At 42.7% G+C, this 115343-nt stretch carries 101 protein-coding genes and 3 tRNA genes (2 of these 104 only partly in view); 55 read left to right on the forward strand and 49 right to left on the reverse strand.

What is annotated here, in order from left to right:
* Window positions 1-193, reverse strand: the beginning of a protein-coding gene (locus ACO6S0_RS17035) for a carboxymuconolactone decarboxylase family protein (RefSeq protein WP_422349508.1). 410 nt of this gene lie to the left of the window's left edge; only the first 193 of its 603 coding nucleotides appear in the window; the start codon lies at window positions 191-193; its stop codon lies off the left edge, out of view.
* Window positions 194-289: 96 nt separating this feature from the next.
* On the opposite strand from ACO6S0_RS17035, the gene ACO6S0_RS17040 reads away from it, so the two are divergent.
* The 4 genes from ACO6S0_RS17040 to ACO6S0_RS17055 all read left to right on the forward strand — a co-directional run bounded on the left by ACO6S0_RS17040 (window position 290) and on the right by ACO6S0_RS17055 (window position 4231).
* Window positions 290-712 carry an OsmC family protein gene (locus ACO6S0_RS17040; protein ID WP_422349509.1) on the forward strand — a complete coding sequence of 141 codons (423 nt, stop codon included), beginning with the start codon at window positions 290-292 and terminating at the stop codon, window positions 710-712.
* A gap of 174 nt (window positions 713-886) precedes the next feature.
* Entirely contained in the window at window positions 887-1177 is a 291-nt protein-coding gene (locus ACO6S0_RS17045; RefSeq protein WP_422349510.1) for a GIY-YIG nuclease family protein, read from the forward strand.
* Window positions 1178-1264: 87 nt separating this feature from the next.
* Window positions 1265-2968, forward strand: coding sequence for a single-stranded-DNA-specific exonuclease RecJ (gene recJ / locus ACO6S0_RS17050; RefSeq protein ID WP_422349511.1), 1704 nt, complete (start codon window positions 1265-1267; stop codon window positions 2966-2968).
* Window positions 2969-2974: 6 nt separating this feature from the next.
* Window positions 2975-4231, forward strand: a complete 1257-nt coding sequence (locus ACO6S0_RS17055) for an MFS transporter (RefSeq protein WP_422349512.1) — start codon at window positions 2975-2977, stop codon at window positions 4229-4231.
* Here ACO6S0_RS17055 and ACO6S0_RS17060 read toward each other — a convergent pair.
* The 6 genes from ACO6S0_RS17060 to ACO6S0_RS17085 form a co-directional block, all read right to left on the reverse strand.
* Entirely contained in the window at window positions 4228-4572 is a 345-nt protein-coding gene (locus ACO6S0_RS17060) for a cupin domain-containing protein (protein WP_422349513.1), read from the reverse strand. The two genes, ACO6S0_RS17055 and ACO6S0_RS17060, sit on opposite strands and share 4 nt — an antisense overlap.
* The gene (locus tag ACO6S0_RS17065) at window positions 4569-5336 is read right to left on the reverse strand and encodes a UDP-2,3-diacylglucosamine diphosphatase (RefSeq protein WP_422349514.1); all 768 of its coding nucleotides are present in this window, start codon (window positions 5334-5336) and stop codon (window positions 4569-4571) included. The genes ACO6S0_RS17060 and ACO6S0_RS17065 overlap by 4 nt, the downstream gene beginning before the upstream one ends.
* A 34-nt stretch (window positions 5337-5370) precedes the next feature.
* Window positions 5371-5799 carry a DUF3592 domain-containing protein gene (locus tag ACO6S0_RS17070; RefSeq protein WP_422349515.1) on the reverse strand — a complete coding sequence of 143 codons (429 nt, stop codon included), beginning with the start codon at window positions 5797-5799 and terminating at the stop codon, window positions 5371-5373.
* A gap of 123 nt (window positions 5800-5922) precedes the next feature.
* Window positions 5923-6690: an enoyl-CoA hydratase/isomerase family protein gene (locus ACO6S0_RS17075; RefSeq protein WP_422349516.1), complete on the reverse strand. Its 768-nt coding sequence runs from the start codon at window positions 6688-6690 to the stop codon at window positions 5923-5925.
* Window positions 6691-6739: 49 nt separating this feature from the next.
* Window positions 6740-8074, reverse strand: coding sequence for an MATE family efflux transporter (locus tag ACO6S0_RS17080; protein ID WP_422349517.1), 1335 nt, complete (start codon window positions 8072-8074; stop codon window positions 6740-6742).
* 12 nt (window positions 8075-8086) lie between these two features.
* Complete coding sequence (locus ACO6S0_RS17085) at window positions 8087-8587, reverse strand: GNAT family N-acetyltransferase (protein WP_422349518.1); 501 nt, start codon at window positions 8585-8587, stop codon at window positions 8087-8089.
* A gap of 53 nt (window positions 8588-8640) precedes the next feature.
* On the opposite strand from ACO6S0_RS17085, the gene ACO6S0_RS17090 reads away from it, so the two are divergent.
* Both ACO6S0_RS17090 and ACO6S0_RS17095 read left to right on the forward strand, forming a co-directional pair.
* Window positions 8641-9438, forward strand: a complete 798-nt coding sequence (locus tag ACO6S0_RS17090; RefSeq protein WP_422349519.1) for a universal stress protein — start codon at window positions 8641-8643, stop codon at window positions 9436-9438.
* Window positions 9439-9493: 55 nt separating this feature from the next.
* Window positions 9494-9567 (forward strand) — tRNA-Ala (locus tag ACO6S0_RS17095).
* 382 nt (window positions 9568-9949) lie between these two features.
* On the opposite strand, the gene ACO6S0_RS17100 is transcribed toward ACO6S0_RS17095, so the two are convergent.
* The 11 genes from ACO6S0_RS17100 to ACO6S0_RS17150 all read right to left on the reverse strand — a co-directional run bounded on the left by ACO6S0_RS17100 (window position 9950) and on the right by ACO6S0_RS17150 (window position 22442).
* Window positions 9950-10156, reverse strand: a complete 207-nt coding sequence (locus ACO6S0_RS17100; protein WP_099546397.1) for a GDCCVxC domain-containing (seleno)protein — start codon at window positions 10154-10156, stop codon at window positions 9950-9952.
* Window positions 10156-10758 carry a mercuric transport protein MerTP gene (gene merTP / locus ACO6S0_RS17105; RefSeq protein WP_099546398.1) on the reverse strand — a complete coding sequence of 201 codons (603 nt, stop codon included), beginning with the start codon at window positions 10756-10758 and terminating at the stop codon, window positions 10156-10158. The genes ACO6S0_RS17100 and merTP overlap by 1 nt, the downstream gene beginning before the upstream one ends.
* Before the next feature lie 12 nt (window positions 10759-10770).
* On the reverse strand, window positions 10771-11142 hold the full coding sequence (locus ACO6S0_RS17110) for an ArsR/SmtB family transcription factor (protein WP_116216553.1): 372 nt from the start codon (window positions 11140-11142) through the stop codon (window positions 10771-10773).
* Between the two features lie 174 nt (window positions 11143-11316).
* Window positions 11317-12441, reverse strand: a complete 1125-nt coding sequence (locus ACO6S0_RS17115) for a DUF4238 domain-containing protein (protein ID WP_116216552.1) — start codon at window positions 12439-12441, stop codon at window positions 11317-11319.
* A 29-nt stretch (window positions 12442-12470) separates the two neighbouring features.
* Window positions 12471-14435 carry a heavy metal translocating P-type ATPase gene (locus ACO6S0_RS17120; protein ID WP_116216551.1) on the reverse strand — a complete coding sequence of 655 codons (1965 nt, stop codon included), beginning with the start codon at window positions 14433-14435 and terminating at the stop codon, window positions 12471-12473.
* A 33-nt stretch (window positions 14436-14468) separates the two neighbouring features.
* Window positions 14469-15260: a cation transporter gene (locus ACO6S0_RS17125; RefSeq protein WP_181898143.1), complete on the reverse strand. Its 792-nt coding sequence runs from the start codon at window positions 15258-15260 to the stop codon at window positions 14469-14471.
* Window positions 15261-15287: 27 nt separating this feature from the next.
* Entirely contained in the window at window positions 15288-15710 is a 423-nt protein-coding gene (locus ACO6S0_RS17130) for a Fur family transcriptional regulator (RefSeq protein WP_116216550.1), read from the reverse strand.
* Window positions 15703-16344: a cation diffusion facilitator family transporter gene (locus ACO6S0_RS17135; RefSeq protein WP_116216549.1), complete on the reverse strand. Its 642-nt coding sequence runs from the start codon at window positions 16342-16344 to the stop codon at window positions 15703-15705. Before ACO6S0_RS17135 ends, ACO6S0_RS17130 begins: the two co-directional genes overlap by 8 nt.
* 6 nt (window positions 16345-16350) lie before the next feature.
* Entirely contained in the window at window positions 16351-17580 is a 1230-nt protein-coding gene (locus tag ACO6S0_RS17140) for an efflux RND transporter periplasmic adaptor subunit (protein ID WP_116216548.1), read from the reverse strand.
* Between the two features lie 6 nt (window positions 17581-17586).
* The gene (locus ACO6S0_RS17145; protein ID WP_116216547.1) at window positions 17587-22008 is read right to left on the reverse strand and encodes a CusA/CzcA family heavy metal efflux RND transporter; all 4422 of its coding nucleotides are present in this window, start codon (window positions 22006-22008) and stop codon (window positions 17587-17589) included.
* A 125-nt stretch (window positions 22009-22133) separates the two neighbouring features.
* Window positions 22134-22442, reverse strand: coding sequence for a DUF6660 family protein (locus ACO6S0_RS17150; RefSeq protein WP_099189899.1), 309 nt, complete (start codon window positions 22440-22442; stop codon window positions 22134-22136).
* A gap of 488 nt (window positions 22443-22930) precedes the next feature.
* On the opposite strand from ACO6S0_RS17150, the gene ACO6S0_RS17155 reads away from it, so the two are divergent.
* The 6 genes from ACO6S0_RS17155 to ACO6S0_RS17180 all read left to right on the forward strand — a co-directional run bounded on the left by ACO6S0_RS17155 (window position 22931) and on the right by ACO6S0_RS17180 (window position 27263).
* Window positions 22931-23200, forward strand: coding sequence for a helix-turn-helix domain-containing protein (locus tag ACO6S0_RS17155; protein ID WP_090292211.1), 270 nt, complete (start codon window positions 22931-22933; stop codon window positions 23198-23200).
* 75 nt (window positions 23201-23275) lie between these two features.
* Window positions 23276-24481, forward strand: coding sequence for a primase-helicase family protein (locus tag ACO6S0_RS17160; protein WP_116216546.1), 1206 nt, complete (start codon window positions 23276-23278; stop codon window positions 24479-24481).
* 205 nt (window positions 24482-24686) lie between these two features.
* Window positions 24687-25589, forward strand: a complete 903-nt coding sequence (locus tag ACO6S0_RS17165) for a toprim domain-containing protein (protein ID WP_116216545.1) — start codon at window positions 24687-24689, stop codon at window positions 25587-25589.
* A gap of 45 nt (window positions 25590-25634) precedes the next feature.
* Window positions 25635-25931 (forward strand): mobilization protein MbpA, encoded by a 297-nt coding sequence (gene mbpA, locus ACO6S0_RS17170; protein WP_116216544.1) that lies wholly within the window; start codon window positions 25635-25637, stop codon window positions 25929-25931.
* A gap of 5 nt (window positions 25932-25936) precedes the next feature.
* Window positions 25937-26797, forward strand: coding sequence for a relaxase/mobilization nuclease domain-containing protein (locus tag ACO6S0_RS17175; RefSeq protein ID WP_235856357.1), 861 nt, complete (start codon window positions 25937-25939; stop codon window positions 26795-26797).
* A 10-nt stretch (window positions 26798-26807) separates the two neighbouring features.
* Window positions 26808-27263 carry a DUF6730 family protein gene (locus tag ACO6S0_RS17180; protein WP_116216542.1) on the forward strand — a complete coding sequence of 152 codons (456 nt, stop codon included), beginning with the start codon at window positions 26808-26810 and terminating at the stop codon, window positions 27261-27263.
* Between the two features lie 115 nt (window positions 27264-27378).
* Here the strand turns inward: ACO6S0_RS17180 and ACO6S0_RS17185 are convergent, their stop codons facing one another.
* Together ACO6S0_RS17185 and ACO6S0_RS17190 are read right to left on the reverse strand one after the other, a co-directional pair.
* Entirely contained in the window at window positions 27379-28596 is a 1218-nt protein-coding gene (locus tag ACO6S0_RS17185; protein WP_090292201.1) for a site-specific integrase, read from the reverse strand.
* A gap of 350 nt (window positions 28597-28946) precedes the next feature.
* The gene (locus ACO6S0_RS17190) at window positions 28947-29717 is read right to left on the reverse strand and encodes a membrane metalloprotease (RefSeq protein ID WP_422349520.1); all 771 of its coding nucleotides are present in this window, start codon (window positions 29715-29717) and stop codon (window positions 28947-28949) included.
* A gap of 776 nt (window positions 29718-30493) precedes the next feature.
* Between ACO6S0_RS17190 and ACO6S0_RS17195 the strand changes: the two genes are divergently transcribed.
* From ACO6S0_RS17195 to ACO6S0_RS17230, 8 genes are all read left to right on the forward strand, one after another.
* Window positions 30494-31744: a tyrosine-type recombinase/integrase gene (locus ACO6S0_RS17195; protein WP_422349521.1), complete on the forward strand. Its 1251-nt coding sequence runs from the start codon at window positions 30494-30496 to the stop codon at window positions 31742-31744.
* A 7-nt stretch (window positions 31745-31751) separates the two neighbouring features.
* On the forward strand, window positions 31752-32924 hold the full coding sequence (locus tag ACO6S0_RS17200; protein WP_422349522.1) for a hypothetical protein: 1173 nt from the start codon (window positions 31752-31754) through the stop codon (window positions 32922-32924).
* Between the two features lie 138 nt (window positions 32925-33062).
* Window positions 33063-33365 carry a helix-turn-helix domain-containing protein gene (locus tag ACO6S0_RS17205; protein ID WP_422349523.1) on the forward strand — a complete coding sequence of 101 codons (303 nt, stop codon included), beginning with the start codon at window positions 33063-33065 and terminating at the stop codon, window positions 33363-33365.
* An 8-nt stretch (window positions 33366-33373) separates the two neighbouring features.
* Window positions 33374-34579: a primase-helicase family protein gene (locus ACO6S0_RS17210; RefSeq protein WP_422349524.1), complete on the forward strand. Its 1206-nt coding sequence runs from the start codon at window positions 33374-33376 to the stop codon at window positions 34577-34579.
* 208 nt (window positions 34580-34787) lie between these two features.
* The gene (locus ACO6S0_RS17215) at window positions 34788-35741 is read left to right on the forward strand and encodes a toprim domain-containing protein (RefSeq protein ID WP_422349525.1); all 954 of its coding nucleotides are present in this window, start codon (window positions 34788-34790) and stop codon (window positions 35739-35741) included.
* Window positions 35738-36034 carry a mobilization protein MbpA gene (mbpA, locus tag ACO6S0_RS17220; RefSeq protein WP_369747965.1) on the forward strand — a complete coding sequence of 99 codons (297 nt, stop codon included), beginning with the start codon at window positions 35738-35740 and terminating at the stop codon, window positions 36032-36034. The genes ACO6S0_RS17215 and mbpA (ACO6S0_RS17220) overlap by 4 nt, the downstream gene beginning before the upstream one ends.
* Entirely contained in the window at window positions 36031-36900 is an 870-nt protein-coding gene (locus ACO6S0_RS17225) for a relaxase/mobilization nuclease domain-containing protein (protein ID WP_422349526.1), read from the forward strand. Before mbpA (ACO6S0_RS17220) ends, ACO6S0_RS17225 begins: the two co-directional genes overlap by 4 nt.
* An 11-nt stretch (window positions 36901-36911) precedes the next feature.
* Window positions 36912-37394, forward strand: a complete 483-nt coding sequence (locus ACO6S0_RS17230) for a DUF6730 family protein (protein ID WP_422349527.1) — start codon at window positions 36912-36914, stop codon at window positions 37392-37394.
* A gap of 337 nt (window positions 37395-37731) precedes the next feature.
* On the opposite strand, the gene ACO6S0_RS17235 is transcribed toward ACO6S0_RS17230, so the two are convergent.
* Window positions 37732-39255, reverse strand: a complete 1524-nt coding sequence (locus tag ACO6S0_RS17235; RefSeq protein WP_422349528.1) for a phosphatase PAP2 family protein — start codon at window positions 39253-39255, stop codon at window positions 37732-37734.
* On the reverse strand, window positions 39252-40151 hold the full coding sequence (locus tag ACO6S0_RS17240) for a hypothetical protein (protein WP_422349529.1): 900 nt from the start codon (window positions 40149-40151) through the stop codon (window positions 39252-39254). The genes ACO6S0_RS17235 and ACO6S0_RS17240 overlap by 4 nt, the downstream gene beginning before the upstream one ends.
* A 230-nt stretch (window positions 40152-40381) precedes the next feature.
* On the opposite strand from ACO6S0_RS17240, the gene ACO6S0_RS17245 reads away from it, so the two are divergent.
* The 4 genes from ACO6S0_RS17245 (at window position 40382) to ACO6S0_RS17260 (ending at window position 45600) form a co-directional block, all read left to right on the forward strand.
* Window positions 40382-41656: a sensor histidine kinase gene (locus ACO6S0_RS17245; protein WP_422349530.1), complete on the forward strand. Its 1275-nt coding sequence runs from the start codon at window positions 40382-40384 to the stop codon at window positions 41654-41656.
* Window positions 41653-42351 carry a response regulator transcription factor gene (locus tag ACO6S0_RS17250; protein WP_422349531.1) on the forward strand — a complete coding sequence of 233 codons (699 nt, stop codon included), beginning with the start codon at window positions 41653-41655 and terminating at the stop codon, window positions 42349-42351. Before ACO6S0_RS17245 ends, ACO6S0_RS17250 begins: the two co-directional genes overlap by 4 nt.
* A 330-nt stretch (window positions 42352-42681) precedes the next feature.
* Window positions 42682-43146: a hypothetical protein gene (locus tag ACO6S0_RS17255; RefSeq protein ID WP_422349532.1), complete on the forward strand. Its 465-nt coding sequence runs from the start codon at window positions 42682-42684 to the stop codon at window positions 43144-43146.
* Window positions 43147-43374: 228 nt separating this feature from the next.
* The gene (locus tag ACO6S0_RS17260) at window positions 43375-45600 is read left to right on the forward strand and encodes a TonB-dependent receptor (protein ID WP_422349533.1); all 2226 of its coding nucleotides are present in this window, start codon (window positions 43375-43377) and stop codon (window positions 45598-45600) included.
* 164 nt (window positions 45601-45764) lie between these two features.
* On the opposite strand, the gene ACO6S0_RS17265 is transcribed toward ACO6S0_RS17260, so the two are convergent.
* Entirely contained in the window at window positions 45765-46142 is a 378-nt protein-coding gene (locus ACO6S0_RS17265; RefSeq protein ID WP_422349534.1) for a hypothetical protein, read from the reverse strand.
* Between the two features lie 60 nt (window positions 46143-46202).
* Between ACO6S0_RS17265 and ACO6S0_RS17270 the strand changes: the two genes are divergently transcribed.
* Together ACO6S0_RS17270 and ACO6S0_RS17275 are read left to right on the forward strand one after the other, a co-directional pair.
* The gene (locus ACO6S0_RS17270; RefSeq protein WP_422349535.1) at window positions 46203-48602 is read left to right on the forward strand and encodes a TonB-dependent receptor; all 2400 of its coding nucleotides are present in this window, start codon (window positions 46203-46205) and stop codon (window positions 48600-48602) included.
* 2 nt (window positions 48603-48604) lie between these two features.
* A complete protein-coding gene (locus tag ACO6S0_RS17275) occupies window positions 48605-49483 on the forward strand; it encodes a DJ-1/PfpI family protein (RefSeq protein WP_422349536.1) in 879 nt (292 codons plus the stop codon).
* A 272-nt stretch (window positions 49484-49755) separates the two neighbouring features.
* On the opposite strand, the gene ACO6S0_RS17280 is transcribed toward ACO6S0_RS17275, so the two are convergent.
* The 5 genes from ACO6S0_RS17280 to mce form a co-directional block, all read right to left on the reverse strand.
* Window positions 49756-50343, reverse strand: a complete 588-nt coding sequence (locus ACO6S0_RS17280; protein WP_422349537.1) for a hypothetical protein — start codon at window positions 50341-50343, stop codon at window positions 49756-49758.
* Window positions 50344-50348: 5 nt separating this feature from the next.
* Window positions 50349-50669, reverse strand: coding sequence for an STAS-like domain-containing protein (locus tag ACO6S0_RS17285; RefSeq protein WP_422349538.1), 321 nt, complete (start codon window positions 50667-50669; stop codon window positions 50349-50351).
* Between the two features lie 125 nt (window positions 50670-50794).
* A complete protein-coding gene (locus tag ACO6S0_RS17290; protein ID WP_422349539.1) occupies window positions 50795-51640 on the reverse strand; it encodes a hypothetical protein in 846 nt (281 codons plus the stop codon).
* Between the two features lie 287 nt (window positions 51641-51927).
* Window positions 51928-52001, reverse strand: a tRNA-Ile gene (locus ACO6S0_RS17295).
* A 58-nt stretch (window positions 52002-52059) separates the two neighbouring features.
* On the reverse strand, window positions 52060-52467 hold the full coding sequence (mce, locus tag ACO6S0_RS17300) for a methylmalonyl-CoA epimerase (RefSeq protein ID WP_422349540.1): 408 nt from the start codon (window positions 52465-52467) through the stop codon (window positions 52060-52062).
* A gap of 103 nt (window positions 52468-52570) precedes the next feature.
* On the opposite strand from mce, the gene rbfA reads away from it, so the two are divergent.
* Both rbfA and ACO6S0_RS17310 read left to right on the forward strand, forming a co-directional pair.
* Window positions 52571-52963: a 30S ribosome-binding factor RbfA gene (gene rbfA, locus ACO6S0_RS17305; RefSeq protein ID WP_420401368.1), complete on the forward strand. Its 393-nt coding sequence runs from the start codon at window positions 52571-52573 to the stop codon at window positions 52961-52963.
* A 2-nt stretch (window positions 52964-52965) separates the two neighbouring features.
* On the forward strand, window positions 52966-54174 hold the full coding sequence (locus tag ACO6S0_RS17310) for an ABC transporter permease (protein ID WP_422349541.1): 1209 nt from the start codon (window positions 52966-52968) through the stop codon (window positions 54172-54174).
* On the opposite strand, the gene dusB is transcribed toward ACO6S0_RS17310, so the two are convergent.
* Together dusB and ACO6S0_RS17320 are read right to left on the reverse strand one after the other, a co-directional pair.
* Window positions 54171-55163, reverse strand: coding sequence for a tRNA dihydrouridine synthase DusB (gene dusB / locus ACO6S0_RS17315; RefSeq protein ID WP_422349542.1), 993 nt, complete (start codon window positions 55161-55163; stop codon window positions 54171-54173). The two genes, ACO6S0_RS17310 and dusB, sit on opposite strands and share 4 nt — an antisense overlap.
* 51 nt (window positions 55164-55214) lie before the next feature.
* Complete coding sequence (locus ACO6S0_RS17320; RefSeq protein ID WP_422349543.1) at window positions 55215-57632, reverse strand: outer membrane beta-barrel protein; 2418 nt, start codon at window positions 57630-57632, stop codon at window positions 55215-55217.
* Window positions 57633-57786: 154 nt separating this feature from the next.
* Between ACO6S0_RS17320 and lepA the strand changes: the two genes are divergently transcribed.
* On the forward strand, window positions 57787-59583 hold the full coding sequence (gene lepA, locus ACO6S0_RS17325; RefSeq protein WP_422349544.1) for a translation elongation factor 4: 1797 nt from the start codon (window positions 57787-57789) through the stop codon (window positions 59581-59583).
* A gap of 2 nt (window positions 59584-59585) precedes the next feature.
* On the opposite strand, the gene ACO6S0_RS17330 is transcribed toward lepA, so the two are convergent.
* Entirely contained in the window at window positions 59586-59888 is a 303-nt protein-coding gene (locus ACO6S0_RS17330; protein ID WP_422349545.1) for a hypothetical protein, read from the reverse strand.
* 159 nt (window positions 59889-60047) lie between these two features.
* Complete coding sequence (locus tag ACO6S0_RS17335; protein WP_422349546.1) at window positions 60048-61874, reverse strand: cation:proton antiporter; 1827 nt, start codon at window positions 61872-61874, stop codon at window positions 60048-60050.
* 288 nt (window positions 61875-62162) lie between these two features.
* Between ACO6S0_RS17335 and ACO6S0_RS17340 the strand changes: the two genes are divergently transcribed.
* The 22 genes from ACO6S0_RS17340 (at window position 62163) to ACO6S0_RS17445 (ending at window position 81152) form a co-directional block, all read left to right on the forward strand.
* Window positions 62163-63029: an MBL fold metallo-hydrolase gene (locus ACO6S0_RS17340; RefSeq protein ID WP_422349547.1), complete on the forward strand. Its 867-nt coding sequence runs from the start codon at window positions 62163-62165 to the stop codon at window positions 63027-63029.
* 29 nt (window positions 63030-63058) lie between these two features.
* Entirely contained in the window at window positions 63059-64708 is a 1650-nt protein-coding gene (locus ACO6S0_RS17345; protein ID WP_422349548.1) for a S8 family peptidase, read from the forward strand.
* 1 nt (window position 64709) lies between these two features.
* Complete coding sequence (locus tag ACO6S0_RS17350) at window positions 64710-66554, forward strand: M1 family metallopeptidase (RefSeq protein ID WP_422349549.1); 1845 nt, start codon at window positions 64710-64712, stop codon at window positions 66552-66554.
* Between the two features lie 64 nt (window positions 66555-66618).
* Complete coding sequence (gene rnpA, locus ACO6S0_RS17355; RefSeq protein ID WP_422349550.1) at window positions 66619-67002, forward strand: ribonuclease P protein component; 384 nt, start codon at window positions 66619-66621, stop codon at window positions 67000-67002.
* A complete protein-coding gene (locus ACO6S0_RS17360; RefSeq protein ID WP_422349551.1) occupies window positions 66983-68608 on the forward strand; it encodes a S41 family peptidase in 1626 nt (541 codons plus the stop codon). Before rnpA ends, ACO6S0_RS17360 begins: the two co-directional genes overlap by 20 nt.
* Before the next feature lie 3 nt (window positions 68609-68611).
* Window positions 68612-69802 (forward strand): hypothetical protein, encoded by a 1191-nt coding sequence (locus tag ACO6S0_RS17365; protein ID WP_422349552.1) that lies wholly within the window; start codon window positions 68612-68614, stop codon window positions 69800-69802.
* 44 nt (window positions 69803-69846) lie between these two features.
* Window positions 69847-70182, forward strand: a complete 336-nt coding sequence (locus ACO6S0_RS17370) for a DUF6150 family protein (RefSeq protein WP_422349553.1) — start codon at window positions 69847-69849, stop codon at window positions 70180-70182.
* Between the two features lie 56 nt (window positions 70183-70238).
* Window positions 70239-70817 carry a Crp/Fnr family transcriptional regulator gene (locus ACO6S0_RS17375; protein ID WP_422349554.1) on the forward strand — a complete coding sequence of 193 codons (579 nt, stop codon included), beginning with the start codon at window positions 70239-70241 and terminating at the stop codon, window positions 70815-70817.
* Between the two features lie 73 nt (window positions 70818-70890).
* Window positions 70891-71430: an NADPH-dependent FMN reductase gene (locus ACO6S0_RS17380; RefSeq protein ID WP_422349555.1), complete on the forward strand. Its 540-nt coding sequence runs from the start codon at window positions 70891-70893 to the stop codon at window positions 71428-71430.
* A 12-nt stretch (window positions 71431-71442) separates the two neighbouring features.
* Entirely contained in the window at window positions 71443-71856 is a 414-nt protein-coding gene (locus ACO6S0_RS17385; protein WP_422349556.1) for a nuclear transport factor 2 family protein, read from the forward strand.
* Window positions 71857-71860: 4 nt separating this feature from the next.
* Window positions 71861-72586, forward strand: a complete 726-nt coding sequence (locus ACO6S0_RS17390) for a GNAT family N-acetyltransferase (protein WP_422349557.1) — start codon at window positions 71861-71863, stop codon at window positions 72584-72586.
* Window positions 72587-72603: 17 nt separating this feature from the next.
* Window positions 72604-73155, forward strand: coding sequence for a DUF7010 family protein (locus ACO6S0_RS17395; protein ID WP_422349558.1), 552 nt, complete (start codon window positions 72604-72606; stop codon window positions 73153-73155).
* 88 nt (window positions 73156-73243) lie between these two features.
* Complete coding sequence (locus ACO6S0_RS17400; protein ID WP_422349559.1) at window positions 73244-74203, forward strand: DUF2157 domain-containing protein; 960 nt, start codon at window positions 73244-73246, stop codon at window positions 74201-74203.
* A complete protein-coding gene (locus tag ACO6S0_RS17405; RefSeq protein ID WP_422349560.1) occupies window positions 74182-75246 on the forward strand; it encodes a DUF4401 domain-containing protein in 1065 nt (354 codons plus the stop codon). Before ACO6S0_RS17400 ends, ACO6S0_RS17405 begins: the two co-directional genes overlap by 22 nt.
* On the forward strand, window positions 75243-75731 hold the full coding sequence (locus ACO6S0_RS17410) for a GDYXXLXY domain-containing protein (protein WP_422349561.1): 489 nt from the start codon (window positions 75243-75245) through the stop codon (window positions 75729-75731). The genes ACO6S0_RS17405 and ACO6S0_RS17410 overlap by 4 nt, the downstream gene beginning before the upstream one ends.
* Window positions 75732-75734: 3 nt before the next feature.
* Window positions 75735-76316 (forward strand): Crp/Fnr family transcriptional regulator, encoded by a 582-nt coding sequence (locus tag ACO6S0_RS17415; RefSeq protein WP_422349562.1) that lies wholly within the window; start codon window positions 75735-75737, stop codon window positions 76314-76316.
* Window positions 76317-76423: 107 nt separating this feature from the next.
* A complete protein-coding gene (locus tag ACO6S0_RS17420; RefSeq protein ID WP_422349563.1) occupies window positions 76424-76936 on the forward strand; it encodes a DUF1440 domain-containing protein in 513 nt (170 codons plus the stop codon).
* Between the two features lie 95 nt (window positions 76937-77031).
* The gene (locus tag ACO6S0_RS17425) at window positions 77032-77334 is read left to right on the forward strand and encodes an ArsR/SmtB family transcription factor (protein WP_422349564.1); all 303 of its coding nucleotides are present in this window, start codon (window positions 77032-77034) and stop codon (window positions 77332-77334) included.
* 41 nt (window positions 77335-77375) lie between these two features.
* The gene (locus tag ACO6S0_RS17430) at window positions 77376-78773 is read left to right on the forward strand and encodes a pyridoxal phosphate-dependent decarboxylase family protein (protein WP_422349565.1); all 1398 of its coding nucleotides are present in this window, start codon (window positions 77376-77378) and stop codon (window positions 78771-78773) included.
* A 2-nt stretch (window positions 78774-78775) separates the two neighbouring features.
* A complete protein-coding gene (locus ACO6S0_RS17435; protein ID WP_422349566.1) occupies window positions 78776-79303 on the forward strand; it encodes a DinB family protein in 528 nt (175 codons plus the stop codon).
* A gap of 18 nt (window positions 79304-79321) precedes the next feature.
* Window positions 79322-80554, forward strand: coding sequence for a DNA (cytosine-5-)-methyltransferase (gene dcm, locus ACO6S0_RS17440; protein ID WP_422349567.1), 1233 nt, complete (start codon window positions 79322-79324; stop codon window positions 80552-80554).
* Window positions 80544-81152: a hypothetical protein gene (locus ACO6S0_RS17445; RefSeq protein WP_422349568.1), complete on the forward strand. Its 609-nt coding sequence runs from the start codon at window positions 80544-80546 to the stop codon at window positions 81150-81152. The genes dcm and ACO6S0_RS17445 overlap by 11 nt, the downstream gene beginning before the upstream one ends.
* On the opposite strand, the gene ACO6S0_RS17450 is transcribed toward ACO6S0_RS17445, so the two are convergent.
* The 7 genes from ACO6S0_RS17450 to ACO6S0_RS17480 all read right to left on the reverse strand — a co-directional run bounded on the left by ACO6S0_RS17450 (window position 81149) and on the right by ACO6S0_RS17480 (window position 85737).
* Window positions 81149-81841, reverse strand: coding sequence for a nitroreductase family protein (locus ACO6S0_RS17450; RefSeq protein WP_422349569.1), 693 nt, complete (start codon window positions 81839-81841; stop codon window positions 81149-81151). The genes ACO6S0_RS17445 and ACO6S0_RS17450 overlap by 4 nt on opposite strands.
* A 28-nt stretch (window positions 81842-81869) precedes the next feature.
* Window positions 81870-82847, reverse strand: coding sequence for a TolB family protein (locus ACO6S0_RS17455; protein ID WP_422349570.1), 978 nt, complete (start codon window positions 82845-82847; stop codon window positions 81870-81872).
* Window positions 82848-83058: 211 nt separating this feature from the next.
* Window positions 83059-83454 carry a VOC family protein gene (locus ACO6S0_RS17460; protein WP_422349571.1) on the reverse strand — a complete coding sequence of 132 codons (396 nt, stop codon included), beginning with the start codon at window positions 83452-83454 and terminating at the stop codon, window positions 83059-83061.
* Between the two features lie 47 nt (window positions 83455-83501).
* Window positions 83502-83891, reverse strand: coding sequence for a helix-turn-helix domain-containing protein (locus tag ACO6S0_RS17465; RefSeq protein ID WP_422349572.1), 390 nt, complete (start codon window positions 83889-83891; stop codon window positions 83502-83504).
* Between the two features lie 44 nt (window positions 83892-83935).
* Window positions 83936-84379: a GNAT family N-acetyltransferase gene (locus ACO6S0_RS17470; RefSeq protein ID WP_422349573.1), complete on the reverse strand. Its 444-nt coding sequence runs from the start codon at window positions 84377-84379 to the stop codon at window positions 83936-83938.
* Complete coding sequence (locus tag ACO6S0_RS17475) at window positions 84379-85296, reverse strand: cation diffusion facilitator family transporter (protein ID WP_422349574.1); 918 nt, start codon at window positions 85294-85296, stop codon at window positions 84379-84381. Before ACO6S0_RS17475 ends, ACO6S0_RS17470 begins: the two co-directional genes overlap by 1 nt.
* A gap of 9 nt (window positions 85297-85305) precedes the next feature.
* Window positions 85306-85737: an RpiB/LacA/LacB family sugar-phosphate isomerase gene (locus ACO6S0_RS17480; RefSeq protein ID WP_422349575.1), complete on the reverse strand. Its 432-nt coding sequence runs from the start codon at window positions 85735-85737 to the stop codon at window positions 85306-85308.
* Between the two features lie 590 nt (window positions 85738-86327).
* Between ACO6S0_RS17480 and rnr the strand changes: the two genes are divergently transcribed.
* From rnr to ACO6S0_RS17495, 3 genes are read left to right on the forward strand one after another with little or no spacing between them, the layout of a single operon-like run.
* Entirely contained in the window at window positions 86328-88511 is a 2184-nt protein-coding gene (gene rnr, locus ACO6S0_RS17485) for a ribonuclease R (RefSeq protein WP_422349576.1), read from the forward strand.
* Between the two features lie 49 nt (window positions 88512-88560).
* A complete protein-coding gene (locus ACO6S0_RS17490) occupies window positions 88561-89241 on the forward strand; it encodes a head GIN domain-containing protein (RefSeq protein ID WP_422349577.1) in 681 nt (226 codons plus the stop codon).
* 1 nt (window position 89242) lies between these two features.
* Entirely contained in the window at window positions 89243-89902 is a 660-nt protein-coding gene (locus ACO6S0_RS17495) for a LysE family translocator (RefSeq protein ID WP_422349578.1), read from the forward strand.
* Window positions 89903-89931: 29 nt separating this feature from the next.
* Here the strand turns inward: ACO6S0_RS17495 and ACO6S0_RS17500 are convergent.
* The 7 genes from ACO6S0_RS17500 to ACO6S0_RS17530 all read right to left on the reverse strand — a co-directional run bounded on the left by ACO6S0_RS17500 (window position 89932) and on the right by ACO6S0_RS17530 (window position 109492).
* Window positions 89932-90002 (reverse strand) — tRNA-Cys (locus ACO6S0_RS17500).
* Between the two features lie 45 nt (window positions 90003-90047).
* On the reverse strand, window positions 90048-90410 hold the full coding sequence (gene folB / locus ACO6S0_RS17505) for a dihydroneopterin aldolase (protein WP_422349579.1): 363 nt from the start codon (window positions 90408-90410) through the stop codon (window positions 90048-90050).
* A gap of 42 nt (window positions 90411-90452) precedes the next feature.
* Window positions 90453-91403 carry a type IX secretion system membrane protein PorP/SprF gene (locus ACO6S0_RS17510; protein WP_422349580.1) on the reverse strand — a complete coding sequence of 317 codons (951 nt, stop codon included), beginning with the start codon at window positions 91401-91403 and terminating at the stop codon, window positions 90453-90455.
* A 19-nt stretch (window positions 91404-91422) separates the two neighbouring features.
* Window positions 91423-97962, reverse strand: a complete 6540-nt coding sequence (locus tag ACO6S0_RS17515; protein WP_422349581.1) for a T9SS type B sorting domain-containing protein — start codon at window positions 97960-97962, stop codon at window positions 91423-91425.
* Window positions 97856-105166, reverse strand: coding sequence for a beta strand repeat-containing protein (locus tag ACO6S0_RS17520; RefSeq protein WP_422349582.1), 7311 nt, complete (start codon window positions 105164-105166; stop codon window positions 97856-97858). The genes ACO6S0_RS17515 and ACO6S0_RS17520 overlap by 107 nt, the downstream gene beginning before the upstream one ends.
* Before the next feature lies 1 nt (window position 105167).
* Window positions 105168-107225 carry a PorP/SprF family type IX secretion system membrane protein gene (locus tag ACO6S0_RS17525; protein ID WP_422349583.1) on the reverse strand — a complete coding sequence of 686 codons (2058 nt, stop codon included), beginning with the start codon at window positions 107223-107225 and terminating at the stop codon, window positions 105168-105170.
* A 5-nt stretch (window positions 107226-107230) separates the two neighbouring features.
* Window positions 107231-109492 carry a gliding motility-associated C-terminal domain-containing protein gene (locus ACO6S0_RS17530; protein ID WP_422349584.1) on the reverse strand — a complete coding sequence of 754 codons (2262 nt, stop codon included), beginning with the start codon at window positions 109490-109492 and terminating at the stop codon, window positions 107231-107233.
* A 259-nt stretch (window positions 109493-109751) separates the two neighbouring features.
* On the opposite strand from ACO6S0_RS17530, the gene ACO6S0_RS17535 reads away from it, so the two are divergent.
* The gene (locus tag ACO6S0_RS17535) at window positions 109752-111437 is read left to right on the forward strand and encodes a glutamine--tRNA ligase/YqeY domain fusion protein (RefSeq protein WP_422349585.1); all 1686 of its coding nucleotides are present in this window, start codon (window positions 109752-109754) and stop codon (window positions 111435-111437) included.
* Window positions 111438-111654: 217 nt separating this feature from the next.
* On the opposite strand, the gene ACO6S0_RS17540 is transcribed toward ACO6S0_RS17535, so the two are convergent.
* The 3 genes from ACO6S0_RS17540 to gltX all read right to left on the reverse strand — a co-directional run.
* Window positions 111655-112584, reverse strand: a complete 930-nt coding sequence (locus ACO6S0_RS17540; RefSeq protein WP_422349586.1) for an SPFH domain-containing protein — start codon at window positions 112582-112584, stop codon at window positions 111655-111657.
* 98 nt (window positions 112585-112682) lie between these two features.
* Window positions 112683-113906 carry a hypothetical protein gene (locus ACO6S0_RS17545; RefSeq protein WP_422349587.1) on the reverse strand — a complete coding sequence of 408 codons (1224 nt, stop codon included), beginning with the start codon at window positions 113904-113906 and terminating at the stop codon, window positions 112683-112685.
* A 58-nt stretch (window positions 113907-113964) separates the two neighbouring features.
* Window positions 113965-115343: the 3' portion of a glutamate--tRNA ligase gene (gene gltX / locus ACO6S0_RS17550; protein ID WP_422349588.1), read on the reverse strand. It continues 130 nt past the right edge of the window; the window shows 1379 of its 1509 coding nt (coding positions 131-1509); its start codon lies off the right edge, out of view; it ends in the stop codon at window positions 113965-113967.

Below are 115343 nucleotides of genomic sequence, written 5' to 3' on the forward strand. Positions count from 1 at the left end.
TTAGTGCCGAAGTCACCCGGCCTTCATTGGCCATAACCGCTTTGTTCAGGTTGATAAATGCCTTTGAAATGGCGGGTCTGTGCTGCATGGTCAAAACCGAGTTGGGGCAAAAGCCCAAGGTTTCATTAAAGAATTCAGCAAGTTTTTTGGTCTCTGCGTCGTGGTTCGGATCTAGGGGGTTTACTAATGCCATGTAGAATTTTTAGATTTTAAAGAATGTCATGTCGAGCGCAATCGAGACATCTCTTTTTGTATTTTTGAAAGCTACAAGAAACAAAAAATTGACTTCATGACAAATCATATCACTACCAAATGGTTGGGCGAAATGGCCTTTGAAAGTAACAACCCCTCGGGACATACTTTTAAAATAGATGCAGGCCCTGATGATGGCGGAAAAGGAGAAGGGTTTAGACCCAAAGCCTTGATGCTTTCCTCCCTGGCAGGATGCTCCGGATTGGATGTGGCCTCCTTGATCAAAAAGATGAAATTGGAGGTGGATGATTTCAGTATTGAGACCATTGCCAACCTTACGGATGAGCATCCCAAATACTATGACAAGGTGGTTATTGAGTACCATTTTCATGGCAGCAACTTGAACGAGAATAAATTGCAAAAAGCCATTGATCTGTCCGTTGAGAAGTATTGTGGTGTCATGGAAATGTTCAGAAGGTTTGCCGAATTGGATATCAACACGGTTTTTCATCATAAATAAGTTCAAGGCTCAAGCACAAATACAGGTTCAAACTCAAGATTCAAGTAAAAAAATTGAATTACATTTAAGCTCATAATTCGACCTCATAAATAAATCATTCCAAGATTTGTGTAACGTCACTTCGAGTGTCCCGAACCTGTTTCGGGATGTATCGAGAAGTCAGTGGGGTAGAAAATGAAAAAATCATATTTATATATCCTCAAATGCTCAGACGGCACGTATTATACAGGTGTCACGTCCAATCTTGGAAACCGCATTCAAGAACATGCTGAAGGAAAATACTCCTCGAGTTATACCTTTTGGAGACGGCCTGTTGTTTTGGTCTTTTATTCAGAGTTTACATCTATCAAAATAGCTGTTGAAAAAGAAAAACAGATCAAGAAATGGTCAAGGGCAAAGAAAGAAGCGTTAATCGAAGAAAATTATCATCTCTTGCCAAATCTTGCTAAAAAGAAATTTCCATAACTTGTTCTCGATACTTTTCAATCTGGCCTTCTTCCTCAGTCCAGCCCGAAAAACTCGAACTGACGTTGATCATAATCCAAATTCATTATGCGCTGGACCATAAAACCTACACCTGATCCTGACACCATTGAAAACCTTGCCAAAGAACTAAAGGTCGAACCGCTGGTGGCCCATTTGTTGGCTCAAAGAGGAATAACCACCTATGAGGAGGCTAAAACGTTTTTCCGCCCGGAATTGACCCATTTGCACGACCCATTTCTCATGAAGGATATGGACAAGGCCGTGGAACGCATTGAATCTGCCATTGAAAACAATGAGAATATATTGGTTTATGGTGATTATGATGTGGATGGAACGACCGCGGTGGCCTTGGTGTCTTCTTATCTTCTGAGCTTTTATCCCAACGTTGCCACCTATATTCCCGATCGGTATGCTGAAGGCTACGGCGTGTCCATTAAAGGGATAGATTTTGCAACGGACAATGATATTTCCTTGATTATTGCTTTGGATTGCGGCGTAAAAGCTATTGATCAGGTGACCTATGCCAAGGAGAAAGGGGTGGATTTTATTATTTGCGACCACCACAGGCCTGGAGAACACCTGCCAGAAGCAGTGGCCGTTTTGGATCCAAAACGGGAAGACTGTGCATACCCTTATAAAGAACTCTGCGGTTGCGGAATTGGATTTAAGCTGGTCCAGGCTTTGGCCTCCAAACAAGGACTGACCGCCAAAGATTTGCTTCCCTATCTGGATTTGGTGGCCACTGCCATTGGTGCTGATATTGTTCCCATTACCGGTGAAAATAGGGTTCTGGCTTCCTTTGGACTTCAAGTCATAAACAGCAACCCCAGAACCGGGTTCAAGGCAATCATCGAACAAATCAACAAAAAATCCTTAACCATAACCGATGTGGTTTTTATCATTGCCCCCAGGATAAATGCCGCCGGGCGAATGAAACATGGGCAGCATGCCGTAAACCTACTGGTAGAGTCCGATTTGGAAGTCGCCAGAGAGTTCGCTTCGGAAATAGAGAAATACAATGCCGACAGGAAAAATCTGGACAAAAAGATTACCGAAGAGGCTCTGGAGCAAATTCGGGACCATGGGGAAGAAGACCAATTTACCACGGTAGTATTCCATGAAAGCTGGCACAAAGGAGTCATTGGTATTGTGGCCTCCCGACTTACGGAAACCTACTACCGACCTACCTTGGTTTTTACCAAAAGTGGAGACAAACTAGCAGCTTCCGCGCGTTCCGTAAAGGGTTTTGATGTGTACAATGCCCTAGAGGCATGCTCCGAATATTTGGAACAATTTGGAGGGCATAAATATGCCGCGGGGCTCACGCTCTCCAAAGAGCAGTATAAAAACTTCAAAGCGCATTTTGAAAAAGTGGTTTCAGAAACCATTAACCCAAAGCTGCTGGAGCCCGAACTTTCCATAGATGCCCAGATTGGCCTGGATCAAATAAGTCCAAGATTAATGCGTATCCTAAAACAATTTGCTCCCTTTGGTCCCGGAAACATGACACCCGTTTTTATCGCCGAAAAACTAATGGATACTGGGTATGCCAAAGGGGTGGGCGAAGATGAAAAGCACTTGAAACTTAGGGTTAAATCAGCCAACCCACTGAGTGGTATTGAAAAGTCATATGGGGCTATAGGATTTAACTTGGGTTCCCGATTGGACAAGGTTAAAAACAAAGGTATTTTTAATGCAGTATTTTCTTTGGAAGAAAATGAATGGAACGGAACTATTAACCTTCAATTGAAGCTCAGGGACCTTCGTTAAATCGCTATGGATCCATACGCAGCCTTACGATATAAGGAATTCAACATATTCTTGATGGTTCGCTTTGCCATGGTCTTTGCGTGGTCCATGCAATTCATCGTTATTGAATGGCAGGTGTACACTTTGACCAAAGACCCCCTTTCCCTAGGTATTATCGGGCTGATGGAAGTTATTCCAGCTGTTGGTATGGCCCTATTTGCAGGTCACGTTGTTGATCAAAAGGAAAAACGGAATCTGTTGATCAAATGCATTTTGGCGTTTTCCGTAGTTAGTTTGGGGCTTTTTTTTATAAGTGATCCCGATTTGGAAACCCAATTGGCCCCTAATACCATTTTGTACACCATTTATTTCTTGGTTTTTCTTGGAGGGCTGGTCCGAGCATTTATTGGCCCTACTGTTTTTTCGTTGATTGCCTTGATCGTTCCCAAAAAGATATACCCAAATGCCGCTACCTGGAGCAGTTCCACATGGCAAGTGGCTTCGGTTATGGGGCCCGCTTTAGCGGGATTCAGTATTGGTTGGATCGGGGTGCATTGGTCCATGTGTTTGATTTTTGGATTTTCATTGGTCGCGCTCATTTTCCTCCTTCGGATTTCCAGAAAACCCATCTTGAATCCTAAAATAGGAGAGCCAGTAATTGAAAGCTTAAAAGACGGATTACGATTTGTTTTTAGCAGCAAGGCCATTTTTGGTGCCCTCACCTTGGATATGATTGCGGTATTGTTTGGTGGAGCGGTAGCCCTCTTACCCATTTATGCCCAGGATATTTTGCATGTAGGGTCGGAAGGGTTTGGTATTTTAAGGGCCGCACCCGCGGTTGGGGCTGCCCTGACCATGTTGGGATCCACCAGATTTCCATTGCACAAAAACGCAGGGAGTAAATTATTATGGGCCGTGTTTGCCTTTGGTGTCTGTATTATCGTTTTTGGGGTTTCCACCTCTTTTTGGCTGTCTGTTGCAGCCTTATTTTTAAGCGGCGCTGTAGATGGTGTTTCCATGATCATCAGACAGACCATTTTACAATTGAAAACCCCGGACAATATGAGAGGCCGAGTGGCTTCGGTTAATTCTATTTTTGTGGGATCCTCCAATGAATTGGGTGCTTTTGAAAGCGGATTGGCGGCCAAACTATTGGGCACCGTAACCGCCGTGGTTTTTGGGGGTGTTATGACCATTTTGACCACGGGAACAACCGCCATTGTTTCCCCAAGTTTTAGGCGGTTGGACCTTTCAAAAGATGTGGAAGAGCACAATAAGGATTAGGATGGATCTTCAATTCTATCTCCTCGGGTATTGGGTTCGGAAATGACCATGAACTCCAAATTTTCCGATTGATCGTTCCTGATTCTATGGAGTGTGCCAGAAGGAATGTGGATTCCCGATCCCGCAGGAACCTGTACCAATTCGTTTGCTATTTCAAAAGTGGCTGTTCCCTTTAAAATTCTAAAAAACTGTTGGGCGTGTTGATGATAATGTTCCTTTTCTTTGGTGTTGGGCGGCATCAACTCCTCAATGATACTGAGACTTTCAGTCTTTACCAAATGCCAACCGCTACATTTATCTCCCCAGAAATAATGCTCACTGTTTTCTTTGGATGTTATCATTCCTCCAGCTTTTTTAAAGCTAATTGTTCACCATCAAAAACGGCATACGTAAAGTAGGAAATCCAGTCCCCAAGATTGGTATAGGTAGATTTTTCATTGAGCTTGATTTCCATGGGCAAATGTCTGTGTCCAAATATGAAATGATCGTAGTGTTGGGTTTCCAATTTTCGCTTGGCATAGAGCACCAACCATTCTTTGTCTTCCCCAAGAAACTTGGCGTCCGCATCCCCAGAAATGATTTTATTGTTTACAGACAAATGCCTCCCCAGCTTTACGCCCAAATCTGGATGAAGCCATCTGAACAACCACTTCGCAAAGGGATTGGTAAAGACTTTTTTCATCCGCTTAAAGCCCTTGTCATCTGGCCCCAAGCCATCTCCATGGCCAACAAAGAAAGAGGTGTTGTTGATCAAAAATTGCTGCGGTTTGTGGTAGACCGGAATGTTTAGTTCCTCTTCAAAATACCCATTCATCCAGAGATCATGGTTGCCTACAAAATAGGTGATTTGGATACCTCTATCCGAAAGTTCTGCCAGCTTGCCCAGTGTTCTGGTAAATCCTTTTGGGATTACGGTCTTATATTCAAACCAAAAATCAAAGAGGTCCCCCATTAGAAAAATGGCCGCCGCATCCTGTTTAATGGAGTCCAACCAAGCCACAAATTTTTTTTCCCGGGGCATGCTGTCTTCATTGGTGGGTGCACCCAAGTGATTGTCACTTGCAAAATAGACTTTCTTTCCTTCTGGTAGTGTTAGGTCTTTCATTGGGGTTAAAGATAACCAATAACTGAGCGGAAACTTATCTGTAAGTGTAAAGCAAATAGCTGCCTCCTATAACCAATAGCGGTGATGCAATCATGAAAAGAATGACACTAACGCGATAAAGTCCCCAAAAAGTAACGGTTTTCACATGGCTGCTGTCCCTTCGGTCATAAACAATTTTCACCTTATCTCCCACCCGATATGCTGGGGGGCTAGAGCTAATTGGGCTTTTATAGGTTTGGGTGGTGTTGGACCGGTCCTTGAACTCAAAAACTGGAGTATAGGTGTTGCCATCACTATCGCTGTTGGTCAAAAGAGTGGTGACCACGGCCGTTGTCCTAATACCTTCTTCCAGCAATTTTTGGGTCTTCCGATATTGCTGCGCTGCAAACGATGCCAGAATCAAGCCTAGAACAAAGAAGAACCCATACAACAAAATCCACATGGTGTACCTTTTTGCTGCCATTTCGGCTATCGTTTATACCTTCTTTTGTTCCGTACCCGGGTTACAATATAAACCACGATGACCAGTAAGGCCAACATGGGGAAAACAAGATCGCTATTTAAATATGAAAGAATGTCCATGCTTTTATTTTTTGAACTTTTCCAATGCTGTTTTAGTGTTTGGTGATAAAGCCAGTTTTCCAGATGCCTCAGCCCTTTCCATAAGCAACTGATCCCAGTGCGAAGTGCCTTCCCAAAGTACACGCTTCATCTCGGCAAGTGATTCAGCGTTATAGGTTGCCATTTTTTGAGCGTGAAACTCCAACTCCTTGTCCATTTCGGATATGGAATCAAACACCTTGGCGTATAGTCCTTTTTCCTTGGCCCAATATGCGTTTTTCCATTCTGTGGGCGCATAGGAAAGTTCTGCCAGACCTGATTTCCCCATTTTGCGCTCCACTGCGGGAGCAATGACCATGGGTGCTATCCCAATAGAAATTTCGGATAGCTTGATCGAGGCAGCTTCAGTGGCATATACATAGTCGCATGCCGAAGCAAGACCTACTCCTCCACCAACCGTTTTACCCTGAACCCGCCCAAAAATGGGTTGGTTACATTTTCGCATGGCGTTGATCACATTGGCAAAGCCCGCAAAAAATGCCTTGCCTTCCGCCAGATTTGAAATGGCCACCAATTCGTCAAAAGAGGCGCCTGCGCAGAAAGCCCTTTCTCCTTCCGATCTTAAAACAATTACAGAAACTTCCTTGTTTTGGGAAATCTTATCAAATTCAGATGCAAGCCTGGCCAACAATTCTGAAACAAACGAATTACTTGCAGGATGTCCAAACTCGATCCAGGCAATATTGTTTTCAATTTTTGTGTAGAGACTTCCGTTTATTCTCTTGGTTGACATATATTTTTTAGCAATCAGTTGTAAGAACTCAGAATATAAGATTACTAAATTAACGGTTTTGCACCAACGGCTTAAATTTTCTTCTGAATTTCCAGACCAATGCCAGTCCCCTGATCATCATCCAAACCACAAAGGCGATCCAAATGGCATAAAAACCCCAACCCAAATATTTGCCCAAATACAATGCCGGAACAAACCCAAGAAATGTAGCGGAAAGCAGAACGTTCCTTAAATACTTCATTTCCCCAAGTCCTTTAAAGAGGCCATCAAAAACAAAAGCCATGGTGTTCATGGGCAAACCAAGAATAACGATAAAGAAAATGCTATAAAAGGTGTTCAAAACAATTACATCATTGGAGAAAATTTCTCCTACGGAATAATAAAATACAAAGCCGAGAAGCATTAAAATTAGGCTTACCACCATTCCGTACTTCATGATCTTGGTTGCCAATCGCCAAAGTCCTTTGTAATCCTGCGCTCCCAATAATTTTCCGCCCATGCTGTTGCCCGCGGCGCCATATCCATCGATAAAAAAGGCGGCAAACAACCATAGGTTGATCGCAATGGTGTGCGCCCCTATAAAACGATCACCCAAGGCAGTGGCTTCCCTGACCGCTATGATCAATGCCGCATTCAGCGCAAGAGCCCTAACAAATAGATTGAGGCTCATAAAAATTAATCGCTTTAGTTCCTTGTTCAATGGGAAGACCAATTTTAAGCTTATCTCGGTTTTTTTGATGAGCAGCACAAAAACCATCAAGGCCATTACGGCTTGGGAAATAAGGCTGGCCCAAGCTGCGCCATCCAAGTACATGGCCGGGATAATTCCTTCTATGCCATATACAAATGCAAAGTCCAAAACAATATTTAGGGCTGCTCCGATCAATGCAATGATCATGGGATAAAAAGTATTCTGCAGCCCTCTAAAAATACCAAAGACCGCAAAAGTGAACAGCGTTAGCGGAAATCCCCAGACCCGTATGGAATAGTACGAGATACAATATTCCAAGATTTTGCCCGAGGCTTCGAACAAACTAAAAATTTCCTCAATAATGAAAATCGTTGAGAGCAGGACCACAATGCTCAACAGAATGTTGAAAAAAATAGCTTGGGCAGGTAGGTTTTTTACCTCCTCCAATTTTCCTGCACCCAAATATTGCGAGATAATAGCCGAAATAGAACTTCGTGTTTGGCCCAAGACCCATATGAGCATGGATAAAAACGAACCTACGATGCCCACAGCGGCCAGGGATTCAAGTCCATCAACAGGAATGTTGCCCACTATTGCCGTATCCGTTATGGAAAGAATGGGTTCCGCAATCCCTGAAATGGTGGCCGGAATTGCCAGCTGGTTGATGCTTTTTAAGTTAACTGTCGTTGCCAAAGTCGATGCAAGTTACAGCACTAGTTCGTAACAATGAAAAGGATGGCTACTTTGTTTGGGAAAGAAGATATTCCCCAGTTTTTGATATCCGCGTTGTTCATAAAACCGCTGGTTTCTCTTGTTCTGGGAGAAGGTGTCCAGCCTTACGGAAGTGAATCCTTTATGTTTGGATAGTTCTTCTGCAAAATCCATTAGTTTTTGGGCATATCCTTTGCCCTGAAGTTTGGGGTCCACACAAATTCGATGAATATAAGTGCTGTTACCGTTGGGTGTCAACCATTGAATAGGGACATACTCTTTGTCCATAAAAGTGGAAACCACAATTGCCCCAACTAGCTTGCCCTCAACTTCCATTACATAGAGCTCATCTCTTTTCAAATCTTGCACAAAGGCTTGTTTTGAGGGGTAGTGTTCATTCCATTGATAAATTCCATCGCCCTCCATTTTTGCCGCACAAGCACGCGTAATTTCAAGAATACCTTCAATATCTGATATCTTTGAGAGTCTTATCATGGATTGGTTTCAATTTAATTGTAAATTTAAGCTATAATCATAACCGCCAACGCATGAACAACATTCTTGTACCCATTGGAACCTCCCCTAATTCTTCCGACACGCTTCAATACGCCATTGACTTTGCCGCAAAGTTTGGGGCGCAGGTCTATGTCATGGATGTGATTACGGTCATATCCGCAGCAGGAAGTTTGGCCAACGTGGAACAAAAAGTGGCCCAAAGTAGCAAAGAGCAAATAAAGGAGGTCATTGACACGGTGAATACCGGTAAGGTGGACATTAAAATAGCCACTTACAATGGTGATATCGTGGATGGGTTGAAAAGCATCCATAAGGAGCTGGGCGTAGACTTGATTATTATGGCCCCTCGAAGCAACGATATCAAAGAAGAACTTTATTTGGGGAATACCTCTGGTAGAATAGTGAAACAGACCAACATACCTATACTATTGGTGCCCAAAGGAACCAAATTCAAGCCCATAAAAAGTATAATGACCGCCTTTGGTTCCGGAATTTTAAAACGGAGTCGTGTTTTAAATCCCTTGGTGGCCATAAAGGATAAGTTCAGGGCCAACATAAGTTTGCTTTTGGTAAAAAGACCTGGCTATTCTGAGGAAGATTTACAGGTTAATACGGCCTTATTGGATCTTAGTCAAAAATTGAACATTACAGAGCAAGCATCTACCTATTTGGGTGTTTTGGAATATTTTCAAAAAGAGCAACCGGACATGCTTTGCGTGTTCCGAAGAAAACGTGGGTTCTTCAAGAAATTGTGGGAAAAGAACACCATTCCCAAGTCTGAGTTTTTTGTTCCCATTCCTGTTTTGGTCCTAAGCGTTAAAAAAGTGTAGGCTTAGGCATTCCTATTTTGAAACTTTCATAAAAAGTCTTTCCTTTGCGCTCTCTGGGGGATTAGCTCAGTTGGCTAGAGCGCTTGCCTGGCAGGCAAGAGGTCACCGGTTCGAATCCGGTATTCTCCACAGTAACAGTAAGGCTTCAAGAGTTTTTAACTTTTGGAGCTTTTTTCATTTGCACGCAATTTGCACGCAAAACTGGTTTTAAATTAAGCTCGGTATTATTTGATTCAAATTGGGCTATTTCTATGCTTTTTAATCCTTTATAGCATAATTTTTTGAAAAAGTATCACATTTATTACATGCGTTAGCTTCAGTATTAGATTTATGAATCTAAGTCCCATAAAAGGTCAATTAACGAAACAAATAAAAGAGACCACAAATGTGACCGAATGACAACAGAATTTTTGAAATAGAAAAGAAGTTCAAAAAAAGGGCCGTTAAAATGAACTGTTTTTAAATGCACCGAAAAAGTTTTCTTTTACTAGAGAACTGTGTAGGCAATCAATCAGCAACAATCTTCGTTATTCTGAATAGGTGGACAAGCGACAGTACCGTAGGAACAAAAGACACAACAATCCCCTTCTTTTGGCTTAAGGACTTTTTTGCAATTGTCACATTCATAAAAGAATTGACAGGCCGTTGTTGGCATTTCCTCTTCTTTTTCAAGCCCGCAATTTGGGCAAGTAATTGTTGATATTAACTGAGGTCTCATTATTTGACTACTTTATAAGCTGTACTGTTTATGGCTTTTTTGATTGCGGGCAAATCGGTTTTGGTCTTGTCAAATTCCACTATGGTGTTGGCATTTTCGTAGCTGGTTTTTACCGAAATAATTCCATCCAACTTATTGACTTCACTTTCTACGTGTGCCTCACAACCCACACAAGTCATTCCCTCAACATAAAACGTGTGCTTTTCGATATTGGATTGAGAGACATAGACGATGTCCTTTGTGGGCTGTGCATAAAATAAGTTGGAATAGTACGGGAAGGCCAGCATCAATCCCGAAAATACGGTTACGATGAACAAAAATTGTTTGGATTGCCAAAATGTAGGTTTCGCATCATCGTCACAGGCACAATCTATTTCTTCCTTTGTTTTTGGCCGTAATTTCTGATACCATGCAAATACCAAAACAATAATGGTCAAGCCGATAAAATAGGGTCTAAACGGCTCGACCCAGGAAAAGGTAGATGCAATGCCGCTTGTTCCAGCAATCAGTGCCAAGACAGGGGTAATACAGCATATTGATGCTGCAACTGCGGTAAAAATACTGGTATAGGCCGCGGTGTTTGAAGTATTATTCGATGCCATAATTTAAACTTTCTAAGCTGTTTTCTTTCTTATCGAAATTGAACTGAAAATTCCATTTAAAACATTATCCTCACTCTTTACCAACGAATAATATAATGTTTGACCTTCACGTCTCGATGTGATAATTCCTGCATCCTTCATTTTACGGATATGTTGGGATACCGCGGGGACACTCATTTCAAGAATGTCAGCAATATCGCAAGGACACAATTCATTTTCTATGTTCAAAAGAAATAGGATTTTCAGTCGTACCTCACTTCCGGCAAGGGCCAAAATTTTGCTCATGGCCTTAAAACTATCGGAAGAATTTTCTATTGTCCTCTTGCACCGTGATATTTGTTTATGGTCGGCTTCATTCCGGGTACAGGTTATTTCCAAGCTCATCAATTTTAACTTAACGCGTCTACAAATATATCATTATTTAAGCAAATACTTATATACTAAAACTGTAGACATATTATTTAGGAAGTTGGATTGGTTCTTTGTTTTAGTTTTTATAGACGAATGCCTACCGAGTTTTTGTAGCACCAGTGAAAAAAATAGGGGACTATGATATTTCTATTTCGGATTCTGATTCCAATGTCCGGCAGCAATAAGTAGCCTTTTCATTTGAATAAGTTGGTCTTCATCTTTGAAATATTCATGACTTAGCATTTTTCTCAGTTGACCAACGGTTTCTTTTGAAGTTAATCCCTTTTTTTCAAAAAGTTCGGTAAATTTCTGAAGTTGCTCTAACTTGTACTTTGCCTTTTCAACAAATTGTTCCCCATTCTCAGAATCCTCGTAACTCGATTGAATTTCAAAATGTCGTTCTATCGTACCCGGTTTTCCAATTATCAATTTCTCAGCATTAATCTGAACGATTCCATTTGTAGTAAAAACATAGTCCCTATCGTGAACCATCCTATTAATTCTGGTTTGACCATCAGCAATACTGTTTGGAAAGATTTCTAAGTAGTATTTGGTATCTAAAGGCAAAGTTATTACTGAGTCAGGATTAAAAAGGCCTTCAAATCGAGTTGATTTTACGCCGCGTATTGATACCGGATTATCGCAAGTAATTAATGGTGCATCCTCATCATTGATTCGGTGGACATTTATAGTACAATCATATTTGAAATCCACAAATTCTTTCCATTTTTCCAAATGTTGAACCAAGAATTTAATCCTGTTACGCTCTTTAAATTCGTGTCTAACTTTACCAATATCCTTAATATTGAATTCGTGCTTTTCTTCTTCAAATGTAAATTTCACATCGCCGTTTTCGTCGGCGTACAATAACATTCTATCTAAAATTTGGTCGGTAAATGCGTTCTGATGATTAAGAAACCTCGGGGTTCTAAAATAAAGGGATAGGCAGACGTATAGTACTTGCCTTTTTTGCTCAGAGGTCAATATCTTCACATTTTCATCGACAAGTAGTTTATAAATCTTAGGGAATTCAGAATCGACGTGTTCGGCATAATGATATTCCAAATCGTATTTCCTATCAATCTCGGCATTCGGAATCGTATAAAGATTTTTCTGAAAGCAAATACTTTTTGTACTAATCTGTTCAAGAAGCAAATCATCTTCCAATCTGTAAGCATCAACAAAATAGTTGCCGTTATTACCTTCAACACCAAAATTTTTCAGGTAAGACCGTGGTATGTATTGTTGCTTGATGGGTTCGTTTTTAGCCATACATGAAATAATGAATTTTCATGAATGTACTAATTCCATTCCATCTTCTGCAATCGTATCGCATTCAATATAGCCAAAAACGCCACACCCACATCAGCAAAAACAGCTTCCCACATTGTCGCTAATCCACCTGCACCGAGAATGAGGACTATGACCTTGACACCAAATGCAAGCGCAATATTTTGCCAGACAATTCGTCGCGTTGAACGACCAATTTTAATCGCTCTTGCAATCTTACTGGGTTGGTCGGTCTGTATGATAACATCGGCTGTTTCTATAGCAACGTCGCTACCCAAACCACCCATTGCAATACCTACACCACTTGCTGCCAAAACGGGTGCATCGTTAATACCATCGCCAATAAATGCTACTTTGGTTTCGGGTTGCTTTTTGAGCTCTTCAACCTCATTGAGTTTATCTTCAGGCAACAGTCCGCCTTTTGCCCAATCGATTTTCAACTCTTTTGCAACCTGTTGTGTAATTGAGTCTTTGTCACCCGATAGCATTATAATTTTGGAAATTCCTGCATCCCTAATTTGTTTAATGGCTTGGTGCGCATCATCCTTTAATTCATCTGCAATGGTAACATAACCTGCAAATGTTCCATCTATGGACACCATAACGATTGATTCTACAATACCATCTGTTTCCGAAGGGACTTCTATGCTGTTTGAGGTCATCAAGGCTTTGTTACCTACCAATACCGTTTTCCCGTTGACCTTTCCTTTCAATCCCTTTCCGGCAACTTCCGATACATCTGTCGCTTCATAATCTGACCCGTCCGCTTTGTATTCGAGAATTGCTTTTGCGATGGGATGAGTAGATTGTTCTTCCATCGCCATCAGGTATTTCATAAATTCGGCTTCCTCAAATGTGATGGAATTGATTTCCTTGATTTTAAAAACGCCTTTGGTAACGGTTCCTGTTTTGTCCATTACGACCGTGTTTACTTGGGTCATTGCATCCAAAAAGGATGCACCCTTGAATAGAATACCGTTTCGCGATGCCGCACCCAATCCGCCAAAATAGCCCAGAGGAATGGAAATGACCAGCGCACAAGGGCAGGAAATTACGAGGAATATCAATGCTCGATAGAGCCAATCCCTAAATACATAATCATCTATAAAAAAGTAAGGCAGAAAAGTAAGTCCGATAGCGAGGAATACCACGATTGGTGTATAAATCCGTGCAAATTTTCTAATGAACAATTCGGTCTTTGATTTTCTGGCGGTTGCATTCTGCACCATATCCAAAATTCGTGCAATGGAACTGTCTTTAAATTCTTTTGTGGTTTCAATCTCGATTACGCCATCAAGATTTATGCTTCCTGCAAAAACAGTATCACCTTTAGCAATAGTATCAGGTTTGCTTTCGCCTGTCAAGGCAGCAGTATTAAAAGAACCCTTTTCAGAAAGCAGAATGCCATCAAGCGGAACTTTTTCGCCTACACGCACCTGTATCTTTTCGCCAATCTCAACAGTCTCGGGATTTACTGAAACAAAATCATCATCACGATAAACCAAAGCCTCATTGGGTCTTACATCGAGTAAGGCTTTTATATTTCCCTTAGCACGGTTAACGGCCGCATTTTGGAAGAGTTCGCCCACGGCATAAAATAGCATAACGGCTACACCTTCAGGGTATTCGCCTATGGCAAAAGCACCGAGGGTTGCAATGGACATTAAGAAGAATTCAGTAAAGAAATCCCCCTTTTTAATACTTTCCCAGCCTTCCTTTATTACAGGGAATCCCACAGGGATATAGGCTACCGTGTACCATACTACGCGAATCCATCCTTTGAAGAAAGGAAACGCATCAAAGTAATCAATAGCAATTCCGGCTATCAACATTACGAAGCTGAAAATAGCCGGTAGATAGGTTCTGAAATTTGAAATTTCTTCAGGGCTGCTATGGTTATGGCCATCGTCGTGACTGTGCTCGCCTTGTTGTTTTTTTGGTTCTAAGTCACGTAAGTTTATTTTTTTCTTTTTCATATGTTCTAATCAAGTTTGATATCATTTTAAAAACTACTTCGATAATTTCAATATTCTCAATGCACCGCGCATTACAAAAGTGAAAACGATGCCGCCAATCACTAAATCGGGCCATTTACTATTCAGAAAATAAACCAGCACCCCAGCTACTATAACACCACCATTAACAATAATATCATTGGATGTAAAAATGGCACTTGCCTGCATATGAGCCTCTTGACTCTTTGCCTTGTTGATGAGCCAGAGCGATATCAAATTACCTGCCAATGCGAAAATTGAAACGATAATCATCCATTGAAACAAGGGTGTTTCGGTATTGCTAAAAAACCTTCTCAAGACCTCTGCAAACCCAAGTGTTGCCAATGCCATCTGAAAGTATCCGCTGTATTTCGCAACCTTCTTTTTTCTTGAAATGGCACCGCCTACCGCAAATAGGCTTAATGCATATACGATGGAATCTGCCAGCATATCTAATGAGTCTGCCACAAGACCCATCGAAGAAGAAATCCAACCGGTGGTCATTTCGATAACGAAAAAGCCAAAGTTGATGCCCAAGACCCACCATAGGATTCTTTTTTGTTTGGATTGGTCTTCCATTACGGGTGGTTCGGCTTCTGTGGTTCCTTCTAAGGAATCCCCAAGTTTTAAGCTGGCTATAGACGTTTTTATCGCCTTGACGTCGTCCACGTGATATACTTCCAATTTTCTGTTTGGAATATCAAAATCCAAGTGTTTTACTTGAGCATAAGACTCTAACTTCATCCGAATCATCTGCTCTTCTGAAGGGCAGTCCATTTTAGTTATTATAAAAGTGCTTTTTTTCAAAATCAATCTAATTTGTTCGTTTGTTTATTAAAGTAAATTACTGCTGCATTTTTCGCATATTCCCGTAACCACGAGATTAACATCCTCTGCCAAATATCCATCTGGCAAATTGATATGCGGGATTTTTAGTTCCGTTAAACAAACTGTTTCGTCACAGTTAGTGCAATGAAAATGTAAATGCAAATCCTGTTCTATTTCACAATTACAGCCTTCTTCACAAAGTGCGTATTTAGAGATTCCAGTTCCGTCATCTATGTGATGCACCACGTTTTTTTCTTCAAACGTTTTTAGGGTTCGGTACAATGTGGTTCTATCCGCTTTTGCGAAAGCATTCTCAATATCAGTCAGGGCGATGGCGGCATCCCTATCGGCCATATACTTATAAATCAAGATGCGCATTGCGGTGGGACGCACGTTATGGTCATTTAATGTTTTTTCAATTTCAGTCATTTTGTGCGGTGTTATAATTGATATTTTTAGCTTTATTGTAGGCTTCATAGCCTTCTTTTGCAGCGTACGGAACGATAAGTAATGCCGCCACAGGATCTGCCCACCACCAGCCTAACCAGTTGACCAATAGCAATCCTATAAGTACGACCACGGTTTGGTATAAGCAAATAAAGGTGTCTTTAGCATCAGCCAGCAAGGCTGGACTGTCTAATTTCTTTCCATACTTTCTTTTGAAATAGATCAGGATAGGATTTACAACCAGGGAAACCAATAATATAATCAGTCCCATCGTGCTCCAGTTTGCGGTTTCTTTATTTATAAGCTTTGTAATGGAATCGTAGGAAATGAAAATACAGATGAGCGTAAAGGAAACTGCAATTACGTTTAACGTGATTTTTTGTCTTCGTTTTACTTTTTCTTCATCGATACCTTTAATCTCGCCGTGTAGTCGCCAGCCTAATGTTCCCGCACTAACCACTTCAATCGTGCTGTCCAATCCCCAACCTATCAGAGCCGAACTATTTGCTGTAAATCCAGCAATAAGCGAGACCGCAACTTCAATAACATCGTAGATGACGTTCCAAATCTGTAAGGTTCTTGCTACTTTTAAGTTTTTCTTTCTTTTTTCTTTCATTCCATTTTAATCATCGTCACCAAGTTCCCCTTTTTTCATCTCTCCCATAAGGTAATAGGCATTATTAAAGGCAAAATGAGTATTTGGGTCTGGGGTTTCAAAAAAACGTATGGCTATCCAGTCACCATCCTTCTCGCCCGTAGTGACTTCTACTGGTATAAAACTCCAAGTGTTGCCTTCCCTTTGCGCTTTAAACACATAATCCCTACCACCTTCTGTAATAATGGCACTTTCTGGTAATGCGGTTTCAGCGGTTTCATCGTTATCAACTTCAATCCTACCTTTAATGTACATTCCTGAGATAAGACCACCACCTTTGTTCTCAATTTCTGCGTGTACGTGCACCGCTTTAGGATCTTGCTCGAAGGTTTTTCCTACTGAATAAATTTCGGCAACGAGTTCCGTTCCTGGTCTTGATTGAACGCTAAATCGTACTTGTTGACCTTTCTTTACCCTATCAACATCTTTTTCGAAAACCATTAAATCTGCGTGTACGTGGTCTGTATCTACTATTTCCATTAGGTTGGTCTGTGGCTCCACATATTGTCCAGTTTTTATAAAAACTTTTTCTACAACCCCTGCAATGGGACTGCGCAATGCAACACGCTGGTAGATAGTGCCATTGCGCACGCCATTCACATTGATGTTGTACTGTCGCAATTGTGCTTCCAGCCCGTTTACCATTGCGGTAGATGACTGATAGTCTGCCGTTGCCTTTTGGAAATTCATACCAGATGCCACACCAGCTTCATAAAGCCTTTTTTGACGTTCGTATTCTTGTTTTAAAAACCGACTGTTGCTGTGTGCATTTAAGTAATCGCTCTGTATCTGTATGATGCTGGGATGTGAGAGATAGGCAACCGCTTGATTTTTTTTCACTTCATCACCTTCTATTACTTCTATGGATGCCACATTTGCTCCTGTTATGGCGGTAATGGATGCTTCGTTTTGGGGTGGTACTTCCAGCGTGCCATTTGCTTCTACATAACCGCTCATATAACGTTGTGAGAGCGTGTCAATTTCCATCTGTAAGGCTTCAAACTGCTGTGCCGTGAGCATTACTTCCTTAGTTTCGCCTTCCATATTATCTTCTTCATCTTCCCCTTCAGAGTGATTTTCTTCTGTTTCAGAATGGGTGGCTTCATCGTGGCCATCTTCAGTTTTTGACTCGCCACAGCTGAATAATGTCAATGCCATAAGCATTGTGGTAATCGGTATATATTTTAATTTTTTCATCTTTTTTTAGTTTTGGAAATATTGTAGTTTAAACAAGGCTTCTAAATAATTATCGAGTGCGTCCAGCGCATCCATTTCGGTCTGTATGGCATCACGTATAATTTGCGTGAATGCTGCATAATCAAGCGCACCTTCTTTGTAGGCGAGCAATGCGCCTTTGCGCTGGTCTATGGCAAGTGGCAGAGCTTCGGTTTTATAGAAAAACCAAGTATCTCGCCATCGTGTATAATTTTGCTGTGCTTGTGTATATTGGGATTGCAGCTCGCGTTGTTTGAATGCGGCATTGGTTTCTGCAATCTGTGCATCCAGTTTAGCAGCTTTTGCGCGGCTGCGGTCTGGGCCAGAAAACAGCGGTATGGAAATCCCTGCCTGATAGGTGTAGAAACCACTATCGCCATTTACACGTTGCAGGCCACCTTGCAGATTAAACTGGGGCAGTAAGCTTGCCCTTGCTGCATCATAGCTTGCTTGTGCTTCGTCTATACGCTTTCGCGAAAGCGATAACTCGGGATGTTCATCCAATGTATCATCAGTCTCTAACACCGAAATTTCGGTAGCTTCAAATTCATCAGCTACGGTGTACATCGTATCTGGTGTCAACCAAAGATTGAGTTTTTGTAATGCGATTAAATAATCTGTTTCTGCCTGCTGAAACCTGTTGGTTATCTGTAACGCTTGATTGCGCGCAGCAGCATATTCCAGTCTCGAAATGGCTTCGACTTCAAAATTGAGTTCTACAGATTGTGCAAATTGACCATAAATGCTGTCCAGTTCTCGATAAAGAACAAATTTCTTCTTTGCCTGAAAAGCTTCTGACCAGGCTTTTTTGACTTCCAGTTCTATCTGGATTTCAGATAGGTCAAAAGCTGTTTCGGCTAACTGGATGCGTTGTTGTTGCAAGCGTTTTTTGGCACCTATTCCCAATAGATCAATATTTTGTTGCCCGATACCTATCAAGGTATAAATGCCCTGACCATCTGCCACTTCTTCGCCACCTGTAAATACTTTAGTATTACCGAAGTCATAGGCATTGCCCGTGAGTGCGCTCTGTCTTTCTATTTCGAGTTGGCTCGTCTTGAGTGCTGGATAATTCTCTTTGGCAATTTCTACAGCCCGAGATAAGGTAATGGGTGTAATGCTATCCTGAACAATGAGGTCTGGCACAGGTGCTTGTGTTTGTTGCGCTTTCGCCAAAGCGGTACCACCTAACATAAAACCAAGTATTAAAATCGTGGTCAATGCTTGCGGATTAAACGAACCAATCTTGTTCTGGTCTTTGCGCTCACGTCGCTTTTCTATAAAGATATAGAGTACAGGAAGTACTATCAACGTGAGTAGGGTGGCCGTAAGCATCCCACCAATAACTACCGTAGCGAGCGGTTGTTGCACCTCTGCACCGGCTGATGTGGAAAATGCCATAGGTAAAAACCCAAAAATATCTGTGGTAGCCGTGAGCATAATGGGGCGAATACGTTCTTTAGTCCCTTGAAATATTCTATCCTTTATGCTTGTAACACCTTCTTCCTTTAAAGAATTAAATCGGTTAATAAGTACCAGCCCGTTAAGAACTGCGACACCAAATAGCACAATAAATCCTACACCTGCCGAAATACTAAATGGCATATCTCGAAGCCATAAAGCAAACACACCACCAATGGCCGCCAAGGGAATCGCGATGTAAATCATTAGCGATTGTGAAAAGGATTTTAAGGCAAAGTATAACAGTACAAATATCAAGAACAGGGCGATGGGCACAACAATTGTTAAACGATCCTTAGCGCTTTGTAGGTTTTCAAACTCTCCACCATAGGTAATATAATATCCTGATGGCAAGTCCAGTTCTTCATCTAACTTTTGTTGTATATCTTTTACAACAGACTCCACATCTCTGCCTCGTGCATTTACACCTACATAGGTTCTTCTATACGTATTGTCACGTGAGATTTGCATAGGTCCAGGCACGTATTCAATCTCTGCTATTTCAATAATGGGTACCTGGCTTCCATCCTTAAGATCGATGTACATCGTGCGCAGGTCATCAATACTTTTTCTATGGCTTTCATCAAATCGTACCACCAGATCAAATCGTTTCTCGCCTTCAAAAATGACGCCAGCGGTACCACCTGCAAAAGCAGTACTTATGTAATCATTTACTTTTTGAATATCCAGTCCATATTGCGCCATTTTATCTCGTCTGAACTTTACGGTCATTTGTGGTAGTCCAGCTGTACGTTCTGCACTCACATCGCCCGCGCCAGGAACGGTCTTTATAATAGCTGCCATTTCCTGAACCTTGTCTGATAACACCTCTAAATCTTCGCCATATAGCTTTACTGCAATATCCTCTCTTACGCCTTCTAAAAGCTCATTAAATCTTAATTCGACCGGTTGGGTAAATGATAAATTAACCCCGACGAGTTCATCATCCAGTTTATCCCTTATGGCTTCAATCAAACCTTCTTTAGTAGAAGCAGTTGTCCACTCGTCCATATCCTTATTAAGGATGATATACATATCTGCAATATCCATAGGCATAGGATCTGTAGGTATATCTGCCACACCCATACGTGCTGTTACCGTTTTAATTTCAGGAAAATTTTCTAATAGGATAGTTTCTATTTTCTTTGAAACTTCAATGGATTCTGTGAGCGAGCTTCCTGGTCTTATAAACGCCTGCATTGCTATATCTCCTTCATCGAGCTGCGGCACAAATTCTCCACCCATATTAGAAAATATAAATCCAGCAATAATAAGCAGAACAGCAGCAGATGATAACACGATAAGCTTAAGCCGTAGTGCGCCTTTTAATAATGGCTTATAAGCATTATGTATAGCACCAATAATTTTATCACTTATCTTTTCAAGCCAACGCTCAAATTTGCCAAACCAGCTTTTGGTGTTTTGAACTGGTTTCATAAAAAGCGCAGACATCATTGGGACATACGTAAGACACAGAATAATTGCACCTATCATAGCAAAACCAAAGGTGTATGCCATCGGTTTGAACATTTTACCCTCTACACCTGTAAGGAAAAGTATAGGTGTAAAAACTATAAGTATAATGATCTGCCCGAAAAAAGCAGAACCCATCATCGTGGTTCCGGCATCATAGGCTACTTTATCCATTACGCCTTGATTGAATTTTAGCTTTCCAGACCTAATCCGTTTTTGGATCTCATACACCGTTCCTTCTATAATAATCACGGCACCATCTATAATAATCCCAAAGTCTATAGCTCCCAAGCTCATTAAGTTTGCCCATACATTAAATTGCTTCATTAAGATAAAGGCAAAAAGCAAGGACAACGGTATGGTCGTGGCCGTTATGATGCCACCTCTTAAACTACCCAACAATAAAACAAGGGCAAATATCACGATTAGGGCACCTTCCAGTAAATTGGTTTTAACGGTATCGGTCGTTCTGGCAATTAGCTCACTACGATCAATGATAGGGGCGATAGTGAGACCTTCTGGCAGGGATTTTTCAATTTCTGCCATACGATTCTTAACATTTTGAATAACCGCATTAGGGTTTGAACCTTTTAGCATCATTATTATTCCTCCCACGGCTTCCTTACCGTCTTGCGTAAAAGCACCATAACGTACCTGATTCCCAAAATGGACGCGTGTTGCAACATCTCCAATAGTTACGGGAATGTTGCCCTCGTTAATAATCGAAATATCTTTAATGTCTTCCAAAGAGCGAATAAGACCTTCACCTCTTATGAAATTTGACATTTTATTTTTTTCTATGTAAGCACCGCCTGTATTCACATTGTTCCGAGCGAGAGCCTCATACACTTGTGAAATACTAATACCCAAACTATTCAACTTATCTGGGTTGACAGCGACCTCATACTGTTTAATACTGCCTCCATAAGAGTTGACCTCTACCACGCCTTCCAGTAATGTGAGTTGTCGTTTGATAACCCAATCTTGCACGGTGCGCAGTTCCATAGGCGAATACTTGTTTTCAAAACCCTCCTCTGGCTTTATAGTGTATTCATAGATCTGACCTAAACCAGTAGAGATGGGACCCATAGATGGACTTCCAAATTTTTCAGGGATAGATTCGCCCAGTTCGTTTAGTTTTTCCTGTACCAGCTGTCGAGGAAGATAGGTTCCCATATCGTCTTCAAAAACGATAGTAACTACGGAAAGGCCAAAGCGTGAGATAGATCTTATTTCTGTAACGCCTGGTAAATTACCCATAGATAGTTCTACGGGATAGGTTACGAACTGTTCAATATCTTCCGTTCCCAAATTGGGCGATTGTGTGATGACTTGCACTTGATTATTGGTAATATCTGGCACAGACCCAAGATTTACCGTTGCCATTGACCAGATACCGACACCTATAAGAGTCAATGTAAACAGACCGATTATAAATTTGTTATTGATTGAAAAATCAATGATTTTGTTAATCATAGATAAGGATGTTAATTCAGTTGAAATTCTTGTTGAGCACATTGAATAAAAAGCAATGCACAATGTTGACGAATCCAATAGATGGACACGTCAAAACAGGATATAGCTATCCTATGAAAACTGGATTATGCCCGAGGTGGCTGTAAAAGGGAAAGTGAAATATCCTTGCCCAAACTATCGAAGTGGATAAAATTTTCTAGCGAAACGATAGGCTCGATGGGTTCAAAAATAGCCAAACGGAAATCGATGGTATGTGAATGACAGCATTGGCACTGGCAGAATGGGGAACACAGTTCACAGTCTTGTCCGTGTTCGCCATCGAAATCCATTACAGAAACGACCTGTGTGCCTTCATCAACACTGCTGGCATCGCTACAAGGCACGAAATTGAGTGCCAGAAAGTAGATGGATAATATAATCGCAAAAAATTTCACCTTGCAAAGGTAAAAGAATTATAGTGCAATTGGGTTGCAAAGAATGGCTTTGAGCGTAGTTTTTTAAAAGGAACGATTTTCAAGACAGTATTTTTCAAAAAAGCACTAGACTTTCTTAAAGTAGTATCAAAGTATCAGACTTCATTAAGACAATCCAAAGATTAAAACATGCTTTTTTAAAGTGCCTATTTTCTAACTCCCCTAGTCTTAATTGTTGATAACTCTGCTTTCTTCCATTAAACCACCTATTTGCCCAAAATAAGAACAGTTCCATTTGGTATCAAATGAAACCAAATAAAACTAAGGGTTTATCAATACCATTATATTTGAACTATTTTAACATAAAAAACTGTATATCAATTATTTGTGAATAAAATCAATCGGTCAATCTTACTTTCCCTCCTCCTTATTTTTATCTTTATCCAAAGAATTCTTCAAAAGAAAACAAAAGCGCTTTTGTTCATTTCTAATCTTTAAAAAGAAATAAAATGGACAATTTTTTAATACTGGAACGGCTCGACCGTTTGGAAAGGCTATTGATCGCCAATAAAGAAGTGCTGACCTTCGATGAGACCTGTGACTATACCGGCATATCAAGAAGCTATCTGTACAAGCTTACCGCTGCGGGGCATATCCCGCACTCCAAGCCCAATGGAAAACTGATTTTCTTCGAAAGGAAAAAGATAGTGCGTTGGCTGCTGCAGAACCAACAGAAGCCTTTACCGGAAAGCAAAACGATCGGGGATTCGATTCCCTAGTCGAATTCCTCTTTAAATTATTTGTGGACTCACGATAATTTCATAGAAACCCTAAGATTTCAAAAATTTCAAAATATGAAAATAGTACCTTATATAAGGGTGGGCACGTCTTTCTATAAAATTGTAAAGTATCCTACCATTTCGGGACATTTCAACGAGCAGCTGGTTCCGTGGAACGAGCATATCATCAAGCAGGACCATGGCAAGGACTATCTGGGCAAGGTGCCCAAATATGACGGGTTCGCCTGTATTCCTTGCCATGTGAATTTTAAAAAGGAACACCATGGTTTCTACAATACCTATTCCCCTTTGACGCATGAACCGAAAGAGGGATGTATAATAAGGACACGGGGCTTTTTGAAGCATATCTTCGGAAATCAACTGGAGCTGGGACTGGACTATCTGAAACTCCTGTACCAAAGACCGGTGCAGGTGCTCCCCATCCTCTGTCTGGTATCCACCGAAAGAAACACCGGGAAAAGCACCTTTCTCAAATGGCTCAAGGAAATCTTTGGCAACAACCTGACCTATCTGACCAACGACAGCTTTGCAAGCCAGTTCAATGCGGACTGGGCCAACAAGTTGCTGATATGCGTCGACGAGGTACTGTTCAACAAGGAGGAACTCACCGAGCGAATCAAGTACCTGAGCACCACCAACCGGAACAAGCTTGAGGCCAAGGGCAAGGACAAACGGGAAGTGGAATTCTTCGGAAAATTTATTCTCTGCAGCAACAACGAGGACAGTTTTATCAAGATCGATGCCCATGAGACACGGTTCTGGGTGAGGAAGATCCCATCCCTTAAAAGGGAGGACACCGATTTCTTGGACCAACTGGCCCGGGAGGTGCCCGCTTTTTTGGATTTCCTTTCAAAAAGGGAATACAGTACCAAGCAAAGAACACGAATGTGGTTCACTCCAAAACAGGTGCATACACCAGCGCTGAAGAAACTGGTAAACAATAACCGGAACAGGGTGGAGAAGGAACTGGCCAGTCTACTGCTCAGTGCCATGGAAAAGTTCGAGATGGACTCCGTGGACCTTTGTCCCATCGATGCCCTGCACATGCTCAACCGCACAAGGGTCAAGACCGACCTGACCCAATTGAGGCGGTTGCTGAAAAATGATTGGAAACTGGACAACCAGCCCAATTCCAACAAGTACCAAAAGATCACCATCTGGAACAACGGTGAGATCAACACCGAGGACGCAAAAGGGAGGTACTTTACCATAAAAAAGAATTTTTTGGTCCAAAATTTTGATGATTTGATGACAGATTGATATAAGCCCAGTATTTATAAGGGTTTAGGCTGTCATCACTTTGTCATCATTCTGTCATCAAAATAAAAAATGATGACAGGTACTATGAAGAAAAAAACAAAAACGATGAAACGATGACAAAATGATGACGGGGAAACTACCAGTATTTAAAGGGCCTCCCAGAGGTTTGTCATCAAATCATCAAAAATCGATTAAAAACAGAACCATGAAAGAAAAAAGAATGGACTGCGAAAAAGCCCGCAACATTGACATCGTTTCCACGCTGGCCAAGTTGGGGCACTTTCCAGTCCGGAAAACGGAAAAAGAAGCTTGGTTCCTCAGCCCGTTCCGGATCGAGACCCAAGCCTCTTTCAAGGTATCATTGAAACAGAACTATTGGATAGACTTCGGAACCTTTGAGGGGGGAAGTACCATAGACCTGGTCATGAAAATGGAGAACTGTTCCGTAAAGGAGGCATTGGAACGATTGTCCGGGAACATGGACCATTTTTCTTTTCACCGGCGGCCGAATCCAACCAAAGCGGAACATAGAGTCAACCCGATTGAAATCATCGAGGAAAAGGAAATCGAGCACAGGGCCCTGCAAAACTATCTAAGCTCCAGAAGTATCTCGATCAAAACCGCAAGAATACTTTGCAAGGAAATCCATTATCGAATAGGAGGACGGACATACTTTGGCATCGGACTCCAAAACAGGTCTGGAGGCTGGGAACTGCGGAACAGCTATTGGAAAGGCTCCACCTCGCCAAAGGATGTTTCGATGATGGGGAACAAATCAAAGAAATTGGCGATTACAGAAGGCATGTTCGATATGCTCACCCTAATTGAGCTGATGGCGGATATCGTAAACAGCCATGACCTTCTGGTATTGAACACAACTGCCTTTGTAAAACGGATGATAAAAGAAATAGAGGATTATGAAAATGTAAAACTGTTTCTTGATAGGGACAAAACGGGATTGGGGATGACGGAACTGTTACTGGAAAAGTGCCCGAACAGTAGGGATATATCCTTCCTCTATGAAGGTTTTAAAGATATAAACGAATGGAAGGTAAAAAGCGCGAAGGATGAAGTTCGGAAACGAATTCAAGATGTGTCATTGTCATGACAAATCTTGCTTTTGCTCCCGTAGGTCGCAAAAGATGATGTGAAAATGAAGAAAGAGTTCGTACAGTTCCGGTGCTCGGTCTACGAGAAGAAACTGCTGAGGATCAAGGCCCGGAAGAGCGGTCTTTCCATCAGTGAGTACTGCCGCCGTGCCGCATTCGATGATAGGATAGTTGAAAGGATGACGGACGAACAGATAGAGGCCTATAAGCTATTGGTCAAATACCAACGGAACTTCAAGCTGATCACCAACATGTTCCGCAAGCGTAACCCTAGATTGGCCGAGGAAACGGCCCAGTTGGCCAAAGAGATACGACAACACTTTTTAAATTTCAAGAAATGATAGGCATGGGCAAATCCATATCGCACACATCGGCCTCCATGAGCTACGGGATGAACCAGGAGAAGGGATCGGAGATTATCCACAGCCAATATCTGGCCGGGGAGACCCCGAGGGAGATCACCGAGGAGTTCAAGGTCATCCAAGAACAGAATGAACTCTGCCGGAAGAACACGCTCAGCTTTGTGCTGAGCCCCACCATCGAGGACGGCAGGAAACTGGAAAGCGAACGACTCAAGGAAATGACCGAACGGTTCCTCAAGGAAATGAACCTCAAGCAGCACCAGGCCATTGCCTTTGTCCATAGGGACAAAGAGCACGTGCACGTCCACCTGTATGCCAACCGGATAAACTTTCAGGGGAAGGCCTATAACGACAGCTTCATCGGCAAGCGGAGCCAACAAGTGGCGGAAAGGGTGGCCAAACAAATGGACCTGACCACGGTAAGGGAAGTTCAGCAGGAAAAACTGTACCGGATGCAATATGTCCGATCGGAAATACAGAAGATCCATGAAAAGGTCATGGCCAAGGAACGGCCAAGGGATTTTGACCAGTATATCAAATCGATGGAGCAGAACAATGTAAAAGTCATCCCGAGCATCAACAGGCAGAACCAGTTGCAGGGCTTCCGTTTTGAGCATAAGGGAACGAACCTAAAGGGAAGCGAGGTGCACCGGTCCATGTCCATGGGCAGGATCGCCCGTCAAATGAACTTTGAAAGGAACATGGCACAGCGGATTGCCAAGGACAAGAGCATGCAGCTTTTGGGGAGGACAGTGAATGTCCCAAAAAGTTTGACCCAGACCATCATAAAAAAGACCATCAAACTGGCCATCAAAGTGGTCAGGGACACTGGAATAGGAATCTAAACAAAACAATATGGCAAAACTGGACGAGATAGCGGAACTGTTGACTGAGGAGATCAACGGATTTGAAAAGAGTATCGGCCGATTGGAAAAGGTTCATGAGGATTTCAAAAACCTTCCATTAAGGCCAGATACCAGCGAATTAAATGCTCTTCTAAAAGAGTATGGCAACAAACAAAAAAACGACATTAAGGAACAACAAAGACTGATGGAAAGGATTCTTCATAAAGTAGAGCGGTCCGTTCTCTTGCCCAGTTGGGCCATAAAACTTACTTGGGGGTTGTTGGTCACGGTCCTTTTGGTCCTTGGTTTTTCAATCTACAAGGTGTCAAGGATATCCAAGAAAGAACAGGTTGCATATGTAGAAGGTCAAGATGATGCAATTGAACACTACAGGACATTCTTTGAAGAAAGCCCAGAGGCAAAGGAACTATATCAAAAATGGCTGGAGGATAATGGCCAAAAGTAGGACAGCGCCCTATCCTATTTTTGCTTTACGCTTATCTTCCCAAACACTGCAAAAATAGGCCAGGATCCATGCGCTGAAGTTGTGAGTAAGGATTTGGGACTAGGAAGGGTTAAGGTTACAGTTTAACCAATTTCTGATTATAATTGTCTAGTATATTATTCGGCAGGGACTTCAGATATATTTGAGTAGTTGATAGTCGATTATGGCCAAGCATGGAAGAAATAGCTTGTAAGGGAACGTCCTGCAGCATAGCTTGGGTTGCAAAACTATGACGAGATACATATGAGGTCAACCGCTGCTCTATCTTGCATTTTTTTGCAATTTCTTTAAGCCCTTTATTATATCTCTTCCGTGCCCATAAGACGTCTTTATATTGAAGTTCAAATGTGGCTCTTTTAATGATTGGAAATATAAATTCAGACCTCTCTTTATCCTTAAGATAAAACGAGAGGATTTCCTTTAACTGAGGCGTGATGTTAATATCATAAGGCTTTGACGTTTTTTTTCTTTGGAATTTAATTCGGTTGTCAATGATATTTTGAACCCTTAAAAAAGCCAAGTCCATAAAGGAAATACCATAAAGCATGTAAGAGGCAAGGAAGTAATTTCTATAGTGAAACAGACTATCCGTTTCTTCCAGTTTTAAAAGCATAATTGATTTGATGCTTTTAATGTCAAGCGCTCTTTTTTCTGTAGGAGTAGTTTTAATCTTATAATGTGTAAAAGGATAAGCATCTCTAGAAACAACATCAGACTTAATGGCCTTGTTAAAGACCGCTTTGATTGTTCTCATATACGTCGATAGACTGTTAACAGAATTACCTTTGGAAAAGTGCCAGTTCTCAAATCTTTTGAGAAAATCATAATTGATTTCGTTGAATTTGATATCATTTCCATCAGCGAATTTCTCCAATACCTTAATTACCGCGTAGTATGTGTTTGCATTACCATAACGTTCAGCTGCTTTTAACTCATCGACAATATCCTCGCTAAACTTAAAAAATGAATCCAATGATGCGGTTTTTACAATCTTCTTCTTCAGCTGCAAAATGGATAAAAAGTTAAGCTCGTCCTTTTCGTTCAGGTCATTAATTATGTCGACCGCTCTGGTCTTTTCTTTTAAGAGTTGATTATTGAGTTTACTAACTGATGAAGTTCCTTTGAATGCTCTTTTAACTTTCTCGTTTTTATTATCCCAAAATTCCTTTTTTATTGATTGCCCTAAGCTTATGGAAGTTGTTTTTCGAAAATGGGTTAACCGTAAAATAATAGGATAGGAGTCATCTTTTTTCTTCCTACGCGTATCTAAAGAAAGTTTTATATTGGTATTCATCCTAATCAAAGGTAAAAAAAATTTGCACGCAATTTGCACGCAAATGGGTGATTTTATTTGAAATTAAATGAATACGAAATTATTTAAAATACTGAAAAACAATTTATTATGTATTTATTTGTATTGGATTGATATGGTAATCCTCTTGCTGGCAGGCAAGAGGCCACCGGTTCGAATCCGGTATTCTCCACAATTACAAGCACCTTGCTAAGAGGTGCTTTTTTTATGGGGTTTGTGGTCAACTTAATTCTCATTAGGAATGCCTATGGATATTTCATTGGTCTTGGGCTGATGCGTTCCGAAGTCTTTGGGAAAGACCACCGGTTTTCCCTATGGTTGTCGGACACGACTTACTTTCCGCCATTGGCCTTAAGATCATCAAGACATTGCCCGTCCAACTCGGGAACAGACCCTCCCGTAAGCATGTTCAAAAGCCCTTCACCGGTTTCGGCAGTCCAGTACATTAAGCAAGTGTCAACATCACAATGTCGCCCATGTTCCTCATCTTGATGGTCAACCTGCATTGTAGTGCCCGCATTGACCAATCCTAGGAGGTGGCCGAACTCATGGTTAATTACCACTGATTCCAAAGTTTCCAGGCTTGGACTTAAGGGCTGCCCGCTAAAACTTCTTATAGTTTCTTCGAATATTACAAACGAGGTGTTTCTGTAGGCTACACCCAATACGGACCCGCTATCCGTGTTCATGTCGTATTCGCCATCCAAAAAGATTCCGCTTACTGCTATTTTCTTATCGTCATTATACTCCTTTCGAACATCATCTTCCAAATTTCTGATGTCCGCAATAGAAAATACGGACTTTCCTGGTGATTCAATTTGTTGCTGAACAATTTCTATTCCGAATGGTTTGTTCAAAAGACCTTCGAGAAAGGTTTTAAGGTTGTCAAGTGAATCTTCGCTTGGAGCAAGGCCTTCAATATATATAATTTCTATAGTAAGCTTGTCAAAATCCTTATCTGAAAGTAGTTCATTAGCAGATTCACCTGTAGATTTTCTGTTTGCCGATATGTCAACAGTAACGGGGTCTCCATTTTCATCCTCTATAATACTAGTGTCCGGTGAATTGGAATCGCTGGAGCAGGAAAAAAATAAGAGGAGCACTAAAGCATGAAATAAAAAACGAGGGATTTTCATATAATGGATAATGATTCAATAAATACCCGGGTTTTAATAACGATTAAACGTTGATATTATTGCCGCCCAAACAACAAAGTCCCAATGATAAAATTATAAGCCTTCAGAAACCAATCCCTTAGAAAAAATCAACCCTCTATTGTAGCATACGGAGCTCTATTTTCGTTGATCATCTATGTTTTTCAATACATAGAAAGCGTAATTGCTTTACCTTTGTTTTATCAAAATTGGTTACGGCTGAAAGAAATGAAAGGGCGATTGGAAAAGTTGTAAGCGTGTATGCTAAGTTTAGAGCTAAGAAACCTCTCTTCAAACTTTGAAAATTTTAATTCGCGCGTCATTGTGGAAAACGGATCAAAGCAATTATTGGAAATCTAACACCTAGCCTCTAATTATCTCCAGTTCTGGTTTTGGAATTGGCTTTGTTATAAACTTGGTAGGGAACAGATTGGAAGGTTTAAGCTGTAAGTCTTCCCTTTATTTATCCCCTGCAAAAACAAAAAGCCCCATAAACATTTTGTTTACAGGGCTTTATTGACATTATAAGTGGTCCCACCTGAACCCTTTTTTTCTGTTAGTTGTATTTAGTGTAGTATAATTGCTTAACTTAGAGCATATAAGGGTTTACGCGAATATTGGGTAACAGTGTTTATCATTTTTTTTGATACAATTTGCCCCCCATTTTGCCCCCCTTTTCACATAGTTTTATCGAAATGAATACAAATAGAGCTAAACAGCGTTAAATGCAATTAACCTTTGTTATACGACAGGACAAGAAAAACAAAGACGGTAGTTCACCCGTTCGTGCAATTATCACTTTCAACGGTAATCGTGTGCGTAAAAATATTAATGGTGTTAAGGTACTTCCCAAACATTGGAAAAAAGAAAGAATAAAGCCAAACACCAAAGTTGAGCCATACAACAATCATATCGAATACAACCAGCAACTCGATGAGTTCGCCGATAGAGTCCATACCATTTTCAGATATTTCCATTTAAACCGTATTACTCCCTCAAAAGCACTTTTCGAACAAAAAATAGCTGACAAGACTTTCGGAGAAAACGCACTTGCTCCACAATTTTTCGAAAGTTTTTCCGAATTCATTGAGACTAGTCGAACAACAAAGGCCTTAGGGACCATTAAGAAATACAAAACCGTCAAAGGTTTTTTGCGTCAATTTCAAACCTTCTCCTCCTACTCACTCCATTTTGATACCATCAATATGGAATTCTACGAGAAATTCCGTGACTATTGTTTCGAAGAAAGAGATACTCTAAACAACTATTTTGGTAAACTCATCGCCATTTTGAAAACATTCATGAACTGGTCCTTTGAGAGAGGGTACCACCAAAATCTTGAATACAAGAAGTTCAAGCGCACAGAAGATAAAATAGAGGTTATTTATCTCACCATGGAGGAACTCATGCGCCTCTATAATTTTGAGTTTCACTCAAAAAAGCTCAGCCGAGTTCGAGATTTCTATTGCTTTGGTTGTTTTACGGGCCTTCGATACAGCGATATTAAACAATTGCAGCCTTCAAATATTTACGAAGACCATATTAAAATCAATATCGTCAAAACCCGCAAAATGGACCAAACCATTCCTTTGAATAAATATAGCCAAGAGATTTTGCAGCGATATAGGGACACGATTTACGAACCATTACCCTTATTCTCCAATCAAAAATTAAACGAACACATCAAGACTTGTTGCAGTAGGGCTAAAATTAACTCGCCAACTACGATTACCCGATATATTGGTCAGAAGCGCATTGACAAGACCTATCCCAAATACAAACTAATTACGAGCCACACTGCCAGAAAAACCTTCATTACAGTAAGTCTTATGCTTGGAATGAAAGAAGCGGTCATCAAGGAAATATCCAACCATAGCGATGAACGGTCATTCAAACGCTATGTCGATGTTTCGGAAAGTTTTAAGCAAAGGGAAATGGATAACACCTGGAACAAAATGGATGCCGTATTAAAATAGTCAGATTATGAAACTCTACTACAACTACTTTATTTTTAAATCGGTTTTCCATAACAAGCATACATTGTTGCTTTTCTTCCCTGCTATTGGGACAGCCATTTTCCTGCACATGGTAATTACCAACTTTGATAAAGTAATCTCAAATGAAATGAACTTAGAAAAGGGGGTCGCCATCATTTTTTCTGTGGCCTTTGTTCTGATTTGCAGATATTACATCAGAGGACTGAATAAACTCTCTCAGACGTTCAACGCTGTCAAATACTCCAACTTTTATACTGCTACCTTCAAACTATTCAGAGAGAAAGAAAAGAAACTGTTTTACCAATATGTTTTGGAATCAATCATCTCCAAAGACTTAAATCTGGAGAAGTTTGTCAAACAATTTGAGAACAGTCCAAAATGGCAACGTATACTTTTAGACGAACTGAACTCTGATTCTTTTAAGAAATCTCTGGTATCAGAACTAGACTATCATCGATTTAAAAGTGAGGTTTCCCAAAGATTTAAAAAGTCTGGATGGATTCGTGATTACCTCAATTACCGAACTTCATTCGAACGAGCTTTTTTTATTACCTCCAAGTATGCAACAGAATCATCCATTCTTAACAATATCGCTGGTATCAAGCAAGCAATAGTCAAGAACATAAACATTGTGAACAACGGGATTCAACTTGATGCCAAGGGTTTAAAGGAAGACATTCTTGATGTAAACAAAACCGTTAAAGAGGTTAATCTTAAATATCGGATGATCTTAAACCCAATGATTACCCAAAAACAATTTGCACTAATCTTAGATGGGTATGGGAGAGAGAGCTTAAATAATTTTAAAGCGGTTCGCTTTTCAGCATATTTTTCGGGGTTCAAGAGCTATGATAACTCAAAATATAATTGTCAAAACATTTTTAGGCCCTACACAATGGATTTGACCAAGGATGAAATCAAGGAATTTATTGCCTTGCTTCGCTACTTACAGGAGCGGAATGTCATCATAAATGATAAAAAGGTCAATTCGGATTTGAAGATGGCAGACATTGTTGAAATTTTTATTGACAATTGTCTGCTATCCTCTGAGACTATCCGCCGAAATTTTTCAGAAGGATTTGCCTACAAAAAGGATTTGTACCAAGATACCATCAGAAAAGTAAACTCAATAATTGATAAATACTTACCAACTTCTTAAAGAATATTTCTGGCTTAGTCTTTTGGCCTAAGACAAACATAGTTTCTCCGTTACCAACTATCGTTGGTAATAGAATTTGAAATACGCATGAATCTAGTTTAGCAGTGAAAAACAATGTTTCACACAAAATGCTATACTATGTCAAACCCTATACTATACGGCTTCACAAAGAAGGATTTAGAAAACACCATTGAACTGGTCATAAAAAGACTTCAAAAGACTTCATTAATACATGAATCACCGCTTCTATCAGAGGAGGACCGCTTAACACAAAAAGAGGCAGCGCAATTTCTAGGTAAATCAGAGCAATGCTTGATTAAATGGAAAAAGCAGAATAAAATTCCATATTACCAAATCGGAGATTCCCCCTTTTACTCAAAAAGGGAATTGTTAGAATATGCTAAGAGGAATCCACATTTAAGAAGACCCACCTCAAAATAACCCGTAATATGCCAAAAGTTCCATACATACGGGTCGGCACTACCTATTACAAGTTGGTCAAAAGCCCCTCCATTTCTGGGCATTTCAATGAGCAATTGGTCTCGTGGAACGAGCACACCATTAAACAAGATCATGGAAAAGATTTTTTGAGTACAGTCCCTAAATATGATGGCTTTGCTTGCATCCCCAACCATATCGACTTCAAAAAAGAACATCATGGATTCTACAATATCTATTCCCCTTTGGAACATTCCCCTTCAGAGGGACAAATAGGCACCACCAAGAAATTTCTGGAACACATTTTCGGAAAGCAAATAGAGCTTGGCCTAGATTATCTTCAATTGCTCTACACCAGGCCAACCCAGATATTACCAATCTTGTGCTTAGTATCCAAAGAAAGAAGCACCGGTAAAAGCTCCTTCCTGAAATGGTTGAAAGAAATATTCGGAAATAATCTGACCTACCTAACCAATGATAGTTTTGGCAGTCAGTTCAACTCGGATTGGGCAAACAGATTGCTCATCTGTATTGATGAAGTCCTGTTCAATAAAGAGGAGTTAACCGAACGTATCAAGTACCTGAGCACCACAAACCGGAGTATGTTGGAAGCAAAAGGTAAGGACAAGCGTGAAGTCGAGTTCTTTGGTAAGTTTATCCTCTGCAGCAACAATGAGTATAACTTCATAAAAATTGACGGGAACGAAACACGGTTCTGGGTTCGAAAGATATTTCCGCTCAAGAAAGAAGAAACCGACTTTCTGGAACGTTTAGTCCTTGAGATTCCAGCCTTCCTTCATTTCTTGAATACTCGGAAACTCTATTCGGAGCAGGCTACCCGAATGTGGTTCACCCCAAAACAGTTGCACACCACCGCACTGAAGCTTTTGGTACAACATAATCGTAACCGTGTCGAAAAGGAACTGGCCAGTATCCTACTGAGTGCCATGGACAAGTTTGAACTGGAATCAATCGACATCTGTCCGATGGATGCCCTAAATCTGTTAAGCAAAACGAGGGTAAAAACCGACATGACCCAATTACGGCGGTTGCTGAAAAAAGACTGGAAACTCGAAAACCAAAAAAACTCCAACAGCTATCAACGGATTGTTATCTGGAACAATGGGGAAATCAATATGCAGGATGCCAAGGGTAGGTACTTTACAATCACGAAGAAATTTCTGAACCAAAATTTTGATGAAACGATGATGGAATGAGTTAAGGTCAATGATGACAAACGTTACGGCCGTCATCACTTTGTCATCACTCTTTCATCAAAAATAAAAATGATGACAGAAAAAAGGAGTGCTAAACCAAGAACGATGAGACGATGAATAAATGATGACCCCTTTAAGACCAATGAAAACAATGGCTGACAAGAATTTGTCATCAAATCATCAAAATTCTAAACAAACACAAACGCTCATGAAAAAAGAAAGAATGGACTGCGAAAGAGCCCGTACCCTTTGCCTGATCACTACGCTGGCCAGGGCCGGGCACTTTCCAGTCCGGGAAACGGAGAAAGAAGCTTGGTATCTGAGTCCGTTCCGGTCAGAGACACAAGCCTCTTTTAAGGTCAACAAAAAAATCAACCGCTGGTACGACCATGGGGAGGGCATCGGGGGAAACACCATCGATTTCGTCTGCCAGTTAAACAATTGCACGGTAAGCGAGGCACTGAAGCTGCTTTCCACACAGAATCCCTCTTTTTCTTTTCACCAGCAGCCATCCATAAAGCTCCCGGAGAGCGGTGCAAGCAAATTAAAGATTATCAGAACCACTAAAATCAATCATATCGCATTGAGACAATACCTGAAATCTAGACATATTTCATTGGAAACGGCCCAAAAACTCTGCAAGGAGGTACACTATCGAACCAAGGGCAAGACCTATTTTGCCATTGGACTGGAGAATGTTGCCGGGGGTTGGGAACTGCGGAACAAGTACTGGAAAAACTCAACATCTCCAAAGGCCATATCTATTTTCCAGAGCGGCCATAAGAAACTGATTGTCACAGAGGGGATGTTCGACATACTTTCCCTTTTGGAACTCATGCCAACTATTCAAAACACCTGTGACATTTTGATATTGAACTCCACGGCACTTGTTGAAAAGGCTTTGGCTTACTTGAAGGATTATGACCAAATCAACCTCTTTCTGGACAATGATGGAACAGGAAAGAAGAAGACAGAATTATTATTGAAACAGTCGCATAACATCAAGGACAATTCCCATCTATATGATGGTTTTAAGGATATGAACGAATGGTTGATGGGAAAAACCAATAATGGTTTTGGGCAGGGAATTCAAGATGTGTTTTTGTTGCCACAAAAACAATCTTGCTTTGCTCCCGATGGTTGCAAAGAAAAAAAGGGATGAAAAGAGACTACATCAAATTCCGCTGCTCCATCTACGAGAAGAAACTGCTGAAAAAAAGGGCAAAAAGGGCGGGCATTTCCCTATCGGAATACTGCCGGAGCTCCGCCTTTGGGAACAGCGTTATCGAGCGATTAACGGAAGAACAATTGGAATGCTATAGGACATTAATTCAGTACAAGAACAACTTTACCCGAATAGGAAATATGTTCAGGAATAGGAATCCGCTATTAGCAAAGGAAGTGGAACTATTGGCCGAGGAGATACGGAAGCACCTTTACAATTTTGGGAAATGATCGGCAAGGGAAAATCCATAGCGCACACGGGCCAGTCCATGGGATATGGCTGGAACCAGAAAAAGGGGGCCGAGGTGGTCCACAGCCAGAACCTGGCCGGGGAAACGGCCAAACAGGTGACCGAGGAATTCAAGTTGGTGCAGGAGATGAACTCACGTTGCCAAAAGAACACCCTGAGCTTTGTGCTCAGCCCAACCAAAGAGGACGGGAAGGACCTTTCGAACAAAGAGTTGGGGGAACTGACCAAAAGCTTTATTGAGAAGATGCAACTTCAGGACAGGCAGGCCATCGCATTTGTGCACCGTGACAAGGCCCATACGCATGTACACCTTTACGCAAACCGTATAGGTTTTGATGGCAAGGCCTACAAGGACAGTTTTATCGGAAAGCGTAGCCAACAGATGGCCGAACGGGTCGCCATAGAAAAGGGACTTACCACGGTAAAAATGGTACAGATTGAAAAGGAGATGGAAACCTTGAATGTCCGCCAAGGCATCAAGCGCATCCATGACCAGGTCGTGGACAAGGAACGGCCAAAAACCTTGTTTGATTACATGAAAGCCATGGGGGAAAGAAAGGTTCAGGTCATCCCAAGCATCAATAAGGCCGGAAAGCTGCAGGGATTTCGTTTCGAGCACAAGGGGCACAATTTCAAGGGAAGCGAAGTGCACCGCTCGATGTCGGGCGGAAACTTGACCAAACAACTTTCACACGGTATGGCGCTCAACAAACAGTTGGAATCTGCCAAGGGATTGGCCATGGCTGGCAAGGCAGCGGGGCTGGTATCAAATGCCTCACTAAAATTGATAAGAAAAACATTGGAACAGGCCGCAAAACGGGCAATGGATAGTGGAATGGGATATTAATAGAAATAATTATGGGATACAAAAAACTGGACGAGGTGATGGAATTATTGACCGATGAGCTCGATGGGTTCAACAAATCCATCGATAGGCTTAAACAGCTTACGGAAAACGTCGATAACATAAAGATTGAGGCCTCCACGGATAACATACAAAAACTGCTCGAGAGGCATCTGACAAAGCTAAAGTGGGAACTGGAATCCATTGAAGGGAACACCATCGCTATCAAGAAAGCGGTTATAAACGCCAAGGTAATCCCAAGAACGTTGTTCTGGCTGACGATAGCGGTCTGGACGATTTCCCTTGTTACCATTTGTTATCTGGGAATAAAGGTCTCACGGTTGGATGCAATACGCGAAAAGTCCTTTGAGTCCGGACGGCAAGAGGTAATCACAACATTGAGGGGCTTTTTTGACGAAAATCCGGGACTATTGGAATCCTATGAGTCATGGCGGTTGAAAGGGAAAGAGACAGATTCCATTCAGGCCAAAAAGTAGGCTGCGCCCTATTTCGATTTTACTTTTCGCTTATCTACCGGAACGCTATAAAATCGAAACAGGATCCATGCGCAGAAGTTAAGGTATGATTTGGGACAAGTATGAAAATCACTATGTCCTGAAAATCGTTCGTTTTATGAAACCTTTTGAGAAAATTATGGTTAAAAAAGCGTGTGCAATCCATTGAACCCTTCCGACCGACTCAAACTAAAGAAGCCAATTATTTCTTCGAGAAGATGATGACATTTGTTCACTACTATATCAGCTTAGTTCGCTTTTCTTTTCCGCGCTATTCAAAAAACTGCTCACTCAAAGAAAGCTTTCTTATATCGGAAAATCATTCGTCCGCACCATCTTGACGGGCCAAGGAAATGGCAAGTTCGCCGATGGCTACCCCGGACACCCTCCCTTCCACATTGTCAAATTCATAATGGATGCCACCGTACACCCTCGAATCACCCGCCTCGATATACTGGCGTTGCATCTCTTCCCGTTGGTCTGGGAACAAATATCCAAGTACAGTGCCAGCCGTCGACGAAAATGAGGAATGCCCCGAGGTATAGGACGGAAAATTCGGAATGCCTGCTGAAGTCTTGATTTCGGGATCGATCTGTGACGGCCTGGGAAAGTAATATTTGTACTTGGCAAACCAACAAAGAATGCCACTGTCCATTACGGCCCGGTTCATTATCGAAAATGCCCGTGCGGTCCGTACCTCGCTCCATTGGGCATCGACCAACAGGTCTTCGGCGATGGCGTTCCAATGTCCCGGCGGGGTATAGGTGCCGCCGCCGTCTTCCCAAAAACTGGAGATGCGCCATTGTTCCCGTGATCGGTCCAACGAGATGCTCTTGACATAGGCAATATCTGCTTCAAAAGCCTCGGAGCCCACATCTGGGGGCGGTGGTGGCAAATGCGAAAAGACGGCCGTGGAATCATGCCAAGTCTTTACCCTGCCATACATAGGAAGTATCGGAAATACCTCGGGATTTGCCAAACTTACCCATGCGACAGGGATGGTCGATGGATTGATATCGAAAAAGGCCTTATACGTTTCCTGGAGATCTCCTGCCGCATCCATACGGTCTGTACGCGCCCTTTCCAGAATTTTACTGGCCACGAAAGTTCCCAATGACCATCCATCGGCGATATCACTTTGGGTGCCCGTTCCGCCCCATCGAACCGTGTTGACTTGTTCTTCGGCCAGCGCATCCAAAAAATCGGATTCCAGCGGGAACAGTGACTTCAAAACAGTTAGTGAAGTGGAGGCAATAACGGCATTTTCCGAGGGGTAGGAGGGCAAATCGGTAGTTGGAAAAACTGTATTTATCCTGTCATCGATTATCGACGGGGCAGGACGGTTTACGGTATATTTAAGCTTCCATGTGGCAATGAGCGCATCATGTTGCGCAACGCTGAGCATCGCATAGGCCCTTGCGGCAAATGGCGGGTTGGCCACAGGCTTCTTTGGGTCTTGAACGACCCCGGGTGGTGGCGCAATATTGTATTTGGCCACCAAATCCCGAAGGATACGGTTCCAACGAAGTACGCCACCAGCGCCCCAATATCGCACCTTGATTTCCTGATCGGCCGTCCTTCTCGCTGTTGCGGCTGCCAACTCCTCCAACTCGCCTTGATAGGCATCGGAATCGACCGTAGCGGGTCCGGCAAGGGAAAGGTCGTTCAGGTAGTCCGATTCGAGTACATAGGCCCAATCCCCCGCATCGGCATCCAAGGAGACGGCATCGGGAACGGTAAGTTCCGACAATTCAGGAATGTCTTCCTCACAGGAGAGGAAAAGGATAGAAAAACAGATGATGGCCACTATGGGCCCAAGGATCGGTATTTTTTTATGGTTCATTCTTCTAGGGTTTTCAACAATTGGAAATTGTACACCAAGGCCAAACTGATTCGGTTCGATCTGCCGATGTTCTTTCCGGACAACGTAAATCCGGTCGAAACGGCCAAGCCAAAGTTCTCAAGCTTGGGAATCGGATGGTATAGGGTAAACCCGAGCCGGGTAAAATCGATTTCATTGCTGGGAAAGGGTACCCCTGGGCCGATGTCGGTGCCACTCCGTGAATTTTGGTGTTGTAACCAAATATCGCCGTATAGCTTTCCGATGGTGCCGCCCGCCCTCATAACATAGTCCCACGCATCGGGCACACTGGTCTCGAAGCCCCTATCGACGGTCACATTGCCCCTGTTGGCATACCCCACCTGTCCGGTAACGAAAACACCATTTATAAGACGATAGTGAGCCAAAAGGCGGCCTTCCCACTGAGTCGATTGACTGCCTATGGAAACGGGCGCATCGGCAATGTAATCACTTAAGGGAGTGATGAAACCAACGGTGCCCAACAACGAAAAATCATCTTTCCCTGATATGTCAATATTCAAAAGGCGGCCCCGCAGAAACAAACTCAGGTCTTGAACATCGCTTTGGTCCGACCAGAACCCTTGGGTCGCCCGCGCCTCTATATATGGTAGCGAAACGATAAGGTCAAGGTAATCGGTGATTCCCCCAGCAGCAAAAAAGCCCAGTGAATTGGTCCTAATTGTCCCCAAATTTTCATTTTGGGTCTTACGGTCACCCACAAAATAAGTGTCATAAGATTCAAAAGTGTACCCCAGCGCTATGGTCACGTTTCCCTTACCACGCATAAACCCATCGACAAGCCCCTGTCCAGCGACAGTATGCATGCCTATGAACATAAAGAGAAATTTCAAATACGGTCGGATTCGGTCTTTGCCCATGTTCTTGGTCGGTTTTTATCCCAAAAGGGCCGATTATGGGTAATCGGCCCTTGGTAACTGCAATTCAAATTCAGCAGTATATCGGGAATCTTGAAAATTAACTAAACTCATAGGCAAAGATATTGGCACGATGTATGCCCAACGTCAAACGAAAATCAAATAATGCCAATAAAAGTTTAATAAGGCTAAGCATAGATTAACAGGGCGTATTTTTTGTTTACATTGACCCTGTGTTTCAGAAAAAGAAATTCTTTGGGCTCATTTTCGCCGTCTCGGCGATAGGCTTGGCCATTGTACAGTACCAATATCTCAAAATCGGACTGGGCTTGGCCCAATCTCAATTCTCCAAAAAAATCGTTGATACCCGTAACGGGATTGCCAAAGAGCTGTCCGCACGCAATTCCCTTACCTATACTTTGGGAAAGATGATAACCCAAGATGGTTCGAACCTCAAGATTAGCGTGGATAGCCTTGAAAGTGCTTCCCGATTCTATTTAAAGGACTATATCGCGTATCAACTGGCGCAGTCGGGAATCGATGCTCAATTTTCGTACCGCCTGTATTCAAGAACGTTGAACAGGGAATATTTGTCTTCCGATTCATTGGATTGGCAAAGCAGGGATATACGGAAATTCCCCATCGTGATGGAAGGATACCTGGCCGAACTATTGGATGACGACTTGGTGCTAGAGCTTGGGTTTGAGGACATCAACAGGTATTTTTTAAAACAGTTGAACGGATTGACCATACCAAGCTTCGTATTTTTGATAGCCATTATTGCAACCGTGTTATGGGTGCTGCATTCATTCTACGGACAAACCCGTTTGATCACCACCACCAACGAGTTCATCAACAATCTTACCCACGAGCTCAAGACCCCGGTTTTTTCCATCGGTTTGGCCACAAAGATATTGGAGGGGGAAGTGGCCAAAGAAAGACAACCCGTGGTCAACATGATCAGACAGGAAACCGACCGATTGAAGAACCATATTGAAAAGGTACTCGAACTGGCCAGTTTGGAATCTGGAAAGAACATCATGGTCTTTGAAGAAATGGACTTCAGGCCCCACCTTGAAAGAATCTGCCACGAATTCAAAATTCTCGGTGAATACGGCGAAGTTGATTTTTCATTTCAAATGCAAAAAGGCCCCTATCATATAAAGGCCGATATCTTCCACTTGAAAAATGCCATTGGCAATTTGCTCGAAAATGCCGTGAAATATTCCGAACGGCCCATGGTAGAGTTGCGTGCTGAGACCTACAAAGACCTGTTGCACATCTCGATTTCCGACAATGGGCAAGGCATCGCGAAGCGCGATAGAAAGCGTATCTTTCGAAAATACCAGAGGGGCTCCCAGGGCGGACTGCACAGAATAAAGGGATATGGCCTTGGCCTGCCCTATGTGAAAAAAATAGTGCGTCTGCACCGCGGCAGGATAACGCTTTCAAGCGAACCGGGAAAAGGCTCGGTTTTTACCATCATACTTCCAATGCTCAAAAAATGAAGAAAAGGAACAAACTTTTATTGGTGGAAGATGACCCCAACTTGGGGTATCTGTTGTCGGAATATCTGGAGATGAAGGACTTTGAGGTCGTTTGGGCCAAAAATGGTACGGAGGCATTAACCATCCTTGATGCTTATACTTTTGATTTGGCCATTCTGGACGTGATGCTTCCCGACACCGACGGTTTTGAACTAGCGCGAAACCTAAAAAACGTTGTGCCCGAACTTCCATTTTTGTTCCTGACCGCCAAATCTCTTAAAGTGGACGTATTAAAGGGATTTGTCGCTGGAGCGGTAGATTATCTTAAAAAGCCCATTGATGAGGAAGAACTGGTGGTGCGTATCGAGACATTGCTTTCACGTCTGGTTCAAGCGAAGGGTTCGGCACCTCTGCATCCTATCTACAACATTGGAGCGTACACCTTGGATACCAAAAACCAAGAATTGCATTTTGAAAAAGAGATTATCACACTGACCGGAAAAGAGTACGAACTGCTGATCTATCTTTATCAGAACCGCAACCAATTGTGCACCCACAAGGAAATCTTGACAATTGTCTGGGACAAAAATGATTATTTCAACAAAAAAAGCTTGAGCGTGTTCATATCACGATTGCGGCATCATCTGGGCAAAGATTCCAAGGTTCAAATCGAAAACGTACACCGCAGGGGCTTTGTTCTTCGAATAGAAAATTGATGCAAAACACTAGCATTATCTTCAATAATTATACAATCAACGAAAAATCAAACATAGATGACATATCCTTAAAATGGCGAGTTAATGGGATAGAATTTTTGAACTTTTCGAAAATGGAGTAAGTCTTTTAAAATGTTAAATTTCTGAAACTCCAACATGTCCATATCCTATAGTCAATAACACAATCACATCCGTCATTTTCCAATTTCCCAAAAATCATCTTCTTCAATAAAAAAGGATTTAAGAATCAATTCCCTTTAGGTTCAAAAGCTATGGTAAAACCATTGTATTGGAAACTTCGTAAATAAAATCGTGCAATGCCAACATCCAATGCCGAAGAAACTACAGGCCAACTTTCTTGATGCGTTCGTAAGGATTTGTTGTTCCCTGATTTGCCTCTGTTATCTGTTGGGGGCCTTGCAAATACCGGTATTGAGATTGATGCACGGTATTTCGCATTGGATGTCAGCGCACAGCACCCATTATCATCAAAATGCCAAGGAACATCATCATGTGTTCTTGGATTATGGGATGCCGCAAACAAGCCATGACCATGAAGACCCACATTCCCATAGGCTAATATCCTGGTTCAAACAGTTTTTGGACCATTCTGACACAAACGAAGGTACTCAGGAAAGGCCTTTCAAGAAAAGGATTGACAAACACCTGATTTCCCAAGACTGTACATCACCGCACTTTTTTTGCAATCGTTTATTTCGTCAGACTATATACATCATACCTATTGTTCCTGATCGCAAGGAAAAAATCCCCACTCCACCTCCCCAACACTGTTGAGCCAACAGTGGACATGCTATAATTATCCTCGCTATGGGGATTGGATGAGTTTTTTGTCTACCCAAAATATCATGCTTTCCAATTATTGAGGAAGCATCATTTTATTAAAAAACGGCAATGAAATGAGTCATAACCATTCTTGATATCTGACGGAATGGTTATTGACGCATTACACCCGCCTGCCGGACGGGCAGGTCTGGCCTGTAAAAAAACACTAAAAACAAACAGATGAAATATTTTATAATAGTATTGGCCTGTCTGGCCATACAGCACACTTTTGCCCAGACCCTTATGGGAAAAGTGGTCGATACGGAGGGTGCCCCCTTGGAAGATGCAGGTATCTTCAACAAGACCAGTGGGCGGCACGGCCATACCGATGGCACCGGAAGTTTTATCCTATCACGGACCAATGTCAACGATACGGTCCAATTTTCGCGCTTGGGCCATGCCACGCAAACACTTGTGGTCATCCCTTCAGCCTTGGAAAGCCCAATTACGGTCACATTGCCACAGGCCTCCATTTCGTTGGACCAAGTGGTCTTGGTCTCCAAAGTGGATGCGTTGAGCAAAATCGTCGATATCGACGTGCAGGCAAACCCTGTGAAATCGTCACAGGAAATCTTGCGGAAGGTCCCCGGGCTAATCATCGGGCAACATGCGGGAGGCGGCAAGGCGGAACAAATCTTCCTGCGCGGCTTCGATGTGGACCATGGCACCGATGTGGCCATCAGTGTCGATGGTATGCCGGTGAACATGGTCTCGCATGCCCACGGCCAGGGTTATGCGGACCTCCATTTCGTCATCCCGGAGACCTTGGAGAACATCAATTTTGGTAAGGGGCCCTATTATGCCGATCAGGGGGATTTCAATACCGCGGGATTTGTCGATTTGAGGCTCAAAAAGCGTATCGACGGTAGTATGGTCTCCGCTGAATTGGGCCAGTTCGGCACCCGCCGTTTTGTGGGGATGTTCGACCTCTTTGAGCAACAAAACAGCTCGGCCTATTTGGCATCGGAACTCTATTTGACCGATGGCCCGTTCGTATCGCCCCAGAACTTCAATAGGCTCAATCTTTTGGGACGTTACCTTTTTAGCCTTCCCGGCGAGCAGGAGCTGTCTTTGACCGCATCGCACTTCCAGAGCAAATGGGATGCATCGGGGCAAATACCCCAGCGGGCGGTGGACCAGGGCATCATCGGTCGTTTTGGGGCCATCGATGATACCGAGGGTGGGCAGACCAGCCGCACCAATGTTGTTGTGAACCACAGCAAACAGTTGAATGTGGGGCAAGTTTTGGAAACCGATGCTTTTCTTTCGCATTATGATTTTGAGCTGTTTTCAAACTTCACCTTCTTTTTGGAAGACCCCGAGAACGGGGACCAGATCCGCCAGTTTGAGGATAGGCTGCTCTTGGGTGCCCGAACGGTATTCAAAGATGAACGGGCCCGTGTGGGCAATCTGGACTTCAGTTATGAGGCGGGCATCGGGTTTCGTTATGACAACGTGGATGACAACCAACTCTCGCGCACCCTGAACCGCCAGACGACCTTGGAGCGCTTGGCCTTTGGCGATGTAGACCAGGTCAACACCCATGGTTTTTTGGGCGCTGATTTCAAATCGGGGGATTTTAGCTTCAATCCCGTGCTGCGGCTGGATTATTTCAAGTTTGACTATGTGAACAGACTGAGCGAGCTGTACGACAACCAAAGTGAGGAGAAAGTCGCCTTCAGCCCCAAGTTCAACACCATCTACAGTCCCACGGCGAACACCCAGTTTTTTTTAAAGACGGGCATTGGCTTTCATTCCAATGATGCGCGGGTCGTGGTGGCGAACAATGGGGAGGAAATCCTTCCCGCGGCCTATGGGGTGGATCTGGGCACCATAGTGAAACCAGTGGACCGTTTGGTGCTCAATGCCACCTTGTGGACGCTCTTTTTGGACCAAGAGTTTGTCTATGTTGGCGATGCCGGCATTGTGGAACCCAGTGGCAAGACCCGGCGATTGGGAGTAGAGGTGGGGGCCCGATATCAGGCCACCGACTGGCTGTACCTGTATGCGGATGCCAACTATACCCATGCGCGCAGTACCGAAGCGGGGGATGGTCAGGATTTTATTCCCTTGGCCCCCGACCTTACGACTGTCGGTGGCCTTGTTATCGACTGTGAAAACGGTCTTTCTGGGGGAATCAATTATCGGTATATCGATGACCGGCCAGCCAATGAAGACAATTCCATTGTCGCGGAGGGCTATTTTGTGACCGATGCCAACCTGAATTACAATCTGGGCAACTGGACTTTGGGGCTTGTCGTTGAAAATCTCTTCGATACGGCATGGAACGAGACCCAGTTCGCCACAGAGAGTCGGTTGTTCGATGAAACGGAGGCGGTGGAAGAAATCCACTTTACCCCTGGTGTGCCCTTTTACCTTAGGGGAAGTGTCACTGTGCGCTTCTGAACATATTCTTGATAAACTTTAAGCAATCTGTCAGGGTCGAGACCCTGACAGATTTAAAAATCGTTCGTTTTCTTAGACAGCATATAATTTCATACTGATTTAAAAATTCAGTTCAATTTTACACTTCAGGGGTTTGACCGCCTTATATTTGTGTTGTGAAAACGTCAGCCCTTTTGTTGGTTTTTCTGTACCTGATGGCAATGGTCCGTCCAATTGTTCCAGTGATGGACTATATCATCAACCAAGATTATATTTCTGAATTCCTCTGTATCAATCAAGAAAAACCTGAACTCCAATGTGGGGGCAAATGCTACTTGATGCAAATGCTGGAAGAACAGCAGGATGGTAAAAAAGAAAATCTCCCGAAGATTGCGATGGAGGAATACCCTATTGGATTTGTTGAACTTTACTGTTCTAGGAAAAAAGTAATTCCCCAAAGAGAACATGGATATGACTTTGGTTATACCAATCTCTACAAGTTGGTCAATGGTCAAAATATCTTCCATCCCCCCAGGCGTATCTGCTAAACTTTTACCGTTCATTTGACCTTTCAATTCTGGAAGTCATCTTATCACACAATACATAAATTTTAAATCATCATAATGAAATACATAATGATGGTTGTCCTGTTCTGTTTGGGTTTTGTGGCACATGCACAAAACAGCATACAGGGTAGGGTGACCAACGAAAAGGGCGAACCCATCGCGTTTGCCAATATTGCCATATTGAATTCTTCCATTGGAACCGCAACCGATGACAATGGGGAATTTGAATTGGATCTTCCATCGACGGATGCCATACTTCGTATAACGACTTTGGGATACGCTGCGGAGAACGTACAAATAGGTGGCCGATGGGATTTGAACATTACCTTGTCCAGCACTAACGAAAAGTTGGGCGATGTCACCGTATTTGGACGTAAACGTGAGGAAACTTTGCTGACCACGGCCATTGCGATAAGCTCATTGGACAGTAGAACCGTAGAGAATACAAGAACTTGGGACTTGGGAGGACTGACCGCCATAGTGCCCAATTATCTATATCAAGAATCCGGGGTTGCTTTTCAGGCCATCCAGACCATTCGTGGTATACAGGTATTCAGTGAAAATCCTGCGGTGGCAACTTATGTTGATGATGTCAACCAATTGGACATACTTGCCAATGGGTTTGCACTCACGGACATTGAGCGGATTGAAGTGCTAAGGGGTCCGCAAGGCACCCTCTTCGGCAGAAATGCCATGGGAGGGGTCATTAATATTATCACCAAACAACCTACCAACAGGACCGAGGGGTTTGTCGAGGCAGGTTTCGGAAATCTGAGCCTCCAGCGACATGCACTGGCCCTGCGAACGCCATTGGTAAAGGACAGATTGTTTTTTGGTTTTTCAAGCCTGTTTCAGAAAAGGGACGGATATTGGGAGAATGATGACTCATTGGCTTTTGTGCCAGATGCGTCCTTGAACGGTGAAACGGTCGGGGATTTCCAAAACCTATATGGTAACCTGAGTTTAAAATGGATGGCCTCACCAAAGTTCAGTCTAGCCCTCAACGTAAAGGGACAGCAGGACAGGTCGGATGCCTCAGGTTTCTTTGTATCGCAGCCCAATGAAGAAATTGCTTTTGAAACGCCCGACCGTATTTACCTGAGCCGATTGGCTAGCCATGAGCGAAATATTGTGAACACCGCCTTGGTCGGAAAGTATTTTACCGATAAACATACCTATACTTCAGTAACAACGTACCAGAATATTTCCCTTGCTTTTGAGGATGTGGACTTCCCTGGGTTCTTCCATTCCTTTGTGGATAATGAAATCGGGGAGAAATTGCCCCCACAAGAAGTCTGGAGCCAAGAACTGCGATTGAATTCCAATACTTTGGATTCAAAATGGCAGTACACTGCCGGGTTGTTTGGGTTTATACAAAATGCCTTTGAACCTTCCACCAATTTGGCCCAGGAACTGACCGATGCAGAGGCAGATGCCTTTGGTTTTCCGAGAGGTTCAAATATCATTTTTAGGAATGAGGGAAACAACAGTGGTATTGCTGCCTTTGGTGAATTCTCTTTGGACTTGACCCAGCAACTTGAATTCACAGGTGGACTACGTTATGATTATGAAAAACGAAAAGCCACATTCAATGGTTTTGGAGACTTGAATTTTTTGAATGGCGAATTGATAGAGACCAATTCTGATAACACGGAGGAGGGCGACTATTCAGCGGTATCACCAAAAGCCGCGCTTTCCTTTTCACCAAATTCAACCATGAACCTTTATGGTAGTTATACCCGGGGATTTAGAGCGGGTGGCATCAATGCCCAAAGACTTCCAGATGGCATTGACCAGACTTTTGACCCGGAATTTTCCAACAATTATGAAGTGGGGTACAAATTGAACACCACCGATAACCGTTTCAGGTTAGGAGCTTCCTTGTTTTGGATAGATTGGACGGATATCCAATTCTTCAATCTAGTGGCACCGTTTAGCTTTGCACGCGAAAATGTCGGGGATGCAAGATCTATGGGGCTTGAACTGGAAGCCACGGCAATACCTGTAAAGGGCCTGCAACTGGACGCTAGTTTTGGATACACGGACACTGAATACAAAGATTTTGAACTGGTACGTCAGGATTTCACTACCGGAGAGGAAATCAGAACGGACATCAGTGGTAATTCATTGGCCAATACTCCAGAATACACCCTTTTTCTTGGTGCACAATATGGAACCAGCCTAACTGATGAACTTCAAAGCACATTTAGGTTGGAATTGAGAAGTATCGGAAGCTATTTCACGGATATCCAAAACACCTTGGAGCAGCCATCATATAGCCTTCTAAATGCAAGGGTAAGTCTTGATTACAGGGATTTTATTTTAGCAGTTTGGGGACAGAACCTAACCGATGAGACCTATCTGGCCTTTGGAAATCCGGATACCAGCTTTGGAAGCCGAAATGTGCGTACAACTGCACCATTGACCTTTGGAGCGTCACTAACTTATAAATTTTAATCATGAAAAGAATACTATCAATAGCAATTATATTGGTCCTGTTGGCCTGTAAAAATGAGAGAACAGAAAAACAAGTTGTAAAGGAAGTTCAAGAAGAGGAAGAAGTCGTTAAAGCTGAGAGAAATCTAAAACCTGACGGCACTCCCTATTCTGATAAAGAGTTGGATGGGATGAGCCATGATGAATCGATGATGGTTTTGTACGAAGCCCCAAAAGATACCATCCAGACCATTGGAATTTTATTATATGATGGCTTCTTTACAATGGATGCGATGGGGCCATTGTCAGTACTCAACAGCATGTACCCCACCGAAAAAAGACTTATTGGCCGAAAAAGAGGGACCATAACCAGTAGCGATAAGGTGAAAATTGAAGTTGATTATGGCATCGACGATATTGAACAATTGGATATGCTCGTTATACCGGGAGGTTTCGTGGAGACTTACCAAGCTACGAAGGATGAAGAGTTGTTGGCCTGGATTCGTAAGATAGACAAGAAGAGCAAGTACACAGTGAGTGTTTGCACGGGAGCTTGGATTCTAGGAGCTGCCGGAGTTTTGGATGGTAAAGAGGCTACCACCCACTGGTATCGGGCTGAGGAAAACTTGGCTAAATATGGGGCCACATTTGTAAAAAAGAGGTACACTAATGACGGTAAATATTGGACAAGCGCTGGGGTATCAGCGGGGATTGATATGAGCCTTGCACTGGTCGACCAGATTCTGGGAAGAAACTATGCAGAATTCATTGCATTGAACCTGGAATATGACCCGCAACCACCCTTTGAAAGTGGTCATCCAGATAAAGCGGACAGAGTAGTGAGCGTAATGATGGAGAAGATGTTCGATGAAGGTTTGAAGCCATATAAAGACAAGGAATGAACTAGATAAGCCCGTTCTGCGGAGCGGGCTTTAAATCTTTTGCCTCAACTCGAAGGCTCTTAAAAGGGCCGATTTAAAGGACAAAATTCTGAATTGAATATGTGCTAAAGGTGTATGTCCCATATTTGGTCTTTTTTAGTAGTGCTGTTAATTGACCTTTAATGGGATACTTATGATATAATTTTCTGGTGGAAGACTCTCCGGTTAGAATTTACAAAGCTGCAATTAAGAAGCCTCCTTATTATAAAAATTGAAGAGTAGTGAAAAATTACTTACAATTTACCTTTAACAAGTTCCTCATGATATTTGTCCATCAATCTTTTGTTCAGTGTCAATAAGGGTACATTCTTTACAAAGAAATCTCCATCATCAGTCACCAGCGTAAAGCTATTTTCTTGACACATCTTATAGTAACAATAATCGTTGAAATCCAATTTCGGATAGTTGACGGCCTCAGTCAAATCTGCCTCTTTTAGCGTATAGTTTGAGAACTCTAGAGAGTCTGCCCTGGCTTCAATTTCATCACAAACAATCTGGTACTGGTTCTTGAAATGTTCGGTGGGGCGATATTTCGTTTTGAACTCATTGGGCAGCACCTTGGTATTTTCCTCTTTCTCGTACATCCGTAAGGCAACGGTTTTGAAATAGGTGTTGGTTACCTCTGAAATGGAAAGGGCGCTCACCGCAATCTTCGCAGAGGGAGAGCTATTAACTTTATCAAAGAACGAGATGTACTTGTTCTTCCTATTATTATCCTTAGAGAACTTGGGGGCTAAAATATCCAACCATATCATGGTATCAAAAAAAAATACTCCCTTGATGGGAGTAGTCTTGTCTATTCTTTTGATATCATAATCCATAACAGTTAACAGAGCTCATGGGCATCGTTTACCGCCTGATTGTAGACATCCGGATTTTTTGCATTGGCAAGAACACTGTCAATTTTTTTCAGAATAATATCTTTTGTTTCCGCCTTGTCAATAAAATCTTCTTGGAACAATCCATCAATAAAAAGCTTACCAATGCTGGCGTTTAAAAAAGCAGTGGAAACCCTGTTGATACCATCAAAAGAAAGGATATAAGCCTTTCCCTTGAGGTTCAAAAGAACATAGTCATACAGCTTCAGCCCATCGGAATGACTGATAGCATTTGACTGTTTGATAACCTCGGAAATGACCAATTTCATAGCTGCGATTTAGTCGGTTGATTGTTGTTTGTCTTACGATGATTCATTTTAAAGGTAGTAAAAATTTTGCACCTTCAGGAACCATGTTCCACCATCATAACGCCAAATTTGGGCGCAAAAGTATTTCAAACACCATAGAAAACCAAATTAATGGTGGTTCCTATGTGAAACGCGTTCATTGTTTTACAAGTATCAATTTTTATACCATTTTTGAATCCACATGCTTTATAAGCGTTGCCTGAAACAATTTCAAGACTGCCATTATTTTCTTCCATACTGGAGCGTAGTTCACAGAGGCCCAAGCCGCCAGGGGCATCAGTTTTGGTGGTGTTTCCTTCGACTAGAGCCCAGTCTATTGCCTTTGCATAAGTGTCGATTACCTCTACTTGAGCCTGGATGGGTTTAAGGAACCCGATACCGAGATCGACAATGGTAAATTTCAATATTCGCTTCGTAGGGTAATATTGACCGCATAAAAATATGGGATAATCCGCCTTAGCGTGGATTTCGTAATTGGTGAAAACCTCGATTAAGGATTGGATAATAGTCTCTTTGGATGCCTCATTCAAAGATAAATTCGGAAAATCGATGAAATCATTCTCGATGTATTTTACAAAATCATCATTATCCTTAGTATAAAATTCCTTGAGACGTATTGAGGTACCGGTATTCAATAAATGTGATACATCTGATTCAAATAGCCCATTTCCAAAAAGTACTCGAAATTGCTGCGTGGATTCGTCTAGATCGGCAACCAATTCCAAATTATTTTCTTTTTCCAACTTACGGACAATTGCTTGGAGTAGTGCAGCCATATTTGCATCAATCCAAGTTAAATCCCGAAAGCATACTGTAATTGAAGTATCAAAGTATTCCCTACACTGATTAAATAAAGCAATCAGTTTCTGATGCCCATAATGGGTGGTTGAAATGGAACCTCTAAGTTTAAACCTTAAATCTGTTTCTGTCATAACGGTCAAACCTTTGAGGTTAATAACCATTTAATCTGGTGGGCAAAGATAATCGATTTCCAGATTTTAACTTTATTTAGGAAAATTTTCGGAAAACTATATGTGGGCGGTTCTGGTATGAATAAAGGTCTTGAACATCTAGTGAATCTCCCGGAGAACAGTTTAAACCCTCAAAGTTATGTGGCCAATACCCTGGGCTATTTCTTAACATCGAATTTTATGCCCCCTTTTGTGCCCCCTTTAAAAAAACAAATCCTTCTAAATCAATGACTTAGAAGGATTTTACGTGGTCCCACCTGGGCTCGAACCAGGGACCCCCTGATTATGAGTCAGGTGCTCTAACCAACTGAGCTATAGGACCCGCAAATTGCGGATGCAATATTACTACTTATTTTTCTTCGTCGCAAGGTTTTAAACCGCTACTCTTCCTTTATCTCCTGACAAAGTTCTACCAAAACTCCATTGGTTCCCTTGGGGTGCAAAAACGCAACCAGCTTGTTGTCGGCCCCTTTTTTGGGTGTTTCGTTCAATATTTTAAAACCTTCTTTCTTTAACCGTTTTAGTTCCGATTCAATGTCTTCCACGGCAAAGGCTATATGGTGAATACCTTCGCCTTTCCTATCCAAAAATTTAGCAATGGGACTGTCCAAGGTAGTGGCTTCCAACAGTTCCACTTTATTGGGTCCCGATTGAAAAAAGGAAGTCCTTACCCCTTCCGAAGCAACTTCTTCCATCTTATAAGGTTCAACGCCCAACAGTTTTGCAAACAATTTGTTTGACTCCCCAATATTTTTAACGGCTATCCCAATATGTTCTATTTTATCCATATTTCTTGCTTTTTTGAATCGTTTGCAGGTATTTCTCTCCAAAATTAAGCACTGTCTTCTTATGATATCATGAGGTTCGTCATTTATTCCGTTATTTTGCAGTATGGAAACACAGCGGCAGAAGAAAATTGCGGGGATCATTCAAAAGGATATTGCGGATATCCTTCAACGGGCCGCAACAGATGGTGGTTTAAAAGGAACATTGATTTCGGTTTCCAAGGTCTACGTGACCACGGATCTTTCCATTGCCAAGGTCTACCTCAGTATATTCCCCAATGATAAGGCCAACGAATTGTTGGATGGGGTCAAGTCCAATCAGCCCCTGATCAAGCACGAGTTGGCACAGCGGACCAAAAATCAATTGCGCCGTGTTCCGGAACTTAGTTTCTATCATGATGATTCCTTGGAATACATCGATCAAATTGAAAAGTCATTAAAGGGAGAAGAAAACCCCATTGAGAACAGGGACTTGCTTGCCAAACGAAAGAAATCCTGATTTTGAACTTTCCATTTTATATCGCAAAGCGCTATTTACGGTCAAAAAGCAGTCAAAATGCGGTAAACATTATCAATTTCATCACTTTTTTGGTGATTGTTATTGGGTCTGCGGCTCTATTTATTGTGCTTTCGGCTTTTGCTGGGCTAAAAACCTTTAGTCTTTCCTTTACCAATACATTTGATCCCGATCTTAAGGCACTTCCCGCCTATGGAAAGCACTTTTCCATTGACCCAGAGGAAGAAAACAAGCTACAACAAGTACAGGGTCTGGCCAACTACTCCAAGGAACTGGAGGAACGGGTCTATCTCACGTTTAGGGACAAAAGCCATTTTGCCTACATCAAAGGCATTGATGGAAATTACAGATCTGTGACTGGCGTGGACAGCACGCTGTATTTTGGTAATTGGGGAATTACAGAATACAATTGTGTGGTGGGAATTGGTATTTATAATCTACTTAACGTTCCTTTGGATAATTACCAAACTCCTTTGACCGCCTTGGTGCCCAAACCAGGAAAGGGTTCTATTTCTCAACAAAGCTTCAGCTCCAAGCCTTATAATGAATTGCCGTTGGTTGTGAGCGGTGTGTATGCGGTTGAGGAAAATCTGGATAAAAAATATGTGTTTGCCCAGCTGCCCCTTGTGCAGTCTTTTTTGGAAAAGGACAGCACGCAAATCTCCGGAATCAACTTTAAATTGGACGGGCAACTTCCCTTGGAAGACGTACGAAGTGAGCTCAAGACCATTTTCGGCAATAAGGTGTTGGTGCTCAATAGACAGGAGCAGAACAGTACGCTTTATCGCATGCTCAATACCGAAAATCTTGCAACCTATTTGATTTTTACGCTGGTCCTGATCATTGCTTTGTTCAATGTGGTTGGGGCCATCATAATGATGATATTGGACAAACAACAAAACTCGAAAACCCTTTTTAGCCTTGGCGCCACCATTAAAGAGCTGCGCTCCATTTATTTTACCCAAGGTCTTCTGGTTACCACATTGGGCGGACTTATCGGGGTGCTAATTGGGTCACTTTTGATCGGGTCACAACTCGCATTCGGTTGGTTAAAGATTACACCTTCCCTTGCCTATCCTGTGGAATATAATTTGATGAATGTGGTGGTGGTGCTAAGCACCATTGTAGTGCTTGGGTTTATTTCCTCCAAAATAGCCAGTAGTAGGATTAGCAAACGTTTGATTGCTTCCTAAACAAACTGAAAATCTACGAATTTTTCCAAAACCTCATCGAATGCGGCAAAAACATCTGAGGAATCATCACTGGTCACCATTTTCATGCGGTACTCCTTAAAGTGGGGAATACCTTTGAAGTAATTGGTATAATGTCTTCGGGTTTCAAAAACCCCTAACTTTTCACCTTTCCAATCAATGGCCATTTGTAGATGCCTTCGAGCAGCTTCCACACGTTCTTCCATGGTAGGCGGTGCTAAATGTGTTCCTGTCTTAAAGTAGTGCTTCACCTCCTTAAAGAACCATGGGTTGCCAATGCTTGCCCTACCAATCATGGCTCCGTCCAAGCCAAATTCATCCCGCATTCTCACGGCCGCCTCCGGAGTGTCCACATCCCCATTTCCGAATACTGGGATATGCATTCTGGAGTTATTCTTTACTTCTGCAATTGGGGCCCAATTGGCGTCGCCCTTGTACATCTGCACCCGGGTTCGACCGTGAATGGCAATAGCCTGAATTCCCACGTCTTGTAATCGTTCCGCGACTTCCACAATCTTGATGGAATCCGAATCCCATCCCAATCGGGTTTTAACCGTAACAGGCAAATGGGTCCGCTTTACCATTTCCTCGGTTAGTTTTACCATCAACGGAATGTCCTTAAGAATTCCGGCACCAGCATTTTTGGACACCACCTTCTTCACGGGGCATCCAAAATTAATGTCGATTATGTCCGGCTTGGATTTTTCAACAATATCAACAGCCTTTAGCATGGAATCCAGTTCAGCACCAAATATCTGGATTCCCACAGGCCGTTCCTTTTCGTAAATATCCAGCTTGATCACACTTTTGGCCGCATCCCTAATAAGTCCTTCCGAGGAGATGAATTCTGTGTAGACCACATCCGCACCTTGTTCTTTGCACAAGGCCCTAAAGGGGGGGTCACTAACGTCCTCCATAGGAGCAAGCAGCAACGGGAAATCAGGGAGTTCTATGTTTCCAATCTTAGGCAAATCCTTCTTTTTTAGGATTGCAAAAATACAAAATACAGGAAAATCAGTAAGTTAGTTGGCCTCCAATCGGTCTCGTTCTTTTTTCTCGATGGCCCGCTCGTTATCCTGTAGCCTAAAGTTTCCGAAATTATAGGTAAACCCAAACCGGATAAACTGGGCCTCCGGCCTGCGTCTGTAAAAATTATCCTGATTAAGGTATCTTGAGGTGTATGTGGGGAGGTATTGCTCCAGTAAGTCTTCCGCCGCCACTGAAATACTTGCCCGATTGTTCCAGAGGGATTTACGCAATCCCAGGGTCAGATTTAACTGCTCGTCTGAGATATACGAACCAAACAAAAATTGCGATATATAAGTCATTGTAAGTTCTCCGGTAAAGGTGCCGTCCTTTGATAGGGTAAGGTAATTGGCCAAATAGCCATAAATCCCATCCACTTCGTTGGTATATTCCTGATTGTTGCTTTCCACTGCCAGAAACGTCTCCTCTTCATGAAAAAAGGAAGTGTACGCATACATAAACCAAAATGGGGTTATCCCCTTGCTGACCGTGAAATCCAAACCATAGGATTTACTGGCCAACATGTTTTGTTTTAACTCCACCAAGGTTTGCTCATCATTGTCCTGAAATACCAAATATCCAATATTGCGTCCGTTGTCTCTATAATAAATATCAACAAAGAACTCGCTATTCAAGGAGTAATTGAAGTTGAAATTATTGCTGAAACTTGGCCTTAAGCCGGGATTGCCCTCCTCAAAATCATTTTCGTTGAAAAAGACTCTAAAGGGGTTTAGGTCATTGTATTTGGGTCTGTCCACATTTCTTCCATAGTCAAACGCAAAGCTATGTTTATCTGATGGAGAGTATAGAATGTAAACGGAAGGAAAGGGCTCAAAAAAATCCACGGTATTGGTCTCATCAAGGGTTTGTGATGTTCCATTGGCTTCGGTTAGTTCCCCTCTAAGACCTAATTTCATGGACCATTTATCCCAGCTTTTAACCCAACTCAAATAACCTGCATAAACCTTTTCATCATAGGAAAACACATCGGACAATGATGGGCTTACGGTATTGTCCGATCCAATAAAATTCTGAAAGTCCACCCTGCTTTCGGAAGTAATGGAGGACATCTTAAGCCCTGTTTCAAATGAGCTGGTTCCCAAAGGCGTAGAGAAATCCGCCTGTCCAGTAAAGATTTGTATGTCCTGCTTAGAATCCGTGTCAAAGGTGAAATTCCTTATAAACATAGCATTGTCGTCAAAATAATTGGAGTTCAGATTTTGAAAGGATTCCCCATTATAGTTGGTAAAATGTCCATTAAAAGTGACTCTGGCACCTGGTTTCTTCAGTTTATGGATGTATGAAAGGTCAAAGGCCAAGTTGGAATTGTCCAAATCGGCAATATTCCTGGTGACAAAAGTAGAATCCAACTGCTGCTGTCCATCCCTAATTTCCGCATTTAAGTCTATTTCCCTTTCCTGTCCAAAATTAAAGGCCAAATTGGAGGTGAGATTAAGGCTGTTTCTTTCATCAAAATCGTAGTCCAGTATAAAGCTGGCATTCTGTGCTTGGGAGGACAACGTTTCATTGTATAAGGTGGTCCATCTCGAAAAAATCGAATTGGTGTCACCCATATAATTGGTTCCCTTTCTTGTTTTCCGCAATTCCTTTTTCGGGCTTATGGAATAGTTGGCAAACAGGTTAAGTTTGTCCGTCTTGAAATAGTGGCTCATCCCTGCTGCAAATTTTGGGAAGGAGGCCTGGGTATAGCTCCCGTTGATACTGCCTTTATATCCTGGCGTAATGTTTTTGGAGGTAACGATGTTCAATATGGGCCCGCCTTCAGCATCGTAACGCGCCGGAGGGTTGGCAATTACTTCCACCGATTTTATGTTGTTCCCGGAAAAGCCTTCCAACAATTCCTTTACTTCTTGACCAGAGAGGTGCACTTTTCGGTCATTCAGATAAACAGTGGCACTTTGCCCTTTTATCTGTAGGTCTTCCTGATTTACAATAACTCCTGGAGTGCTTCTCAATATGTCCCAAGAACTTCCCTGTGAAACAATAGTGTTCTCAACAGAAAAGACCAGTCTGTCTGGCAATCTTTGCAGCGTTGGACGCTTTGCGGTCACTACAACCTCATCCAGGGTATTAGTTTCCAGAGGAATAATCAAGGCTCCCAATGAAACGTTGCCGGCAATATCCAATGCCCTTGGTTCGGAGCCTCTGCCCACATAACTGGCCTGTAATAAATATAGATCAGGTTCAACCTCGTTTAAAGAAAAATAACCCACCTCATCTGCTGATGTTCCCATAACAAAAGTGGAATCAACTGCTTGTAACAAAAGGATGTTGGCATATGGAATTAAATTATTTTCTTGATCTACAACCTTTCCGCTAATCTGGTAAGTCTGTGCATGCAAGTGCGTGCAGGGGAAAAACGCCAATAAAAAAATAAAGGCAAGGTGTCTCATTTAGTCTTGGGGTTGGATATCAAATCTAAGAAAATATTTTAGAGCCATGTACGTCGTCATTGCGTCATATTTGCAAAAAACCAGTAGTCGGGCAGCTAAAAGAGCTATATTTGCAGTTGCTTTAAAGCCTTAGATTTTACAGGCAGTTATTGATATGGAGAGGATTAGGAATTTTTGCATCATTGCACATATAGACCATGGTAAAAGTACCTTGGCAGACCGGTTATTGGACTTTACAGGCTCTGTTACCGATCGGGAAAAACAGGATCAGCTGTTGGACAATATGGATCTGGAGCGGGAGCGTGGTATAACCATCAAAAGCCATGCTATACAAATGGAATACGTCCACGAGGGAGAAACTTATATCCTCAATCTTATAGACACCCCTGGACACGTGGATTTCTCGTATGAGGTTTCGCGATCCATTGCAGCCTGCGAAGGCGCCCTTTTGGTGGTGGACGCGGCCCAAAGTATCCAAGCGCAAACCATATCAAACTTATACTTGGCCCTGGAAAACGATTTGGAAATCATTCCCGTGCTCAATAAAGTAGATTTGCCCAGCGCAAACCCAGAAGAAGTTACGGATGATATTGTTGACCTTTTGGGATGCGCCCCAGAGGAAGTGATTCCTGCCAGTGCCAAAACCGGCATTGGAATAGAAAATATTCTCACGGCCATCATAGAGCGGGTTCCAGCTCCCAAAGGAAACCCAAATGAATCCCTACAGGCCTTGGTGTTTGATTCTGTTTACAATCCCTTTCGAGGTGTGGAAACCTATTTTAGGGTCATCAATGGAGAAATTAGGAAAGGGCAGAAAATCAAGTTTGTGGCCACCAACAAGGACTATTTCGCTGACGAAATTGGCACCCTAAAATTAAATCAGGTTCCCAAGCCCGTTATTTCCTCTGGAGATGTGGGGTATCTCATTACGGGAATCAAAGATGCGCGGGAGGTTAAAGTTGGGGATACCATAACGGATGCCAACAAACCAACCCAAAACGCCATTGAAGGTTTTGAAGATGTGAAGCCCATGGTTTTCGCTGGAATTTATCCTGTGGACACCGAAGATTTTGAGGAGCTTCGCTCCTCCATGGAAAAATTACAATTGAACGATGCCTCCCTGGTGTTTACTCCTGAAAGTAGTGCCGCGCTTGGTTTTGGCTTTAGATGTGGATTTTTGGGCATGTTGCACATGGAGATTATCCAGGAGCGATTGGAGCGTGAGTTCAACATGACGGTTATTACTACGGTTCCCAACGTAAGTTATCATGCTTACACCACCAAGGACAAGGAAACCGCACTTATCGTAAATAATCCTTCGGATTTACCCGATCCTTCAACGGTGGATCGTGTTGAGGAACCTTATATAAAGGCCACCATCATCACCAAGTCCGATTTTGTGGGCAACGTGATGTCTTTGTGTATTGAAAAGCGGGGTCAAATCACCAATCAAACTTATTTGACCACAGAGCGGGTGGAGCTTACTTTTGATATGCCCTTGGCCGAAATCGTTTTTGATTTTTATGACCGATTGAAAACCGTTTCAAAAGGCTATGCCTCTTTCGACTATACCCCAATAGGAATGCGAACCTCCAAATTGGTCCGAGTGGATATCTTGTTGAATGCACAGCCTGTTGATGCCTTATCCGCATTGGTTCATTTTGACAACGCCCATAGTATTGGTAAGAAGATGTGCGAAAAATTAAAGGAGCTTATCCCAAGGCAACAGTTTGATATTCCTATCCAAGCGGCCATTGGATCCAAAATCATTTCTAGGGAAACCATAAAAGCGCTTCGGAAAGATGTTACCGCCAAATGTTACGGGGGTGATATTTCCAGAAAGCGTAAACTCTTGGAAAAACAGAAAAAGGGGAAAAAACGCATGCGCCAAGTAGGGAATGTGGAGATTCCGCAACAAGCTTTTATGGCAGTCCTAAAACTGAACGACTAGGTTTAGCTTTCAAAATCTGGAATACCCTTGCATCCTTCGGCGACAAATTCCCTCGGGCTCATGCCTTCAAGCTCTTCAGCATTGATGGTCTTTACCTCTACATCTTTATATAATAAGGTATAGGTTCCATCCATTTTACTGCATATTTCGAGCTTGAACCCCAATTGATCTGCACAAGAAAAGCACACCGAAGAAGTGGTGACTTCAGGCTCGGCCAGTCTGTCTTTCAATAATTCCTCTGCGTCCACGGAACAGCCAACAAACAAAATGGCCATTATACCTGTAGAAAGTACTGTTTTTTTCATCTCTATAAGATTTAGGTTAAACTAAATTAAAGGTGAGGCAATGTAGCGGCCTAACAGCACTTTTTTAAGCCCTCAATTGACGAATGGGCGTTTTCAATTGACGGATGAGTGGATTTTTGCTAAAAATGTGGTTTTGAAAGGACTCCCGTGATTGGGATTTTAGTCAGCAACGATGGTTTTTCCCATGTACACCAGCTTGTAGCCATTCCCGTTTGGAGAAAAGTCCTTGCTGTTTGCGGGGATAACGTCTATGACCCCGGTTGGGGCTTTTGTGAAAACAGGGATGATCTCGCTATCCTTTTGGGCCAGATCGATCAGATCATCATAATGTTGTTTGTCCTTCAGGTCAATTTCTTGAATGGCCGGGTATTTCCGCACAACCTCAATCAATTTTATGAAGTCGTCCGTATGGGAGAACAGCCCCTCTTTTGGGTTATTGTCAGGATCGTTCATCTCATCTGAGTTTACCAATCTAAACGCCCCGTTTTCGCCAAATTGCCGTTGGAATTTTTCAATCGCAAATTCATTAATGTCCGAGTTTCCGGTTAAGGCCAGCAAAAATCCCATGTCGTTCAGTTCAATATTGTCCGCCAGCGAGTCCGAAAAAATATCCGCTGTCATAGCTTCAAGTCCCAAACGTTGCGCTTTTTCAATATTGGACTGGTTGTTATCTATTAGTACCACATGCCGATTGTTCTTTTTGAGATAGTTGCCAATGAGACGGGATACCTTGGAAGCGCCTATGATCAACACTCCTTCGGATTTCTTTAAAAAGACCCCCACAATTTTGGCCACAAAACGGGCTGTGGTCGCATTCAACAGTACGGTTCCCAACACTATCATGAACACCAAAGGTGTAATGTACTCAGCCCCTGGTTCCCCTTTGCTCAACAGCTTGGAGCCAAATAACGAAGCAATTCCCGCCGCAACAATACCCCTAGGGCCAACCCAACCAATAAAAAGCTTTTCATTGAGTTTCAAATCGGAACCCATGGAACTAAGAAAAACACCCAATGGCCGTATCACAAAAACAACCACGGCAAACAAAATGGCCGTATTCCAATTGAAAATTAGTTCCAGGTCACTAATATTAATGTTGGCCGCCAAAAGGATAAATAAGATGGAAATCAACAAAACACTTAGCGATTCCTTAAAATAAAGAAGCTCCTTCAAATTGGGCAAATTCATATTCCCCATGACCATTCCCATGACCACAACGGCCAGTAATCCCGATTCATGGGCAAACAAATCCGATTCCACGTAGACCAGCAGTACCACAGAAAGCGATACCACATTCAGCAGGTAATGGGGCACCAGATTTCTTTTGATTACAAACCCCAGGGCATGGGCAAAAGTGAAACCAAAGGTGGTTCCGAACAGCAGGATTTTACCAAACTCGATCAATGCCGTTTTGGTAAATGCCTGACCTTCACCCACACTAATAAACTCAAAGACCAATACCGCCACTAAGGCCCCAATGGGGTCTATTAGAATGCCCTCCCACTTAAGCACAGCGGAAACGTCCTTTTTTAATGGGATATTTCTTAGAATTGGTGTTATTACCGTTGGTCCGGTGACTATAATCAATGCAGAAAACAGGAATGAAATTTGCCAGGTAAGCCCAAAGATGTAATGCGCAGCTACTCCAGCTCCAAAAAAGGTTACTACGGTTCCCACAGTAATTAATTTTGTGATTACCGGTCCCACATTCTTTATTTCTGCCCGTTTAAGGGTAAGTCCTCCCTCAAACAGAATGATGCTGATGGCCAAGGACACAAAATAGTAAAGGCCCTCCCCAGGAAAAAGTCCCTTTTTCCCATTCCAAATAGGCTCTATTAGTTTGCCCCCATCCTCCGTGTACAAAGTGGCAATAGGGCCTACCAAAAGTCCGATCAGAATCAACGGTAAAATAGCGGGAAGTTTAAAGCGCCATGCCACCCATTGTGCAATGATTCCCAAAATTATGATGCCCGCAAGCTCTACCATGAGTTAGTTTTCTTGAAATTTAACGTTTTTCTTTTAGAATTTTGTCAAACTTATGACATTGGGTACTTCTTTCTTCATATTGTGATATTTTGAAGCCCCATTCCTAAAAAAGAACGATTGTTGAGTGTTCAGGAAACCAAGGAGTTGATCTATTTTGGAGAGTAGCTGACCAAACTTTTGAGGCAGTCCGGACCTATTTGATTTTTGTTAAAATAGGGCCAATAAACCTATGTTTTTTAACTATTTAAGGTCTGCTTTTCTTATTTTGCACGCCATTTGCTTTTCTGAATGACTATTTATCCCGTTGAGACCGGAAATTTTAAATTGGATGGGGGGGCCATGTTTGGAGTGGTGCCCAAATCCATTTGGAGCAAAACCAACCCGGCAGACAACAACAATATGATCGATTTGGCCGCACGTTGTCTTCTCATTGAAGATGGCAACAGGCTCATTTTGGTCGACAATGGCTTGGGAAACAAGCAATCTGAAAAATTCTTCAGTTACTATTATCGTTGGGGAAACCACAGTTTGGATGCTTCATTGGAAGCATTGGGGTTTCATAGGGATGATGTCACAGACGTTTTTTTGACCCACCTCCATTTTGACCATTGTGGGGGAAGTATCCAATGGAATACCGATAGAACGGGGTATGAGCCCGCTTTTAAAAATGCACGATTTTGGTCCAACAAAGAGCATTGGGAATGGGCTACCCATCCAAATGCTAGGGAAAAAGCCTCTTTTCTAAAAGAAAACCTTTTGCCCATGGAAGAAAGTGGCCAACTTCATTTTGTGGACCGGAAAGAAGGTGCATTTCAAGAGACGTCTGAGTTGGGGTTCGGCATTCTTTTTGCAGATGGACATACGGAAAAACAAATGTTGCCCCATGTTACCTATAAGGGTAAAACCTTGGTTTTTGTTGCAGATTTGATTCCAACAGTTGGGCATATTCCCTTACCTTACGTTATGGGTTATGATACTAGGCCCCTGCTAACCTTAAAGGAAAAGGCTAATTTTTTGAATACGGTTGCAGAAAACAATTACCTCCTCTTTTTTGAGCACGATGCGCACAACCAATTGTGCTCCCTCAAAAAAACGGAAAAAGGTGTGCGCCTGGATCAATTGTTTTCCTTTGATGAAGTATTCAATTCACAATAAAGTTTTACATTTCAATTAAAATCATCTATATGAATCGCAGTTATTTCAATCTTTCTTTCTCCATGGTTTCCGCTTCCATTTTCCTAATGGGGTGTGGTGCCACTACCCTTGTTTCAACACCTGTTGAAAATATAGATACCATTCCTCTTAAGGTATCGGAATTGTTAGAATATCAGAAAAAAACCTGGGGTCATGCAGACCTCATTGCGGACACCATTCCTGGCATGAGCGTGGACAAGGCCTACCGGGAAATCATCAAGAACAAAAACGGGAAAACCGTTATTGTGGCCGTAGTTGATTCGGGAATCGATATTGAACACGAAGATTTGGACGGGGTGCTGTGGACCAACAAAGGCGAGCGACCCAATAATGGCAGGGACGATGACGGAAACGGCTATATAGATGACATCCATGGCTATAATTTCCTGGGCGAGGCCTATAACGAACAATTGGAGTATGTACGTATGCTCCGGGTAGGTGTTGGGGATGCCTCTGCAAGGGCCAAGGCTCGCTTAAAACTGGACGAAGCTTATCCAAAAGCATTGCAGAACAAACAACAATACGAGCAGATTTTCCAAGTGGTTAAGGGTGCCGATGAGGCAGTGAAAAAAGAATTGGGTAAAAGTTCTTACACCAAAAAAGAGTTGTTGTCCATTGAGCCTAAAACAGAGGAAATGCAGCAGCATGTTGCCGTACTTACCCAAATGTTCTCCTATGGTGAGAGTATTCCCAGTGTAATGGAAGAACTCAACGAGGGCATTACCTATTTCACGGATCAGGTCAACTACAACCTCAACAAGGATTTTGACGGAAGACAGACCGTTGGGGACAATCCTTATGACTTTAGTGACAAAAAGTACGGGAACGGAAACCCGAAAAACAGGGTGGATACAGAAAGCCACGGAACCCATGTGGCCGGAATTATAGCTGCGGAACGTAACAACGGAAAAGGGGTGAACGGAGTTGCCAAAAATGTGAAAATCATGAGTGTGCGCGCTGTACCCAACGGCGATGAATATGACAAGGATATCGCCTTGGCCATTCGATACGCTGTGGACAATGGTGCCAAAATAATCAACTGTAGTTTTGGAAAATCCTTTTCTCCCAATGCACAATGGGTGTACGACGCCATAAAATATGCTGCTTCAAAAGATGTTTTAATTGTGCATGCTGCAGGAAACGATGGCAATGACTTGGACAATCCAGAAAATCCAAACTACCCCAACGATCATATGTTCGGAGCAATGGAAATTGCCAACAATGTAATCACGGTTGGGGCATTGACCAGCAGTTATGGTTCCAAAATGGTGGCAACTTTCTCCAATTATGGTAGCCAAAATGTGGATGTTTTTGCTCCTGGAGATGCCATTTATTCCACCTTGCCGAACAACAAATATGATTTCATGGGAGGCACTTCCATGGCCGCCCCAGCTGTTGCGGGCGTAGCGGCATTGGTACGATCATACTACCCACAGTTGTCAGCGGTACAAGTAAAACAGATTATTATCCAATCAGGATTGGGTACCAAAGCTTCCGTAATTGTTTCGGGAGATCCGGCCAACGCCTCAACTTTTGATAAGATTTCCAAATCAGGGAAAATGGTGAATGCCTATAACGCCTTATTGCTGGCAGAAAGCATCACCAAAGGAAAAGCAACCCTTAGCAACAACACCAAATAATATGAAAAAGGCCTGGTTTTTCTTTTCAATTGCTTTTGCCGCTGTGTTTTCACTGCCTGCGCAGAACACTTCATATTGGCAGCAGCACGTGGATTATACCATGGATGTTGAAATGGATGTAAAGACATTTCAATATACGGGTACGCAAAAACTAATTTATACCAACAACTCTCCCGATGCATTGAATCGGGTGTACTACCATTTGTTTTTTAATGCCTTTCAGCCTGGTAGCCAGATGGATGCCCGCTTGCAAAGCATTAAAGATCCGGATGGCAGGATGATGGAAAATGGGAAAAGCAGGATTGCTTCCCTATCTGAATCTGAAATGGGTTATTTGCATGTAGAAACCCTTACCCAAGATGGTCAAGCCGTTTCCTTTAAGGAAGAAGGAACCATTTTGGTGGTGGACTTGGCACAGCCCATTCCCTCGGGTGGTAAAACTACCTTGGATATGGCGTTTAACGGACAAGTGCCCGCCCAGATCAGACGGTCGGGCAGAAACAACTCTGAAGGGGTGGCCCTTTCCATGAGCCAGTGGTATCCCAAATTATCCGAATACGATTTTGAAGGCTGGCACGCCAACCCCTACATCGCCAGAGAGTTTCATGGGGTTTGGGGAGATTTTGATGTAAAATTGACGTTGGACAAAGACTATGTCGTTGGAGGCTCCGGTTATCTTCAAAACCCGCAAGAGGTGGGACATGGATATGAGGCCCCCGGCACCAAGGTAAAGACCAAGGGCAAAACCTTGACATGGCATTTTAAGGCGCCAAAGGTCCATGATTTTATGTGGGGAGCGGACCCTGAGTACATTCATGATACCTTGCAAATGGAGGATGGACCCACCCTTCATTTCTATTACAAAAACAATCCGGAAATCATAGAAAACTGGAAAAATCTACAGCCCAAAACGGCTGATGCCATGCGTTTCTTTAACAAGAATGTTGGCACATATCCCTATGACCAATACTCGGTGGTTCAAGGCGGGGATGGCGGAATGGAGTATGCTATGAGTACTTTAATCACAGGTAACCGTTCATTCGGAAGTTTGGTCGGTGTGATGGTGCATGAAATGGCACATTCCTGGTTTCAACATGCGCTGGCCACCAACGAATCCAAGCATGAGTGGATGGATGAGGGTTTTACTACTTTCATCAGCAGCCTGTGTATGAATGAGATCATGGAACAGGGCAAGGAAAATCCGTTTGAGGGTTCTTATAAAGGATACTACGCGCTCGTCAATTCAGGTCTGGAAAAACCGCAGTCCACCCATGCCGATCGCTATAGCACCAACTTTGCCTATGGTATTGCAGCCTATAGCAAAGGTTCCATTTTCCTTTCCCAACTGGGATACGTAATTGGACAGGATAAGCTCATGGAATCGGTGCGGAAGTACTATGAAGATTTTAAGTTCAAACATCCTGTTCCCAATGATATTAAGCGCACAGCGGAAAAAATCTCTGGAATGGAGCTCGACTGGTATTTGGTGGATTGGACCCAAACAACCAACACCATTGACTATGCGATTAAAAGCGTTGAGGCTTCTGGAAACCAGACCAAAGTAACCTTGGAAAGAATTGGGGATATGCCTATGCCCATTGATTTGTTGGTGGCCAATACGGATGGCTCCCAAGAAACTTATTACATACCTCTTCAAATGATGAGAGGTGAAAAGGATAATCCCTATCCCAACCTAAAAAGAACGGTGGCAAAAGATTGGACTTGGGCGCATCCCACCTATGAGTTGATCATAGACAAGCCCTTGGGCGATATCCAGGCTTTGGTCATTGATCCATCACAGCTCATGGCCGATGTAAATGGGGAAAACAACGTTTGGCAACCTTAAGACCAGAGCGGCCTTCGTTTTAGGGCGAAGTTCCTTCTTGGCGAGATAATTAAGTAGCACTAAAATGGCCTCCTTCAGCAAAAAAGAAAAACTCAAGAGCAAAAAGCTGATTGAGCAACTTTTTGTTGAGGGAAAAAGTGTAAAGGCCTTTCCAATAAGGTTGCTCTATACCAAATGCGAATTCGATGATGTTCAGTTCAAGGCTGGTGTTACGGCTCCAAAGAAAAAGTTTAAAAATGCCGTTGATCGGAATCGGGTAAAGCGCCTTCTCCGTGAATCTTATCGCTTGAACAAGCACCTTCTTTTTAACAATGTAGAGGGAAACTTTGCGTTTCTATTTTTATACCTTGGTAATACGATGCCTAACGCCAAGGAGGTGGACAAAGCCATGACTAAGCTTTTGGAAGCATTTATAAAAAAAGAATCCCATGAAAAATCTGATCAATAAAAGAATTTGGGTTCCAGTTGTAGCACTCACCATTTTGGTTGCCTCTTCCGGATTTAAAAGCGATTTCTTTGAGATAGCGAAACAAATCGAAATCTTTACTACGCTTTTCAAGGAACTCAACATGAATTATGTGGATGAGACAAATCCTGCAGAATTGATGGATTCTGCCATTAAGAACATGTTGGAAGAATTGGACCCCTATACCCGTTTTCTGAATGAACAGGATGTGGAGGCCTATAAAATCAACAACGCTGGCGAATATTCAGGTATTGGGGCCTTGGTCAGATCCTATGAGAGCAAATTGCTCATTGTTGAACCTTACAAAGGGTATCCTGCTGACAAAGCTGGATTGAAGGCCGGGGATGAAATCATAAAGATTGGAGATATTACGGTTGCCGATTTTGACGATAACGCCAGCGAATTACTCAAAGGGGCCAACAACACCTCCGTAGATGTCACCTTTGTAAGACAAGGAGAAACCAAGACCGCCACCCTAAACCGCGAAGGAGTGGAAGTGGATGCGGTTCCGTTTTATGACATGATCGACGAAAAAACAGGCTACATCGTTCTTTCCCGTTTCAATAGAAAGGCTTCCAGCCAAACCAAATCTGCACTACAGGATTTAAAGGGCAAAGGCGCAGAGCGGCTGATTCTCGATTTAAGGGGAAATCCTGGAGGACTTCTTACAGAAGCCATCAATGTGACCAATTTATTCGTTCCCAAAGGAGAGCTGATCGTAACCACAAAATCCAAGGTCAAAAAATTCAATCAAGAGTACAAGACCAAAAATCAGCCCGAAGATTTGGATATCCCGCTCGTGGTGTTGGTGGACGGTAGAAGTGCCTCAGCTAGTGAAATTGTTTCCGGGGGATTGCAGGATCTGGACCGAGCTGTGGTCATGGGCGCCCGAAGTTTTGGAAAAGGCCTGGTGCAACGCCCGCTCAAGCTTACGTACAGTACCCAACTTAAGGTAACCATTTCACGATATTATACCCCATCCGGTAGGTGTATCCAGTCCTTGGACTATTGGAACAGGGATGAAGAAGGTAATGCCGTCAGGAACACCCAATTTAAGGAGTTTACCACAAGAAATGGCCGTAAGGTACAGGACGGTGGAGGGGTAATGCCCGATGTGGAAATCGCATCCATAAAAACCAACAGCCTTATTGATGCATTACAGCAAAACAACATCATCTTTGATTTTGCCACGGATTTCTATTTTGACCACTCCTTTGACACGGTGGGTGATTTCACTTTTAAGGATTCCGATTTTGGGGCATTTAAAAAATATGCGCAAACACAGGATTTTTCGTTCCAAACAGAAACAGAAGCGTTATTGGAACAAACCATGAACTCCGAGGATCACTTGTTGGGTTCCAATGTCCAAGAAAAGTACAAGGATTTGTTATTGGCCATCAACAACGGTAAAATTTCCGCTTTGGATACCTATCAAAGGGAAATCAAGAAAAATCTTGAAGACGAAATCATCAAACGATATTTCTATAGGGAAGGTCTTTATCAATATTACCTGAAGCATGACGATGCCATTCTCAGTGCCACCGCCTTGCTCGGAGATGCTTCCAAATACAATGGCATTCTTCGGTAGGTCATGAAATGGTATAGTTCATGCCTATTTCTAATACTGATTTTCAACATTCCCTTATTTAGCCAACAACACTATGAAAAAGGGGAAATACACGATTCAATCCCGGTCAGTGGAGCCCAAAAAGAGACCTTTGCGCTCTATTTACCCCAGAATTTTTCCAGCCAGGAACTGAGCTCCATTGTTTTTATTTTCGATCCTGCCGCCAGGGGAGCGGCCGGCATTCAACCTTTTATTCCCGCTTCTGAAAAGTATGGTCATATCCTCATCTGCTCCAACAACTCCAGAAACGCCCCATACGAAAGAAACTTTGCCCTGGCCAACAACTTGTTCAACCATGTTTTTTCCCATTTTAATATTAAAGAAGATGAGATGTATGCTTCCGGTTTTTCTGGGGGTTCGCGTTTGGCAAGTGCCATCGCATCCCTGACCAATAAGTTTGCCGGAGTCATAGGTTGTGGGGCAGGGTTTTCAGGAATCAAGGAGCATATGCCGGCAGCCCACGACTATGCTTATGTGGGTCTCTGCGGAAACAGGGACATGAACTATAAGGAGATGGTAGAGAACAAAGGCTTCCTAAACCTCATCAATTTCAACAGCACCCTAATTACTTTTGATGAGGAGCATCGATGGCCACCACAAGAACAAATCCTGCGCGCCTTTGATTGGTTAAATCTTCAAAAGCTCAAAAAGAAAAAGCCCATCCCAACAGACAAATTACGGGCTCAATATGTAAAAGACTATGAGCTGGTAAAGCAGTTCAGAGCGGAAGAACGGCTTTTGTTTGAAGCAGAACAACTGGAACGCATCATCAAAGATTACAAAGGAATTTGGGACATCGACAGTATAGAAACCCAATACACACGCCTTCTGAAATCCAAGCCGCTCAAAAGGAAATTGGAACAGCTGGGAAAAACGTTGGAACAGGAACGAAAATGGGTGATGGCTTGGGACAAACAACTACGCGAGGACTTTGCACAACCGCAAAAAGTGAATTGGGAATGGTGGAAAAAAGAACTGGGAAAACTGGACAAACTCAAGGATAAGGAAAATGAAGAAGTTCAAAATATGGCCTATCGCATCCGGTTTGATCTGTTTGTTCGATTGTACTCAAGGAAAAACGAGTTGATTCATGCACAATCCAGTGCCCAGTCTACATTTATTGATGAGTTTATTGACCTGTTAAAACCCTATTAGGTGTCTTGGCATGGTTTTGGTGCCCGAAGAATAAACCAAAAACCATGAAAACGCTATTTTCCTTTCCAATATTTCTGCTTTGCACACACTTGATGCACAGTCAAAAAGTTTTTGCTGTGGATCGAGACTACAAAGCAGATATAAAAGTCTTTGTTGCCAATCGCGATTATAAGGCAGATCTGTTGGTTTATAAAGTTAACAGGGATTATAAAGCACAAGACAACAGGGGGTTATGGTTTTTCACTGATGCAGATTATAAAGCTGATAAAAAAGTCTATTTCGTGGATGCCGATTATAAGGCTGACCTGATCATTTATGTAGTGGACTCGGATTATAAGGCCAAATGGAGAGACGCATCCCTACAGCATTGGATGTGGTAGTGTAAACTGGCTTCAAATTCCCTATCTTGGAAGTGTCCTTCTTAATTAACGCCTAGGTGAATCCCGTTGAGCATCTTTTAAATCATTTTAGAGCCTCCGTTACCATTTCTTTGGAAGAGGCACGTCTTATAAAACAGCAGAGTAAGGTTATTGAACTTGGAAGAAAAGAGGTTTTACTTTTTGCAGGAGATACTTCCAAACACATGAGGTTTATATCAAAAGGGTGTATGCGGGCCTACTATATGGATTCCGAGGCTAAAGAACATGTAGTCCAATTTGGAATAGAGGGTTGGTGGATCAATGACTTATACAGTTACCTTACCCAAACCCCGGCCAAGCAATTTGTTCAGGCACTTGAGCCCAGCACCGTGGTTCAAATATCAAAAATAGCCCTTGACCAGTTGTTTCATGATGTCCCTTCCCTTGAGCGTTTTTTTCGGTTGAAGTTTGAAAAGGCTTATGTGGCTTTTCAAGAGCGAACCATGGATAACATGAGCAAAACGGCAGAGCAGCGATATCAGGAATTCCGTTCTAAGTACCGCGCCATAGAACAACGAATCCCTCAATACATGGTTGCCTCTTACCTAGGGATTACCCCCGAATTTTTAAGCTCATTGCGAAAAAATTCTCCTTAATCCCTCTTTCTTAAGATACCTTAAGATTCAGGCCCTTGCAGTTTAGAAACTTTGTACCATAAATCACGGTACAATGAAAAAGATACTTGCTTTAACGGGCAGTAACAGTCCAAATTCCATCAATGAAAAATTAATGACAGCTGCTTTGGAGGCGCTTCACTCGTCCCAAATCAAAAGGATAACCTCAACCACATTGGATGTGCCCCTTTATGGCCTTCAAGAGGAGGAAAAGGGATTGCCAAAACCCATTAAATTGCTTTTCAAGGAATTTGCGCAAGCAGATGGTTTTATTGTTGCATCTCCAGAACACAATGGGCTACCCACAGCTTTTTTGAAGAACCTTATTGACTGGATTTCGAGAATTGATCAAAAATTCTTTGGGGATAAGCCGGTTTTGCTCCTAAGCACATCCCCAGGATACAATGGTGGGGCTTCCAATCTAAAAGTTTTGGAAAAACTTCTGCCTATTTGGGGTGGGAATCTTACGGATTCGTATTCCCTTGGTAGCTTCAATCACAACTTTGACCCTGTCAATCATAAAATTACAAATGAGGAAGAGGCCGCCAAATTTGACGGCGTCATCCAGAACTTTTTACAAACACTTCATTCATAGAAAAATCAAATCATGGAAAAATCAAATCGAAACATTCAGGTAGTCAACAACTACTTTACAGCCTTTCAAAATGGAAATACAAATCAGGTGCTGGATTCCTTTCACGAAGACTGCCTTATCGTAAGTGTAAAAGAGCAACAAAGACCCAAAGAACAATTGCACGGCATCTACAAGACCAAAAAGGAAGCCAAACAATTTATAGCCAACATACTTGCCCTGTTCAACACCAAAAGTTTTGAAGTGGAACGAATTGTAGCGCAGGACAACGTGGTATTTGCCAATGGTTCTTTTAGCCACGAACTAAAAGCAACAGGAAAAATGTTCATAAGCGATTGGGTCCAATTGAGCATTATTGAAGATGATAAAATCAAGGAGTACAGATTTTATGAGGACTCCGCAGCCTTTGTTGAAGCTTCAAAGGTCTAGCGTTATGGATACTTTGAATCAAGAGATAGTCGCCCATCTGTTTGAGTTTTGGTCCGAAATTGGAAACCAAGCAGAATTCACCAAGACGGGGCAGGGATATACCTCCACCCTTGCCCCTTCCCATTCTTGGCCAAGTAAAGTTTTTATAACCGATTCCTCCAAAACGGACTTTGAATACATCCAACGAAGTATGCAGAATGGCATTCTTCCCAATTCTCTTTCCATTGGGGAGGACAAAACACTGATCGAAAAGTTGAAACTCGCTGGTTTCAAGGAAACCTCCCGGGTCAAGGCCATGTGTCTTTTATCAGATCAAAATCATCCCCGCGGGTTGCCTAATGCTATCGTTGTCGTAAGAAACTCAAAACATGCCCTTGAATTTGCCACCACGGCTTCCAAGGCTTTTGGTTATACCATTCATCCAAGTACGATAAATGCATTGCTTGGACATCAGCAGTTTCATTTATATTTGGGCATGCATTTAGGAACCTACGCCAGTTGCGGTATGGTTTATTTTGATGGTAATGGAAATTCAGGCATCCATATGATCGGGGTGCTTCCCATTTACAGGGGATTGGGACTGGGCAAAAGATTGACACAGGCCTTATTGTCCAAAGCTGGCGCATCAAGAACCAAAAAGGTTTTTCTGGTCGCTTCCCAATTGGGAGAACCTATCTATGCGAAACTGGGTTTTGAAACCTACGGTTCATTAGTAAGTTTTAGGGTCTAAGCAAATACATGTATACTATGGAAAACAAGGGGGCTTCTTTGGAAAAACAACGCATCGCTTTTGCAAGCAGTAAATTCTTGGCAACTCCCTTGGCTGGTGCCATTGTATGGGCCTTGGTTGGTATTGCTTCCCTTTTCCTTTCTGCTAAGGCCACGGTTTGGGTACTTTTCATTGGAACAGGGAGTATTGTGTATTTGGCCATGTTCATTTCCAAGTTTACTGGCGAGAACTTTTTGGCCAGGAATAAAACCAAAAACGAGTTTGATGCCTTGTTTTTTTATACCGTCGGGCAAGCCGTGATGGTCTATGCCATTGCCATTCCCTTTTTTCTAGTGGACTACACTTCACTTCCCTTAACGGTTGGAATCCTATTGGGTGGTATGTGGATTCCCTTCTCTTGGATCATTAAACATTGGGTTGGGATATTCCATGCGGCTACCCGAACCCTTCTGGTCCTGGGTCTCTGGTATGCTTTGCCTGAACATCGGTTTGTGGCCATTCCTTTTGGGATTGTATTGATTTATCTAATAACCCTCCTGATCTTAGGGCAACGAAGAACCGCAAAATAAGCTTTCTTCATTCCAGGCTATAAAGCCAAATGGGCCATCCATCAATTTAGTGCTAAAACGGACCTACTATTTTGTTATCTTTCTGGATATGGAAAAAATCTGCAGGGAGGAAATTCGAATCATTGCGAAAAATAGCAACTGGTCTACTTCTTCAGTGTCCAGGGCTTTACATGATCATATTTACAATACGTCTGGAGACTGGTTAAAATTTTTAAAAGTCTTCTTCTTGGGCCTCGGAGTCTCCTTTACGGTGGCAGGTATCATCTTTTTCTTTGCCTATAATTGGGATGCGCTGCACAAGTTTGCCAAACTCGGCTTGATCAGCGGCCTTTTTGTAGCCACCACCCTAACAGCGGTATTGGCCCAGCTGAATCCTTTGGTTAAAAAGGCCTTGCTTACGGCAAGTGCTGTTTTGGTTGGGGTATTCCTAGCCGTTTTTGGGCAAGTGTACCAGACCGGCGCCAATGCTTATGACCTATTTCTCAATTGGACTTTGCTAATTGCCATTTGGGTAGCCATTGTAAATTTTGCACCCCTATGGTCAGTTTTCATCACTTTAATAAACATAACTATTGTTCTTTATGCAGAGCAGGTCGCTCATGGGTGGTCCGATGTCTTTCTCCATGCCTTGTTGTTTGGGGTCAATAGCTTTATTCTCGTAGTATTTCTATTGGGTTCCGAATGGGTTAAAAACATAGAGCCCCCGGATTGGTTTACTCATTTGATTGCGCTGGCAGCCATTGTTTATGCCACCATGGGTGTCTGCATCGGAATTTTTGACCCGCCAGAAACCGCATTTTATATGCTCCTGTTTACTGTGCTCCTACTTTATTTGGTAGGGGTATTATATGGCTTACAGAACAAAAGCGCCTTTTACCTTTCCATCATTGGCTTTAGCTCGATTATTATGTTTTCCGCATTTCTGATCAAACTGTCGGATGATGCTGGAATGTTTCTGATTATCAGCATGTTCATTATAACCAGTGTGACCTTGTTAATCATGTGGCTCATCAAACTTCACAGAAAATGGAACGCACAAATCGGATAAAGACTTTTCTTGAAACCATCCAAAAAAAGGAAGGGGAACACTTTCAATTTGATGAAAGTGCCATTTTGGAAGCAATCAATCAGGATAAGAGCGAGACTTCCAGTTTGGCCATAAAGGTGCTCTCCATTTTTGGTGGCTTTTTGGCTTCCCTGGCATTTTTGGGCTTTTTGTTCATTCTAGGGGTCTACGACTCCGAAGTGGGAATGCTGGTGCTGGGTGTACTTTTAATATCTGGCGCTTTGATCTTGACCAAAATGTTTGATCGGCTCATCATAGACACTTTTAGCATCTCCATTTACCTTATAGGCTTTGCCTTGGTCATCATAAGTTTATTAAACTTGGAAGTAAATGAGGATGTGGTTACTCTTTTGGTCTTGATTACGGCCTTGGGCAGTTTGTTTGTTACACAGACCTATATGCTGTCCTTTCTCTCCATTCTTGGTGTGGGTGGCTGCTTGCTGATTTTGATCATTTCCAATGACCAGTATAATTTGATTCACCTGTACCTGGCGGTTTATGCGGTGTTGTTGGTATATTGTTTTCTCAATGAGGCCAAGTTCCTTACATGGGGTAATAAGCTTTCCAAACTGTACGGCCCCCTAAGAATTGGATTGCTATTTTCCTTTTTAATTGGATTGATTGCCTTGGGCAAACGAGATTTGTTTCCCATAGATCAAAACTACATCTGGCTCTCTTCAGTGGTATCTTTTTTGGCCGTGCTTTATTTGGTAAAGGATTTGATCAAGGTAGTTGGTGTGGTCTCCGGAAATACCAAAACCCTGATTTATGTCCTTAGTGTGGCAGTGCTGTTGCCCGCCGTCATGGCACCCGCAATCTCAGGTGCAATCCTGATCATATTATTGAGTTATAAAATAAATTACAAAACGGGTCTGGCTATTGGAATCATTGCTCTAATCTATTTTGTTTCACAATATTACTACGACCTCAACCTGACCTTGCTGACAAAGTCCATACTCTTGTTTTCATCTGGAGTGGTATTTCTACTTTTCTATTTGTTCACCCTTAAAATGACCAAGAAATGAACCGCATTCAGAAGATTGTAATATTGGCAAATTTGGTCTTGGTACTGGTGCTGTTCAGTAATTCTGTTGTTCAAAAAGAGAAACTGTTGGAGGATGGGCAGCTCATCCTTCTAGAACTCGCCCCAGTGGATCCCCGCTCCCTAATTCAGGGGGATTATATGCGGTTACGCTATGGCATATCTGGTGATATTGATTATGATAAAATCTCCAAAACCGGTTTCTGCGTGGTGACCCTCAATTCGGACAACACCATTGATCAATTTAGGGTACAGCGTGAAAAATTGCCATTGAACCCCGGTGAATTTTTAATCAATTACACCAAAAAAAGCTGGAACAACATCAACATTGGAGCCGAATCCTATTTTTTTCAGGAAGGTGAAGGAGAGAAGTATGTAAATGCCAAATATGGTGGTGTCAAAGTTGATGGAAACGGCAATAGTCTCTTGGTGGGCCTATATAATGAACAACTACAGTTAATAAAGTAACATATGGGGTTAGATGCTTTTTTCAACTATTTGTCCAAGTATGTTTCCCTGTCCCATGATGAAAAGGAGCTGCTCAAGCCTTTTTTACAACACAAAATCTACTTAAAGGGACAATACATAGTGCAACAAGGAAACATCTGTCTATATGATAACTTTGTGGTCAAGGGATGCGTGCGCACTTTCCATTTGGATAAGCAAGGGCAAGAACATATTATCAGGTTCGCCATTGAAAGCTGGTGGGCGGCAGATATGGGCAGCTTTCTAAAGCAAGCACCTGCAGACTATAACGTTCAATGTTTGGAAAAAACCGAAGTCTTGCAGTTTACACACCCCTCACTTCAAGAAATGTTTGGGTTGGTTCCAAAGTTTGAGCGTTTTTTTAGAAAAATTATACAGAATGCCTTTGTTGCCTCGGAAAAACGTATTGCTCTAAACTTTAGTTTGGATGCCAAAGAGCGCTACTTGATCTTCTCACAGTTGTATCCACAATTGGAACGCCGAGTGCCCCAATATATGATTGCCTCATACCTAGGAATATCCAAACAATACCTTAGTGAGCTAAAAAGCCATCTGGCTCGGGAGTGAGCTGTTTTGGTTCAACTGGCTTAACCAAATTAATTCGTCTATCTGATTTTTCATCCACTTTCCATTTGACAATTTTGTTCCGCATTTTAACATTAAAAAAAATCAAAATGTCAAATACGACTTCGTTATTCGGTTTTACAAGAACTTCGTCTCCTTTCAAGGCTTTTTTGTGGTCAGGACTGGTGGCAGGTATATTGGATTCAATTGCAGGAGTAATTGTCTATTACATCTATTTTGGCTTGAACCCTTTGCAGGTGCTGCAGTTCATTGCAAGCGGCATTTATGGTCCAAATGCCATTAATGGGGGAACGGGGATGATCTTGATCGGAACTTTTTTCCACTTTTTAATTGCCTACGTTTGTGCTGGCATCTACTTTGTCCTCTTTCCCAAAATAAAAGCCCTGAAGAACTCTAAAGTCACCAGTGGTTTAATCTTTGGTCTGGGGATTTGGTTGGTAATGAACCTTTTGGTCCTACCCTATACCAATATACCCAAAAGCCCATTTGATCTAAGCTTGGCCATAGTAGGAATCGTTTGGCATATGGTCCTTGTGGGTGTTCCCATTGCCCTGATAACATGGGAACACTATACAACCAAAACGGTTGATAATTCTGTCTAGTAAAAATCGACCTGTTATTGAAAGGCCAAAATTGCTGTGAAATTTTGGCCTTTTTTTTGATATCGACATATTTCGATATTTACTATATTTGAAAAGTGAATGTCGTTGAAATAAATAAAGTACTCTCCAACAAAACCCGGGTGGATATCCTTAAATGGCTAAAGGAACCTTCCAAGGAATTTCCGCCGCATAAGGAATTGGGGCATTTTAGATTTGGGGTCTGTGGGCAATATATTTTTGAGAAATCCGGCCTCTCACAATCCACTATCTCCAACTATTTGTCGCAGCTTCAAAATGTTGGACTCATCACCCCTACCCGCATTGGAAAATGGACCTATTTTCAACGCAACGAGAAAAACATTAAAGCCTATTTAAAGGAGATGAGCAAAGAGCTCTAAAAATTTTATTATGTTAAATCGATAATTTTCAATATATCAATATGAAAAATCTCCAAGAACAAATGCTTCACGAGTTGGAAACCAAATCCGACTTGACAACCGCCCACAACTATGCCAAATCATATATTGATACCGTGTTCGACAGAAATGTATACCCCTCCGAGGAAGCCCTGGAAAACTTGAAACGTTTTGAAGAAGACCTGCCCGAACAAAGCGGGGATTCCGCCCAAATTCTGGAACAACTGAATACGCATGGAGGTTCGGCCACAGTTGCTACTCTTGGTGGCCGTTATTTCGGATTTGTAAATGGCAGCTCGCTCCCCATTACCCTTGCGGCAAAGTCCCTGTCAACGGTTTGGGACCAAGCTCCAGCCATGCAAGTATTATCGCCTATTGGCAGTAAGCTGGAGTCCGTTGTTGAGCAATGGCTACGGCAACTGTTTAATCTGGCCGATAATACCGTCGCGGGCTTTGTCAGCGGTACTTCCTTGGCCAATTTTTGCGGTTTGGCGGCCGGGCGATTCCACCAGCTTGAAAAATTGGGATGGAACGTAAACGAAAATGGTCTAAACGGCAGTCCAAAACTGCGAGTCATTACGGGCAATCAAGCACATTCCACAGTAATTAAGGCCATTTCCTTACTAGGTTTTGGCTATAAAAATATTGAGTGGGTGGACACGGATGATCAAGGTCGAATCATCCCCTCCCAAATCCCGGAACTTGATGATAGCTGCATTCTAATTCTTCAGGCGGGGAATGTAAATTCCGGCTCTTTTGATGATTTTGAGGCAATTTGCAAAAAGGCGGCTGAAAAAGGAACTTGGATTCACATTGATGGGGCCTTTGGGCTTTGGGCCAGGGCCATAAAAAATCTCTCCCACCTTACCCATGGTATGGAACATGCCCATTCCTGGGCCGTGGACGCCCACAAGACCTTGAATACTCCTTACGACAGTGGTATTGTCCTTTGCAAACATCCCGAGGCACTAAAATCGGCCTTGCACATGACGGGTAGCTATATCGTAAAAGGAGAAGAACGGGACGGGATGTTCTACACCCCGGAAATGTCCAGGCGAGCGCGAATCATAGAACTCTGGGCTGCGTTGAAGTACTTGGGCAGGGAGGGAGTATCCGACCTTGTTGAAACCATGCACCACAGGGCGACCCAATTTAAGAATGAAATTTCAAAAGTAGCCGGCTTCGAAGTGCTGAACGATGTAGTTTTCAACCAAGTTTTGGTACAATGTGAAACGGATGAACTGACCCAGAACACCATGTTCAACATTCAGCAAGAACGGGTCTGCTGGGTTGGAGGTTCGCAATGGAAAAACCGAAAGGTTATCCGTGTCAGCATTTGCTCTTGGGCCACTACGGAAGATGATATTTCCAAAGCCGTAGCTTCTTTTAAACAATCATTGGCCAAGGCCAAAAAAAAATGATCATGAATTTCGATATAGACAAATCCATCAAAATTTTAGAGCGGACTCCAGCTGTTTTCAAGGCACTTTTCTACGAACTGGATGCCAACTGGGCCACCATAAATGAAGGTCCCCGCACGTGGAGTGCCTATGATATTTTGGGCCATTTGATCCATGGAGAGCAAACCGATTGGATTCCCAGGGCAGAAATAATTCTGGGTGATGGTTCCGATAAAACCTTTGAGCCTTTTGACCGCTTTGCACAGGAAAAATTGTCCCAAGGGAAAACCATGGAAGACCTGCTGGAGGAATTTACCAGCCTTCGGGAATCCTCATTGAACCAGCTTAAATCCTGGAAATTAAGTGAGGAGGATTTGGATAAAAAAGGTGTGCATCCCGATTTGGGGGAAGTGAGTTTAAGACAGCTGCTTTCCACTTGGACCGTGCATGATTTAGCCCATATTAATCAAATGAGTCGGGTAATGGTAAAGCATTATGCCAAGGACGTGGGCCCGTGGAAAAATTACATCAGAATCCTGAAGGACTTATAGAAAATCCTATTTTTGGGCATGCAGTTGACGGTATGTGAGCTTTTTGCCGGAGTTGGTGGCTTCCGATTGGGGTTGGAGGATACCGAACATTTTAAGGTGGTCTGGAGCAACCAATGGGAACCTTCCACTAAAATGCAGCATGCTTCCTTGGTGTACGAAGCCCGTTTTGGGGCCGAAAACCATTCCAACCAAAATATTGAAGAAGTGTCCACGGACGCAATTCCCGACCATGATGTTCTGGTAGGCGGGTTTCCCTGCCAGGACTATTCCGTGGCCACAACATTAAAAAATTCCAAGGGACTTATTGGAAAAAAAGGCGTGCTGTGGTGGTCCATCCATCGTATTTTATCCGAGAAGGAAAACAAGCCCAAATACCTCTTTTTCGAAAATGTAGATCGGCTGTTGAAATCCCCTTCTTCCCAACGCGGAAGGGATTTTGCCATTATGCTGAAAAGTCTAAACAACTTGGGCTATGCGGTGGAATGGCGTGTAATCAATGCGGCTGAGTATGGAATGCCCCAACGCCGAAGGCGGGTATTTTTTCTAGGCTACCACAAATCCTCACCCCTTTTTGAATCTCTGCGAAAGGCTCCAGCAAAAGACTGGATTTTGGAACAAGGAACGCTAGCCTCGGCATTTGCCGTTAAAGCTAGCTCGCAACATGTCCAACATTTTTCCATAGACCAAAGTTTGGTAGAACTTTCAGAGGAATTCAACGCTGAAAAAGGGCTTTCCCCCTTTTTAAATTCAGGAGTGTGTGTTGACGGACTGGTGTCCACCTTACAAACGGAACCGCATCCACAAAAAACGGGACAGGTGCTTGCCGATATTTTGGAAAATGGCAGTGCTGATGAAAGTCTGTTTATTTCAGAAGAGGAGCTGCCCAAATGGGAATATTTAAAAGGGGCCAAAAAAGAAATTCGAAGAACCAAAGCTGGTTTTGAATATAATTACAGTGAGGGCAGTATGGTTTTCCCAGACGCCCTTGATCAACCTTCCAGAACCATTATTACCGGAGAGGGCGGTAAGTCCCCTTCCCGGTTTAAACATGTGGTGCAAACACCAAGGGGATTGCGGAGGCTTTCCCCTGTTGAATTGGAACGGTTGAACATGTTTCCGGACAATCACACCCAACTTGAGGGCATTTCTGATGCGAAACGTGCTTTTTTTATGGGCAATGCTTTAGTGGTGGGTGTGGTTAAAGAAATTGGTGCTGCCCTGTTCCGGAAAGCCCAGGAATTTGAAGAGTAATTTTAAAGACGATTTGTCCAGGGAGCGACTATTTTCCCATTTTCTTGATGGCCAGTATCAAAAGTATTTGAAGTACTATTCTTTTAAACGCACTTCCAATATAGAAGAACAGCTTTTAGGTGTTGACCTGACCTTTACCCACAAACAAACGGGTGCGGTATACCACATTGACGAAAAGGCTCAACTGGATTATCTCAATACCAACCTCCCCACTTTTGCTTTTGAGCTTTGCTATGAAAAAGGTGGGGAACAGAAAACGGGTTGGTTCTTAGACGAAAACAAAAAAACAGATTTCTACTCTCTGGTTACAGGAGTTTATGCTGATGGGAAGGACTTATTTACTGCTTGCAACATCACCTTTGTAAACCGTAAAAAGCTGCTGGATTTCTTGAATTCCAAGGGCATGACCCGTGAAAAAATGATGGGTCTGGCGCGCTCCCAGCCTCATTATCATGGGAAAATGCAATTGGCAAACCTTGATTCCTATTCGGAAGGTTACCTTTTTTTCTCTAGAAGAAATAAGGTAGAAAAGCCCGTTAACCTTATTTTGAAATTGGAGTTCTTAGCCCGAATTGGTGTCGGAAAGCGATTTATTTAGTCGTAATATACAGCGATTTCATCCAGTCCTTTTCTATGGATATCCGGAACATAAGCTGGACTTTTTGGATAGCCTATTGGAAGTAATAAAAAGGCTCGTTCATTGCTCGGTCTATCCAGGATTTTAGTTAGAAAATTCATAGGGCTTGGGGTATGGGTCAGGGTAACCAGTCCGGCGTTGTGGATGGCGGAAATCAACATGCCACAAGCAATCCCAATCGATTCATTTACGTAGTAATTGTTGTGTTTTTCTCCATTTTCGTCAAACTCGTACACCTTTTTAAAGGCAATGATCAACCAGGGCGCTATTTCCAAAAAAGGCTTGTGCATATCGGTTCCCAAGGGTTCCAAATCCTTTTTCCATCGTTCGCTCATTCGATGTTCATAGCTCTCTTTTTCCTCGGCTTCTGCAGCTTGCCGTATTTTGGTTTTTAGGGCAGGATTGGACACGGCACAAAAGGTCCAGGGTTGCTTGTGGGCACCAGAAGGTGCTGTGGAAGCACTTAAGATTAAATTATCAATAATTTCCTTGGGAACATCTTGGTCCGAAAACTCCCTGACGGACCTCCGCTTGTCCAGCCATTCGTGGAACGTCTTGCTGTTCTGAATAGATTTGTCTTGGGATAATGATTTCGTAGTATACAAAACGTGCTTGTAGCCGTTAAGTAAAATATGGTCTGGTGCCGCCATCGTTCTTGGTTTGTTTTTCAATCAACCCTCAATTTACAACAACTGTTTGACTCAATAACTTTTCCTTCAACAAGCCAAAATCTATCCACATAATATCCCCGCTTTCTTCCTCGCCTTCAATATAGACACCTCGATGAAAAAACAAGTATTTGCCATCTGGGGATACGCTGGGACACATTTCGGTTTTTTCCGTATTGACTTCCGGTCCCATATTGATGGCTTTGGTCCATAGTCCGTTTTGTTTAAAACTGATATACAAATCACTTTCACCAAAGCCGGAATCATGTTCCCCATCAAAAATAATATAGCTTTCATCCGGCGCAATGTAAGGATGGGCAATCCATTTGCCGTCAAAGTTGATTGCGGTTCCCATTCTTTGGACGCTCTTGTACTGGCCCTGCTCATTGTCCGAGCTATAAATGCCCCCATCCCCGCGTTCTGCACCTTCATCTCGGGAGGTGAAATACAAATTCCCGTTTTCTGAGGAAGTAAGATACATCACAAATCGGTCTTTAAAGGGCGAATCCAAGGGCTCGGGTTCACCCCAACCGTTGGGAATTTTTTTGCTCATCCATTGATTTAAGCCTGAAGATTTGGTGGAATCTGGAAGGGGCCGTAGACTTCCAAAATACAGAATGTCCCCTTTTGGGTTGATATGTGGTTCGAAGTCCCATCCTATTTCCGGCGTAAAAAATGCCAATTCTGGGTCCGACCATTTGCCTTCTTCCAATTTCATGTGAAAAATCTCGTTGTCCGCTTCAGGCTTTCTGCGGGTAAAGAACATTTCGTCCATTTTCGGACTAAAGGTAATGGCAAATTCAAAGTTTTCCGTGGAGATGATGCCTGGCGCAAAAACTTCAGCGGTTATACCGGGTGGGGTTTGCCCAAAATAGGAGACTTCTTTTGTGGGCGGTTCTGCAGTTTTTGGCTGCTCTTTTTTGGTGTTGCAGGAGATTGTCAACAACACTGGTACGAGTGTTGAAAACAGAAGGTGGTTCGTTTTCATTTTTGACTTGATGAATTAGCGAAATCAAGATAAACCCTTTAGGTAGTGTTCGCTAGGGGTTTAACCTTTTGTTGGGAAACGGGAGCCCCCATTTTAATTGTTCAAAAGTCCTTCCAATCTTTCTTCAAATAAGAAATCTTCTTTGACCATTCCAATAATAGTCATGTTTGTGTTTAGCGTTATGTAGTTACATTCCCTCGTTTTGGGTTCTTTAAATCTCCTCCACCAACTGAATATTATTTCCACAGGTATCATTAAAAACGGCAACTTTTACCGTGCCCATTGTGGTGGGTTTTACGCTAAATTCCACCCCGAGTTCCACAAGTCGGTCGTATTCTTTTTGCACATCATCCACATCAAATTGGGTATAGGGAATTCCGGCTTTCATAAGCTCTTCTTGGTATACTTTTGAGGGTTCAAAATGCAAGGGTGCGGGCTCCAGTAAAAGTTCGGGGCCATCTTGGGCCTCTTTGGAGACCAAGGTCAACCAACGGTTACCACCATCCAACGGGATGTCCCGTTTTTTGATAAACCCAAGTTTTTCCGTGTAGAATTTTAGCGCTTTTTCTTGATCTAGAACGGGAATGCTTATTAAAGTTACTCTCATGTTTTTTTCAATTAGGATTAGAGCGGGAAAGTTCCAGAATCAAAACACTAAATGCTTCTTGAAAGTTGCTCTTTTTGATATTGATATGGGGACTTTCCTGTTTTCCTTTTGAAAAGGGTGCTAAAAGACCCTAAGCTTTGAAAGCCAACAGCAAAACAAGTTTGGGTTACGGACATTCCGTCTTTGAGATGTTCTTTTGCTTTTCCAATCCGTTTGTCTGTTACATATTGTGTTGGTGTTAGGCCATAATATCTTTTGAACAGGCGCAACAAATGATATTTGGATACGGCTCCAACGCTGGACAAATAGTTCAAATTGGAGTTGGCGCCATAGTTATTTTCCAAATACCGCCGGGTTCTAATTACGGCATTGATCTGTGATTGGTTTACATAAACCTTACGGCCAATTCTATGTATTTCCTTCTCGTAAAAAGTCATACTTTATCTAGCTATAGACTCATAAAATTAGGCATTTCAGTGCTTTATTGGGTTCGCACCATCCTCACATGCGGAATTCCGTCCTCTAAATATTCCGTACCAGTTTCCTTAAAACCCAAGCTGTTGTAGAATCTGAGCAAATAGGTCTGGGCGGAAAGTTCAATGGTTTTGCCAGGATATCTATTTTCCAAATCAGCAATGGACGCTTCCATAATCACTTTGCCATAGCCATATTGCCTTTCGTCCTGAGCCACCACCACCCTTCCAATGCTTGGATTATCAAAGTAATCCCCTGGGCCAAACATTCGGGTGTAAGCCGCAAGTTTGCCTTCTTTTGTTCCCAAAACATGGATTGCCTTTTGATCTTTTCCATCCACGTCTTGATACACACAATCTTGTTCCACCACAAAAACAGCACTACGCAACTGCAAAAGCTGGTAGAGCTCTTGGGTAGTTAATTGGTCAAAAGTTTTAATCTGTATTTCCATCAATCCTGAACAATTACACTTTTGGAATCACATTTATCAAACTCCGGCTGGATGTTTACATGATTGATGCCATGTTTATGATATACATGCTCTTCAATATCCACCAAAATCTTATCAAATTCAGATAGTTTGATGTCTTCCTTAAAATCGATATGCGCCTCCAAGTGAATTTCCTCTTCATTCAGCTGCCAAATATGTACGTGGTGTACATTTTTAACAGGTTCCAACGTACAAATGGATTCCACGATTTCCTTCACTTCAATGGTTGATGGGGTAAATAGCATCAACACCTTGGTGGATTCCTTCAACAAATCGTATCCCATATAAATGAGATACAGGGCAATGGCCATAGTAAGTACGGCATCTACCCAGAAAATTTGGTAAAATTTCATCAACACACCTCCTACCAAGACCGCCACGGAAGCCATCATATCCGTAAGCAAATGCAAATAGGCCGATTTCATATTCATATTGTCCTCTGAATCCTTTTTCAACAGCAATACGCTAAAGCCGTTACCCAGAATAGCGATCAAGGATAACCATATTACCAGATTAGACTCTATTTCCTGGGGTTCAAAAAAACGCTCCACAGCTTCAATCATCAAAATAACAGCTACCACCATTAAAGTTGCGGCATTGATAAAAGCGGCCAAGATTTCAGCGCGTTTGTAGCCAAAAGTCTTGTTTTTTGAAGCCTTTTTTCGTCCCAACAGAGCAGCAACATAGCTGATGACCAAGGAGAGGACATCACTGAAATTGTGCAGGGCATCCGACAAGAGCGCCAGACTGCCAGAAATAAGTCCACCTATTACCTGCGAAACGGTAATGGCAATATTGAGAACTATGGATATGAGAAGATTCCTTCCCTTTAAATCACTATGGGAATGCGAATGTCCATGATGGTGGTGGTGCCCCATTAATCCATCTTATCTGCAGGGAATTTTTTCTATGCGTCGCTCATGTCGACCGCCTTCAAATTCGGTGTTCAAGAAAGTTTCCACCATTTCCAGAGCTTGTGGTAACGCTATAAACCGGGCTGGAAGGCTTAAAATGTTGGCATCGTTGTGTTCACGGGCCAAAGCGGTAATCTCTTTGCTCCAACACAGGGCCCCTCTTACATTCTGATGTTTGTTGATGGTCATGGTAGCCCCATTTCCGCTGCCACAGATAACGATGCCCAAGTCTGCTTTACCTGCTTCAACATCATTGGCAACAGGGTGCACAAAATCTGGATAATCTACACTATCCGTACCATCGGTACCATAATTGGTTACTTCCATTCCTTTTGATTTCAACAAACCAATAATTGCCAGTTTGTAGTCTGTACCGGCATGGTCATTTCCTATAGCTATTTTCATTGTTCAAGATTTAGATTGGTAAATACAAAGGTACGATTCTTTTAAAGTTGGGATGTTGATAAAAATCACTTAATATTTCCATTGGCTTCATATTCAGAACTTTGAAAAAAATTGGGATTTGTTGATCGTTCGTAGAAAACTTGAGGGAATTAAATTTTTATTATTCAAAAAATATTGGCATTACATATTAAAATCCAAAATTGTGCGTTTAATCCATCAGAAAGTAATCAACTTTTAAGCAACAATTATTTCCCATAGTCAACAATAAATTTGGTTTTAGTTTTCAAAAAATCCATGTTGAAAACACTTATCAAATTATGTTCATTAAAAATCTAATCCGTTGATTTTTAATTTTCTTTTCCTTTGATAGTTTGTTCACAAACTTTCTTATCTGTTGAAGTCAATTTTTTCGTAAACAATTTATTCCACATTTCAACAAGCTATCATAATCATCATTTTTATAATTTTTAAAAAAGAAAGAAAAAAGAATATTAATATATGTTGATAAAGCAACTCTTGTGAAACGATTGTTTGCCATAAAATGATGCTGCCTTATTATAATTCGTAATTTTCAAAAAATTAAACTGTAGATGTCAAAGAAAAAGAAGAGAGCCACGAGTCAACGCAAAAACGAGATTACCAAGGGCATTTTTACAGTACTGGAGAAAGAACCCTCTAAAAGCTTTAATTACAAGCAGATAGCTTCAAAAATGGGTATTACAGATACCCGTGATAGAAACGCCTTGATCAAAAGATTAGGCCAGCTAAAGGCCACAGATAGGATTTTGGAAGTGGAACGCGGCAAGTTCAAGAAAAAGCCAACTCTACACACCTATTACACTGGAAAGGTGGATTTGACCACCAGTGGCAATGCCTATATCATTACCGAACATTTTGAAGACGACATTTTTGTTCCATACAACAAACTCAACAAGGCCTTGCATGGCGATATGGTTGAGATATTTTTGAGACCCAGACGCAATGGAAAAAAGCCGGAAGGGGAAATCTCCAAAGTGTTGGAACGTAGAAAAAGTAGTTATGTGGGCATTGTGGATAAGCAAAAGACCTTTGCTTTTGTAAGGCCTACCGATCCAAAGATGTATACCGATATTTTTATTCCCCTGGATAAGCTTAAAAAGGCAAAAGATGGGGACAAGGTGGTGGTAGCACTCGGAAATTGGCCTGATGATGCCGAATCTCCTTATGGAGAAGTCTTGGAAATTTTGGGAAAACCTGGAGAGCACAATACCGAAATCCATTCCATTTTGGCAGAATATGGTCTGCCGCATGAATTTCCCTATGAAGTGGAGCAGTTTGCCAAAACCTTGGATACCTCCATCAAAGAATCCGAGATTGCCAAGCGAAGGGATATGAGGGATGTATTGACCTTTACCATCGATCCCAAGGATGCCAAGGATTTTGATGATGCCCTTTCTTTCCAAAAGTTGGAAAATGGCAACTATGAAATTGGTATTCATATTGCAGATGTGTCGCACTATGTGCAGCCCGATACGGTTTTGGAAGACGAGGCATATGAGCGAGCGACTTCCGTCTATTTGGTGGATAGGGTGGTTCCCATGTTACCGGAAGTACTTTCCAATTTGGCCTGTTCCCTGAGACCCAATGAAGAAAAATATACGTTTTCGGCCATTTTTGAGATGGATGAAAATGCCAAGTTGATCAATCAATGGTTTGGACGTACTGCCATTAATTCCAATGAGCGTTTTGCTTATGAGGAGGCACAGCATGTGATTGAAACCAAACAAGCCAAGATTCCAAGGGAAATATCCATTCGGGAGGATGCATATACCATTTCCAATGAGGTTGTTGATGCCATTTTGACCTTTGATAAATTGGCCAAGATCATGCGTAAACAACGGATGGATGCGGGTGCCATTTCCTTTGATAAAATTGAGGTGCGATTTAATTTGAATGCCAAGAATGAACCGGAAGGGGTTTATTTTAAGGAATCGAAGGATGCCAATAAACTAATAGAAGAGTTTATGTTGTTGGCCAACAGGAAGGTTGCGGAGTTCATTGGCAAACAAAAAAAGACCTTTGTTTACCGAATCCATGACGAACCGGATGAGGAAAAATTAATGGCTCTAAACGGGGTTATTTCAAGGTTTGGACACTCCATTAACCTTAGGGATAAAAAGAGCCTGAACAGCTCTCTAAACCAGCTCTTAAGGGATGTAAAGGGGAAGAAAGAACAGAACTTGGTGGATACTTTGACAATCCGAAGTATGAGCAAGGCCATTTACACTACGGAAAATATTGGCCATTACGGTTTGGGCTTTGAATACTATACCCATTTTACATCACCTATCCGAAGATATCCGGATGTAATGGTACACCGGTTGTTACAACATTATTTGGATGGGGGCAAACCTCCCAAGGATACTTTGTATGAGGATAAATGCAAGCATTCTTCTGATATGGAATTATTGGCTGCCAACGCGGAAAGAGATTCCATCAAGTACATGCAGATTAAATTTATGGAAGACCACAGGGATCAAAAGTTCCTCGGGGTTATTTCCGGTGTTACCGAATGGGGCATTTATGTAGAGATTATTGAGAACAAATGCGAAGGAATGGTGCGTATTCGGGATATCAAAGATGATTATTATGTTTTTGATGAACGTAATTTTGCCATTGTGGGAGAGCGTACCAAACGAATGTACCAATTAGGGGACGAGGTCTATGTGATGGTAAAGGAAACGGATTTAATAAAAAGACATTTGGATTTTTCCCTTGTGGGTAGGAAAAAGTGATTTTTTTGGAATACATTTTGTAAACCAATTGCGCATAATACTTTGAAACATGAAAGCTTTAAGAATACTGATGCTGTTCATTTCGTTTCAGCTGATGCAAGCACAGGAAGAGCAGCTTACAAAAGAACTGGAATCTTTTTCAGAGGTAAAGGGTTTTGATGGAATTTCCATTAATCTCATAAAATCGGATGAAAACAAAGCCGTGATCAAAGGAGCCCATACACAAAAAGTGGCCATTGTGAATAACGATGGTGTGCTAAAAATTAGAATGGAAATTGACAAAATTTTTAGCGGTTATAGAACTTTTGTTGATGTATTCCATGCAGGGGAACTCGTGGTAATAGATGTCAATGAAGATGCCAAGATAAGTTCTCAGGAAACCATGGTTCAAAGTGTATTGGATTTAAGGGCTCAAGAAGGGGGAGAATTGGAAATCAACTGTCAAACAGAACAACTTTTGGTAAAAGCAATCACAGGCGGACAAATAGAAGTAAAAGGCTTTGCGGACACCCAAGATGTGATTATCAACACTGGAGGAGAATATAATGGCAAGGAATTCAAGACCAAATTTTCCACAATTACTGTGAATGCAGGCGGAAATGGGGCTATTTACGCTACAGAATACGTGAAGGCTAATGTTAAAGCGGGAGGAGAGGTTCTGGTGTATGGAGACCCTTTAAAGATGGATGAAAAGACGGTTTTTGGTGGGAAAGTAATTCGGATGGATTAGTATGATAGAAGACATTCAAGCAGCAATACCCTTGGGGTTTTTACTGGCCTTTATGATAGGCCCTGTTTTTTTTGTGCTTTTGGAAACCAGCGCAACCAAAGGTTTTAGGGCGGGCATTAGTTTTGATTTTGGAGTGATTGTGGCCGATATTGTCTTTTTGTTGATCGCCTATTTCAGTAGTTTTCAGCTTTTGGAAAATTTAAGCAACCAACCAGGTCTCTTTGTCTTTGGGGGCATGATTCTGCTGGTATACGGCATTGTTATTTTTGCGAAAAAAGCATCCAAAAAAGAAAACCTGAAAGCCTCCAAAGGCACCTATGCTGGGCTGATGATAAAAGGATTTCTTTTGAACTTTATCAATATAGGGGTACTGGCCTTTTGGTTGGGATTGATTGTGATCGTGGGGCCTAGTTTGGACAACAATCCAAATAGGATTTTAGTCTTCTTCAGTACCATGATCGTTGTTTATTTTATTACGGACATATTTAAGATTTTATTGGCCAAGCAGTTGAAAAAGTATTTGACTGCGGAAAGAATCGTGTTGATCAAGAAAGTACTTGGGTTGGTAATCATTGTTTGTGGAATCGTGTTGATTATCAAAGGATTTTTGCCCAAAGAAAAGTTTGATATCAAAGAAGGTATTGAACGCATTAGCGAATAAAAAAACCCAACCATTTGGTTGGGTTCTTGAGGCATCGAGCGGATTCGAACCGCTGTACAAGCTTTTGCAGAGCTGTGCCTAGCCACTCGGCCACGATGCCATTTCAGGGTGCAAATGTACTACTTTTTTTAGCTTACCCAAACCTTTAATCAGGTCTTTCGGCCTTTAAAACCACGCTTACACTCTGCACATCCCCTCCTATTGGAGGATTGATTTTTGCGACCTCTATTTCGGCTTTGGAAACCGTGGTCAATTCTATAAAAACACGATCTAGAATTCGTTTGGCCACGTGTTCCAAAAGATTGGAACGAATGGCCATTTCTTCCTTGACAATGTTGTTGAGATGAACGTAGTCAACTGTTTCACTGAGCTTGTCGGAAACAGATGGTTTGGATAAGTTGGTATATACTTCCAAATCTACCCGATAATCACTTCCAATGAGCATTTCCTCCTTTAAACACCCATGGTTGGAGTGCACTCTAATATTGTTGAGCCTTATTTTCCCCACAATTTTTGCTTTGGTGGGACAAAAATAAGTGAAACCCCGCAATTAGTACATACATCTACAATTGCTGATACCCTGGAAGAGATCCATACCCACTGTTACAACATGGGTCCCTGTGCTATATCCCAAAATTTCGTTGGTGATGACCTGATAGGAATAACCAAAGTAGAAATTGTTTTTTTTCAATCCTGCAATAGGGGCTATATACAAAGGTTTACCCAATTGATCGTTCAAGAAGCGATAGGTAACGCCCACATAATAATAATCTTCAAAATCGTGAAAACGGAATTTGGCATTTAAATCTGTCACTGATCGACCATCACTTTCAAAATATTGATAGAAAACCGAAGGCTCTATCTCCAGTTTGCTGTTTTTGTTTTTGGAAATACTATACCCTGCATAGGCGTAGTAGTTTCTCAAGGTGTTGGGTTCAAAAACAGGATTGAACTGTGCCAAATCCTTGGGCAAAATATTGGAAGCATTCAAGCTTATGTAGAACTTACTGAATCGATATAAGACGCCCAAATCAAAGTTGTGGTTGGTGGTAGCCTTATCGTCAGTTGGTCTTTGACCCCCAAAATCGGTAAAGTTTTCCACATCGATCCTAAACTGGTTGAAGTTATAGGAAATACCGAAGGACAGGAAGACATCCTCGTATCTATCCAAGGTCAAGTGGTGTGCAAAGGATACTCTGGCTCCTCGCTGCTTCGTTTCCCCGTTACTATCATTGTACATAAGCATCCCAAGGCCTGACCTATTACCTATTCTAGCATCTGCCGCCAAAGTTTGGGTGTCCGGGGCATCCTCAATACCCACCCATTGCGTAAGACCGTTAAGTCTAACCTTGATGTGATCGCCAATTCCCGCATAGGTTGGGGACATTAGAAAGGGGTTGTCCGCAATATATTGCGAAAGCTGCGGAATGGTCAGTTCCTGTGCCACTGCCCCGAGGGAGAGCAGTAGGATGAAGATTGAGGTTATGCTTTTTCTTAACATGATGCAGTAGGTTAAAGGATCAATTTCGATATAGGGTAAAGTGTCCAACCAATTCACGGTCATCATTCTCGCCTTGGAGCTTGATGATGTACCAGTAATCTCCAGTTGGGAGCTCACTGTTATTGTAGATTCCGTTCCATCCGGGATCGCCATAACGCATACGATAGAGCTCTCTACCATAACGATCAAAAATGATCATTAGTACGTTGGGGAAGGCTTCAAGATTGTCTGGCAACCAGTTGTCATTCATTCCATCTCCATCTGGAGTAAAGAAGTCAGGCACCTCAATATCAATGAATTCCATATAAATTTCCATGGTTACCTCACATCCGTTTTGATCAATGACCGTAACGGTATAGGCATCGGTTCTGTTGATTATGTAGGTGTTGTCCGTTCCGTTGTCCACTCCATCAAAGATGAAGGTGTAGTCTTCCAGACCTCCTTCGGCTACGGCCGTAATTTCATTGATGTTGTTGTTCTCCAACACCAAGGTCAATGGCTCAAAGCCGGTAATGCTGAAATCAATGGTATTGATACACCCGTTTGCGTGCGCAATGGTCAAGAAATGATCACCTGATGCGATGTTCATGAAGTCGGACGTCAGTTGAAGATCTGCAGGATCCGTGGAATCAATGGCGTACATCACATCTGATATAACAGAGGTGTCTTCAAAGACAATATCCAAACGGTTGGTTGGCAGATTTCCATCACACTCATAGATTGGGGTAACTTCCGCTGCAAGATTAACACCAGCGTTGATTTCTACAATGATGTTGGTTTCACAACCCTGTGCATCCCTTACGAACACCACGTGCATTCCTGCAGGAAGGTTCTGGAACAAGATTTGATCTTGAACAAAATCCGTATCCGCATTGGAATTCAAACTGGAGAAATAAGGTGCAGTACCACCTGTGATGTCCAATTCAAAGGATCCATCCGCACTATTGAAACAAACTTCGTGCATTACATTGATGGCCTGAGCTTGGATAGGTTCTGGCTGCAAAATCTCAAATTGGAAGGTTTCAAAACATCCATTTCTATCTTGGGCAATTACATCATAAATGCCAGGTGCCAAATCCTCGAAAGTTCCTACCGTGTCAAACTGATCCAAGTTAGGTGTGATGGCATAGAAAATTTCACCAGTTCCACCAGAGACTTCTACGGTGATGGTACCATCGTCCAAACCGGAACAAGTTACATCCGTGGATTCTTGTCTGTCAATTTGCAAAGGCGTAGGATCGGTTATATTGATAGCCGTACTGGTTACCTGACAATCCATGCTGATTACGTTCACAAAGTACGTTCCAGCAATCAATCCACTGAATTCACCGTCATTTTGTGGTCCAGCAACGGAGTTGGTGAGACCTGCATCCGTAAATAGTTCATAAGAGTAGTTGCCAAGACCTCCAACAGCTGTAGCTCTGATGGTGGCCGAGGCTTCACCAGTACAATTAATGGTTGCTGCACTGTCATCAATAACCACATCCAACGGAATGATTGGATCTACGGTCACTTGATTTGAAATCATGGCCTCACATCCAAAGGCATCCCTAACATAGTATTGGTATGCACCAACTGGAACGGTAAATGTATGGGTGTTTCCACCAGACATATTGGTATAAAGCACACCGTCTGAACTGAACTCGTAAGGCCCTGTTCCTCCAGCAGCCGTTAGCTCAATTTGTGCTTGTGCGGTACACGTTAGCTGTGAAAGCTGAATCAAATTGGCCATAACCTCAACAGGCTCGGAAATGGTAACCTGAGCGGTCTCTACACCGCAACTCCATCCATCAGAAACGGTAATGCTGTAGATTCCAGCTCCAAGGTTGTTGAAGGCAGCATTGCTTTGTGCCCCGGTTGTTGAAACAATGGTAGTTCCTGTTGGGTCGTAGGTGTTTAATTCGTACAAGTAAACCCCTCTACCGTTCAATACGTTTATAGCGGTTACTGTTGCGTTGGTGTCACCGTAACACACTAGAGTGGTTGGCGTGGCATCAATATCGGCCGTAATTGGCGTTGGTTGTGTCAAGGTAATAGGCTCATTGATTGTACAACCTGCAGTATCCGTAATTTCTACATCGAAAAGACCGGCAGACAAGCCCTGGAACACAAAGCTGACCACATTGGACACATTGTAGACCTGAGCGGTAGTGGTGTTGGTCAATTGGATATCATATGGCGCAAAACCTCCGGTAGGTGACACTTCTATTTCTCCTAAATTATTGGCACAGGTCACATTGGCTACCTCAATTGGTGTGGCGGCCAAGGCCATATCCGGAGATGTTATGGTTATGGTATTGGAATCCTCAACACATAATGGATTGGCGGTTTGGGTAACACGCACATAATAGTTGCCTCCTGGGAATCCTGCTATTGGCAATGGATTGGTGCTCGTATTGGCTGATCCTGTTACCCCCGTTGTGGTTCCATCAGAGTTGAAAACTTCGTAGTCATAAGCTCCTGTATATCCAGTTACATTGATTTCCAATGCACCGTTGGTGTCTCCAAAACAAACAGCAGGTGCTGTTGGCGTAGCCACCACATCGATGGTATCGTATGGAGCGATATCATAAGGAGCCGTATCCACATAACAACCAGTGGCGTTGTCCGTAATTCTGAACGTATAGCTTCCAGGCTGTGTCAACTCAAAGGTTGCTGTTACATTGGTTGGGGTTGCCGTTAGAGTTCCTGCAGGGTTTCCGACAGGCAACAATTCAAATGTATAGGTGTTGGCTGGGTTTCCATCATCCGTAATGGTAACCAAAACCTCTTCAGGGTTGGCACAAGTAATGCCGATGTTTTGTGTAACCGCAACAGTAAATACATTGATAGGCTGAATTGGAGCCACAACTGCTGTTTGGGCACAAGAGTTGGCATCGGTTACATAAGCTGTAATGTTTTGAACGACTCCTGTATCCACAACATCAAAAGTGTTGGAAGTTTGGAAATTCACATTGTCAATACTATACAGATATGGACCTGTTCCACCCGAAGCTGTTACCGTAATTGTTGAGGTATTAACGGCATTGCTTACGTTACACACAAAAGCTGTAGCCGAAGCAGAAACATTTAGTACCGTAGGCTCCGTAACTGTCTGATCAAAGAAATCATCACAAGACCTACCAGAAATAACTCGGGCTCTATAATCACCTTGAGGCAGATTATCAAAGACGTTGCTTGTCTGTGCTACTCTGTATGGCACTGCCAAATTTGTGATTTCGTAAAGCTCATAGGTATATACCGGATTTGGCACCGTAGCAGGGTCCAAAACAACAGTCAAGCTACCATCAGATCCGCCATTACAGCTTACAGGAGCCATAACCACATCATCGATTACAGGAGTTACTGGAGCATCCAGACCCTGGGTCAATACCACAGTACAAGGGGTTACCGTATCTCCATCAGTAATGGTGAAGGTGTATGTTCCCGCCTGTGTTAAGCCAGTAAAAACACCAGTTGTATTGTTTGCTGTGGTCAATCCATCTGGGAATAGCACATCATAAGTAAGGTTGGCGGAACCGCCTGTTACATTTATGGTGATATGACCGCCTGGATCTACCGTACAATCCATTGGTTTAACCACTGTTGCCGTAGCAGACATAGTTTCGATTAAGACCTCTGGACCAACCGTGGTAGTACAAGACCATTGATCCGCAATAAGTACTTCATATGAACCTTCTCCAAGACCAGAGAAAATTGGACTTGTTTGAGGCGAACCAACATTGCTGCCATTTCTGATTAGCTGGTAAGTGTAGTTGCTTCCTTGTCCTCCAGCTGTTCCAACTACTTCAATTTCACCCTGAAGCGCAGCACAGTTTTCTTGGTTGATTTGTAGGGTTGCCGTTATTGGGGTTGGGTCTACCAAATTTACATTGGGCAATTGGAACTCACATCCGTTTACGTCTGCCACCCAAACCTGATAATCCGTTCCTGCTCCAGCGCCACCTGCCAAACCGGAGAACTGTGGAGAAACCTGATAACTTCCAGGGAAGGTAGGTGCAGGGTTTGAAGCCAAGTCAACAAAATAGGTGTAGCTTCCCCAACCTCCAGCGGGATTTATAACTTCAATTATACCGTCGTTAAGTGCACAAGTAACATCTGTGACCTGAGTATTGGCGGAAATGCCCACGCTTGGTCCGGCAATTGTGAACGACTCTGTATAAACACAGGCAGAACCAGGAGGATTGGTGTCCGTCACTTCAATATAGTAATTACCAGCGGCCAATCCAGTAATATTGAAATTACCGTCGGCATCGCCGCCAGCAGTAACAACATCATCCGCCAAATTACCCGGGGTGTTGTTGATATCATAGTACAAAGTATAAGTGGTGGCACTTGCATAGGTTAGCGCCAATGCATCTTGTAGATCAAGCTCCACTGCTCCGTTGGTGTCTCCGAAGCAAGTAATGTTGGTAGTGTTGACCACAACCAAATCTAATATCTCTGGATCGGCTACCGTATGCGAGGTGGCCAAGACACATCCTGTAACCACATTTCTAACTTCGAAATTATGTGTGCCCACGGCCAAACCAGTGAAACTTCCAGAGGCTTGGAAAATTCCGGCAGGCAACAACCTGAACTCATAATTGGCAGGAGTTGTTCCAGAGTTGGTTATGGATCCGTTCGCGGTAATGGTAATATCTTCGCCAGCTAAACAAGTGGCAGCAGCGTCGACGGCAATACTGGCCGAAACAAGCTCATCAAAAGGCGCAATGGATTCAGTAACAGTACCCACACAACCATTGTCGTCATAAACATTGATGATATAGCTACCCCCAGCCGTATTAGTTTCAGTGTACACATTGCTTGGGCCCACTTGAACCACAACATCATCCCCTGTAGGAACAGTTCCCTGATCGTCAATGAACTCATAGGTCACATAGTTTCCACTTCCGCCGGTTATGGACGCCGTATCAACAGTGATTGTAGCGTTGTTCATGTTGTTACCAGTGGTACAACCGAACTCCACCACAGTTGTGTTTATGTTGGACAACACATCTGGTTGGGTAATGGTCTGTGTCTGGGTTGAGGTACATCCATTGGCCGCGGTTATTTCTATGGTATAGGTAATTCCAGCTGCAGTTCCCTCAAGCCCAGTGAAAGATGCGGTAGTAGGATTACTGCTTGTTGGCGCTAACGGGAAAGTGGCAGAACTTCCAGGCCCAGAAATAATTTCAAAAGTGAAGGGACCAGTTCCGTTATCAACGGCCGCAACATCAATAGTACCATCATCATTTCCATTACAAGTAACATCTGCGGTTGAAGTAATGTTGAAAGATGGCGTTAGGGCTGGGGCAACCGGGATATTGAACACCCTTGTACAAGGCGTGGAAGTCAGGTTGTCAAAGACTGTGATAGTATAGTTTTCAACAGTGGTTGTGCTAAACACAAACGGATTCGATGGAAGAGCCGTTCTTGCCACTACCGTTCCAGTACCATCCGTAATTTGATAGTCGTAATCGCCAGATCCCGCAAGGACCTCAATTGTTATTTCAGCATCTGGACTTACAGAGCAATCCAAGAGCTTGGTCAAGGCAACATCCACTTCCAAAACAGGATGCACAGTCACTACATCCGTATCGGTACATCCGTTACTGTCAAGAATGGAAATATTGTATGTTCCTGCAGCAACGTTGCTGAAAACACCTCCATTATCCAGATATGTAGTTCCTCCATCCAAAGAATAGAATATCTGTGCAGCACCACTTGTCGCATTGATAGTGACTGTGGCAGGGTCAGAACAGTTGTCCACATTGGTGGAATCAATTGTTGGGTCCGGGGTCAAGGTCAAGGCAACGTTACCCAAAGGAGTAGAGCAGCCATATTGATCTTCGATGGTAACATGATAGTTTCCAGCAGGAGAGTTGGCGGGTATCTCGATTGGATTATCTGAAGTTGATGTAATGGTTACAAAAGGAACGGGACCCGTTACGGTATATGTATAGGTTCCACCGCCACCAAAAGGGTTTTGAACCTGAATTAAACCAGGGTTATCACAACTAATGTTCTGTAGTACAACTGGGGTTCCAGTCAAAGGATCAAGCTCGTCCAACAGTTCATTTTCGGTTGCGCCCACACAACTGTCCAAGCCTCCGTCAACCTCAACTACCTCAATGAAGTAGTTTCCGGCACCCAAACCACTAACAGTTACGTTTTGCGGGGAAGTATATGGCACATTTCCACCGCTATTGGCCACTGCCACAGGGGATCCAGAGGTCATATCATAAACCGTCCATCTAAATTCTGTTCCAAATGGAGCTTGGTTGTCCGTTACTGTATATGTAATACTTCCATTATTGGCCCCACTACAAGATGGAGTAATGGCGGAAGTAATTTCTAAGGGAACTGTGATCAAGTCATTAACGTTTACATTACTTTGCCTAACGCATCCACCACTATCCCTTACATAGAAAAGATATGTTCTACCAGGAACCAACCCAGTCCAAATGTATCTACCATGACCTGCTGTCACAGGATTTCCAAGATTGTCCACACTGTCGCCAGGGAACCATGTTGCCGGTTCCAGGATTAAAATTACCGGGGTCATCAGAATAGGCATATTCATAGCCTGGAGCACCCTCGGACCCCTGAACCGTGACCTGTAGCTCGTTACAGTTTACGACCAAAGCCGAAATAGTAATATCCAGATCATCCAAAGGATAAGGAATCAAGAATGGAGGGAAATCTGTTTGACAAACTGTGTTGCCCAAACCATCCACGGTTCTCATGGAAGGATTAACAATATCTCCAGAATTATATCCAGTAATCACATCTGTGGTTCCGGGAACAGAGTTGTCGCCAGCAGTCCAGGTAGCACCTCCATCATCACTAAATTGAATAGTGCCTAGGGTAGTTGGGTATCCAGTAAATTGAAAACCAAAATCATTGGGATCTCCAGTACATGTGGCTGGAGTTACACCTGAAATGGTAGCAGTCAATTCATCAGGATTGGCAATATTTACAGGTGTATCTGTTACCAAACATCCAGTGGCATCGGTTACGTTTATGGTATAGTCACCAGACAGCAAATTGAAATAGGTTCTGCTGGTTACCAACACGTTGGTATCCGTCAAGTTACCTGCACCGCCATTGTCCAAATCAATAATTTGGATCGTGTAAGGGGCAATTCCTGAAGTTATATCAACTTGAATGGAACCAAAACCGTCATGACATTCTGGAGGGGTTGGGGTGCTTGTAATGGTTAGAGGAGTTGCTGGATTAACGGTCACCGTTTCCATGAATTCACAGAAAGGCACAGTAGCCGAATTATCCCTAACATAAACATCGTAGTCACCATCATTGCCAGCAGTTACCGCAAAGGTGTTGGTTGTGGTGAACAGACCTGTCGGACTGGTGGTGGTTGGCACGAATGCATATTCCAAATTGGGAACTCCGCCAGATGCAGTTACAGTAATGCTACCATTTGCACAGGTACTGATATCAACCACATCAACGGTGGCTACCAGGGCATCGTTAATGGTAATATTTTGCAAGGTTCCCGTACAACCGAACCCGTCTCTTACATTGATTGTATAGTTGCCAGCTGCCAAAGCAGTGAACGTGTGAGTTGTTGCATTGGCTGGTGTTGGGGTTATCCAAGGCCCGCCATTAAGGCTAAACTGGTAATCCCCATTTCCAGCGGTAACATCTACTTGGATGGTTCCATCGTTGCTTCCGCTGTAGCACGCTGTTGGTGTTGAGGTAAATGTAATAGGTGTTGGAGTAACCACAGTCAAAGCGGTATCAATGGGATCTTCACATAGATTGGTGTCCCTAGCTCTTATGATATAGTCCCCAGCAGCAAGTCCAGTAAACACATTGGAGCTTTGGTAAGCCGTTAAGATTGTTCCGATATTATCTTCCAACTGATATTCGTACGCTGGTGTTCCTCCCGCAGCCGAAGCTGTAATAGTTGACCCTCCGTTGGTACAAGTCAACACACTGGTAATGGAAGCTGTAGTCACAACTGCGGTTGGTTCGGACAAGGTCTGATTTAGGGTAATCAAACAGGTGTTATCCAGTATATCCCTAACTTCAATGGTATATGCTCCTGCGGCAAGGCCATTAATCGTTATTGGGCTAGTGGTTTGCGGAGCTGAATAACCACCACCGTTAACCTGGTATTCAAAACCATTGACAGCATCAAAATTTTCTATTTCAAAAGTGATGGAACCGTCAGTTCCAGCATTACAGCTGATGTCAGAGAATGTAGTTATGTTTGCACCAAATGCATTTCCAGGCTCTACGGTAACCGTGGTCTGGGTAACACAATCACTACCATAATTTACATCAATGGTATGTGTTCCCACAGCTACACTAGTAAACACGTTACCTGCTTGGGCCGCTCCTCCATTTAAGCTGTAGGTATAGGAGGGGTCGTTGGGCAATATGGTGATATCTCCTGTACCATCACAGTTGTAAGCCACAGAAGTGGTCAATGTAGGCTCTACAGGAAGGGGAGCTATAATTACATTTGGAAGGGTAATAAAGCAGCCAATTTCGTTAGCATCCCGTACCTGAATGGTATAGGTTCCGTCGGTTAAGCCAGTAAAGACATGACCGCCAGTGGTAGAAGCTGTCCAAGGCCCTCCATTAATATTATATTGGAAATCTCCTGAGCCACCAGTGGTAGGGGTAACGCTTCCTACGGAAATTTGTCCTAATTGTAAACAAGTATAGTTTTGGGTCTGTTGTGCCTCGGCCACCAATTGATTGGGCTCAGTAACAGTTACCGTCCCCGTGGCCTCACAGTTATTGGCATCCCTAATTCTTAAGTTATACGTTCCTTGGGTTAGGTTGATGAAGTTCCCAGAAACTTGATAGTTTGTTCCGTTGTCAATACTGTACTGATAAGGAGCTTCTCCTCCAGACGCCACTAAAGTGATAGTTCCATCAGACCCTCCAAAACAACTTACCGGAGTAAAACTTGGTGTAATTGCCAAGGGCGCATCTTGAACAATGTTAATATCAAAAGAAGCTTCGCAAAATCCAGCGGCTCCATTATTATCACGAACGTATACATCGTAATCTCCAGCTCCAGTAACCGAGACCGGGTTTGCTGCCGCAAAATCACCGGCATTTGGAGTGGCTCCGTCAGCTACAACGGCATAAACATAGTTTCCGTCTCCACCAGCTGCGGATATGTTGATATCGGTGTCTGTGGCACAAGCCGTAATATTGCTTGCTGTTGCAGTCACACTCAGCTCTGGGTCAATAGTTATGGATGCTGTGTCAGTACAGTTGTTCCCATCCCTAACCTCGATGGTATAAGTTCCCGAGGTTAATCCGGCAAAGACATTGCTTGCCTGGGCAGCCCCTCCGTTTAAACTATACTGATAATTACCATCGCCGCCAGAAGTTACGTTGGCTGTTAATGTTAATCCAACGGCATCGTCATAGCAGGTGTCGTTGGGAACAATTGCAAGAACTGGTGGAACAGCAGCATTCAATGTAAAGGTGGTATTGACCACACAACCATTGGCATCAGTTACGGTTGCGTTATACGTTCCGGTTTGGGTTAGGTTGTTAAATACTCCTGTACTGTTTGTTCCAAAAGGAGTAGTATCCGGATTGGTAAGGGTAAAGGTATTTCCTCCCCATCCACCGGTTGAAGAAAGTGTTACACTTCCATCCGTGATACAGGTGGGTTGGGTTTCTGCAGCACCTAGTGTTAAAGCCGCAGCAGGAGCGTTCACAGTAACATCTGTAGTGGCGGTACAATTGGTCAGGTTGTCGGTTACAACTATGGTATATGTACCATCATCCAATCCAGTCAAGGAAATGGTTCCTCCTGTTTGGTTGTTTCCAGAGAAATTGGCCGGCCCCGTTACGGAATAGTCATAGTCCGTGTTGAAGTCGGAAACGATAAAATCAACTTCTCCATCTGTATCCGTGAAACAGGTGATGTTGCTGACCAAGTTCCCAACCACACTGATTTGTGAAACAGGATCAATGGTAAAGGACTCATCATAAACACATCCTTTATTGTCAGTTACCCGAAAAGTATAGGTTCCTGGAGCAAGGCCATCAAAATCTGCGGTGTTCCCAGAGATAGAAGTGGCCGCAATAGGTGCGGGCGCGGTAATCTCAACAACGAAAGGCGTGTTTCCGTCAACAACGGTCACGGTCACATCAGAGGTTAGTGCTGGGCAGTTGGGAGTGCTAGCAGAAAAGGTTAAGTCTGAGGGAGGATTTAATGGGTCAAAAGTTATGGTGTTTGTAACAAACGTACAGTTGTTGGCATCTCTAATTGTAATGGCATAATTTCCATTGGTCAGGTTAGAAAATCGTTCCGCTCCAGCACCGCTAAAGAAGTTAACCCCATCAATGCTATATTCATAAGGAGCAGTTCCACCAGCTACATTTTGAGCTTCTATTATTCCGTCCTGAAGACAGGTGTAATCCTGAATGAGAACGGCATCTCCAGATACTCCAGAAGTAGGGCCGCTGATGGTATAATTCTCAAAATAATCACAGGAGGCACTTCCTTTTCTTTGGTTAAGACGAACTGTATAATCTCCTTGTGGAAGGTTGGTGAACAAACCAGAAGTGTTGGAAGCAATTTCCAATCCTGTGGCATCGTCAATCAAGAAAAATTCCACTTGATATCCATTAGTGCTAATCAGGTTGAACGAAATGGTTCCGTCTTCGGCACCAAAACAAGTTTCATCCGTAGCGGCAGTGGTGTAGTCCACTGAAGGTTCAAAGTAAATGGTTACCGTATTGGAAATGGCATGACAGTTGTTCCTGTCCACAACCACAAATGTGTAATCACCCGGATCAAGAATGTCAAAAATCACACTAGTCTGATACTCACTTGCTGGAATATCGTTTACCGTTGGGTAGGAAGTGACCGTTGTGCCGGATTCGTTTACATATGACCAAATGGCGTAGGTGTGTGGTGTTAATCCTCCAGATGAATCCATTTGGATATTACCTTCCCTACAGGTGATATGCTGAGATACCCTGGCGGTCAAGTCCAAATCGGTTAGATCATTGATGGTTACTTGCTCGGTATATGTACACCCATCATCAGTAGATACGTTCACATCATAAACACCGTCATTAAGGTTCTCAAAGGTGTAATTATTGTCTGCGGAAGGACCAAAAGTATCCACCACGGTGCCACCTTGTGAAATTTCGTAATAGTATTGTGGCTCTACATTGAGAACCGAAATGGCTATCTCGCCCAATCCGTTACAATCCGTATCTTGGGGAACAACATCTACCTGAAAATCCCTATCCAGAATACCAATATTATCTAGTACAAATACACAACCATCAACAACGCCTTGTTGTCTCATCTCAACCGTGTAAGCACCATTGGTAGTAATGTCAAAACTTGGGTTGGCATTATAAGGCACCAAAACGGTTCCAGTAGTTTGGTCAATTAACCTAAACTCATAGTCGATAGGCATATTGGTCACTGTAATGTTTCCATCGGAATTACAGATGATGTCCCTAGATGTATATTGTGGGTCTAATGGGTTTTTAAAAATGTTGAAATAGAATCGGCTAAAACAACCGTTTTGATAGTTGATTACCATTCTATACTGGCCAGCATCTGAAGCCAAAAAGTCGTTTCCGGTATCCACAATATTCCAAGTACACGAATTGTCCGTATTGGCACAATCTGCCGTGGCGGCACCACAACTGGTTTCATCCAATTGTTCCCATTCAATGCTATCAGCATCGGGGATGTTAACCTGAACCAATTCAGTATCGTTCAATCCACAAAGAAAAATTTGAGGAAGTTCACTTCCATCATTGGGACAGATAACAATTTCCCCATCCACTGTATTTGTGGTGTCATTGATCAAGGCTGTTATGGGGTTGGTTTGAGTCGTGCCAAAAAGCTCGACAATAATGATTTCGGTGAAATCCTTACAGGGATCTGCCACTTGCTTGTCCACCATGAAAGTTCCGGTTTCACTAACCAAGAACGTACTGGGGTCGCCATCTGGATCACCGTCATTTAAAACGGTGTCGCCAGCATCAATAAGGCTGTTTCCATTTTCATCCCGGTACCAGATATAGGCGTCAAAATTATCTCCAGCATCCAACAAGACGTCAGCCCCACAAAGCTGAACAGTTCTTGTGAAGTTACAGGCCGAAAGGTCGTCCAGCAAGAAGTTGGTCGCTCCAGGAGTGGTAAATCCGCAGTCATCAAAGTCGGATACACTGGGGTCATCACTAATTTGATTGGCATTGATAACCCCTTCATAGGTTGAGTAGGCCAAATTCTCAATAATATCCGTACAGGCGTCTATAAAATCAAAACAATTCTCTGCTACCTGTACCCGCATTCTGATTTCAGAAACCGGATCTCCTTCTTCCACTAAATTGTCCGGTATGGTGAACACAACCTCCCTTGTGGCATTATCATATGTCCATGTAACGCCTGCTGGTACGGTAATAGTGGTTTCGTCCAGCGTAACGTTTGCGGGTAAAATATCCCTTATCGTATAATTGGTGGCGTCATCATTTCCTGTGTTAACAAAGGAAAGCACGTAATCCAGGTACTGTCCGAGGTTTACCCCTAAGCCAGTAATGTCATTACCACCAATGTCCTCTACTTTCTTTTCCAGGACTATGGTTGGTTCGATGATTTCTACCCCAAAAGTCACTAAGAAAGATGCAAACCAATCCCCGCTTGTTCCCAATCTAAGGGTGGCACTTGTATCTCCGTTATCAATGATACTGTTACTTGGGTTGTTCAAATCAAACACATCAGAATCAAATCCAATTGCATTGGTGCTACTTACGTTTCTTGTGGTTACGTTGGCTCCATCTTCGGAAATTGTGGAGTTAAAGAAGTTGTTGTTGGGATTGGCCGCATCAGAGATATCGGTAAACGAAGCACTACTGTTGGAAACAATACCAAAGGTATCTCCGGAAAGCGAAGTTTCACCTTCCAAGGTGCTTACACCAATACGGGCATTTACAGGTCCAACAGGAATGGTGTTAAAGCCAGATACGGTTATATCAGCAGTTGAGTTTCCCGATTGGGTGGTAATCCCTTCATACCCATCAAAAACGGAAATGTACTTTCCTGGAAGCGTTGGGTTTTCATAAATAACAACCAAAGTCCACCCAGCACAACCATAAGTGGTAGCACCTCTTGTACCTCGTACATTACCTACAAAATAGTCGCCTGTAGGGTCGGCAAGGCCTTGAAGAATATTGGTTACGTTCTTGTAACATACATATGGATCATTGGGCAACGTATTATATCCGTCTACGATTATATCATCCTCTTCCCCAACCGGGTCGGCGGCTGTGTCAGCTTGTAAGTCTATATAAGTGGCACTTCCTGGCACCCTTAACTTTACTTGGGTTACATCATAGTGATTGGGGTCGTCTGTATAGCCGCTGACATATCTGCTACGATGATCACCGTCTCGCTCAACATCGTAGTTTCCCGCCCAGTATAATCCTGCCCAATAAATCTGCGAACAAGCAGGGAGAGATAGGGTTGAACTGCTGGAGTTAAAGGTTGAGGGATCGGAATCGATATCAACGTATTCCACATGCAAGCTGTTGTTACTCCCATTGCCGTTATAAGGCGTATTCACATCATGGCCATTGGATACAGAGTTCATGACACTGTTGGACAAAAACGTATAATCTCCCTTAATGTTCAAATAGGTATTTCCACCATCGTTAAGACGCGGTGAAAAAGGAACCTCTTGAGCTGCGGCATTGAAACCTATGCCAACAAGACATAGGACACCTAGAAGTACTTTATTAAATCGATTGGTCATTTTAACTATGGGAGTTTGGTTTTACCCGCATGATCCACATTTCGTCATCATACGAGGCATTTAGTTTGGAATAGTATGAGGTAAGGGCATTGGTCCAATTCTCATGTTTCTTGAGATAGACATACCTTAACTTGTTTTCTGGGTTTATGAAATAGCTGGCGTTTAAGCCGCGAGAGTTCAATTCCCTAACAAACCTCCTGGCATTGGAAGGCTTTTCAAAGACATTGGCTATGATGTAGAATCCAGAGCCAAGGCCATTGATTTTGTATGTTTTAAAGGTAACCTGACCGCTTCCTGTGCTATTTGTCTTGGTCACATTTTTGGTCAAGGTGTTGTCCCCATATTTTGAGGAAGCACCTTGTGGTCTAGGGGCTATATGATTAAGGGCGTCAATGCCATTAACGTTCATTACCCACGCATCGCCATTGTATGTGCCATTGAGCTGGGAGTGGTAAGCACCAAGCGCTTCACTTTTGTTCTTGAATCCTTCCAGATATACGTAGATCATTCCGTTTCGCGGGTTTACAAAGGAATCTGCGTTGATGTTCTGGCTTTGAAGCTTGGCCACAAATGCGTCTGCATTGTTTGGATTTTTAAACACATTGGCAATCAGATAGTGACCGCTTTCCACATTGGGAATATTAAACGGTCGGAACCTTGTGTTCTTCTTGACCGAAGCCCTGGTCGTCTTGTCTTTTTTAACCGTTGAGGTTCTGGCCACTGCTTTGTTTTTTGAATCACTTAAACGAATGACTTTCTTTGCAGCGGTTGTATTTGTAAGACCGTGATTGGCAAGAGGTTGTACAGGTCGCTTGGAAACAATATCCGTGCTATCCATATTGGCAAAGTAGACCTCTTTGGCCTTTTGTTCAAGGTCGGGTCGTTCTCCCCTAGTTTCACGTCTAACCATTTTCATAACGGTTTCGAACCTTTTTTCTAGGTCGCCCACCCTGGCCTGTTCCATGGAATCTTGGCGTAGCAATAGTTCGTCCAAAATGGCATCGTTTTCGGCCAGCTTGTTCTGCAAGCGCACTATTTCCAAGTCTTTCTCAGTAAGGCTTAGGTTTTCTTGTGGAATGCTGTCAGATGAAACCAAATCAAGTTCGTCATCCAATAACACACGGTTTTCGGTTAGGTTGGGCGTAAAGGAATAAGCAAGGGAAACTTCATGGCTCACCCCAAAGTTTTCAAAGTTGCTGGACAATCCCTTTTCTACCGTATAGCCTATGGAAAGGTTCTTGTTTAAATTGAAACCAAGACCTGCGGAAGCTCCATAGAAATCATCATACCCCGCTTGAATCCATCCAAGTTTTGGAAGGTCAAGGATGAGGTTTCCGCCGAGAGTCACGTCATTTTGGCCGGTTACCCTGGCCCTGGCCAAAGGCATTAAACGTGCTTGCTCAAGAATTCCAGCGGCATTTTCAAACGTATGGGTGTATTGCAAATGACCCGAGAAGGTCTTTTCATCAAATTCCGTTACAGATTCACTGGATTTAAGGTTGTAATCGAACAGGTTTTCGGCATAACCCCCAAAATCAAAATTTCCGAAGGAAAGGTTGAATCCTGGCTGAAATAATACCAATGAGCTGCTCTCCAATGAGTTTAAGAAAGGATCGTTGTCCAGAGCATTGGCCCTGTCTTGATTGAAAGAGCTCTGATAATAGGAAATATTGGCACCAAATGTGAAATTGCTTTTTGGACTTAATCGTATGCCATAGGCGTAATTTGCATGCACACCAAAATTGTTGAAAAGCCCCTCCCTATTGGTAAATAGGCTAAGCCCAACACCACTTCTATCGCTTACCCTTCCGCTATAACTTAAAAAGTATACCTGATTGTTGTCATCAAAAGATACCGATTGGTTTCTATGAAAAAGGTTGATATAGGATTTGTCCTCCCTAACGGTAGAAAATGTAGGGTTTATCAAAAACCTGTTGAATTTCAACAAGTTTTGGGACGGCACATCATATACCACAAAGGGAGTCTCTTCCTGGGCGCGGATTCCAGAAAAAGCAAGCAGTAAGAAGGTTAGTATTAGTAGAGGTTTGTTGGTGCGCATTCGCTTTATCTAATGACTGTTATGGTTCCTTGTTTCAGACTTTCCCCTTCACGAGTTACCCGGTAGTAGAAAATCATGTTTAGTTTGTTGAATTGGGTGACGGACTGAGGCCAGTTGTTTTCATAATTGGTCTGACTAAAAACCTCTTTACCTCGTTCGTCATATATGGTTACAAGCACGTCGTCTTGTCTTGAGTAGCTATTGGGCAATACCCACAAATCGTTGATTCCATCCCCATTGGCTGTAATCACATTTGGGATTGCAAATAGGTCTCTATAGGTTACGTTAATGACCCTGCTAACTGTACAGTTTCCAAAACTGGCCACCAATAGGTATTCACCCTCTTCCTGAAAGCCATAGGAATCTTGGGCCCCTAGAAGGTTGTTTTCAGCATCGAACCACTGATAGGACTCAGCCCCACTTGCAGTAATAGTTTCTGTATCGCCTTCAACAATAATAAGTTCCTCTGGGCGATCTAAGCTCAACAAGGATTCGTCAAAAGCGCGAACCTCAAGTTCATTGGAAACAATTGGACAATCATGGGTAAGAATTCGCAGTTGATAAACTCCTACTTCCGTGGCTGTAATGCTTTCTGTGGCTGTGTCAATGACTTCACCATCCCTTAACCATTCAAAGGTCTCACCTCCCAAGCTTTCGGAAGTGTCAAACCGAATAGGGTCAGCTCCTTCGCACAGAACGGTACCGTTTGCTGAAATAGACAAGGTTGTGCCGGCAGACATGGTAACATCAAGGCCATTGGATGTAGCATTGAAGCTATCAACTGTACCTGTTAAGGAGTAGTCTCCGTTATTCTCAAAATTGGAAATGGTCATGGTTTTGGACGTTTCTCCAGAAACTGGGCTTCCATCATGCATCCATTGATATGTAAAGACGGATTCCAGTTCTGAAGTGACATCCGTCTTGGCTCCTGAATCACTTACGGCATTGATGCGCAACAAGCTTAGGGTCACATCGCCAGTTTGGCAAGAAGTATAGGCTCCAGCATATTCCACAACAAACTCAAAGGATTCAGGTGCCTCAACTGTGGTGGTAGGAGAATCCACTGGGGAAGCCGAACATCCACCTCCAGTTTCGATGACGCGAACATGGTAATCACCTATTTCACTGATTTCCAAACTTGAATTTGTGGCATCGGTAATCGGCGAACCATCCTTGTACCATTGATATGATGGGCTGGTTGCTGTTGATGAGGCGGAAAGCGTTTTTGTTTGCGACGGCAGGAGCACTATATTGGAATCGTTTTCCCGTGTTACCTCAAAGTCGCCTAAGTTTCTTATTACCACAGAGGCAGAACGCTCCAAACAGGCCGATGGCCCATCTACTTCAACTTCGTAAGAACCTTCAAAACCTGAAACGGAGGTGTTAATATCAAATGTGGTCTGTTCCAAGGTTGGCCCCGAAACAACAGATCCATCCTTATACCAAGTATAGGTTAGCCCCATTCCACTAATATTTGCTTCCAATTGATAGGTATCACCTGCACAAAGGCCTACATCATCAGAGCCATTCAATGCAATGCCTGAACTTGAACCCGTTGTGATTTCAATGGTGTTGGAGAGGGTGTTGGCGGACCCTGAACAAACCGACCCGTAATCCAATTCAACATAGTACATACCAGGAGTAGAAACAGTTATACTCGCACCTTTTTCTGCGAGCAACGTTCCACTTCTATACCAATTATAGATGTAGGTGTCGGCATTGGATATGTTATGCGGTTCCAAGGTTACATCACCCGCACCACAAAGTTGTATGCTACCTCCAGGAGGGATGTCACCACTTCCATCTTGACTAATAAGTAAAGGTGAACTAAAATCCACGAAGTGCATAGGGTATGCATCAGAAGGCGGACTGGTCTTGGCTGGATTGGTACTTCTGACCCTCATTTTGTAGCTTTCTCCTCGAACCTCGTTGGGGACCTGGAACTCGAATTCAAAGTCGAATGTTGCGTTTTTGTCATCTACACGGGCAAGCTCAATTGGGGAGCCAAAGTTTCCATTGGCATCGGAAAGTTCTAAAACAAATTCGTTGTCGGAAGCCACCAAGGGTGGGCTCCAAGTAAAGTTGACAAAATATTCGTTGAAACTATCGGAAGCACAGGCAGCGGTCCAGGCAGAGTTACCTGCAAGATTGGGATTGTCCGCCGCAACAGGTTTGTTGAGTACTTGGGCAGTTAGCATATTTGCACCAAGTAACATCATTGTGAAGCCTATCACAAAAATGATGTTATATGAACTAGTTTTCCTCATCAGCGTTAGTTTTAAGAGGGTTGTGGCAATAATGCCTATGTTGTGCCCCTTAATGTTGTTCAGTTATGAGGGCGCCAAAAGCGCCAACTATTCCATATAATGTTCTAATAACAAATATGCTTTTATTTTCGTCGAACAGAAAGATATTGTTGTAGGGGGCTGTAAAAGTGTTGTGAAATGGCTTTCTTTGTATACACTTATGGGGTTGGAATAGCTATAAACCCTACATTTTGCTACATTTGCGCTTCAATTTTAGAATATGTCGGAAGAAGAGCGATCATTAAATTTTATAGAGCATATTGTCGAGGATGATTTGAAGGATGGTTATGCCAAAAAGGACCTTCGATTTCGTTTCCCCCCAGAGCCCAATGGATACCTGCACATAGGTCATGCCAGCTCTATTTGCCTCAATTTTGGATTGGGTTTGAGATATGATGCCCCTGTCAATTTGAGATTTGATGACACCAATCCAGCCAAGGAGGAACGGGAGTATGTTGAGGCAATCAAAGCCGATGTTGAGTGGTTGGGATACACCTGGGACACGGAATGCTATGCCTCTGATTATTTTGGGCAGCTCTACAATTGGGCTGTAGAGTTGATCAAGAAGGGAAAGGCTTATGTGGATAGCCAAACTTCTGAAGAAATCGCGAATCAGAAAGGAACACCGACCGAAGCAGGAACAGAAAGCCCCTTTAGGAACAGATCCGTTGAAGAAAACCTTAGCCTTTTTGAGGCCATGAAAAATGGCGAATTCAAGGAAGGTGAGCATGTGCTTAGGGCGAAAATCGACATGGGCTCTTCCAATATGTTGATGCGGGATCCCATCATGTACCGTATTCTGCACAAAGCCCATCACAGAACAAATACCGATTGGTGTATTTATCCTATGTACGACTGGACGCATGGGGAGAGCGATTATATTGAACAAGTCTCACATTCCCTTTGTACATTGGAGTTTCTGCCACACCGTGAGCTTTATGATTGGTTTTTAGACCAATTGGTAGATTCAAAAAAGCTGCGCCCTAAACAGCGGGAGTTTGCAAGGAGAAACCTTAGTCATACCGTTGTAAGCAAACGAAAGTTGCTTCAATTGGTGGAGAATGGCGATGTATCTGGATGGGATGATCCACGAATGCCAACCATCTCCGGATTGAGAAGAAGAGGATATACTCCCGAATCCATTAGAAACTTTGCTGACACTATTGGAATAGCAAAGCGTGAGAATGTTGTGGATGTTTCCTTACTGGAATTTCATGTCCGGGAGCATCTAAATAAAATTGTGCCGAGGGTTATGGCAGTTCTGAATCCGCTCAAAGTTGTTATCACTAATTATGAGGAGGGCGATGAGGAATGGCTGGAATCGGAAAACAATCCAGAAGACCCATCTGCTGGGAGTCGAAAGATTCCTTTTTCTAGGGAATTGTATATAGAAAAAGAGGATTTTCGGGAAGAAGCAAATCGCAAGTTTTTTAGACTGAAACTTGGAGGAGAGGTTCGGTTAAAAAATGGATACATCATTAAAGCGGAAAGCTGCACCAAGGATGAAGAAGGAAATGTCATAGAGGTTCAATGCACCTATGATCCCAAAAGCAAAAGTGGCAGTGGAACAGAGGAAAGTTTGAGAAAGGTAAAGGGAACTTTACATTGGGTCTCGATTCCACATGCGATAGAAGCAGAAGTGAGATTGTACGATCGTCTTTTTAATGATCCAAATCCTGACGGACATAAGGATAGAGACTTTATGGAGTTTGTGAATCCCAATTCATTGCAAAAGGTTACTGGGTTTTTGGAACCAAGCCTTAGAGATGCCCAACCTGGTGATCGGTTTCAGTTTCAGCGATTGGGATATTTTAATGTAGACTTGGATTCCTCTTCGGAAAATTTGGTTTTCAACAGGACGGTAACTTTAAGGGATACTTGGGCGAAATTGGAGCAAAAAAAGTGATATAGATTTTTGTTATTCCTAAAACAACACACCATTGTTTTTTACTATTTTGCTGGCTGGTTTTAAGCTTGTTTGAGGGCAAGTTGGAATTTGTCAAACCACTGATATATTTTTGGGTCAGATCGTTTATCAGAGGCGCTTATTTAAAGTTTCAATGAAAAATCCCGGTTTACCAAGCAAACCGGGATTTTTTATCGATAAATAATTTATGACCGAACTAAGACTCCTTTTTTGGATTTGTTTTTTTCATCTGCTCCCCAATCATATTACTTGCTGTAAATGAAGCCACCATATTGTTCAACATATCGCTTCCAGCTTGTGGGGAGTTGGGCAATAAAATTAAGTTGGTGTTGGTTTCCTCACCTATGGATTGCAAGGTGTCGTAATGTTGTGTAACCACGATCAAGGCGGATGCCTCTTGCGAGTTGATGCCAACCTTGTTCAAGACCTCAACAGATTCTTCCAAACCTCTGGCAATTTCGCGTCGTTGGTCGGCGATACCCTGTCCCTGCAGTCTTTTGCTCTCAGCCTCGGCCTTGGCTTTTTCCACAATAAGAATCCTTGCGGCATCACCTTCAAATTGGGCTGCAATTTTTTCCCGTTCAGAAGCGTTGATTCGGTTCATGGCTTCCTTCACTTGGGCATCAGGGTCAATATCCGTAACCAAAGTTTTGATAATATCATATCCATATTCCAACATGGCATCTTGTAATTCGGACTTAACGGCAATGGCTATATCATCCTTTTTAACAAAGACATCATCCAACTTCATCTTCGGAACTTCTGCACGCACCACATCAAAAACGTAGGAGGTAATTTGATCATGTGGATATTCAAGCTTATAGAAAGCCTCGTAAACTTTTTCCCTGATAACTACATACTGAACAGAAACTTTCAATTTTACAAAAACATCGTCCAAGGTTTTGGTTTCTACAATAACATCCAGCTGTTGAATTTTAAGGCTTAATCTTCCAGCTATTCGTTGAATGAAAGGGATTTTGAACTGAATTCCAGAGTGTCTCACACTGGTAAATTTTCCAAAGGTCTCTATAAGCACCGCAGTTTGTTGTTTAACGATGAAAACGAGGGAGATGAAAAACAAGAGCCCTACTATTATGAGAAGTGGGTACAAGAAAAAATTGCTCATGGATAAATAGATTTTAGATTAGACGTTTAAGGTACGAAACCCTTCAATATGATAGGTAGGCAAATTCACGCATTTGTTACAATGCGCGGCAGATGGTATTAAAATGAAATAGGAATTTTCAAGTTCGCGCCCAATTGTATGTCTGGGGCGTTGTTGACCAACATGTCCTGTTGTAGATAGACTGATATTTCAGTTTTCTTGGTAAAGGAGTAGATTAAGGACCAATAGCTTGGAAATTTATACAGGTGTCGGGCGGCTTCGTGCCATCTGGCAATCCGGTCAGGGCTCGATGGAACATAATGACTCTCCTCCTTTTTGTTGTTGTACGGAGTTTGTATACGATAGTTCAACCCAAAGGAATGGTGGGTGCCTTTCGGGGTTTGCTTGGAGTATTCCAAATGGCCTTCAAAACTCCCAAAGACTGAACTGGTTCCCAAATCAACCTGATTGCTGTTAAAACCGACCGTCCTTTTTTTTAAAATGTTGAGACCGAATCCGGCCAAAAATTGCCCTTTGTGATTTGGACTGAAGTTTTTTGTTCCTCCTATGGAGGCTCCCAGATCCAGGGACGTATTTATGGAGCTAAGGTTTAGTCCGGCGTGTGCACCAAAGTTGATGATTACATGATGTTTGGCAAACAAGTTGGAATAGGTGTAGAAGGCAGTTTCGATTCCCGAGAATATGAAGGAATCTTCCATTAGGTTAAAGGAGTTGCCGTGACGGTCAATGTATTGGATTTGTGCCTGATCCATTCCCACAACCCTCCGCCCAAAGGGATCCTCACCACCAGCCACATTGCTATGAAAAAACTCAATAAACTGGTCTCCTGTTATGGTTGAAAACGGAAATTTGCCCTTAGTCAATAGAAAGGATCGGGTGGAAACCCTAAGTTCGTTTTGTTCGTCCAACGGAATGGATAGGGTCAACCGGAAATCCTTGATTACACCATCATATTGGAAGAAGTAATATTCGGATGGACTCTCTGAGGGATTGAATCGGAAATCACGGCTGTAAAATGATAGAGCTTCCATTCTTGCTTGATCTGTTGCTAGACTTGGGACAAAAACATCAACGGCTTGCCCCCAGATATTTCCGCTACTCAGGTGAATGTCTAACAGTGTTGCATTGTCTGGTCTGGATTTAAAATTATGGGGCAAAGTATAAAACAGTATTCCAAAAGGATGGGTGGCCAAGGTGTTGGGTTTGGAAATACCATTTTTTAGGTGGAGGTCCTGACGTTTATTTTGGGCTGAAGTGGTCTGAAAGGGGGACACCACTATAATGCATACAAGAAGAAGCACTAAATGTATGTACTTGTACATGAGGTTTTTAGGAAGGTTGGTTATCTTCCTAAAAGTAGGAATTTATTTTTCTGCGGGCTTAATCAAGGGCTTTTATCCCCAATTCAATGCGGTTTATCGATTCTTTCTTGCCCAACAAGGCAATGATGTCAAACAAATGGGGGCCTTTTAGATCACCCACCAATAGGAGCCTTAGTGGACCCATGATCCTTCCGAAGGAAAGTTCATTGTCCGTTATCCAAGTTTTGATGTTGGATTCCAATGATGATGAACTCCAATCATCGGTTTGGGAAATAAGGTTTGCTGCTTGTATCATTAGATTGGATGTATCCTCCTTCCATTGTTTCTTAACCGCTTTTTCGTTGTAAGAAGCGGGAGCTTGGAAAAAGAAGTTCCCTAGTTCCCAAAGATCTTTAGTAAAGTCCGCCCGTTCTTTAATAAGTTCAACCACTGTAGTAATGTAAGCCTTGTCCGGCAGTTTATCCGTTTTCATTTGTCCTGCCAGAATGGGCATTAAATCGGATGCCAGACCTTCATTGCTTTTTTGTTGCAGATAGTGATGGTTGTACCATCTTGTTTTTTCTGGATCAAAACGCGCCCCCGATTTGTTTACGCGGTCTAGACTAAAACTATCTACTAATGAAGGTAAATCGAAGATCTCCTGTTCGGTGCCTGGATTCCATCCAAGCAGTGCCAGAAAGTTGACAACAGACTCGGGAAAGTACCCAGCTTCTCTATAGCCTTCAGAGTCGTTCCAGGATAATGGAAATATGGGGAAACCACCTTTCTCTCCATCTCGTTTGCTAAGCTTCCCTTTCCCTTCAGGTTTCATGATCAATGGAAGGTGTGCGAACTCAGGCGCTTTCCATCCAAATGAGTCGTAAAGGAGTTGATGCAGGGCTAAAGATGGCAACCACTCTTCTCCACGGATGACATGTGAAATTTCCATTAAATGGTCATCCACAATATTGGCCAAATGATAGGTAGGCATCCCATCACTTTTGAAAAGGATTTTGTCGTCCAGGACGTTGGTGTCGATTTTTATGGTCCCTCTTATGCTGTCCTGTAACTCTAGAAGTTGATCCTGCGGTGTTTTAAAACGGATGACATAAGGCTCCCCAGAATCCAGTCGGGTTTGGACCTCCACTGCGGAAAGGGAGAGGGAGTTGGTCAGTTTTAATCGGTTGTGCCAGTTATAAATAAAGGTCTTCCCCTTGGCCTCATGATCTTTTCTGTGGCCATCAAGGGCGTCTGGAGTATCAAAGGCGTAATAGGCATGTCCTTGACCTAGGAGTTGAAGCGCATATTTTTTATAGAGGTTTTTACGCTCGCTTTGACGATAGGGGCCAAATCCACCCTCTTTTCCAGGGCCTTCGTCAAACGGAATTCCACACCAATTTAGTGCTTCAATAATATAGTCTTCGGCACCTTCTACATACCTATTTTGGTCGGTGTCCT

It is taken from the genome of Flagellimonas sp. (assembly GCF_965233845.1).
Lineage (GTDB): Bacteria > Bacteroidota > Bacteroidia > Flavobacteriales > Flavobacteriaceae > Flagellimonas.

Bases quoted from the DNA above. Each gene is read 5' to 3' on its own strand.
- ACO6S0_RS17040 (WP_422349509.1), top strand. From the start codon at position 290: ATGACAAATCATATCACTACCAAATGGTTGGGCGAAATGGCCTTTGAA.
- ACO6S0_RS17045 (WP_422349510.1), top strand. From the start codon at position 887: ATGAAAAAATCATATTTATATATCCTCAAATGCTCAGACGGCACGTAT.
- recJ (WP_422349511.1), top strand. From the start codon at position 1,265: ATGCGCTGGACCATAAAACCTACACCTGATCCTGACACCATTGAAAAC.
- ACO6S0_RS17055 (WP_422349512.1), top strand. From the start codon at position 2,975: ATGGATCCATACGCAGCCTTACGATATAAGGAATTCAACATATTCTTG.
- ACO6S0_RS17060 (WP_422349513.1), bottom strand. From the start codon at position 4,572: ATGATAACATCCAAAGAAAACAGTGAGCATTATTTCTGGGGAGATAAA.
- ACO6S0_RS17065 (WP_422349514.1), bottom strand. From the start codon at position 5,336: ATGAAAGACCTAACACTACCAGAAGGAAAGAAAGTCTATTTTGCAAGT.
- ACO6S0_RS17070 (WP_422349515.1), bottom strand. From the start codon at position 5,799: ATGGCAGCAAAAAGGTACACCATGTGGATTTTGTTGTATGGGTTCTTC.
- ACO6S0_RS17075 (WP_422349516.1), bottom strand. From the start codon at position 6,690: ATGTCAACCAAGAGAATAAACGGAAGTCTCTACACAAAAATTGAAAAC.
- ACO6S0_RS17085 (WP_422349518.1), bottom strand. From the start codon at position 8,587: ATGATAAGACTCTCAAAGATATCAGATATTGAAGGTATTCTTGAAATT.
- ACO6S0_RS17090 (WP_422349519.1), top strand. From the start codon at position 8,641: ATGAACAACATTCTTGTACCCATTGGAACCTCCCCTAATTCTTCCGAC.
- ACO6S0_RS17100 (WP_099546397.1), bottom strand. From the start codon at position 10,156: ATGAGACCTCAGTTAATATCAACAATTACTTGCCCAAATTGCGGGCTT.
- merTP (WP_099546398.1), bottom strand. From the start codon at position 10,758: ATGGCATCGAATAATACTTCAAACACCGCGGCCTATACCAGTATTTTT.
- ACO6S0_RS17110 (WP_116216553.1), bottom strand. From the start codon at position 11,142: ATGAGCTTGGAAATAACCTGTACCCGGAATGAAGCCGACCATAAACAA.
- ACO6S0_RS17115 (WP_116216552.1), bottom strand. From the start codon at position 12,441: ATGGCTAAAAACGAACCCATCAAGCAACAATACATACCACGGTCTTAC.
- ACO6S0_RS17120 (WP_116216551.1), bottom strand. From the start codon at position 14,435: ATGAAAAAGAAAAAAATAAACTTACGTGACTTAGAACCAAAAAAACAA.
- ACO6S0_RS17130 (WP_116216550.1), bottom strand. From the start codon at position 15,710: ATGACTGAAATTGAAAAAACATTAAATGACCATAACGTGCGTCCCACC.
- ACO6S0_RS17135 (WP_116216549.1), bottom strand. From the start codon at position 16,344: ATGAAAGAAAAAAGAAAGAAAAACTTAAAAGTAGCAAGAACCTTACAG.
- ACO6S0_RS17140 (WP_116216548.1), bottom strand. From the start codon at position 17,580: ATGAAAAAATTAAAATATATACCGATTACCACAATGCTTATGGCATTG.
- ACO6S0_RS17145 (WP_116216547.1), bottom strand. From the start codon at position 22,008: ATGATTAACAAAATCATTGATTTTTCAATCAATAACAAATTTATAATC.
- ACO6S0_RS17155 (WP_090292211.1), top strand. From the start codon at position 22,931: ATGGACAATTTTTTAATACTGGAACGGCTCGACCGTTTGGAAAGGCTA.
- ACO6S0_RS17160 (WP_116216546.1), top strand. From the start codon at position 23,276: ATGAAAATAGTACCTTATATAAGGGTGGGCACGTCTTTCTATAAAATT.
- ACO6S0_RS17165 (WP_116216545.1), top strand. From the start codon at position 24,687: ATGAAAGAAAAAAGAATGGACTGCGAAAAAGCCCGCAACATTGACATC.
- mbpA (WP_116216544.1), top strand. From the start codon at position 25,635: ATGAAGAAAGAGTTCGTACAGTTCCGGTGCTCGGTCTACGAGAAGAAA.
- ACO6S0_RS17175 (WP_235856357.1), top strand. From the start codon at position 25,937: ATGGGCAAATCCATATCGCACACATCGGCCTCCATGAGCTACGGGATG.
- ACO6S0_RS17180 (WP_116216542.1), top strand. From the start codon at position 26,808: ATGGCAAAACTGGACGAGATAGCGGAACTGTTGACTGAGGAGATCAAC.
- ACO6S0_RS17185 (WP_090292201.1), bottom strand. From the start codon at position 28,596: ATGAATACCAATATAAAACTTTCTTTAGATACGCGTAGGAAGAAAAAA.
- ACO6S0_RS17195 (WP_422349521.1), top strand. From the start codon at position 30,494: ATGCAATTAACCTTTGTTATACGACAGGACAAGAAAAACAAAGACGGT.
- ACO6S0_RS17200 (WP_422349522.1), top strand. From the start codon at position 31,752: ATGAAACTCTACTACAACTACTTTATTTTTAAATCGGTTTTCCATAAC.
- ACO6S0_RS17205 (WP_422349523.1), top strand. From the start codon at position 33,063: ATGTCAAACCCTATACTATACGGCTTCACAAAGAAGGATTTAGAAAAC.
- ACO6S0_RS17210 (WP_422349524.1), top strand. From the start codon at position 33,374: ATGCCAAAAGTTCCATACATACGGGTCGGCACTACCTATTACAAGTTG.
- ACO6S0_RS17215 (WP_422349525.1), top strand. From the start codon at position 34,788: ATGAAAAAAGAAAGAATGGACTGCGAAAGAGCCCGTACCCTTTGCCTG.
- mbpA (WP_369747965.1), top strand. From the start codon at position 35,738: ATGAAAAGAGACTACATCAAATTCCGCTGCTCCATCTACGAGAAGAAA.
- ACO6S0_RS17225 (WP_422349526.1), top strand. From the start codon at position 36,031: ATGATCGGCAAGGGAAAATCCATAGCGCACACGGGCCAGTCCATGGGA.
- ACO6S0_RS17230 (WP_422349527.1), top strand. From the start codon at position 36,912: ATGGGATACAAAAAACTGGACGAGGTGATGGAATTATTGACCGATGAG.
- ACO6S0_RS17235 (WP_422349528.1), bottom strand. From the start codon at position 39,255: ATGAACCATAAAAAAATACCGATCCTTGGGCCCATAGTGGCCATCATC.
- ACO6S0_RS17240 (WP_422349529.1), bottom strand. From the start codon at position 40,151: ATGGGCAAAGACCGAATCCGACCGTATTTGAAATTTCTCTTTATGTTC.
- ACO6S0_RS17250 (WP_422349531.1), top strand. From the start codon at position 41,653: ATGAAGAAAAGGAACAAACTTTTATTGGTGGAAGATGACCCCAACTTG.
- ACO6S0_RS17255 (WP_422349532.1), top strand. From the start codon at position 42,682: ATGCCGAAGAAACTACAGGCCAACTTTCTTGATGCGTTCGTAAGGATT.
- ACO6S0_RS17260 (WP_422349533.1), top strand. From the start codon at position 43,375: ATGAAATATTTTATAATAGTATTGGCCTGTCTGGCCATACAGCACACT.
- ACO6S0_RS17265 (WP_422349534.1), bottom strand. From the start codon at position 46,142: ATGAACGGTAAAAGTTTAGCAGATACGCCTGGGGGGATGGAAGATATT.
- ACO6S0_RS17270 (WP_422349535.1), top strand. From the start codon at position 46,203: ATGAAATACATAATGATGGTTGTCCTGTTCTGTTTGGGTTTTGTGGCA.
- ACO6S0_RS17275 (WP_422349536.1), top strand. From the start codon at position 48,605: ATGAAAAGAATACTATCAATAGCAATTATATTGGTCCTGTTGGCCTGT.
- ACO6S0_RS17280 (WP_422349537.1), bottom strand. From the start codon at position 50,343: ATGGATTATGATATCAAAAGAATAGACAAGACTACTCCCATCAAGGGA.
- ACO6S0_RS17285 (WP_422349538.1), bottom strand. From the start codon at position 50,669: ATGAAATTGGTCATTTCCGAGGTTATCAAACAGTCAAATGCTATCAGT.
- ACO6S0_RS17290 (WP_422349539.1), bottom strand. From the start codon at position 51,640: ATGACAGAAACAGATTTAAGGTTTAAACTTAGAGGTTCCATTTCAACC.
- mce (WP_422349540.1), bottom strand. From the start codon at position 52,467: ATGGATAAAATAGAACATATTGGGATAGCCGTTAAAAATATTGGGGAG.
- rbfA (WP_420401368.1), top strand. From the start codon at position 52,571: ATGGAAACACAGCGGCAGAAGAAAATTGCGGGGATCATTCAAAAGGAT.
- ACO6S0_RS17320 (WP_422349543.1), bottom strand. From the start codon at position 57,632: ATGAGACACCTTGCCTTTATTTTTTTATTGGCGTTTTTCCCCTGCACG.
- lepA (WP_422349544.1), top strand. From the start codon at position 57,787: ATGGAGAGGATTAGGAATTTTTGCATCATTGCACATATAGACCATGGT.
- ACO6S0_RS17330 (WP_422349545.1), bottom strand. From the start codon at position 59,888: ATGAAAAAAACAGTACTTTCTACAGGTATAATGGCCATTTTGTTTGTT.
- ACO6S0_RS17335 (WP_422349546.1), bottom strand. From the start codon at position 61,874: ATGGTAGAGCTTGCGGGCATCATAATTTTGGGAATCATTGCACAATGG.
- ACO6S0_RS17340 (WP_422349547.1), top strand. From the start codon at position 62,163: ATGACTATTTATCCCGTTGAGACCGGAAATTTTAAATTGGATGGGGGG.
- ACO6S0_RS17345 (WP_422349548.1), top strand. From the start codon at position 63,059: ATGAATCGCAGTTATTTCAATCTTTCTTTCTCCATGGTTTCCGCTTCC.
- ACO6S0_RS17350 (WP_422349549.1), top strand. From the start codon at position 64,710: ATGAAAAAGGCCTGGTTTTTCTTTTCAATTGCTTTTGCCGCTGTGTTT.
- rnpA (WP_422349550.1), top strand. From the start codon at position 66,619: ATGGCCTCCTTCAGCAAAAAAGAAAAACTCAAGAGCAAAAAGCTGATT.
- ACO6S0_RS17360 (WP_422349551.1), top strand. From the start codon at position 66,983: ATGAAAAATCTGATCAATAAAAGAATTTGGGTTCCAGTTGTAGCACTC.
- ACO6S0_RS17365 (WP_422349552.1), top strand. From the start codon at position 68,612: ATGAAATGGTATAGTTCATGCCTATTTCTAATACTGATTTTCAACATT.
- ACO6S0_RS17370 (WP_422349553.1), top strand. From the start codon at position 69,847: ATGAAAACGCTATTTTCCTTTCCAATATTTCTGCTTTGCACACACTTG.
- ACO6S0_RS17380 (WP_422349555.1), top strand. From the start codon at position 70,891: ATGAAAAAGATACTTGCTTTAACGGGCAGTAACAGTCCAAATTCCATC.
- ACO6S0_RS17385 (WP_422349556.1), top strand. From the start codon at position 71,443: ATGGAAAAATCAAATCGAAACATTCAGGTAGTCAACAACTACTTTACA.
- ACO6S0_RS17390 (WP_422349557.1), top strand. From the start codon at position 71,861: ATGGATACTTTGAATCAAGAGATAGTCGCCCATCTGTTTGAGTTTTGG.
- ACO6S0_RS17395 (WP_422349558.1), top strand. From the start codon at position 72,604: ATGGAAAACAAGGGGGCTTCTTTGGAAAAACAACGCATCGCTTTTGCA.
- ACO6S0_RS17400 (WP_422349559.1), top strand. From the start codon at position 73,244: ATGGAAAAAATCTGCAGGGAGGAAATTCGAATCATTGCGAAAAATAGC.
- ACO6S0_RS17405 (WP_422349560.1), top strand. From the start codon at position 74,182: ATGGAACGCACAAATCGGATAAAGACTTTTCTTGAAACCATCCAAAAA.
- ACO6S0_RS17410 (WP_422349561.1), top strand. From the start codon at position 75,243: ATGAACCGCATTCAGAAGATTGTAATATTGGCAAATTTGGTCTTGGTA.
- ACO6S0_RS17415 (WP_422349562.1), top strand. From the start codon at position 75,735: ATGGGGTTAGATGCTTTTTTCAACTATTTGTCCAAGTATGTTTCCCTG.
- ACO6S0_RS17420 (WP_422349563.1), top strand. From the start codon at position 76,424: ATGTCAAATACGACTTCGTTATTCGGTTTTACAAGAACTTCGTCTCCT.
- ACO6S0_RS17430 (WP_422349565.1), top strand. From the start codon at position 77,376: ATGAAAAATCTCCAAGAACAAATGCTTCACGAGTTGGAAACCAAATCC.
- ACO6S0_RS17435 (WP_422349566.1), top strand. From the start codon at position 78,776: ATGAATTTCGATATAGACAAATCCATCAAAATTTTAGAGCGGACTCCA.
- dcm (WP_422349567.1), top strand. From the start codon at position 79,322: ATGCAGTTGACGGTATGTGAGCTTTTTGCCGGAGTTGGTGGCTTCCGA.
- ACO6S0_RS17450 (WP_422349569.1), bottom strand. From the start codon at position 81,841: ATGGCGGCACCAGACCATATTTTACTTAACGGCTACAAGCACGTTTTG.
- ACO6S0_RS17455 (WP_422349570.1), bottom strand. From the start codon at position 82,847: ATGAAAACGAACCACCTTCTGTTTTCAACACTCGTACCAGTGTTGTTG.
- ACO6S0_RS17460 (WP_422349571.1), bottom strand. From the start codon at position 83,454: ATGAGAGTAACTTTAATAAGCATTCCCGTTCTAGATCAAGAAAAAGCG.
- ACO6S0_RS17465 (WP_422349572.1), bottom strand. From the start codon at position 83,891: ATGACTTTTTACGAGAAGGAAATACATAGAATTGGCCGTAAGGTTTAT.
- ACO6S0_RS17470 (WP_422349573.1), bottom strand. From the start codon at position 84,379: ATGGAAATACAGATTAAAACTTTTGACCAATTAACTACCCAAGAGCTC.
- ACO6S0_RS17475 (WP_422349574.1), bottom strand. From the start codon at position 85,296: ATGGGGCACCACCACCATCATGGACATTCGCATTCCCATAGTGATTTA.
- ACO6S0_RS17480 (WP_422349575.1), bottom strand. From the start codon at position 85,737: ATGAAAATAGCTATAGGAAATGACCATGCCGGTACAGACTACAAACTG.
- rnr (WP_422349576.1), top strand. From the start codon at position 86,328: ATGTCAAAGAAAAAGAAGAGAGCCACGAGTCAACGCAAAAACGAGATT.
- ACO6S0_RS17490 (WP_422349577.1), top strand. From the start codon at position 88,561: ATGAAAGCTTTAAGAATACTGATGCTGTTCATTTCGTTTCAGCTGATG.
- ACO6S0_RS17495 (WP_422349578.1), top strand. From the start codon at position 89,243: ATGATAGAAGACATTCAAGCAGCAATACCCTTGGGGTTTTTACTGGCC.
- ACO6S0_RS17510 (WP_422349580.1), bottom strand. From the start codon at position 91,403: ATGTTAAGAAAAAGCATAACCTCAATCTTCATCCTACTGCTCTCCCTC.
- ACO6S0_RS17515 (WP_422349581.1), bottom strand. From the start codon at position 97,962: ATGCCTATTCTGATGACCCCGGTAATTTTAATCCTGGAACCGGCAACA.
- ACO6S0_RS17520 (WP_422349582.1), bottom strand. From the start codon at position 105,166: ATGACCAATCGATTTAATAAAGTACTTCTAGGTGTCCTATGTCTTGTT.
- ACO6S0_RS17525 (WP_422349583.1), bottom strand. From the start codon at position 107,225: ATGCGCACCAACAAACCTCTACTAATACTAACCTTCTTACTGCTTGCT.
- ACO6S0_RS17530 (WP_422349584.1), bottom strand. From the start codon at position 109,492: ATGAGGAAAACTAGTTCATATAACATCATTTTTGTGATAGGCTTCACA.
- ACO6S0_RS17535 (WP_422349585.1), top strand. From the start codon at position 109,752: ATGTCGGAAGAAGAGCGATCATTAAATTTTATAGAGCATATTGTCGAG.
- ACO6S0_RS17540 (WP_422349586.1), bottom strand. From the start codon at position 112,584: ATGAGCAATTTTTTCTTGTACCCACTTCTCATAATAGTAGGGCTCTTG.
- ACO6S0_RS17545 (WP_422349587.1), bottom strand. From the start codon at position 113,906: ATGTACAAGTACATACATTTAGTGCTTCTTCTTGTATGCATTATAGTG.